Raw genomic sequence first — 115,343 nt, 5'->3', positions numbered from 1 at the left:
GCGTCAGGTGGCTGCAACCTATCTCGAGGAACGCGAGAAGCTGGGCTTCCCGCTGTTGAAGAAAGGAGGTGCGGCACATGTCTAAAGATCTATTGTTTGAGATCGGTCTGGAAGAAGTGCCGGCACGTTTTATCCCGAATGCGATTCAGCAGTTGAAGGAGCGTATGGCGACATGGCTTGACAGCTCGCGCATTGCTTATGGTACTATCGAGGCTTATGCTACACCTCGCCGCTTGGCAGTGTTGGTTAAAGAAGTGGCAGAGAAGCAAGAGGACATCAACGAAGAAGTTAAAGGTCCTTCCCGCAAAATCGCGCTTGATGAAGCCGGCAACTGGAGCAAGGCTGCTCTTGGTTTTGCCCGTAGTCAGGGAGTTGATCCTGAGCAGTTTACATTCAAGGAGCTTGGCGGCGTCGAATATATTTATGCGACAAAAAGCAGCGTAGGTGTGCCGACAGCCGAAGTGCTTTCCGAAGGCTTGCTGCACATTTTACATGCGATGACATTCCCTAAATTCATGCGTTGGGCAAGCTATGACTTTAAGTTTGTTCGTCCGATCCGTTGGTTGATTGCTTTGTTTGGCAGTGATGTTATCAACTTGGAAATTGCCGGAGTACAGTCCGGAAATGTGACCAGAGGCCATCGCTTCCTTGGGCAGGACGCCGTGGTAGAGCATCCCGCTGACTATGTTGAGGTGCTTCGCAAGCAGCATGTCATCGTAGATATTGAGGAGCGTCAAGCACTTATTGTGAAACAGATTGAAGCGCTGGCAGCCGAAAAAGGCTGGACGATTGCGATAAAGGATGATTTGCTGGAAGAAGTATTGTTTTTGGTTGAAACGCCAACGGTGCTGTTTGGAGGTTTTGATCCTTCGTTCCTGAATATTCCGAAGGATGTACTGATTACTTCCATGCGTGAGCATCAACGCTACTTCCCGGTGTTAGACAGCGCTGGCGAACTGTTGCCTTTCTTTGTTACAGTGCGTAACGGGGGAAGCCAATCGCTGGACGTTATTGCGAAAGGGAACGAAAAAGTACTGCGTGCACGGCTGTCTGACGCCAAATTCTTTTATGAAGAAGATCAGAAGCTTGAAATCAAGGATGCCCTCTCCAAGCTGGAAAGCATCGTCTTTCACGAGGAACTGGGGACAGTTGGAGATAAGGTGCGGCGGATCCGCCGTATAGCCGATATGCTGGCTGCGAAGCTTCGCGTTTCCCCGGACACACAGGAATCGGTTAGCCGGGCTGCAGATATTTGTAAATTTGACCTTGTAACACAAATGGTGTATGAGTTCCCGGAACTGCAAGGTGTGATGGGTGAAGATTACGCCCGGAAGGCTGGAGAGAAGGAAGAAGTGGCAAAAGCAGTCTTTGAGCATTATCAGCCACGTTTTGCCGGAGAAACCGTTCCTTCTACGAATGCTGGGGCGATTGTAAGCATTGCTGATAAAATAGATACAATTACAGGCTGCTTTTCCATCGGTATTATTCCGACCGGCTCGCAGGATCCTTATGCGCTGCGGCGTCAGGCTGCAGGGATTGTGCAGATCTTGCTGGACTGCAAGCTCTCAGCCACGTTGTCTGATGTGTTCAATATCGCGATCGATGTGCACCTGAACCTTGGAAATATGAAACGCTCCGCCGATGAAATACGTAAAGAATTACATGACTTTTTTGGTTTGCGCGTGAAAAAACTGTTGTCTGAGACTCTTCGTTATGACGTCGTGGACGCTGTGCTCGCAGCAGGCTTTGATGATGTGGCTTCTGTTGTCAATCGCGGGGCTGCGTTAATGGCTGCGGTACAAACAGGTGATCAGTTCAAGTCAACCATAGAGTCATTTAACCGTGTGAGTAATCTGGCTTCCAAGGCAGTTCATAAGTCAGTGAATTCGGACGAATTTACCGAACAGGGCGAAAAGGCGCTTTATGAAGCATGGCATGGTATTCATGAATCATACAGTGCAGCACTGCAGCAAGGCGATGCGACACGAGCCCTGGAGCTTGCTTCATCCATTACTTCTGCGATAACGGCATTTTTTGATTCCGTGATGGTTATGGCTGAGGATGATGCTGTCCGTAATAATCGCTTGGCTTTGCTGGCTGTCATTGATTCAGAGCTGAAGCGCTTTGCTGATTTTTCCAAGCTTGTCGGTTAAACACAGTAGTCATAGTATGAACAACTTGAAAAAATGGGTATAAATATACGGAACGCTGTAAGAGTGATCTTGCAGCCGTTCCGTATTTTACTCGAATCGATGAAGTTGGGGGATACTTATGGATATATCTGGGGATTTATCAGGTGTCCGGATCGTTGTTGACGGGGATGCTTGTCCCGTTAAAAACGAAATTGCAGAAACGGCTTCCTGTTTCCATATTCAGGTTATTATGGTATCCTCGTATGATCATCTCATCCAGGGCAGTAAAGGCGTGACTGTCGTGAAAGTGGATCGGAGCGACCAAAGTGCTGATCTCTATATTGCCAATCATATCCGAAGAGGAGATATTGTAACGACCAACGATTACGGTCTTGCGGCTCTTGCCTTGGCTAAGGGTTGTGAAGTAATATCTTTTCGTGGAACTATGTATCGAAACGATTCGATTGATTTTATGCTTGACCGCCGTCATACTGCTGCCAAGGAACGGAAAAAAGGACGTCATGGGAAAGGTCCTAAACCCTTTACATTAGAGGATCGCGAACTTTTTCAACATAAACTGACAAAACTTTTACTATCCTTGCAGGAGAATGAATAACGGTATCGAATTATATTTACGTGCTAAAGAGATGAAGGTGGTTAATATGAGTGCCGGACAAGGCAATATACCGGACGATATCATTGAGGCGGTTTTACAGCATCATGATATTGTAGACACGGTAAGCAAGTACGTGCATTTGACCAAGCAGGGGAAGTATATGAAAGGCCTCTGTCCTTTTCATTCCGAAAAAACCCCTTCATTCACCGTGACACCGGATCGTCAGATTTTTTACTGCTACGGCTGCGGCGCGGGAGGCAATGCCATCAAATTTATGATGGAAATCGAAGGACTATCCTTTCCCGAAGCTGTAAAGACGATGGCGGAAGAAAGTCATATCCCTCTCGGCGAATGGCAGGGACGTGAGTCGTCGCATCAGCATCCTGAGTTGGACAGGCTGTTGCAAGCATATGAGCTGACTTCTAAGATGTACCATTTTTTGCTTAAAAATACGGAGCACGGCAAACCAGCTATGGAATATTTACGAGCCCGGGGGTTCAGTGACAAGATCATTGACCAATTCCAAATTGGCTATGCACCGAACAGATGGGATACGATTGTGCAGTTTCTGGAGAAGCGTTCCTTTGATCCTGTAGAGATGGAAAAGGGAGGACTTATTTCTCCACGACATGAGGGTGATGGGTATGTGGACCGATTCAGAGATCGTATTATGTTTCCCATCTGGAACCGTAATGGAAAGGTGATTGCCTTTGCAGGACGTATTCTTGGTGAGGGACAGCCGAAGTACTTGAACTCACCGGAGACGAAGCTGTTCAACAAGAGCCGAACGCTGTACAATCTTCATCATGCCAAAACCTCAATTCGCAAGCTTCGTCAGAGCGTTCTTTTTGAAGGCTACGGTGATGTTATCTCTGCATGGGAAGCGGGCGTCCAGAATGGAGTGGCCGCCATGGGCACAGCCTTGACGGAGCATCATGCTACGATGTTAAAGGGACTGTGCGACGAGGTCATCATTTGTTATGATGGTGACCGGGCAGGACAAGCTGCTGCACTTAAAAATTTTCCGCTGCTGGAAAAGGCGGGACTTCACGTTAAGGTAGCGCTGTTAAGTGACGGTATGGACCCGGATGAATTTATCCGGCAATACGGCGGCGAACGTTTTCAGCGCCAAATTATCGAAAGTGCAGTTTCAACGGTGAAATTTAAGCTTATATATCTGAGAAAAAACCATATACTGCAAGAAGAAGAAGGAAGAATCGCGTATTCCCGCGAAGCATTAAATGTCATCGCACCTCTGTCATCCCCGACTGAGCGGGAAGTATATTTGCGCGAAGTATCAGCCGAAGTCAAGGTGGATTTTGAAACTTTAAAGCAAGAATGCAATATACTCCGCCATTCCCTGCAAAAAAAACAGGACTTTGGGGATAATAACGAAAATGGGTGGAATAATGGTAGGCATAAAAAAGGGCAGGTCTCCACACCTAATCTGCTCCCGGCTTATCATGTGGCGGAACGCAGACTGCTTCACTGGATGATGCAGGATCTGGAAGCTGCAGAGTATGTAGAAAAGCACCTGGGAGACGCCTTTAATATTGAGGATCATGCAGCAATTGCTGCTTATCTATACGCCTATTACGCACAAGGGAAGTTACCGGATACAAGCCGTTTTATTTCATCTTTGCAAGATGATCGGCTGGAGAAGAACGTAAGTTCGATCATGATGATGGATGCTCCAGGCGTATGGGCACCACACATTTTGGATGATTATATCCGTCAGGTGCGAAAATTTCCATTGCAGGAGCAACTGGATTTGAAGAGGGAAGAAATGAGATCTGCTGAGCGCGCAGGCGACTTTTTGCGTGCAGCACAAATTGCAAGTGAGATTATAGCCCTAGAGAGACAATGAACACACAAAGGTCGGATGTTTCTAGGGAGGAGGGAGTCGAAAGATGGCGAATGATCAGCATACTGAACTGGAGACGGAACTGACACTGGATCAGGTCAAAGATCAACTGATTGAATTGGGTAAAAAAAGTTCCTCTCTGAACTACAAAGATATCATGGAAAAACTGTCGCCGTTTGATCAGGACCCCGAGCAAATGGATGAGTTTTATGAGCAGTTGGGTGACTTGGGGATTGAGGTTGTGAATGACAACGACGAAGAAGTTACCAGATTGCGTCAAAATGACGACCCGGAAAACAATGATGGGGATGATTTTAACTTCGATGACGATCTGAGCCTGCCTCCCGGTATTAAAATCAATGATCCGGTCCGGATGTATTTGAAGGAAATCGGTCGGGTACCACTGCTTTCCGCTGATGATGAGGTGGAACTCGCCAAACGGATCAATAACGGTGATGAAGAAGCTAAACGTCGGCTGGCAGAAGCAAACTTGCGTCTGGTTGTAAGTATTGCAAAACGTTATGTGGGTCGTGGAATGCTGTTCTTGGATCTGATTCAAGAAGGGAATATGGGTCTGATTAAGGCTGTAGAAAAATTCGATTATGAAAAAGGATTTAAATTCAGTACGTATGCAACCTGGTGGATTCGTCAGGCCATTACGCGTGCGATAGCCGATCAGGCCAGAACAATCCGTATCCCGGTGCATATGGTGGAAACGATCAACAAGCTGATTCGTGTATCGCGCCAACTGTTGCAAGAGCTGGGGCGTGAACCTACGCCTGAGGAAGTGGCTGCCGAGATGGAGCTTAGCGTGGAAAAAGTACGGGAGATTATGAAAATTGCCCAAGAGCCTGTATCATTGGAGACACCGATTGGTGAAGAGGATGACTCTCATTTGGGGGATTTCATTGAGGATCAGGAAGCGCTGGCGCCTGCCGATGCGGCTGCCTATGAGCTTCTAAAGGAACAACTTGAGGACGTACTGGATACATTGACCGAACGGGAGGAAAACGTTCTGCGTCTTCGTTTTGGTTTGGACGATGGAAGAACCAGAACACTTGAAGAAGTAGGCAAAGTATTCGGTGTTACACGTGAACGCATTCGTCAGATTGAGGCCAAAGCGCTGCGTAAGCTGCGCCATCCAAGCCGCAGCAAGCGACTGAAGGATTTTCTCGAATAGAAGCGTAACATTGCGGACCTTCTGCGGCTTGGAGCACGCAGGGGGTCTTTTTTTATCCCATTGCAGTCTAAGTGGAGCGCAAAAGCTCGGACCAAGAGAAAAAACGGGCAATACTGTTACATGAAATTGAGCATTGGCGGCAGAGTCGATTGCTCCCAGAACAATATTGCGATTTTTTGTCCAACCTGTACCGGAAGGATGGAGCCCCGTTACAGAGCAAAAATCATAACGGCACTGGGCTGCTTACATATCTTAAACACCGGCATGGAGTTGCTTGGCTTCTTGGTTTTGTCATTATTTCCTGCATTTGTTTGATTGGTTTTTATTTTACCGCTTTTCCGCTGGCAATGCAAATATTCACGGCAGGTGCAGGCACTGTGGTGTGCTTTGGATTGGCCGCTGTTTGGCGTTCTTCTAAAAAGAGCATGCGTGCCCTGCTAAGCACACTTGGCAGTGCAATTATGCTTGGTTCGGGTGTGTGAATTATTGAGCTTCATCAAGGTGAACCTAAACTTTGGTTTCTTGTGCTTGTCGGTCTGTGTGGCTTGGTATGGTGTATTGCGGGATTAACCTTGCAGATCAGTTTGCTGCATTACTGCGGACTTGCCGGGTTAATTTTAGTGTATGCGGTGCTTATCAATGGCTATTGGCCTACGGCTACTCTTATGATGCTTGAGGCATTTTGGATTTTGCACGCGGTATTGCTGGTAGGTTCAAGCTGGTGGGTGCATCGCCGTTTTCCGCATCTGGCCTTGGTTTATTTTTCGATCGGAATGACACTGGCTTTTATGGCTGAAGCGGTCATGTCCATTCTGCGCCATCAGGCGGCGGGGGATATAGTTTTTTACGGTAGTACTGAAACTTGCTGTTGTAAATGGAATTTTATTTTGGACTCGAAAAAAATGGATTACGTGGGTGACGTCATGAAACTTTCGCAACGATTACAATATATTATGGAACAAATTCCTGCCGGGAGCAGACTTGCAGATATTGGTTCAGATCACGGGCTACTTCCCGTAGCTGCCGTGCGCAGTGGCAGGGTGCCGCAAGCTGTGGCAGGTGAGGTCAATGATGGGCCGTTGCGTGCAGCTCAAAAGCAGGTGGCTGAAGCCGGTCTTACTGACCGTATTATGGTTCGAAAAGGAGACGGTTTGGCGGTAATCAAGGCCCACGAGGTGGACGTTATTACGATAGCCGGCATGGGCGGTGCCTTGATCACTTCGATATTGGAACAGGGAAAAGACAAGCTTGCTTCGGTGAAGCAGCTTGTTTTGCAGCCCAACGTAGGCGAGGATATTTTACGCAGATGGCTGATGAAGCAGCAATGGGTATTAATCGATGAGCATATTATGGAAGAGGACGGGAAAATATACGAAATTTTAACCGCGGTTCCCGCCTCGGCAAGCGATTTGAAGCAGGACGAGCTGTATCGGCCATTGCGGCTTCCTGGCAGCACGTTGGTATTGAATCGAGATTGGCTGATGCAGCTCGGGCCGCTGCTGGTCAACAAGCCGAATGAAATTTTTTTCAGGAAATGGCAACTGGAAATTCGGAAGCTCCAGGCTGTACTGGCTCAAGTATCGCGGTCGGAGCTGGAAGCTGCACAGCATAAGCAGGAGCAACTGCGTAAACAAATTGAACAACTGGAGGAGGTACTTGCATGTTTGCCAAAGGACAAACTGTAATTAGCTATATGGAGCAGCTGGCTCCCAAATACTTGGCAGTTCCAGACGACAGAATCGGGCTTCAGCTCGGCAGCCTGCAGAAGGAAATCAAAAGCATATTGATTGCTCTGGATGTTAACGATGAGGTTGTCGAAGAGGCGATCCGCGTAAAGGCTGACCTGATTATTGCGCATCATGCTATTATATTCCGTCCGCTTAAAGCTTTGAATACAGATCAGCCTGCGGGCAAATTGTATGAAAAGCTGATCAAGCATGATATTGCCGTTTATATCAGCCATACGAATCTGGATACGGCAGAGGATGGCATGAACGACTGGATGGCGGAAGCATTGGGCATTCAGAGTGAAGGCACACTGGAGGATGTTCACACAGAACAGCTATTCAAGCTGGTCGTTTTCGTTCCGAAAACACATCACCAAAAGGTATTGGATGCTGTGTTGGGTGGCGGAGCCGGACATATCGGCAATTACAGTCATTGCAGCTTTAACGTTGACGGGGTTGGAACCTTCTTGCCGGGTGAAGGTACACAGCCATTTTTGGGTGAGCCGGGTAAAATGGAACGCAGTGAAGAGGTTCGCATTGAGACTGTTGTGCCACAGGGGGCACGCAATAAAGTCGTGCAAGCGATGCTAAAAGCTCATCCGTATGAAGAGGTGGCTTATGATCTTTATCATATGGATTTGCAGGGCCGTGCCTTTGGCTTGGGACGGGTAGGCAAGCTTAAGGAAGCCCGCACCTTGCGCGAGTTTGCAGATGATGTGAAAAGCGGTCTCAATGTTGAGCATGTGCGCGTGGTAGGCGACTTGAATCGTATGATCAAAAAAGCAGCTGTGCTCGGAGGCTCGGGTAGCCGATATGTGAACAAGTCACTATTTAAAGGGGCTGACGTATTAGTCACCGGGGATATCGATTATCACACAGCCCAGGATGCCTTGATGGCCGGTATTGCCATTATTGATCCTGGACATAATGCGGAGAAGATTATGAAGCCTAGAACGGCGGAATGGATGCGCAAACGTTTGGCAGAAGGTCGATACGCTACAGAAGTACATGTATCCCAAGTAGATACCGAGCCATTTCAATTTTTGTAATACCCCAACGGTATGAAAATTTAAAAAATATCCCCTTAATTTACAATAAATTGGGGGTTGTATCGTGTTCGTGTTCCCTGTATACTATGTAATGTTGTTCGGAAAGTTTGACAGACAATCGCTGGCGGCGTAAGCCGCGAGAGGAAAGTCCGGGCTCCATAGGGCAGGATGCTGGATAACGTCCAGTCAGCGCGAGTTGAAGGATAGTGCCACAGAAATGGACCGCCGATGGCCGCTTGCGGCACAGGCAAGGATGGAACCGAGGTGTAAGAGACCCCGAGGAACGCTGGTGACTTCGTTCCTGGTAAACCCCATCTGGAGCAAGACCTAATGGGACACAGCTTCTTTGCGAAGCAGCCTTAGCCCGAGGTGTGTCTAGGTTGGTCGCTGGAGCCGGATAGCAATATTCGGCCTAGATAGATGATTGTCGCTTGTAGTGGGAGGGTAGTTCCCGTCTGTACCACGATAGCACAGAACCCGGCTTATGGAAAACTTTCCCCACTGCAACATTTTAAAAGCATCCATTTAACCTGTAAATAACTGTTTGCATGAATGAACTGTAATTTAAATTATAGTTCAAGTAATAATTTAACTGTATTTTCTAAATATATTTATTGAAGAAAAGGGTGAGATCATGCTCCTGTGTTGGAGACATAATTCATCCTTTTTTGCATGCTGATTTACGCAGCAAGAGTGCATTTTTATAGTGTTAAATTTATTTTGTTTGTTCTTTGCTAAAGAAGAATAAAGCCCCGATAATCATGCGGGGCGTTTGTCGTTTTTCCATCTATTCATTTCCTCTAATGTAAAAACGTGTGGGGATGAAGCACGCAGTCAGCGTAGCGGAGCACTTGAATCTGGAGAAGCGAAAGCGTTCGCCTTTGCCCTCGGATTCCGGTCTTTGTCGGAATTTATACAACTAGGAATCCGGGGGCAACAGCGACTGTAAGATCAAATGATTCGCGAAGCGGCCTCACTGTGCCAACTTCCTCAGCGCACGCTTTTTACCAAACTTTCCTCAGCATACTTCTTCAAAGCTCGATCCAGGCGTTCAACCGCTTCAGGAAGCAGAGAAGGATCGGTATGCGTAAAGTTGATCCGCATATGGTTGCTGCCGCTCAGATCCGCATAAAATACTTGCCCAGGCACAAATGCAACGCCCTCCTGAATGGCCAGCTCCAATAATTGATTGGAACGGAAGCCTTCGGGTAAAGTGACCCACATAAACATGCCGCCAAGTGCCTCGTTCCACGAAATGCCTTCCCATTGGCGTTCCTTCATCAGCGATGTGAGACGCAGCATGCGGGCATGATACTCGGTAGATACGGTGCGAATATGACCGTCCAAATCAAAGAAGTCCAAAAGCTCGCTTAAAGCACGTTGATCAATGCTGCTAGAGTGCAAATCGGCAGATTGCTTGGCGTTCGCGACTTTACGGACAATGGTTTGATTGGCAACCAGCCAGCCCGAACGCACACCTGGAGCAACGGTTTTGGAGAACGTGGAGGTGTACATGACATGACCGTCCCCGCCTTGCTGCTGATCAATGGAGAAGAGGGAGGGGAAGTTAAGGTTTTCGTCAAATTTGAGACGGCCGTAAGGATCATCCTCAAAAATCAGAACCCCGTATTTACGGCACAGTTCAACGACGCCTGTTCTCCGCTCCATGCTCCATACACCCCCCGCAGGGTTGGAGAAGGTGGGGATGACATACACGAATTTAGGCTGATGTTCTTTAAGCTTGGCTTCAAGATCATCCAATTGCATACCGCTGGTGTCTGTATTTACACTTACAATGTTGGCGTCATAGGACTTGAATACCTGCAAAGCTGCCAAATAAGTAGGAGACTCCACCAATACGGTGTTCTGCGGATCGAGCAGCACGCGTGAAACCAGATCAATGGTTTGCTGTGAGCCTGTCGTCATGATGATGTTATCTCGGGTGACGGAGATGCCTTGGGATGCCATCATTGCTGTAAGACGCTCCCGTAGAGGAATATATCCCTCGGTTAGGCCGTATTGAAGCACGGTCGTACCGCCGAGGCGGAATACCTGCTCATAGGCTTTGGCAACGGCTTCAACAGGGAAAAAGGCATCGGCCGGCAGGCCACCTGCCAGGGATAACACGCCAGTTCCCTGTGTCAGCTTTAAAATTTCCCTTACAGTGGACGAGTCCTGAGTACGAGCTATAGTCGAAAATTTGTATTCCAATCCAATCATCTCCTGTGTTCTATACTGTACTATGAAATTTGTTGTATTATAACGATAATGAAGTATAACAGTAAACGTCTGAATATAACAGTTGATTTTTTATTTACAGATTGCCAAAACATTGGTGGACCGCATCCAGTCGGGGCTGCTTCCCCAGGGGACAAAGCTTCCCTCTGTCCGCCATTTGTCCACTTTGCTTCCGGTGAGCCCTGTAACTGTAAGCAAAGCATATGCAGAGCTGGAATCGAATAATCTGGTTACATGTACGCAGGGAAAAGGGTGTAGGGAGCCTTCTGAAGCAGTGACACGCGAGGGAGCGCTGGATTTGTCATGGCAAATGTCTCTGATCGATTATTTGACGCGTGCCCAATTATGGAGAAATTTCAACCATAGCCGACAGGTCCCTTATTCTTTTCATATCGCGGCTATTCAGCCTGGACTTCTTCCTACACGCGAAATTATAGCAGATACCCGGCGTTTAACCTCTGAAAATCCTGACGCAATGGCTGTGTATGGTGCGTTCAAGGGCGATTTGGAACTGAGGGAAGTGTTTGCTGCACACCTGAATGAACGTGGTATCCGGTCTGGAGCAGAACAACTGCTTGTGACCAGAGGCGCCCAACAAGGGATTGACCTGGTGGCGCGTACGTTTGTTGGCGCTGGCGATGTTGTTTATATGGAGGCACCTACCTACACTGGAGCCATTGATGTGTTTACAAGTCGTGGTGCCAAAGTCATTATGATCCCGATGGATGAGCAGGGCATGAAGCTCGATATCCTGACACGCCTTTGTGACACCCATCCTCCAAAGCTTATTTATACCATTCCTACCTTCCATAATCCTACCGGGGTAACTTTACCGACGGTCAGACGTACGAAATTGCTGGATTTAGCTCAAAGCTACCATTGTCTGATTGTTGAGGATGATCCATTTTCCGAGCTGTACTATAAAACAAAGCCGCCGATTTCCATTAAGGACCATGATCAGTCCGGACATGTGGTATATATCAAAAGCTTTAGCAAAACCGTCGCTCCTGGCTGCCGTATAGCTTGTGTAGCAGCTACTGGCAGTGTGCTGGACCGCCTGGTAGCGGCCAAGTCAACTACGGATTTGGGGAGTCCGCTGTTAACGCAAAGGGCACTGCTGCCCTTCATCAGCCACAGGCTTGATCACCATCTTGACCGGTTGCGTGATCAGATGCGGGACCGCCTGGCCTTGGCCTTGCATACACTCCGTCGCAATGCTCCTCCAGAGGTCTCCTGGTATACTCCCGAGGGTGGTCTCAATATATGGATTAAGCTTCCATCTATTGTTGATATTGCGGAATTGGAGCGCTTGGCCGACCGCGAAGGTATTTCTTTTTTACCGGGTGCGGTGTGCTATGCAGGTGGTATGGACAGTAATCATATCAGCTTGATCATTCGGTCGTCGTGGAGCGGAAACCTATTTTATAAGGGATATTTGTATTGGGGGTTAAAAATCCAAGCACAGGGCATTCCTTCTTAATATGCTGTACTAATTCATCGAAAGGAGTTGCAATTATGAGTCATTGCTCTTACGACCCGATCGTGTGCCCACCGAAAAGAATTATAAATCATCAATTTTACCCCCAAGTTGTGCCTGTGGTTCATCCAATTGAAATTGTGAATCAGACACACATTATACCTGTACCACACCACGTATTTCCTGTGACTGTAAGGGACCCTGGAGACCCATGCTGCCATACTATGAGCCATGGCAAGCGCCCTGTCCGTAAAAGTGCCAAGCGTTAAGAATTCCTAAAAAAGCAGCCATGAAGCATGCATGGCTGCTTTTTATCCAAAAAGAACGGCTATAAGCTTAGCTTCTTCAAAATGGATTTTAATTTATCGCTCAGATGCTGAGGGTACAATTGTAAAGGTACGTATGGGCGTCGTGCAGCTTTTAACGTTTTATATACATCAATTTGACCATATCCGAAATATTTGTCATGTCCTGGCGCACCCAAATCGATCACGTTGCTTCTCATCAAATCCATGACCTCTTTATTGGTTAGATCGGGGTTGACAGACCGAACCAGGGCAGCGAGCGCGGAGACATGCGGGCTGGCCATCGAAGTACCTGAAAGGGCAGCATACCGATTCCCTGGATACGTACTGGCTATGCTTGCGCCCGGAGCCATAACGTCCACATAATCCCCATAGTTGGAAAATGAGGCACGGTGCATGGAAGAATCTGTAGCCGAGACGGCAAACACTTCAGGATAGGCTGCTGGATAACCGGGGCGTTCCGTATTATCATTGCCTGTGGCTGCAACCAATACGACGTCTTTGTCATAGGCATATTTGATCGCATCATGCAAAAATTCAGCTTGTGCGTAATTGCCCAGGCTCAAATTGATGACCTTGGCTCCGTGATCGGCCGCCCATATAATGCCTTCTGCAACAGAATAGGTCGTACCGGAGCCGGATTGGTCTAGTACTTTGACCGGCATGACCTTGTTGTACCACGTCATGCCAGCGACCCCCTCACCATTATTCACGAGTGCAGAAATGATTCCGGCGACATGCGTTCCGTGGCCTACATCATCATAGGGCTTTTCAGATGGTTTGACGACGTTATGTCCCGAAAGAATTTGCCCTTTTAGATCGGGATGATCCAGATCCACTCCTGTGTCCACGACGGCAACAACTACATTCTTGCTGCCTTTGCCTAATCCCCAACCCCGGTTGGTCTCGGTGGCTGGCAGATTCCATTGATACCGAGAAAAGAGCAAATCATTCGGAATGTTTCCATCTGGTTTTAATAGCTTCGTTTCATTGGTTAAATACATATAGTGAGGTTCTGTATAAAGCGGATTCCATTTACTTGAAAAGTATTGTTTTAGCTCCTTGAAGCTCATGTTATCTGAATGAAACACATAAGTATAGCCGAGCTTGCGGCCAGGCTCACTGTGCAAATCCCTTGCAATTTCACGCAGCTGGCGTTGATCGGGATTATGGCGAAAGCGAACGACGATTTCATTTTCAAAATAGTGGCTCGCGTTTTCGTTATCGTGACCTGTCTTGACGGTAATATCGTGCAGGGTGTCCGGATGCACAGATTCGACTTTATAGCTGCCTTCCTTTGGATAGGGGACCAAACGCAGGTTCTTGCGCTGATGTTTTTCCACGTCACGCAATACGTGCTGGCTGACCAGAGCAGTAACGCCGTATGTTCCGTCAGTTGATGGTTCTGCCATGACAAAATATTTATCGCCATCCACCTGCAGAGCAGCGGATTCGTAGGATTTATTTTGCATGACGGAACGACGAGCCATAGCTAGGCTGCTTTTGATTTGAGGATGATTCAGCAGACTGGTTTGTGCTTTGCTACCTGTATAAGTAGTACTTTTCCCGTTAGCTCCATGAATCCACTGTAACGTATGAATGTGGCTGTGCGATTGCTGCAGCTTTTGGGTAAACCTCTTTTTCTGGTCAGCGGTTTTGCCATGAAGTTCCCGCATGACGTTTTGAATATCCTGTCTGGCATCCGCGCGGGTGAGTGAATCTGTAGCAGATACGTCCAAAGCCAGCATTCCCTTTTTAAGCTGCTGCTCCTCCTGTGGCGCCATTTTGGCTGTATATGCGGGCTGCTGTGTTTGGCGATGATCACGGGAAGGCAGCATCAAGGTGATGAGAAGCACCGCCGCACCCGCACCGAGCAGGGGTTTTAACCATTTTTGCCGAGACATGGAACCGTCCTCCTTGAGTGTTTATAAATTTATGGTTAGCGTGAGGAGGTTGGCATGTTTTTATACCTTTCAGTGCTTATTTGTGGTAGGATAAATACTGAAAATTGCAGCTCTTTCAGTTAGAAGGGACTATTTTCGGGTAACCAAATGAATGAACAAGCAACAAAATAAGGGGGAGCTGCCTTGATGTCAGCAGTAAACGTACAAAAATTATGTGAGTCGGCGCAGGCAAGACTGAAAACTGCCGTGAAACGTGTGGAAACATTCCTCAATGAGCATGCCTTGCCTCAGCTGGCTATGGATGGAAATGAGGAGTCCATTCTTTTTTACAAAGGCTTTTTGTCGGATCTCCGCCATATCCTTGTTTTTTCCGAAGTATCTTATGAAAAGCTGGGTGTGGCTTTACGTCGTGCCAACTTTGACGTCGATTTTGCGGAAAAGGTATTGTATAACGTTTACCATGACTGCGTGAACAGCTTTTTTTATCCCAAAAATGAATCGTACGCAGAAGATGGACGCTATGCATATACGGGACAAGATGCGATCCGCTTCCGTAAAAAGCCGGTGTCTGCCGCACGCGAAGTGATCATGGACATTACGAAAAATTTTGAAGAGCTGCGTGATGATCTGACTTATTATGAAAGTGATTATTTGACCCAGCGCCGCATGCAGACTCGCCGTACTCATGCCTAGGCGTGATTATACGGATCGTTTTTAAACCAAAACTAAAACAAGACAAGCAAGCCGTTTTCTACTTCTTCCTGCCAGCTTGGGGGAGGCCAAGAAAACGGTTTTTTCGTATGTCACCAAATGCCATTTGACATATGCGCATAGGGGCAGGGAAGTAGGGGGAAAATGAATCCGAGGTGATGATCATGAGCCAAGAGGCCAAGCCAATAGTAAAATGCAGCGTATCCAATTGCCATTATTGGGGAGCAAACAATTTTTGCAAAGCGGATTTAATCATGATTGAAGTGGATGGGCATGCCGAAAAGAAGTTTAAGGAAGAATATGCGGGAGAAAGCTTTAGCTCAGAAGAACGTGATCAAGCTGCTTCGTCTGCGGGCACCTGTTGTCACACCTTTAAGCCGAAGTCTTTGTAAAAATTCATAACGCAAATCATACGTTTTTGGAGGTGCAGTGTATTATGGATGAGCATGAAACCGACAAGCATCAAAGTGAAGAACATGTCCGCCGTGAACGAGTAGATTACCCGCGTCATATTCATGAACGCTCTGCCAAGCGTCGTCATCACCGTGAAGAATTTGCGGCAGAGGTAGCTCCCGTCTCGCCTACTGTAACCCGCAATGAAGACAAGGGGGAACAGCGGGTGGTCAATAACAGCGGCCGAATTGCCGGCTATGTTGGGCTAGCTGCAGGAATTGCCGCTCTGTTCATGTGGTCGATTGTGCTGGGACCAATCGCTGCAGTTTTAGGTTTTTTTGCTTATATGAATGGCAGCAAAACGACAGGCATTTGGTCAATCGGACTTGGTGCGCTAGCCACATTGAGTTATTTTGCTTTTATCCCGTTTGTTCGTTAACCCTGTAACGGTGCTGCAAATTGCGTCTAACTATTGCGGTAATGATAAAGCTCCCCTGTCTTTTCGACAAGTAGGGAGCTTTTTTTCGTTAAAAAGTATGGCAGTACATAGAAAAAAGTTGTATCATTAGCAGTAAAGACAAGCTATTTGGGATATAACAACTACAGAAAGTTGGGAATACCACATGCAAATTGATCCGCGCGTGTCCAAATCCTTGCTAGACATGCAGCTGTTAAACAATATGAACGCAACGACACAAACCAGCACGACAGACGCTTTTTCCGGATTGCTGGCGCAAGCAGGCCAGTTGGAGACAGATGATGCTGCGACTCGCGTTTATTCAAACGATGTTACCCGAGATGAAAATGGGTTGCTTTGGCTTCAATTGGGACCTTCGAAGGGAACAGCTTCCCCCTTGGCAGTGTATCCTGCTTCTTCCGGTACAGCAACCGACGGAGCTACAAAGCCTACAGCGTATGATGATTTGATCAACGAGGCCAGCCAAAAGTACGGTGTACCGGCAGCTTTGATTAAAGCAGTTATCGAAACAGAATCTTCATTTAATCCGATGGTCACTTCTTCGGCTGGAGCCAAGGGGCTTATGCAGCTTATGGATGCTACCGCCCAAGGTTTGGGAGTCAGCGACCCGTATGATCCTGCACAAAATATTGATGCAGGCGTTCGGTATTTGTCTTACCAGATCAAACGGTTTAACGGACAGGAAAATATGGCGCTGGCGGCATATAATGCAGGCCCAGGACGGGTGCAGCGTCTTGGTGTAAGCAGTGATGAGCAATTGATGGCTGTACTCGACAAGCTTCCGCTGGAAACACAAAAGTATATTGCCAAAATTCAGAATGCACGTGAAAAATATACGATGTAAGCCCTCCAGCTTATAAAATGGTGTGGAATTTTAAGTAGATCAGGTCTGTAGACAGGATCAATATGGGGAAAGGGGTCGCCGAATTGGAGCGGCCTTTCCTTGTTTTGGTCTTTTTTTGTTGCAGCGGTTATAGAACAGGAAGGGAAGTTTTATGAAATATTTTGATTACGCCGCAACAACTCCGCCTTTTGAAGAGGTGATTACGACCATTGCCGAGGTCATGAGGCTCCATTATGGTAATCCATCTTCCATGCATCGTTATGGAGAGGATGCGGATAAGCTGCTTAAGCGTTCGCGGGAGGTATGCGCTGCGGCTTTGGGAGTACAGCCTGCGGAGATTGTATTTACCTCCGGGGCAACAGAAAGCAATAATCTGGCTATTAAGGGAGCGGCTCTTCAATATCAGGCCAGAGGCAAACATATCGTTACAGTATCAACAGAACACCCGTCTGTATATGAGACATGCAAGCAGTTGGCAGAACAGGGTTTTGAAGTTACGTTGTTGCCCGTGGATGCGCAAGGGCATGTAAGTGCCGAACAGGTATGTTCTGCCGTACGTAAAGATACGATTTTAGTCAGTATCATGCATGTCAATAATGAGACAGGAAGAGTACAGCCGTTGTATGAGATCGGGACGGCACTAAAGAAACAGTTCCCGCGTGTATTATTTCATGTCGACGGTGTACAGGGTTATGGAAAGCTGCCGGTTGATATCCGGGGCTGGCAGGCTGATTTGTACAGTCTCTCTGCGCATAAGCTGCGAGGACCTAAAGGTGCCGGGCTACTGTTCGTTCGTGAAGGCGTGAAGCTTTTTCCGCTGCTGAGTGGAGGTTCTCAGGAGCATGGTTTTCGTGCAGGTACGGAAAATGTGCCGCTGCTTGTTGGCATGTCCAAGGCGATACGGCTGGCGGGCGAACGGCAGGCAGAGACAGCACGGCGTATGATCGAGTGGAGAGATCGGGTGATGGCAGAAGTGAAAACGATCCCGCAACTGCGGCTCAACAGCGGGGAGGAGGCGCCGCATATTGTTCACTTTTCGTATCCGGGCATGAAGGCTGAGGTGCTGCTGCATACGCTGGAGCAATTGGGTGTGGCGGTATCAACCAAATCGGCTTGTTCTTCGAAATTGGCGGAGCCCAGCCGCGTACTGCTGGCAATGGGATGTACTGAGGCGGAGGCATCCGGCGGCATTCGGATCAGCTTTGGAGACCAACATTCAGAGCAGGATATCGGTGATCTTATCGCTGCGCTGCGGCAGGCAGTAGCAAAGTTGGAATCCCTTGAAAGGTGGAAACGTTAAATGCATTATGATATGCTATTGCTTCGCTTTGGTGAATTTACATTAAAAGGGAAAAATCGCACCCGTTTTGAAAAGGCGGTATTGAACCATGTGAAGCTGCTGCTCAAGCCGTTTCCTGGAGCTTCCTTGAAAAAGGAATTCGGGCGAATTTATGTCGTTCTCGGAGAAGAGCCCTATGAGCAGATCATTGAAGTGTTGAAAAAAGTGTTTGGGATCACCACGATCAGTCCTGTTAAGATGGCTCCGGTCCAGCTTGATGCAATCATTAAGACCGCTGTGGCCTTGATGCGTGAGCTGAATGCGGCCGAGGGAACAACGTTCAAGGTGAATGCCCGGCGAGTGTGGAAGGAATTTGCCCATTCTTCTCAAGAGCTGAATCATCTCATTGGCTCCCCCATTTTGCGGGAATTTCCGGCGTTAAAGGTCGATGTTCATCAACCGGATATTGAGCTGCGTGTGGAGGTCAGAGAACAGGCAGCATATATATTTAACGATATTATTACGGCTGTAGGCGGCTTTCCGCTAGGTACGAACGGTAAGGCTATGCTGCTGCTGTCCGGTGGTATTGACAGTCCTGTGGCAGGTTGGTCTTCCATGCGCAGAGGGCTGGAAATTGAATGTGTTCACTTTTACAGCTACCCGTTTACGAGTGAGCGCGCAAAAGAAAAGGTTATTGATTTGGCCAGGGTATTGGCCGGCTACGCAGGACGAATTAAAATCCATCTTGTACCATTCACGGAGGTGCAGACGGCCTTTACACGTACGGGGCAGGATAATTTGATTATAACGCTAATGAGGCGGTCTATGCTGCGGATTGCAACGATGCTGGCTGACCGGGAAGGAGCACTGGCGCTTGTAACGGGTGACAGTCTCGGTCAAGTGGCCAGTCAAACATTATCCAGCATGAACGTAATTGGCCGTTCAACGGAGCTTCCTTTGCTGAGGCCTCTCGTCATGATGGACAAGCAGGAGATCACGGAAATTGCGAAGCAAATTGGCACCTATGATCTATCCATTCTCCCATATGAAGATTGCTGCACCTTGTTTGTTCCCAAATCCCCGACAACCAACCCCAATTTGTGGGTTGTGCAAAAGATTGAAGCCTCGATTCGCGATTTGAATACTTTGATTGAGCAGGCTGTGGCTGCAACCGAAACGGTTGTTCTGGAGGCAGGCGGGGCTATGGAGGGCGGCAAGGAGGAAGTGGTGCAGGAAGACTGGTTCTAAGGCATGAAAAAGGCAGACCCCTCAGCAATCTGGTGGTCTGCCTTTTTGTATTGTAGAAGCGAAGGAATTATATCAGGTTAGACCGCTTTTTCATGTTTTTCATGATTGGATACCGCTCTGCGGTTTTGAATATAACCTGTAAGCAAAATACCACCCATAACCAGGGCAATAAACAGAATACGCAGCGCAGGATGCTCGGTAAAGTATGGCGCAAGCCTGCGTTCTTCCGTAATCATGTTCGACGCCGTATATGCAAGCACAGCTGATCCCAAATAGATAATCCAGGGGAATTTATGAATAAGCTTGATAAATAAAGTGCTTCCCCATACCACGATCGGCACGCTGATCAGCAGACCGAGCACCACGAGCACCAAATGCTGCTGGGCAGCACCAGCAACCGCAATCACGTTGTCCAGACCCATGGCAGCATCGGCTATAATAATGGTGCGAATAGCACCCCATAAAGTTGTTCCGGCTTTGACTTCGGTGTGGTCATCCTGATCCACCAGCAGCTTGTATGCGATCCAGATAAGCATTACACCGCCGATCAGTAATAACCATGGAATTTGAAGGAGCCAAAGTACTACAATGGTAGCTGCTATGCGAATGAGCAGGGCACCTCCGGTACCGTACATAATCGCTTTTTTTTGCGTTTCAGGCGGCAGCTTTCTGGCGGCAAGCCCAATGACAATCGCATTATCTCCTGCGAGCATAAGGTCAATAAATATCACATTAAGCAGCAGCCAGAAAAACTGTAATCCGGATATATCGATTGTCCTCATCTCCCTGATTGGTATCCCAAGTTCATTGTTCTGATTATGTTAATATCCGTTTTTCGGAAATACGATTTATTATATTGCTGTTCATTATTGATTTCAAGGTATTTGCTCAACAAATTTGATATGATTTTTTAATAAATGATGACTTATGCTTATCCTAATGTACAAGTATAGCCTCGTTCTGTTTGGCATACAAATAAGATGGGGGTGTTTGTACACATGGAGCATATCATTTTGCTATTCAAAATATTAATGATTAATTTGGTGTTAAGCGGTGATAATGCGGTTGTTATAGCCATGGCGAGCAAAAATTTGCCTGCAAAACAGCGAAGCCAAGCGATATGGTGGGGGGCGATTGGAGCAGTCGGCCTGCGCTGTGTATTAACTTTTGCAGCTGTCTTTTTGCTGGGTGTACCCTTTATTCAAGCGGCAGGCGGTCTGCTCTTGTTATGGATCGCGTTTAAACTGCTCTATGATAATGAGGATCATGTCGGAATAAGAGCCGAAACCAGTATATGGAAAGCAATACGGGTGATCCTGGCAGCGGATTTTGTAATGAGTCTGGACAATGTGTTAGCGATTGCAGCTCTCGCCAATGGCGATATCGCCATTATTATCATCGGCATTGCGATCAGCATTCCAATTGTCGTCTGGGGCAGCAACATTATAGCAGTCTGGCTTCACCGTTTCCCTATACTTGTACTGCTCGGATCTGCAATTTTGGCCTATACGGCGGGTGAGATGCTGCTGCGTGATTCCAGGTTAGGCACATGGTTATCGGGAACCAATGGGTTAATACATGTTTGGTTACCGGAATTGTTGGCCGCAGTGGTTATCATTGCAGGAATATATCGCCAGTTGCGAGCCCGTCACATTTGAACGTAGTTTTTTCGGAAAACATCGGCTAAACTAGACATAGGGCTTTGCAGATGCCGGAGAACATGCTCGGTTTTTGTAAAGACGCTATATTCGTATATAAAGGAGACCAAGATGAATTCCGGAAAAGAGCGTATGATCGGAGTGGGCATTGTTGCCGCAGGACTGATTATTTTGTTGGGAAAGCTGGGGGCATTCTCCTTTTTAGGACGAAACTTTTGGCCCTTGCTGATTTTAATACCGGGAATTGTATTGTATGCGATGTACATGATGCGCAAAGTATCCCCCCTTATACTTTTGCCGGCCGGGATTTTGTCGGTTTATGGCCTTTTATTCTCCTTATGTAACACTTGGGGCTGGCATTTAATGGCCTACCTATGGCCATTGTTGTTTCTTGGTATAGCCATTGGTTTATGGGGTTATGCCATTAATGATATATCAATGTCCCGTAATGTATACACCGGAAGCCTTATTTTAGGCTTGATTTCGGTGCTTTTATTGATCATCAGCCTGTTAAGGACAGGCCTTATTTATATGATTGCTATTTTACTGATTGGAGCTGGAATTTGGATGGTTGTAAAAGACCGTGGCAAGCGCAATTGGTAGGATCAAGCTGCCCGGATCTCATGGCGGTAAATATCGGAACAGAGAAGAATGTCTTGCTTTATGACATATTTCAACTATAATATAATGGATATGATTAAAAGCGTCGGAATGATTTCTGACGCTTATTTTAAGGTTTTCATGAGAATCGGATAGAGAAGCTATCTGTATAAGCCCTAAAAAACAATAGAAGGCTGGCAGGGAGTGGGCCTGAAGAACGATTGTTAGCCTTGAATCAGCATTGCTTCAGGATAGAGACACTATTTTGATATACGGAAAGGATATGGATACAAACCATGCATGCAAGAGAGAACATTCGCAATATTGCGATTATCGCCCACGTTGACCACGGTAAAACGACGCTTGTCGACAAGCTTCTTCAACAGTCCGGAACATTTAGAGAGCACGAGGCTGTTCAGGAGCGCGCCATGGACTCCAACGATCTGGAACGTGAACGCGGTATTACGATTTTGGCTAAAAATACAGCAATTACTTACAAGGATTACCTGATCAATATTGTAGATACACCGGGACACGCCGACTTTGGGGGTGAAGTGGAACGGATCATGAAAATGGTTGACGGCGTTCTGCTCGTCGTTGATGCATATGAAGGCTGTATGCCGCAAACGAAATTCGTGCTGCGCAAGGCGCTGGAGCAAAATCTGACACCGATCGTTGTCGTGAACAAAATTGACCGTCCGGCAGCTCGCCCGGCGGAAGTGATTGACGAAGTGCTGGACCTGTTCATCGAACTTGGGGCGAATGATGAGCAATTGGAATTCCCGGTTGTATACGCTTCGGCGCTGAACGGGACCTCCAGTCTGGACCCAGAGAAGCAAGACGATAACATGCAGGCATTGTACGAAACGGTCGTAGAGAAAATTCCGGCTCCAACTGAAAAAGTAGATGAGCCTCTTCAATTCCTGGTAACATTGATGGACTATAATGAATACCTGGGCCGGATCGCAGTAGGCCGTGTAAACCGCGGTATTATCAAGCAAGGACAATCGGTTACGGTTATTCAGCGTGATGGCAGCAGTAAAACAGCACGTATTGAGAAGCTGTTCGGCTTCCAGGGTCTGAAGCGGATAGAAACCGACCAAGCGGGCGCCGGTGACATTGTGGCAATTGCCGGAATCAAGGATATTAACATCGGGGAAACCATTGCAGATCCGAATCATCCTGAAGCTTTGCCTGTGCTGAAAATAGATGAGCCAACACTGCAAATGACCTTCTTGGTTAACAATAGCCCGTTTGCAGGCCGTGATGGTAAATGGGTAACATCCCGTAAATTGCGCGAGCGACTTTTGAAAGAGCTTGAAACAGATGTCAGCTTGCGTGTAGATGAAACAGACAGCCCGGACGCGTTTATTGTATCCGGACGTGGTGAGTTGCATCTGGGTATCCTGATTGAGAACATGCGTCGTGAAGGCTACGAGTTGCAAGTGTCCAAACCGGAAGTTATCGTTAAGGAAGTTGACGGTAAAAAAATGGAGCCCATTGAGCGTCTCCTCATTGATATTCCAGAGGAAAGCATGGGCGCAGTAATGGAAAGTCTGGGCTCCCGCAAAGCGGAAATGGTTAACATGATTAACAACGGCACCGGACAGGTTCGTTTGGAATTCCTGATTCCTGCTCGTGGTTTGATCGGCTATACAACAAACTTCCTGACTTTGACTCGTGGTTACGGTGTAATGAACCATGCGTTTGACCAATACGGCCCATTTGTTGGGGGTCAAGTTGGCGGACGCCATCAAGGTGTTCTCATATCTACGGAAAATGGCACTTCCACATTCTATGGAATGCTGGGCGTAGAGGATCGCGGTATTCTCTTCCTGGAGCCAGGTACTGAAATCTATGAAGGCATGATCGTTGGCGAGCACACGCGTGATAACGATATTGTTGTTAACATTTGTAAGGAAAAACAATTGACCAACGTTCGTTCTGCAACAAAAGATGATACAGTTAAATTGAAAACACCTCGTATCTTCTCTCTGGAGCAGGCGCTGGAATATCTGAATGACGATGAGTATTGTGAAATTACACCTAACGCCATTCGTTTGCGCAAAAAGATTTTGAACAAAGGTGAGCGCGAGCGCGCTGAGAAACATCGTAGAACAGCACAAGCAAATATGTAATGAATTGGATTGGTTTTTGGCCACAGCGGCGACGCCCGAACGGGATGCGCCGCTGTGTGTGTTTTAGGATTGAAACTCGAAGTCTTTCTCAAAACGCAGGAAAAGGTGTTGAAGTATGAGTAATCTTTCGAACGGATTGCCTCCCCGGACACAAAGCGGGAACGAGTCTGCCAAACGGAAAAAAACGAAAAAGAAAAAAAGCTTTTTCAGATCGTTTATGAAGTTTGTCTTGTTTTTGCTCATTATAGGTATTTTGGCGGGAAGTGGTTATGTTTACTATATTTATAATCAGGTAGAGGACGTTTTGGATACAGGGAATAACAGAGAAGTCCCCAAAACCGAATTGGCTGAGTCCAAGCCTTTGACTGTTTTATTGCTTGGCACTGATTACCGTCCTGATCATCCGACGTATTTGTCAGATGTTATTATGGTAGCTACTTTGAATCCCAGTACGAAATCCTCTACTATTGTCTCCTTGCCACGTGATACGCGTCTGGAAATGGATGGATATAAGCCGCGTAAGCTGAACGAATACTATCCGGTATTTAAGGCTAGAGAGAAGGAATCTGGTGAAGTCGCTGAAGAACAAATGAAGAAGATGATCGGCAAATATTTAAACATTAATATTGATTATGTGACGGTTATTAACTTCCAGGGTTTTAGGGATGTTGTGGATAGTTTGGGTGGCGTAGATGTTACGGTTGATAAAAACATGTGTTATCGTGACAGTGCAGATGGCACGAATATTAACCTAACAGCTGGAGCCAAGCACTTAAACGGTGATCAAGCTCTTGATTTTGTTCGTTACCGCAAATCGAATTGTCGTCCGAAAACAGATGGATCTGACGATTTTGATCGCAACCGTCGACAAAATCAGGTCCTGCATTCTCTGATTGACCAAATGCAATCCTTTAACGCTCTGACCAAATTTGGTGCCATTATTAAATCCGTTGATAAAAATATGACGACAGATATTGAGTCACAGCAAATGAAAAATATTGTGCAAACCTATTGGAATATATCCAAGCAAAATGTAAAATACAACCCGGTAGCGGGAACGTGGCGTAGCCCTTATGTGTATATTGATGAGCAGCAGCTTGATGCAGCCAGACAAGCCTTGCAAGCGGAATTGGCCAAAAAAGCAAATAATAATACTGTAACCTCTTCCAATTCCTGAGTCTGTATCTTTCTTCCCTCTTATGTTATACTCGCAGCGAATAAAAGCACTTTTATGACATAAGGGGGTTGAAGTATGTCTGAATTTGTAATGCACCAAGTTTATGTTATGGATATGCGCAACGATCAGGTATTTCATATCGTTCGTTGTTTTGGTAAAGGAATGAGGGAAATAAGTTAGGTCCAGTGAATGATCACTGGGCCTTTTGTGTCTATTTTTAGTGTATAGGCTCTGAGGTTATGTTGAGTCGCAGTCTTTGAGCTGCTTTATTCTCCTGAGAAGGTCTTTTTTCAGGGAATCAGCAAGTATTGGGTCACCTGTGAATAGGTATAGGTATGAACACGAGATTGTCCATGCTGCTTTGGAGGGGATTATATGAAGAAAATTTTTGTGCTGGATACGAATGTGCTGCTGCATGATCCGAAAGCCATTTTTACCTTCAAAGAACATGAAGTTGTTATTCCAGCGGTTGTTCTGGAAGAAATCGACTCCAAAAAACGAAACGCGGATGAGATTGGGCGGAATGCCCGCAATGTTTCACGATTGTTGGACGGGTTGAGAGAATTAGGGCATCTGCATAGTGGTGTTCCACTTCCGGAGGGAGGAAGGCTGAAGGTTGAGTTGAACCACCGGAGCTTTTTGAAAGTCCAGGAGATGTTTGGGGAGGTTTCCAACGATAACCGGATGCTGGCAGTTGCCTTGAATTATCATCTGGAGGAGCAGGAACAGTCTGAACCACGCTCGGTCGTGTTGGTCAGTAAAGACGTGCTGGTCAGAATCAAGGCCGATGTGTTGGGACTGCTGACTGAAGATTATTTATCCGATAGAACAGGTGATCTAAGCGAGCTATATCCCGGATATTCTTCAATTCAGGTGCATCCGTCCATCATAGATGAATTTTACTCCAACCGGTTCTTACCAATCAGACCGCTGAATCTGCGTTATACGCTGTATCCTCATGAATTCGTCATTCTGAAGGATGAAATGGGGACTGGCAAGTCTGCTTTGTTGAAAGTGAATCAGGAGGCCGATCGGTTGGAGCCCTTGTATCTAAGCAACGAATCGGTGTGGGGAATCAGTGCCCGTAACGCCCAGCAGCGAATGGCATTGGAGCTTTTGCTTAACGATGAAGTCCCGCTTGTGACGATTACCGGCAAAGCCGGTACAGGCAAAACATTGCTGGCGCTGGCAGCAGGTTTGCTCAAGGTAGAAGATGAGCATCGCTACAAGAAATTGCTGATTGCCAGGCCCGTTGTTCCGATGGGGAAGGATATCGGATATTTGCCGGGAGAAAAGGATGAAAAGCTCCGGCCATGGATGCAGCCAATCTACGATAACCTGGAATACCTGTTTGATGCCAAAAAATCAGGTGATATCGATAAAATATTGATGGGCTTGGGTAGTATTCAGGTGGAGGCGCTCACGTATATTCGTGGACGGTCGATACCAGGGCAATTTATTATTATTGATGAAGCTCAAAATCTGTCCCGGCATGAAATCAAGACGATTGTGTCCCGGGTCGGCGAGGGCAGCAAAATCATTTTGATGGGGGACCCGGAGCAAATTGATCATCCTTATCTGGATGCTGCCAGCAATGGCTTAACCTATGTGGTTGAAAGGTTCAAGCAGGAGGGAATCAGCGGGCATATTATGCTGGAAAAAGGAGAACGCTCGAAGCTTGCGCAGCTGGCGGCCGATCTGCTATAAAGCTCTTGTCAATCTGATCAACGATAAAAGACCTCGGGACTAGCCCGGGGTCTTTTATTAGCTTATTTCAGGCTTAACTCGAGTTGCACCTCAAGTGTTCCCGCTAAAATGTGCACTTCTGTGGCTTGAACATATGATATGAGCTGCTGTGGATAGAAGCCTAGATCAAAATCCCTTTCCAGCTTGTTACGGGTCGTATCCGGCAGTTCCAGCCCATTAAATACCAGACGATCTACATGGAATAAAATGGAATTTTGTGGTTCGTTCTCTACAGTATAATGCCCTTCCACCCTCAATTTCATCGTTCCCTGTTGGCCCTCGACGACAATACGATCCTGCTTGAATGAAAAATTGAAATGATTGAACAGCTCATTTTCCGACTTCAAAAAACGGTTAAAATCTGCTTCACGTATGTTGATTGTAATAGTTTTGCCGTTTGTGATCATGGCGCCTTGCTGTTGTTGAATGAACTGGGGTAAATCCTGCATGGCCTGAGCCAGTGCCTTAAAGTGCCTGTTTACCTCGTAGACCCCGATATTCTCCCAATAAGCGGTCATTTCGCTGATCAGCTCGCGCAAAGTATCCGGGTCTCCACTGGAGTTAACACCATCGTTTACACGTGACTGAAGCGTGACGATACGTTTGCGTTGTTCCAGTAAATTGCTTTTGATTGTCTCCAGTTCCAGCGCGGTCTGAGTGACTTGTTTTTCGGTTTCTCGCATGGTCCGCATATTGGATTCGTATTCCTGAAGTATATCCTGATCGTGACTAATCAACAACAAGTAGTAATCGTACAGGGAGAGAAGCTGCTTTAGACTTCTGGCCCCCAGTACTACGCTGAGCAGCTTGTCCCTTTCTCCCATATAATAAGAGCGGAGTACAGACCCGACTCGGTTTCGCTGCAAGGTCATCTGCTCTTGCTGAGCGGTGAGATGGCTTTGTAACTCCTGTTGACGATGTAAAAGGGTCGCTTGTTCCTGGCTGATTCGCTCAATTTCGTGGTCAATCTCGATCATGGACAAGCTATCTTGTAAAATCCGGTTCGCTTCCTGGGAGGGTGCGCCCAGAACAGGATGTACATACATCGAAGCTAGCACCGTTATGATGATCAGCAGCATGCTGCATGTCATTTTTAATGGTTTGTTCATTTGATTTCCCCTTTGATGTAATTCCGAAAAAAGACTGATAATAATGTATATGATCCTTTTTCATTCTTTAAACATTCATTTATTGTACAGCAGTCAGGGGATGCTTGAAACCCAAAACTGTCTGCGTTCACGTATGAGTTCTTGCAGAAATGGAAATACAATTTAGTATCAAATAGATTCTATGAACTCTACGAGAGGCATAGGAATGAATAAACAGCTTTTATACCCTATTCAAATACCGGCAAGATCGGTTCATGAAGACGGTGATTTCAGGATGTTGTTAGGAGGGCTAGAGGCATGACTGCAATAAGACAAGATGCATGGAGTGCGGAAGATGATTTGATATTGGCGGAGGTGACATTGCGTCATATTCGGGAAGGTGGAACACAGCTTGCTGCGTTTGAGGAGGTTGGGCAAAAAATCGGGAGAACCTCCGCAGCATGCGGCTTTCGCTGGAACAGCTGTGTGCGCAAGCGCTACGATGAAGCGATCAGTATTGCCAAAGCGCAGCGTCAAAAACGCAGTTATATCCGTAAGCAGAATCCAGTAGGTGTATCACAGGTGGCGGCTTTTGCCACGCTTGATACGGTCGAGGGGGGATATGGAGCGGATGGAACAAATGAGGATACATTATCCATTGATGTGGTGATCCGCTTTTTGCGTCAATGGAAGGGCGCGATACAGGAAACCAATCGACAGATTAAGATGCTGGAAAAAGATTTGCGGGAAAAGGAAGAAGAATTGAATCAGCTCCGCTCCATGAATGACCGGCTGTCCAAGGAAGTCAACGAAGTGCAAACCGACTATCGTGTCGTAAATGATGATTATAAAGCCCTGATTCAGATTATGGACCGGGCCCGGCGCCTGGCTTTAATCACTGAGGATGAGGATGAGCTTAAATCCAGATTCAAAATGGACGCCAATGGGAATCTGGAGCGTATTGAGTAGCAGCATTGCATCAGCAGATCATAAATAAAACGTCAACTTACCCTTTCCCGTAGTTGGCGTTTTTTCTATTTCTTTAGTGTTCATATGATATAGTAGAAAAAAAGACGGAAGCGAGACGATACACACATGATTGATATTATTGGAGCGGGTTCACTGGGATTATTGTTCGCGGGGAGGCTGGCGGCCACAGGTACTGATGTGAGATTGTGGACACGAACACTTGAACAAGCACGCACCATTGCCTGTGATGGAATTACGGTGTTTGACAAGGAGGGGGAGATAGCTGTTCATGTGTCTGGAGATACATTCAAGGTAGCTCCATTGGCAGATTGGCAGCGGTTAAATTCACATGCTCCTGCACAATGGATTTTTTTAATGACCAAGCAGGGGGCTATTAGGGAAGTGTTAGAGCAAATTCTTCCTGTAGCCGACACGACAAGAAAACCGGAAATGATTTGTTTTCAGAATGGAATCGGACATATCGAACGGATTAGACAGGTTTGGCCTGAAGGTGTGTTATACCCTGCCGTGACGACCGAAGGAGCCAAGAGACAGGGGCCCGCATCTATTTTACATGCGGGAGCGGGGGTTACTGAAATTGGCTGGTCTGAGGAACAGGTGAAGGCGCAGGCCGGCAATTTTGAAGAATGCGTGCTAAATCGGCTGCTTGCAGCAGGATTTGACGTCTGCTTGTCGAAAGAAATCGAATACGGTATGTATCGCAAGCTATTGATTAATGCCGTAATTAATCCGCTGACCGCGATATGGCGAATTCGTAACGGCGAGCTGCTGTCGGACCCGGTTCGTTTACATATGATGCGAAGGCTATTTGATGAAGGTATTCAAGTATACGAAGCTCATGGTATCCGCTGGGACAGTGCATGGTGGGAGCAAATCATGAATGTCTGCCGGGCAACCGCCGACAACCATTCGTCCATGCTGGCCGATGTGCTTGCACAGTCCACGACAGAGGTTGCTTCCATTAACGGACAGCTGGTGCAGATGGCAGAGCAGGCCGGGATCACTGCACCAACTCACAAGGTATTGTGGCAATTAATTGAGGGCATGCGGCTAAAAGAGGGGTGATCAGTTGAGTATTTTTCAAGGCACGATTAGCACATTTAGTATTCTTCCCTTTTTTCCGTTTCTGATCGTATTTGTGATTTGTCGCTACATGCTCAAAATGGAAAAGAAGAAATCATTACTTGCATCCATGGATATTACGACAGCTTTTCTGATTCTCTCCGTCGCGACACTCTTTAATGTCATCTTTGTATCACGATTCGGTTTTTATTTGATTCTACTTCTTTTATTGCTGGCACTGGGTTTAATTGGAGGTGCCCAAAATCGAATAAAAGGCAAGGTTGATGGCAAAAGACTATGTAGGGTGGTATGGAGACTAACTTTTGTGGGGATGGCATTAACGTATGTTTTGTTTACTGTTATTGGTATGTTTAAGAATATATTCAATTCCATGTGATATAAGATGACATGAATAGGCGGAAAAACATGAATTTATCATGTTTTTTTTGAAAAAAGCTCAATTTTAAGAAATGTAATGTAGATTTTTTTGACCGCTGGTTGTATAATCTATAAACATATACCACTTTAGAACTAGGGGGAAAACGCTAGATGAAAAGGAAAAGCTTTTTAGTCCTTTTGACACTCATCCTTGCAGTTGGCGTACTGCTCGCAGGTTGCGGCTCAAGCAAGAATGATACTAATGGTAAGGGCGCACAAGAAAATGCTTCAACGACGCCGGCTCCGACCGACAAACAAAATCTGCGCATTAACCTTTCTTCCGAACCGCCAACCTTCGATCCGGCACAAGCTCAGGACAGTCAAACTAACACGGTTCTGAAAACTTTGTATGAAGGTCTCGTACGTATGAGTCCTGATGGCAAAGAAATCCCTGGCGTAGCTGAGTCTTGGAAAATTTCTGATGACGGCAAAACCTATACATTCAAACTTCGTGATAACGCAAAATGGAGTAATGGCGACCCAGTCAAAGCAAGTGACTTCGTGTTTGCTTGGCAACGTGTATTGGATCCTTCCACGGCTCCTTCACCTCCATATGCTTACCAATTGTACTATATCAAAAATGCTGAGGGCTACAACCTGAGCACTTCGAAAACTTTTAAGGGCACTAAAATTAAAGACTTCAAAAATGTAGGTATCAAAGCAATTGATGACCATACATTGCAAGTAGAGCTGGAGCATCCGACTCCTTACTTCTTGGGCTTGACTTCTTTCTATACTTACTATCCTGTAAATCCTTCTATTAAAGGGAATGATAAGTGGGCTGTTCAAAAAGACAGCATGATCACTAACGGACCTTTCAAATTAACAACTTGGGACAGCGGCCAAAAGATCGAAGTAACCAAAAGTGAAAATTATTGGGGTAAAGATCAAATCAAGTTGAACAAAATTACGATGTCCCTTGTAAACAGCGGTGCAACAGAACTGGCTTCTTACAGAAGTGGACAACTTGATTATGCTGGTATGCCAAACGGTGAAATTCCTGCCGACCAAATTCCAGCTGTCAAAAAAGAACTGCCTAACGAGTTCAAGGCTAAAGGAATTGCGAGTACGTATTACTACTTATTTAATGTAACTGAAAAACCATTTAACAATGCTAAAATCCGTAAAGCGTTTGCGATGGCTATTGAGCGCCAACCAATCGTTGACAGAGTAACATTGGGCGGTCAAATTCCCGCATACGGCTTTGTACCTCCGGGTATCAAAGGTGTATCTCAGGAATTCCGTACTGAGCATAAAGATGATTACTTTAAAGAAGACTTTACTGAAGCGAAAAAATTGCTTCAAGAAGGCATGAAAGAAGAAGGCATGACTTCACTTCCTCCGGTAACCTTGTTGTACAACTCCTTGGAAAGTCACCAAAAGATTGCTTTGGCAATCGCTGATATGTGGAAGAAAAACCTTGGTGTGGACGTTAAAACCCAAAACCAAGAGTGGGGAGTATTTATTCAAAATCGTAACAAGCTGAATTACCAAATTGCCCGTGGTGGTTGGTCTGCTGACTTTAATGATCCAATGACATTCATGGATATGTGGACAACAGGCAATGGTAACAACAATTCGGGTTACTCTAACCCTGCATACGATGCATTGATTCAAGCTGCTAAGACAGAAACGGATCCAGCTAAACGTATGGAAGATTTTGCGAAAGCAGAAAAAATTCTGGTTCAAGATGATATGGTAATGCTTCCGATCTACTACTATTCAAATGTTTCCTTAACGAAACCGAATGTAAAAGACATCGCGCTTGACTTTAGTGGGGCAATCGACATTACAAGAGCGTATATTACACAGTAACTGGAGCCTAATTTCTGAAGTTTGATAGTTACTTCGGGATATATATGTGGATTAGAACCATATATATCCCGTTTTTTTTTTGTCCTAGTCTTTTCCATCATCATGTAACCATGCAAATAAGGAGATTGGACGGTCCAATTCTCTTGCGATAAAATCGACCTTATGTCGAAAAAAATAATGGGGGTGTAGACGGGCAATGACGCGTTATTTGATCAGTAAGTTTTTCTACATGCTGCTATCTTTGTTCATTCTGATCTCGGCGACGTTTTTTCTCATGAAAGCAATACCGGGTAACCCCTTCATGAGTGAAAAAGCGACTTCTCCGGAGATTCAAGCCCGGTTAATGGAGCAATATGGGCTGGATAAGCCTGTGTATGTCCAATATTTTAAATACTTGGGTGATATCGCTTCAGGCGATTTTGGTATTTCCATGAAAAAGCTGAATCAAAGTGTAACGGACATTATCGGACAAACTTTTACGGTTTCGCTTAAATTAGGTTTGGTTGCCATCATCGTGTCCATTATTGTTGGTATTTTGCTTGGTATGCTGGCGGCGCTATACCATCGCAGGATCATTGATAACGTTGCGATGATCTTGGCCATTATGGGGATTGCAGTTCCCAGCTTTGTCCTGGCGTCTCTGATTCAGTTTTACTTCGCTCAGAATTTGGGTTGGTTTAATGTTATGGGATTTGAGGGCCCGCTGGACTACGTCCTGCCTGTCGCTGCGTTGTCTGCTCAGCCGATTGCGTTTATCGCCAGATTGACGCGCTCCAGCATGCTGGAAGTCATTCATGCTGACTATATCAAAACGGCTAAAGCCAAAGGTTTACAGCCTGTTGCGATTATGTTCAAACATGTGGTGCGCAATGCCATCTTGCCGGTCGTTACCTATGTAGGCCCAATGACTGCAAACATCATTACTGGTTCCGTAGTTATTGAACGGATTTTCGGGATTGGGGGTATTGGTAAGGTATTTGTTGATAGTATTACAACCCGTGACTATACCATGATTATGGGTGTAACTATTTTTTACGGTATCTTATTGATGGTAGCGCGTTTTATTACAGATATTGCATATGGATTTATTGATCCGCGGATTAAGCTTACTGGCGGGAAGGAGGGATAACTTTATGTCCGTGAAAGATAATGCTGTGAACCTGGATAAGCTTCAGGTAAAGCCGGAAGATTTTCAGAGAATCGGAGCGGATGAAAAGCAGTCTGAAGTTATTCAACGTGAAAGCTTATCCGCTTGGCGTGATGCGTGGGAACGGCTTCGTAAAAATAAGCTGGCTATGACAAGCCTGAGCGTTTTGATTCTGATTGTGTTAGCTTCGATCGTTGGTCCGATGCTTTCACCGTACGATGACCGTACAAATGATTTGTTAAGCACCAATCTTCCTCCTTCGGCGGAACATTGGTTCGGAACAGATGATCTGGGTCGCGATATTTTTGTCCGTACATGGATGGGCGCTCGGATTTCCTTGATTATTGGTTTGGCTGCAGCAATGATTGACTTGCTGATGGGTGTTATTTATGGTGGGATTATGGGCTACTTTGGCGGCCGCGTTGATGAAATCATGAATAAATTTTCTGAAATCCTGTATTCCATTCCTTACTTGCTTGTTACCATCCTGTTGCTCGTTGTATTGGAGCCAAGCGTTACTACCATTATTATTGCGCTTGGTGTAACGGGCTGGATTAACATGTCGTGGATTGTGCGTGGTGAGATGCTGCAACTGAAGAACCGGGAATTTGTACTGGCTTCCCGCTCAATGGGTGCTGGTGCAGGCCGTTTGCTGTTCCGTCATTTGTTGCCTAATGCCGTAGGACCAATCATTGTCACATTGACCCTGACAGTTCCAAGTGCTATTTTCTCCGAGGCATTCCTGAGCTTCCTTGGTTTAGGAGTACAGCCTCCTCAGGCGTCGCTGGGTTCAATGATTGAATCAGCTCTGACAGGGTGGATGTATTATCCGTGGCGTATGCTTTTCCCGGCAGGTTTGATCAGTTTGATTATGCTTGCATTCAACCTTTTCGGCGATGGGCTGCGTGATGCGCTTGATCCGAAGCTGAAGAAATAGGAGGTGACATCATGGTGAGCAGCAACAATTTAATTGAAGTTGAAGGTCTTAAAAAGTATTTTAATGTTGGCAAAAACCGGGTGCTCAAAGCGGTGGATAACCTGAATTTCTATATTCGCGAGGGTGAAACGCTTGGGATGGTAGGCGAATCCGGTTGTGGTAAATCTACAGCGGGCCGTACTATTCTGCGCTTATATGAACCTACAGCAGGTAGCGTACGTTTTAATGGCACAGATATCTACAAATTATCACCGAGTAAAATGAAAACAATGCGCCGTGATATGCAGATGATCTTTCAAGATCCTTATGCATCATTGAACCCGCGTTTTACGGTTTCTGATATCATCGGTGAGGCATTGGATATTCACAATATGGCGGGTAGCCGTGCCGAACGCAAAAAACGGATCGAAGAATTGCTGGATCTGGTTGGTTTGAACCCGGATCATGCAACTCGTTATCCGCATGAGTTTTCCGGTGGACAACGTCAACGGATTGGTATTGCCCGCGCGCTGGCGGTAAATCCTAAATTCATTATTTGTGATGAGCCGATTTCAGCGCTTGACGTGTCCATTCAGGCTCAGGTTGTCAACCTGCTAAAGGAGCTTCAAGAACGTTTGGGCCTGACATACCTTTTTATCGCGCATGATCTATCGATGGTCAAGCACATCAGTGATCGGGTCGCTGTAATGTATAGAGGCAAAATGGTTGAGCTTGCTGAAAGCGCCGAATTGTATGCCAACCCGATTCATCCGTACACGAAAATGCTTTTGTCGGCGATTCCACTTCCTGATCCGGAAGTTGAAGCTAACAAAAAGCGAATTATTATGCCTGAGTATCAAGGCGGTCCAATTCAGGACGCGTCCGGTAATAAAGCAGGAGCTTATAACCTGGAAAATGCTACATTGATCGAAGTGTCCAAAGGACATTTTGTAGCTGAACCTTACGCCTGATCATAATATATCCACGAACCGCCGAGTTGCTCGGCGGTTTTTTGTAGAAAGCTTTGACGCGGACATGGGCTTCCGGTACAATCAAGCAGTAAGGTTTTGGTGGAGACAGGAGGCAGCCCCATGAGAATAATCCCTGAAACGCTTCCCGGAGGGTCGGCTTTGGCAGAAGACTATATACAGGGCACAGGACGCGCACGCGAATTGTATGAGTATGATGTTCTGCATGCTGATGCATATGGCCAACGGGCGAAGTGGCTGGATGAGACGGAGCATCTGAGATTAGACCGTAAAGAAGTCGTAGCATGTCTTCGCATATACAATGAGCAATTCAATTCGTATGAGGCGGTTCGAGCTTCATTAGATCGGCTGGAAAGACCTGACGCCCTGGTGGTTGTGGGCGGACAGCAGAGCGGACTGTTTACAGGTCCGATGCTGGTCATTTACAAAGCAGCTACGATTATTAAGGCAGCAAGAGAAGCAGAGGAGAGGCTTGGACGTCCGGTCATTCCTATCTTTTGGATTGCAGGCGAAGATCATGACTGGGACGAGGTCAATCATACATACGTACTGGCGAATGACCCGCGAGCAGTCAAAATCAAGCTGAATAAGCAGCCTGAACGCCGTTCTTCGGCCAGCGCCATTAAAGTCGATGCTGCAGAATGGAAGCAGGCCATGATGGATATTGAGCACAGTTTGCCTGATTCTGAGCATAAGGCTGATATTATGCACATGATTGAGCACGGCTTAACGGATTCATATGGGCTAAGCGAGGCCTTTGCCAAGCTGCTGGGTCTTTTGTTTGGTACCTATGGACTAGTGCTGCTAGATTCAGCAGATCCCTCGCTGCGCAAGCTGGAAGCCTCCATTTTTCGCCGGTTAGTTCAGTACAATGATGAGCTGGAGCAGGCTTACCGGAAGGCCGCAGCGCGAATCGTAGATTACGGCTACCATTTACAAGCGGATGTACATGAAGGCGGCGCGAATCTTTTTTACATCCATGAAGGCGAACGTTTGCTGCTTTTCAAACAGGGCGGGCTATTCACGGATCGTCGCGGCCTGGTAGCTTTGACAAAGGAAGAACTGCTTAAGGAGATAGATATACACCCGGAGCGTTTTAGTAACAATGTACTAACTCGTCCGCTTATGCAGGATTCGTTGTTTCCGGTACTGGCATCTGTACTGGGTCTAGGAGAAATTACCTATTGGGCGATCACCCGGGACGCCTTTAGCGTGCTGGAGATGCAGATGCCGATACTGCTGCCCCGAATGTCTTTTACGTTGGTAGAGCCGGGCGTGGAGAAGTACATGCTTAAATATGAGCTAGACTTTGCGCAGGTAAGAGACGGGCTTGAGGAAAGGAAAAAACAGTGGCTTGCCGCTCAAGATCAGCTTGGAATGCAGGGGTTGTTTTCCGAGGTGAAAGAGGCCTTTGCCCGTATATACAAGCCGCTTATACAGCAGGCAGGTTTGATTGAAAAAGGGCTGCTTCCGATCGGAGAAACCAACAGTAAGAAGATTATGGGGCAGATCGCTTATCTGGAGACAAAGGTCCAGGAAGCGCTGCTTCGGCAAAATGAAACTGCACTTCGTCAGTGGGATCGTATCGAATGGTCACTTTTCCCGCTTGGACAGCCGCAGGAGCGGGTGTATACCATCTTTCATTTTCTGAACCGTCATGGTTTTAACTTGATGGATATGATCATGGATATACCAGCAGATTTCGCGGGTACGCACCGAGTTATTTATTTATGAGTTATTATGTATGAATTATCATGTGGGCATAACTATGGCTCGCTAACAGCTTCAACCCATATTAAGGAGGAAACAAAGTAATGACTTCCCATTCTCTGCAAAACAGCATTGTTCACGATCTTAAACTGGCCCCTGAAGGCCATCTGAAAATTGATTGGGTGGAAGCCCATATGCCGGTCTTGAACCGTATACGTCAACAGTTCGAGCAAGAGCAGCCTTTTGCAGGTCTTAAAGTAACTATCTGTCTGCATCTGGAGGCTAAAACAGCTTATTTGGCTAAAGTAGTACAGGCAGGCGGAGCGCAGGTCACGATTACCGGTAGCAATCCATTGTCCACACAAGATGATGTTTGCGCCGCATTGGTTGAAGATGGGATTACGGTCCTGGCCAAATACAATCCGGATCCAGAAGAGTTCAAACAATTGCAAATCAAGGCGCTGGAAACAAAGCCTGATCTCATTATTGATGATGGTGGTGACCTGGTTACGCTGCTGCAATCCGAACGGCCCGATCTGATTTCTACCATCCGTGGGGGAGCAGAGGAGACCACTACAGGAATTATCCGCTTGAAGGCGCTCGAAAAAGAGGGTCAACTCCACTTCCCTATGGTGGCCGTTAATGATGCTTACTGCAAATATTTGTTCGACAATCGTTATGGTACTGGGCAGTCAGCATTCGACGGCATTATTCGCACAACGAATCTGGTTGTGGCAGGCAGCACCGTAGTGGTAGTAGGCTATGGCTGGTGTGGCAAAGGAGTTGCAATGCGTGCGAAAGGTTTGGGAGCCAACGTTGTTGTAACGGAAGTTGATCCAATCAAGGCAGTAGAAGCCCATATGGATGGTTTCCATGTATTGCCGATGGTAGAAGCGGCTAAATTGGGTGACTTCTTCATTACGGTAACTGGAAATAAAGCTGTAATTACCGGAGAACACTTTGATGTTATGAAGGATGGGGCTGTACTGTGCAACGCAGGGCATTTTGATGTGGAGGTTAGCAAGCCTGAGCTTGCCAAGCGCTCCGAGTCCATTCGGACGGTTCGCCGCAATATTGAGGAGTACCGATTTAAAGACGGACGTAAAATGTATTTGCTGGCAGAGGGACGCCTAGTGAATCTGGCTGCCGCCGATGGTCACCCTGCAGAAATTATGGATACCACCTTTGCACTTCAGGCGCTTGGCTTGAAATATGTAAATGATCATTATAATGATCTGGGTAAAGCTGTAATTAATGTACCTTATGAAATTGATGAGCAGGTAGCCCGCTTCAAGCTGGATAGTCTGGGGATTAAAATAGATACTTTGACTGAGGAACAAAAGACCTATTTGGATAGCTGGAATGCGTAATTTTTTAGGTATTTCAGCATCTTGATCTCCAGATTGAGAGGCTTTTTAAATGGGTCTTTTGTATAAGTCGACAAGATGAATGAGACTTAAGCCCCTTATTCTTTGTTGTTCCGAAACTTGATGCTTATTGTCAGGATTTTCGGCTTCATAGGATAAGGGGTTTTTGTCATCTTTTGGAGAGAGAATCCTGACACACAAAACCGAATGGATTTGCCAGCTATCACTTTTGGAGATGTAAAAGAGGTCTTTGATTTTTTAAATCGAATCTATTATGCTTAGGTGGTAGAAAGTGGGCCAAAGTGGGAGAATGGGGTAAGGGGTGACGAAACCAATGTTTATGGGGGAGTTCCAACATAGCATTGACGACAAGGGTCGGCTTACAGTTCCGGCCAAGTTTCGTGAACTTCTCGGTGCCTCGTTCGTGGTTACCCGCGGGCTGGACCAATGCCTCTTCGTGTATCCCATGGAAGAGTGGGCTGTCATGGAGAAAAAATTGAAGGCACTGCCGCTGATGAAGGCTGACGCGCGCGCGTTTACCCGATTTTTTTTCTCGGGAGCGACTGAATGCGAATTGGACAAACAGGGCAGGGTAAATTTACCGGGGAATTTGTGCGAGTACGCCAAGCTTACTAAAGAGTGCGTCGTATTGGGAGTATCTACTCGGGTAGAGATTTGGAGCAAGCACATTTGGGAGCAATATTTCAGCCAATCCGAAGAGGTTTTTAACGACATTGCTGAGAAATTGGTTGATTTCAACTTTGAATTGTAATCTAGGAGGTCAGTCGTTTGTTTCACCACATTACCGTACTCAAGGAAGAAGCAACACAGGCACTAAACATCAGGCAGGACGGGATCTATGTGGACTGCACGCTGGGAGGGGCAGGACACAGTTCCGTCATTGCGTCGCAGCTCGGCCCTGAGGGGAGGCTCATCGCCTTTGATCAGGACGACTGGGCATTGGACAATGCGCGTGAGAAGCTGTCGGCCTATCAAGGAAAGGTTTCATTGGTAAAGTCCAACTTCCGCCACTTGCAGGACAAGCTGACTGAACTGGGATTGCCTGAAAAAGACGGCGTCCCGCAGGTCCAGGGCATTTTGTTCGATCTGGGCGTATCTTCACCCCAGTTTGATGAGGGGGAAAGAGGATTCAGCTACAATTATGATGCGCCGCTTGATATGCGGATGGATCAGAGTAGTTCGCTTACGGCTTACGAAATTGTCAATGAATGGCCGGAAGCGGAGATCGCTCGAATCCTGTTTCAATACGGGGAAGAGAAGTTTTCACGACGGATTGCGAAGATCATGGTTGAACGCCGAATGAATAAGCCTATTCACACAACGGGGGAACTTGTCGATATTATCAAAGAAGGAATTCCGGCTGCGGCACGCAGAACCGGGGGACATCCGGCTAAGCGCAGCTTTCAGGCTTTACGGATTGCTGTAAATGACGAGCTGGGTGCACTGGAAGATACTTTGCATCAGGCAATCAAATGTCTGGCTCCGGGGGGGAGAATTTCGGTTATTACGTTTCACTCCCTGGAGGATCGGATATGCAAACATATTTTCAAGGAATATTTGGCTAAAAGCATCTATCCGTCTGATTTGCCTATTTTGAATGACAAAATGGTAGGCGAGCTTAAACTGGTGAATCGTAAGCCGATTGTGGCATCAGAGCAGGAATTGGAGCTTAATCCACGGTCCCGGTCGGCCAAGCTGAGAGTTGCCGAGAAATTATAATTGAATGGAGAAGGAGAGGCGACATGGCTTATACACGGGGTAATTTGGCTGTAAAGGAAAGAGCCCGGCAGGAACAGGTTCAGCGTCAACGGTATCGTGAGACCACCAAAGTCGTTACACGTCGAAAAGAGCTGCCGCTTCGGGAAAAGCTGCTGTACCTGCTGACGCTTGTAGCGTGCATTGTCATTGCTGGTATGCTGATTGGCAGATACGCTCATATTTACCAAATCAATTATGCGATTAATACGGCCAGCAAGGATATCTCCAAATTACAGACCAATATCGCCCAACTGAAGATTCAAAAGGAGCGGTTGGAGAACGAGATTGTGCCAACTGCAAAGCAACAGGGATATGTCGAGCCGACAAGAGAGCCCATTCGTGTGGAAAAGCAGGCTGCTAAATAAATAAGAGCATAGCATCAAGCTATGCTCTGATGTATATTTTTTGCAGAGAGGTTTGAGCTATGGTTAAGAGAATAAAGCTGCGAACACTGCTGATAGGGGGATGTATTACCCTCTTTTTTCTTGTTTTGCTGCTAAAGGTATTTTGGATTCAGGTCGTAAGCGGAGAATACTGGCATAATCAGGTTGTTACGCAAGTGGAAAAAGATCAGGTGATCCAGCCTAAGCGTGGAACCATTACAGATCGTAAAGGAAACGTACTGGCTACAGATGCACCTGCTTATACGGTAGTCGTCAATCCGAGTATCATCCAGGAATATGGTCTGGAAAACGAGGTTGTAGCCAAGCTGCATCAGCTGCTTAAAACACCTGAGGATGAGTTGAGAAGTCATCTTTCGGCCAAGGACAAAGCGGGGAGCTATTTAAAAAATCGCGAGATTCGTAATGGGGGCTGGAAGGTAGATCCCGAAGTCAAGGCAAAAGTGGATACGTTCAAACAATATCTAAAGGAAAAGTATGCAGTGGTTGGAGCGGTGGACACGGTTCAGGAGTCCAAGCGCTATTATCCGGAAAACAGGCTGGCTTCTCATGTGCTTGGCTATCTAAGTAAAGATGGCAAAGCAGGTATGGGGCTGGAGGCTTACTATGATAAAGTGCTTTCGGGTACCGCTGGCAAGCTGCTTTACCAGCGGGACCGAAAGGGAGTGCCTCTTCAGGGATCGGAAAGTATCTATGAGCCGGCACAAAATGGTAAAAATTTAAAGCTGACGATTGATGATACGATTGAGTATTATATAGAGGATGCCATGCAGGAGGCCATTGCGACATACAATCCGAAAACGATGACCGTTGTAGCAGCAGATCCCGAAACAATGGATATTCTCGGTATGGCGAGTTATCCGAATTTTAATCCCAATACATATGGGAGTACACCTTTGGAATATTTTCGTAATAATGCGACTCAGTCTATCTATGAGCCGGGTTCCACGTTTAAGATTGTAACCTTGGCCGCTGCGGTTCAGGAAAAGGTATTTAATCCAAATGAAACCTACCAGTCCGGTGTTGTTAGAGTCGGAGGCTGGGATATTCGCGACGTGAGCCGCAACTGGGGAACGTTAACCTATCTTCAAGGTGTCAAGCGCTCAAGTAACGTCGGCTTTGTCCATCTGGGGCTCGATAAGCTGGGTGGCGAGAAGCTGAAGCAATATATTAACAACTTTGGATTTGGCGTAAAAACAGGGATTGACCTTCCGGGTGAGTCTGCCGGAGCTATTACATTCCATACTCAATATAAATCCGAAGTTGCAACGGCTTCCTTTGGACACGGACGTGTTCAGGTGACACCTATCCAGCAGGTAGCTGCGATTTCGGCCATTGCGAATGGGGGTAAGCTAATGGTTCCTCATTTGGTAAAGGAAATTGTGAATCCGAATACGGGCGAAGTACAGACCATTCAACCGAAGGAAGTCCGTCAGGTGATTTCGAAGGAATCGGCAGCCCAGACAAGCAGCTATCTGGAGCAGGTCGTATCTGACCAAGAAATTGGTACAGGACGTCTTGCTTATATTGACGGATATCGTGTGGCTGGCAAAACAGGTACGGCGACAAAAGTTGTCGGCAAAGTATACGACCACTCGAAGGATGTGGTGTCCTTTATCGGCTTTGCACCTGTAAATGATCCGAAGATAGCCGTACTGGTCGTCATGGACGAACCTAACAAATCGGTAGGCGGGGGTACAGCAGCAGCACCTGTTTTTAAAAAGATTGTGTCCCAGTCACTGCAATATATGGGAGTTCCGAAAACAGGAACCAAGTCCAATAAGTCAGATGGCTCTGCTGTGAAGACGGTAAATTTGCCTACGGTGCCGCAATTAACCGGTCAAGTGAAGAAGGATGCGCAAAACGCGCTGCTCAAACAAGGAATTGCTTATGAAACGGTTGGCAAAGGCTCCAAAATTGTCCGCCAGTATCCTGAGGCAGGCGTCAAAATGAAGCCGGGACAACGCATATATTTGCTGACTGAGGATAGTGCCAACATGACCATTCCTGATTTTACAGGTGTGTCATTGCGGGATACACTTCAAGTTTTGACGCTTATGAAGGTCGGAGTTCAGGTGAAGGGCGAAGGTTACGTTGTTTCTCAAAAAGCACAGATGGTCAACGGCAAGCGGGTCGTCAGCGTGACGCTCCAGCCGGCCAAAGAAACCGTAACCGGCGTGAAGCCGGAGGACACACCGGATTCAACTACGGGTGTTGATGCGAAACAGTCAGGCAATGCAGCCAACAAAGAGACCAATACCCAAACCGGCTCTGGTACGACTGTGAATGCTGGCACCAGTGTCAAGCCTACCCAAGGAGGAATCTCGGCTGTAGTAGATGAAAAAAGTGCAGCCGCCCTTGTAGGCAAGGATAATTGACAGCTTGTTCTAACGTCCGTTTTTTTGAATATTCATGAGGTAAGACATGTCATGAGTATTTGGAAGAACGGGGTGAGCGTGTTTGAAAAAATCTAACGCGACCATGCGGCGCAGGCTGGTATGGGGGATGCTGGGGTTGTCTGTAATGTTTGCGGCTTTGTCAATCCGGCTCGCCTATGTTCAATTGGGTCTAGGAAGCGAGCTCTCGGCCAAGGCTGAGGATTCGTGGCGCCGCAATATTCCTTTTGCCGCCAAGCGTGGCGAAATATTGGATCGGCAGGGTACGGCATTAACCTATAATGTCAGTTCGCCGACAGTCATGGCGATACCTGTACAGATCAAGGAGCCGGAAGAAACGGCACGCAAGCTGGCACCCTTGCTGAATATGAGTGAGGATAAAGTGCTTAAGCTAATCACCAAACGAACTTCAAGCCAAAAACTTCAGCCCGGCGGACGAAAAATTACGATGGAGAAAGCACAGCAAATTCGTGATTTGAAGCTGCCGGGTATCGTTGTTGCTGAAGACAACAAGCGTTATTATCCCTATGGTGATTTAGCGGCTCATATTCTCGGATTTACGGGAATTGACAATCAAGGGCTGACTGGCGTAGAGAAACAGCAAAACGACAAGCTTCGAGGAATTGACGGAAGTATAGCATATTTATCCGATGCAGGCGGGCGCCTGATGCCTGGTTCTTCAGAAAAGTATATCGAACCGAAGGATGGCCTGAATTTACAATTGACCATCGAAAAGTCGGTACAGTCCATTATAGAACGGGAGCTTGACCAAGCCATGGCCAAATTTCAGGCCAATTCCGCCTTATCCATTGCCATGAACCCCAAGACAGGCGAGATCTTGGGCATGGCTGGACGTCCAAGCTACGAGCCTGCGATATACAAGCAATATGCGCCTGAAATTTACAATCGGAATTTGCCTATTTGGATGACTTACGAACCTGGTTCAACGTTTAAAATTATTACATTAGCTGCAGCGTTGGAAGAAAAGAAAGTAGATCTCAAAAATGATCATTTTTTTGATCCGGGATATATTGAAGTTGGCGGGGCGCGCCTGCGCTGTTGGAAAAAGGGAGGTCATGGCAGCGAGACCTTTCTCCAAGTGGTGGAAAATTCGTGCAACCCGGGTTTTGTAACGCTCGGGCAACGTTTGGGCAAAGAAACTCTGTTCAAGTACATTCGCAATTTCGGCTTTGGGAGCAAAACGGGCATCGACATGATTGGCGAGGGAAATGGCATTTTGTTCAAACTCCCTCAGGTCGGGCCTGTGGAGCTGGCAACAACCGCTTTTGGCCAAGGGGTTTCGGTTACGCCGATTCAGCAGGTGACAGCGGTATCCGCCGCAATTAATGGTGGCAATCTGTATAAGCCTCATATTACAAAAGGCTGGATTCAGCCGGAAACAGGCAAGGTACTGGAAAAAGTGGAGCCGGAGTTGGTGCGAAGGGTAGTTTCGGAGGATACCTCCCGACAGGTAAGAGAAGCGCTGGAAAGCGTCGTTGCCAAAGGTACAGGCCGCCCTGCTTTTATTGAGGGTTACCGGGTGGGCGGTAAAACGGGTACAGCGCAGAAGGTTGTGAATGGACGCTATTCTTCTTCGGAGCATATCGTATCTTTTATCGGTTTCGCTCCGGCAGATGATCCGCAAATTGTCGTTTACACCGCTGTTGATAACCCGAAAGGCATTCAATTCGGCGGGGTCGTCGCAGCGCCAATCGTACAAAAAATTTTAAAAGATGCGCTGATTGCTCTGAAGGTTCCGCCTCGTGCCAATCAAATTCCTAAACAATACAAATATGGAGAAAATCCGATTGAAACGGTACCTGATTTGGTAGGTGCCACTGCGAATGATTTGTACGAAGACATGAATATGAACTTTATGCTCGTAAAATCAGGGTCAGGCAAGACGGTCGTCAGTCAGGCACCGAAGCCGGGGTCGCGAATGGAACGAGGATCAACCATCCGTATTTATATGGGGGATTGATAGGTTCTTTTTATAACATACTATGAATAACGTGAGAGCAATGGAGGAATGAAAGATGCAGCTTCAACAATTGGCTTCACTACTGGCTGTCTCCCGTATTGTGGGGGACGGTACAGTGGATTGCCGAGGAATCGGGGCGGATTCACGCCGTGTGCAGCAGGGAGACTTGTTTCTGTGCTTGCCCGGCTTTACAGTAGACGGACATGACTTTGCCGTACAGGCAATTGCATCCGGCGCGGCAGCATTAGTTGTAGAACGGGAACTGGATGTGCCTGTTCCACAGCTTGTGGTTAAGGACGCCCGTTATGCTATGGCGGTTTTGTCGGATTATATGTTTGATTCACCGAGCCGCCGATTGCGCATGATCGGCATTACCGGAACAAACGGCAAAACAACAACCACCTATCTTATTGAGAAAATCATGAATGATGCCGGGATGAACACCGGACTGATCGGTACGATTCAAATGCGTTACGGTGGTCAGTCTTACCCCATGTCCGGCACTACGCCCGAAGCGGTGGAGTTGCAGCGTTATTTGGGGCAAATGGCAGAACAGGGCGTTCAATGCTGTGTTATGGAGGTATCCTCACATGCGTTGGAACAGGGACGCGTCAAAGGAACCCGTTTTCGCACCGCTATATTTACCAACCTGACGCAGGATCACCTGGATTATCACAATTCGATGGAAGAGTACCGTGCTGCCAAAGGGCTTTTGTTTTCCAGATTGGGAAATACCTTCTCGCGGGATACGTCGGACAGTCAATATGCTGTTCTGAATGCGGATGATCCGGCCTCCTCCTATTTCGAGGCACAAACGTCGGCCCAGGTCATTACATACGGCGTGGAAAATGAATCTGATGTGCAGGCGTCCTGTATCACGATTGGCGCAAAGGGAACCTCCTTTCATGTATCCACTTTTAAAGGGGACACCGATATAGAGCTAAGAATGGTAGGCAAGTTTAATGTGTATAACGCACTTGCGGCCATTACGGCTGCTTTGCTGGAAGGGATCCCGCTGGCTGATATCAAGCACAGTCTCGAGTCTATCCCAGGCGTAGACGGGCGGGTAGAGCCTGTGGATGCGGGGCAGCCATTTGCTGTTATTGTAGATTACGCCCACACCCCGGACGGGTTGGAAAATGTCCTTCGCACAGTTAAGGAATTTTCGATCGGTAAAATATGGTGTGTTTTTGGATGCGGCGGAGACCGGGATCGCACCAAACGTCCTTTGATGGGCAAAATCGCTGCGAGATACAGCGATCACACGTTTATCACGTCCGACAATCCGCGAACAGAGGACCCGACAGTTATTTTGAGAGACATCGAGCAGGGGCTGATTGACGAAGGGATAGCCGCAGAACGATATGAGCTGATCGTAGATCGAAGAGCTGCTATTCATAAAGCTATTGAAATGGCAAGCCCTGACGATGTAGTATTGATTGCGGGAAAAGGTCATGAGACCTACCAGTTGATCGGAAAAACGGTGCATGAATTCGATGACCGCATCGTAGCCAAAGAAGCGATAAGGGGTTTATCCAAGTGATGAAAAGAACAATCGGTCAAATTGCCTCCATGTGCGGGGGAACGCTTCACAGTGAAGCGGACGCTGAACGGGTGGTTGAGGGCGTTTTTACAGATTCACGCAAACCTCAAAGCCAAGGACTGTTCGTTCCGCTTTCCGGTGAGCGATTTGACGGGCATGATTATGTACAGCAAATGATGAGCGAGGCAGGTCCAGCTGCTTTTTTATGGCAAAAGGATCATGGAGCACCTCCGGCAGGGAACGCGATTGAAGTAGAGGATACATTAGAAGCGCTCCAGCAGCTGGCAGCTGCCTATTTACGTGAAACCGGCGTTTCAGTCGTCGGAATCACAGGAAGCAACGGCAAAACGACGACCAAAGACATCGTGACGGCGTTGCTCGGCACGACTTTTAAAGTACACAAAACCGAAGGAAATTATAACAATCATATCGGTTTGCCTTTAACCGTATTGTCCATGCCGCAGGATACAGATATTGTTGTCCTTGAGATGGGCATGAGTGGGCGAGGTGAAATTCGTCTGCTGGCTCATATTGCTGAGCCGGATATTGCAATCATTACCAATATAGGCGAATCGCACTTGCTTCAGCTTGGTTCCCGTGCGGAAATCGCTCGTGCCAAGCTGGAAATTGCCAGCGGTCTCAAGCCCGGTGGCTTGCTGATCTACAACGGTGATGAACCATTGCTGCCGCAGGTACTGGCGGAGCCCGAAACGGTCAAGCCGGAAGGATTAAAACGGTTTACGTTCGGGGTAGCTCAGAACAATGATGATTATCCAACAGAAATCACTTTGGACGGAGAAGGGAGTTTATTCAAAACAGCCCGATCCGGCAAAGAGGTTTTCCGGCTTCCCTTGCTTGGACAGCACAATATTGTAAACGGGCTGGCAGCGCTGGCGGTGGCACGCCATTTCAATGTCGATGCGGATCATGTACGTCAAGGGCTATCATCTCTAAAACTGACAGGCATGCGCATTGAGGTTGTAAACTGTTCTGACGGGCTTACCGTACTCAATGATGCTTATAACGCAAGTCCCGCCTCCATGAAGGCTGCAATTCAGACGTTATCCGGGTACAAAACGAACGGACGCAAAATCGCCGTGCTCGGTGATATGCTGGAGCTGGGACCTGAGGAAAAGCAATTCCATGAGGAAATCGGACTTTTTGCGGCAAAGCACGGCGTAGATGAGCTGTTTACCTACGGTACGCTGGCGCTGTCTATTGTGCAGGGGGCGCTGAAGCTGATGCCAGCTGAACACGTACACGCTTATATGGATAAGCAAAAGCTGATCCGGCATTTGCGAACTTGCCTCACTGCGAATGATATTGTGCTGGTGAAGGCATCGAGAGGAATGCGATTGGAAGAAATTGTGGATGCGCTGAAAAACGGTCCGCTATAGAACTGATGTTGACGAGAGGAAGACTCCCATGGATATTCAATTATTACTGTTGACGATCGTCGTATCGTTTATACTGGCGGTCATTGCCGCTCCGCTGCTTATTCCGCTGCTGCGGCGTATGAAATTCGGCCAGCAGGTCCGGGATGACGGGCCACAAAGCCATCTTAAAAAGATAGGTACGCCTACAATGGGCGGTATCGTGATCTTGCTTGCGTTTACGCTGACCTTTCTTAAGTTTTCAGCTATCAAAAATACGGACTTTTACGTTTTGCTGGTCGCTACGCTCGGATTTGGACTGATCGGCTTTTTGGATGACTATATCAAAATTGTATTCAAACGCTCACTGGGTCTGACGGCTCGGCAAAAGCTGTTCGGGCAACTATTGTTTGGCGGGATCATGTGCTGGCTCTTGCTTAGCAACGATCATAGTACTGCCATCAGCATCCCGGGCACCTCATGGTCATTTGACTGGGGCGGCTGGTTTTACTATCCGTTTATCATCATCATGATGCTGGCAATTAGCAACGCTGTCAATTTCACAGACGGGCTGGACGGGCTGCTGTCCGGTACAAGTGCGATTGCCTTCGCCGCTTATGCGATTGTCGCCATTCAGGCAACTTCGCTTCCGGCTGCGGTCTGCTCAGCGGCGATGATTGGTGCTGTGCTTGGCTTCCTAGTGTATAACGCGCATCCCGCCAAGGTGTTTATGGGCGATACCGGCTCACTGGGCATCGGCGGAGCGATCGGTGCCATTGCTATCGTTACGAAAAGCGAAATTTTGTTTATTATTATCGGTGGTGTATTCGTGATTGAAATGCTGTCCGTAGTTTTGCAGGTAGCTTCCTTTAAAACACGCGGCAAACGCATTTTCAAAATGAGTCCGATTCATCATCATTTCGAGCTGTCCGGCTGGTCCGAATGGCGTGTAGTCATAACATTCTGGGCTGTAGGACTGCTGCTGGCAGGACTCGGACTTTATCTCAACAAGGGGTTGTAGACAAATGAACCATCCAGACGCATACCGAGATCAGGAAGTTGTCGTTATCGGCCTGGCCAAAAGTGGTGTACAGGTTGCCAAAGTACTGCATCAGGCCGGAGCCAAGCTGGTAGTCAATGATAAAAAAAATAGGGAACAATGTCCCGAAGCTTCTGAATTAGAGGCTTTGGGAATTTCCGTTTTATGCGGGGGACACCCGGAGGGGCTGATTCATCCGGGTGTGAAGCTGGTTGTCAAAAATCCAGGTATCCCTTATACCGCTCCTCCCGTACAGAAAGCTGTCGAGCTCGGCATTGAGGTTGTGACCGAAGTTGAGGTTGCCTACCATCTGTGTAAAGCCCCGATTATCGGAATTACCGGCTCCAATGGAAAGACAACTACGACCACATGGGTGGGCAAGCTGTTGGAGTCATCCGGCATGAAGCCGATCGTGGCTGGTAATATTGGCACTCCATTATGTGAGGCGGCTGTGGACGCCAAGTCAGAGGAGTGGATGGTTGTGGAGCTGAGCAGCTTTCAGTTAAAAGGAACCAAGGATTTCAAGCCCGCAGTGGCTTGCTTGCTCAATGTTGCTGAGACCCACCTGGACTACCACGGAGGCATGGAGGATTATGTTGCATCCAAGGCACGACTGTTTGCCAATCAAACATCGGCTGATACAGCGGTAGTGAACTGGGATGATCCTGTCTGCCGGGAGCTTGTGCCATATATTAAAGCGAAGCTGCTTCCGTTCTCGATGACGGAACGTTTGCAGGAAGGCCTGTTTGCTGACCCGCCATACATACCGGATGTGACGGATGATATCGAACGAAGCATCGTATATCGTGATAGCAATGGGGTAGCACATCCCATTATTGGGGTAGCCGAGATTGGCCTCCCGGGCCGATTCAACGTCGAAAATGCGCTCGCCGCTTGCGCAATAGCCATTGCCGCAGGTGCAGAGCCTGCGAGGCTGGCAGAGCCATTAAGCACTTTCCGTGGTGTAGAACATCGGCTTGAATATGTATTGGAGCATGCTGGAGCAGCCTACTACAATAATTCCAAGGCCACTAATTCCAAAGCCACCATAATGGCCTTGGCGTCCTTCAAGCAACCGATTGTACTGATCGCCGGAGGCCTGGAGCGCGGCTCAGACTATACGGAGCTTGTACCTTCCTTGCAGGAACGCGTCAAAGCCGTTGTGCTGCTGGGTGAGACACGGCACAAGCTGGCAGATCGGGCCCGTCAGGCCGGAATAGAGCGTGTCCAGGTCGTCGATAATGGGGAGGACGCCGCGGCTACGCTCGTGGAGGCGGTGAACAAGGCGGCAGCATTGGCGGCGCCGGGAGATGTGGTACTGCTCTCGCCTGCTTGCGCAAGCTGGGATATGTTCCGATCCTATGAAGAGCGTGGACGTATTTTTAAAGAGGCGGCGCATAAATTGTAAGTAGGGGGGTTGGATAAGCCCCTACTTTTATGCAAGGGGTGGCCTCCTGATGAAGCAATCTCGTCCGGCGCCGGATATATGGCTTTTCGTCTGTATTGCTAGCTTGTTAGCCATCGGCATAGTTATGGTATACAGCGCGGGCGCCGTCCTCGCTTTTCACGAGTACGGGGACTCCTACTATTTTGTAAAGCGGCAGCTGCTGTTTGCGGGGCTTGGTCTTGTAGCGATGTACTTTACCGCCCGAACGGACTACCGAATCTGGCGCAAATACGCCAAGGTCATACTGCTGATTTGTCTCGTGCTGCTGATTGCCGTATTGATTCCCGGCATTGGTGTAGTTAGAGGCGGAGCACGAAGCTGGCTGGGTATTAGCTCTTTTGGCATTCAGCCCTCTGAGTTTATGAAGCTGGGCATGATTCTTTATCTCGCCCAATGGCTCAGTCGTGCGGATTATGATATTAGCTCTTTTACGCGAGGCCTGTTGCCCCCGCTTGGACTCATGGGACTGGCCTTTGGCCTGATTATGCTGCAGCCCGACTTGGGCACAGGTACCGTGATGATGGGAGCGTCCATGCTGATCGTATTTACGGCAGGTGCGCGCATGAAGCATCTTGGCTTACTGGCCTTGTCGGGGGTAGCCGGATTTGCTGCATTGATCGCGGCTGCGCCTTATCGGCTCAAGCGGATTACCGCTTTTCTGGACCCTTGGTCTGATCCGCTTGGTGCAGGCTATCAGATTATTCAATCGCTATATGCGATTGGGCCCGGTGGATTGGCGGGTTTGGGACTCGGCATGAGCCGGCAGAAATACAGCTATGTTCCTGAGCCGCAGACGGATTTTATCTTTTCTATTTTGGCGGAGGAGCTTGGCTTTATCGGTGGAATGGCGGTGCTGGGGCTTTTTCTGGTCCTCGTGTGGCGAGGAATGCGTATCGCTATAACCATTCCGGATACCTACGGCAGCTTGCTTGCGGTAGGCATTGTCGGAATGGTCGCCGTACAGGTTGTCATTAACATCGGCGTCGTCATTGGATTGATGCCGGTGACAGGAATAACTTTGCCTTTAATCAGCTATGGAGGTTCTTCTCTGACGCTGATGCTAACTGCATTGGGCATTTTACTGAATTTATCACGTTATGCGAGGTGAATGTTTATGCGCGTCGTGTTGAGCGGCGGCGGCACCGGAGGGCACATTTATCCAGCGCTGGCCGTAGCTAGACAGTGCGAAGAGATGGACCTGGACGCTGAATTTTTATACATTGGCGGTCAAAGAGGACTCGAAAGCAAGCTGGTTCCTCAGGAGAAAATTCCGTTCGAGGCTATTGATATTACAGGGTTTCGTCGCAGCTTGTCCGTTGAAAATATAAGGACAATTATACGCTTTTTCCAAGGAGTTCACAGGTCCAAAGCGTTATTAAAGAAATTCAAGCCAGATATCGTCATCGGTACCGGGGGATATGTATGCGGCCCCGTCGTTTATGCTGCTTCCAAATTGGGTATCCCCAGCATGATTCATGAGCAAAATGCGATTCCGGGCCTGACGAATTCATTTCTGAGTCGTTATGTGGATACGGTGGCCGTTAGCTTTGAAGGCTCCGAAGGGGCTTTCCCCAAAGCTAAAAATGTATTATATACCGGGAACCCGCGCGCCACGACAGTCCGTTTGGCCAACCGGGATCGAGGCTTTGCTACGATCGGGGTTCCTATGAACAGCTCGGTTGTACTAGTCGTAGGTGGCAGCAGGGGGGCAAAAGCGGTCAATGATGCCATGGTTGCCATGGCTCCGCAACTTTCGCAGTTGAAAGACGTCCATTTTGTATATGTGACTGGTGAATCTTATTATGAACAGACGCTCGACAGCATACGAAATCAGATCGGCTCATTGCCTAACCACCTTCATGTGCTTCCCTATATTCATAATATGCCAGAGGTGCTGGCTTGCACTTCTTTGATCGTTAACCGGGCCGGTGCATCCTTTCTGGCTGAGATCACATCACTGGGTATTCCATCCATTCTGATTCCATCGCCTAATGTGACGAACAATCATCAGGAAGCCAATGCCCGTACGCTCGAAAAGGCAGGCGCTTCAGAAATGATCCTGGAAAAGGAATTGAGCGGTTCTTCGCTGTTTCAAGCCATTGCGAAAATAATGGAGGACGAAACACGGCGTAATCGGATGGCGGCGTCAGCGTCTGCACTTGGCAAGCCTGACTCAGCTAATATTTTAGTAAAAGAAATGGAGCGTCTTGCCCGTAAAAGGTAGTCCGCAGCGCAGTTTGGGCGGTTGTCACACACTGGACGGTATTGACATAGGATACCCTATAGATTGTGACCATCACTCAGGCTGCCGGTTGTCAGGTGAGAGCCTCATAGCCATGCGGGCAAGCAACAAGGAGGTTTCAGTACAATGCAGCAATGGATGCCATTACTAGCGGAGCATGATATCGGAAAAGTGCTGGAGCGTGAGCCGCTGGCCAAATATACAACATGGAAGATTGGGGGTCCTGCGGATGCACTTGTCATCCCGGATACCAAGGAGCAGCTGGCGAGGGTTTTGCGGCTGGCTCGTGAGCATGGTATTCCGTGGATGCAGTTAGGCAGGGGCTCGAACATGCTCGTTTCCGACAAAGGAATACGCGGGCTTGTGATCAAGCTGGGGCCAGGATTTGATTATGCCCGTTTCGAGGATGATCGGATCATCGCTGGCGGTGGCGTCTCACTGGTCAAATTATGCGTTATGGCCAGTAAGCAGGGGCTCTCCGGCCTTGAATTTGCGGGAGGTATCCCGGGATCAGTCGGTGGGGCTGTCTACATGAACGCTGGTGCCCATGGGTCTGATGTGTCACAAATATTCCAGTCCGCTGAGATTGTGCTGGATACAGGGGAATTGGCTGTGTACGATGCCGAGGCTATGCGTTTCAGCTATCGCCACTCCGTGCTGCATGAGCAGCGTGGAATGGTGACAGAGGCAGTATTTCAGATGAAGCGGGGCGACCGCGAGGAAATTTCAGCGGCCCTGGCGGCTTTTAAAGACCGCCGCAGGCTGACCCAGCCATTACAATTAGCCTGTGCAGGAAGTGTGTTTCGTAATCCGCCAGGAGACTATGCTGCCCGGCTTATTGAAAGCGCAGGTCTGAAGGGGTTGAAGGCTGGAGGCGCTGAGGTATCTCTGCAGCATGCCAATTTCATTGTAAATACCGGTCAAGCGACAGCAGAGGACGTGCTTACCCTGATGAAGCATATTCAAAGTACAATATCATCTCAAACCGGCATCAAGCTAGTTCCGGAGGTTTTCGTAGTGGGTGAGCGGTAAACTCGGAGGTGATACATTGGACAAATTGGTGATTGAGGGAGGCCGTCCCCTGTCAGGCACCATACGTATCCATGGAGCAAAAAATGCGGCACTGCCTATTCTTGCAGCCAGTTTGCTTGCGCAAGGTGAGGTGGAAATTCGGAATGTACCCCAACTGTTAGACATTAAGGTCATGCTGCATATCCTTGAAAGACTCGGCTGTACATGCCGACATGAAAAGGAAACGGTATATGTGGATACGTCGTCCGTCCGATCGTTCCAAATTCCGGAGGATTTGATGAAGCAAATGCGTTCATCGATCTTTCTCATGGGACCGATGCTTGCCAGATATGGCGAGGTTTCCATTTACCAGCCCGGAGGCTGCGCCATAGGCGAGCGCAAAATCGATCTTCATTTGGAGGGCTTAAAGGCTCTTGGTGCAGAGATCGAGGAAAAAAACGAGCAAATTACGTTCCGTGCCCGCAGGCTGATTGGCTCGGACATCCATCTGGATTTCCCGAGCGTGGGGGCAACGGAAAATATTATGATGGCCGCTGTGTTGGCTAAAGGACGAACAACGATTACCAACGTAGCGAGGGAGCCGGAGATTCAGGATCTTCAAAACTTTCTGAATGCCATGGGCGCTCATATTACCGGTGCAGGAACGGACACAATTACAATTACGGGGGTCAGTTGTCTGAACCCGTGTACGTATGAGGTCATTCCTGACCGTATTGTAGCAGGTACGGTTATGATTGCAGCCGCCGCTACACGTGGAAGTGTGTCGCTGACACACTGCAATCCCTCCCACTTGTCTGCTCTGATTCATGTCCTCAGGCGGGCTGGTGTTCAAATCGGCATCCTGAATGATATAATGACCGTAAGTTGTATGAGCCGCCCCAAAGCGGTGGAGAGGATTGTTACCTCACCTTACCCATCCTTTCCAACGGATTTGCAGTCTCAAGTCATGGTGCTGCTTTCTTTGGCGGACGGTTTCAGTGTCATGAAAGAGACCGTTTTCGAAAGCAGATTCAAGCATGTAGATGAACTCAATGTGATGGGTGCCGATGTTACAGTTGATGCGAATGCTGCCTTTATAAGAGGCGTTTCCCGTCTGTACGGGGCTACGGTAGAGGCTACTGATCTGCGGGCAGGGGCTGCGCTGGTTATAGCGGGGCTGGCTGCTCAAGGACATACTGTTGTCGAGCAGGTTCACCACATCGACAGAGGGTATGATCGGATCGAGCGTCTTTTCCAGGGATTAGGCGCCCGAATGAGCCGTCAGTCCCCGGTGCCGGAGCAGTTGGATTTCGTAAATTAATGCCTGTAGTGTCCCTCCGTCAGCGGAGGGACAAAAGGCTTTTGTGGAGAGAAGCTATGCCAAATGCTCAAATACCTGTTCTTAAAAAGAACAGAACGAAAAAAAGAACAAGCCGGAAGATCGCCATTCTTCTCATTTTATTGTTTATTGTACTGCTGGCAGTTCTCTTTTTCCGCTCTTCGTTAAGTCGGGTTTCTGAAATCCGTTTTGACGGTAATGTATTTTCGACCCGAGAGCAGCTTTTAAACCGAAGCGGCCTGGCTGTCGGGGACCAGTATTTTGGAGTCAGTCCATCTGGCGTATCCGAGAAGCTGCGGGGGATTCAGTCGATCCAGCAAGTCACGGTGGACAAGCAGTTTCCAGGCGTCATTTCTGTTCACATTAAAGAGTTTGCGACGGTCGCCTACGAATTGCAAAGTGATGGCAGCCTGCGTGCTATTCTGGCGAATGGGTCAAGCGTAGGCGTGGGCAGCAGCGGAATAGCCGTGGAGAAACCCATTTTGACCAAATGGAAATCGGATGATCCGTATAAAGCAAAGCTGTGTGATGCTTTATCGAGCATTCCGGGAGAATGGACAGCCGATATTTCGGAGATCATTCCCGCGCCGATTCCTTCTTTTCCGGATCGTATCAAAATGTACACGCGTTCCCAGTTTGAAGTCATTACGACCGTTTCTCTGCTGAGTTCTAAAATGAGCTATTTGAATCAGGTGCTGGAAACAGAAGAACCCGGTTTGATCACCATGCTGAAGGCGGATTCTTACGTTCCGTTCAAGCCGGACACCAGTGAAGAAGGCCAAGAAAAAGATACTACTCAGTGATGTGAAAAAATGTTAGAATTAATCTTATGGGTATGGGACTAGCCTCCTTCTTTTTTCTTCAAATTTTTATATGACTTTAACTATAAATTGGATTCTAAAAAATTTGTAGAAAAAAGAGGGATAGCATGGAGTATGTTGAATATGTACTAGTGTATGTTTAAAGAACGAAATTCATTTTGGAGTCAGGAGGTGCCACAGACTTGAGCAACAATGACATCATTGTTAGTTTGGACATCGGTACATCCAAAGTTCGGGCTATTATTGGGGAAATGAATAATGGAACCTTTAATATTATTGGAGTTGGATCTGCCGACTCGGAAGGAATTCGCAAAGGTGCAATTGTAGACATTGATCAAACCGTGCAATCAATCCGGAACGCTGTGGATCACGCAGAGCGGATGGTTGGTATTCAAATAACAGAAGTGTATGTGGGGATTTCAGGCAACCATATCGGTCTGCAAAATAGTCATGGCGTTGTAGCTGTGTCCAACGAGGACCGTGAAATTGGTGAGGAGGACATTGAGCGCGTACTGAAGGCCGCTGAGGTTATTGCCGTACCGCCTGAGAGAGAAATCATTGATGTGGTAGCCAAACAGTATGTCGTGGATGGTCTTGAAGGGATTCAGGACCCTCGCGGTATGATCGGTGTTCGCCTCGAAGTAGAGGCAACGATTGTTACTGGAGGCAAGACCCCGATACATAATCTGTTGCGCTGCGTAGAGAAAGCTGGCTTACGGATCAAAGATCTGGTATTACTGCCGCTGGGAGCTGGACAATTGTCTCTTTCGAAGGATGAAAAGGTGATGGGGTCGGTGCTGGTGGATATTGGTGCAGGCTCTACAAACGTTGCCATTTTCCAGGAAGGAACGATTGTTGCCACATCTACACTTCCAATTGGTGGAGAATTTGTAACCAATGATATTGCCTACGGGCTAAGAACTCTTACCGATCAAGCCGAAAAAGTAAAGCTCAAATACGGCTGCGCATGGTATGATGATGCGGCAGCCGATGTCGTCTTTAAAGTAACCCGTATCGGCAGCAATGTGGATAAGGAATTTAACCAGCAGGATTTGGCTGCCATTATTGAGCCGAGAGTGCAGGAAATCTTTCAGCTCGTTCAGGCAGAAGTCAAGCGCTTGGGTTACACAGAGCTTCCGGGAGGTTATATACTTACCGGGGGCACCGTCTCCATGTCTGGTGTACTGCAGGTGGCACAAAACGAACTGGCCGCTTCCGTAAGGATCGCCGTACCTGATTTTATCGGTGTAAGAGATCCGGGCTACACAAGCGGAGTCGGCATCCTACATAATGTCATTCGTTACTATCGCGGAAGATCAACAAGCATTAGTAGCAATGGAAGCAACAAGAAGCCGACCAACCGAACCAAAAGCAGCAATCCCGCTGCTGAAGGTGAGCCAAAGCAGGGGTTGATTGAACGCCTAAAAAATATGTTCAGTGAATTTATATAACGTTCATTGCTAAATATGCCAATCATGGACGGGCCATCCATGTACATTGAGGGGGAGATGGAATAGTATGTTGGAATTTGATTTTGAAATGGAGAGCTTGGCTCAAATCAAAGTGATCGGCGTCGGAGGCGGCGGGAGCAATGCGGTTAACCGAATGATCGAAAATGGTGTTCAAGGTGTAGAATTCATTACTGTGAACACAGATGCTCAGGCACTTCATTTAGCGAAGTCTGAGCATAAGCTTCAGATTGGCGATAAGCTGACTCGTGGTCTGGGAGCCGGAGCCAACCCGGATGTGGGCAAAAAAGCGGCTGAGGAGTCACGTGAGCTCATTATGAATACGCTCAAAGGTGCCGACATGGTTTTCGTTACGGCAGGAATGGGAGGCGGCACAGGAACCGGGGCAGCTCCTGTCATTGCTGAAATTGCCAAAGAGTGCGGTGCATTGACCGTGGGTGTGGTAACACGACCCTTTACGTTTGAAGGGCGCAAACGCTCCAATCAAGCTGAACTTGGTATTGAAGGATTAAAAGAAAAGGTAGACACCTTGATCGTAATCCCAAATGACCGTTTGCTTGAAATCGTGGATAAGAAAACCCCGATGCTGGAAGCATTCCGTGAAGCGGATAATGTTTTGCGCCAGGCCGTACAAGGTATTTCGGACTTGATCGCTGTACCGGGTCTGATCAACCTTGACTTCGCTGACGTAAAAACGATCATGACGGAGCGTGGCTCCGCGTTAATGGGAATTGGCGAAGCGACGGGTGAAAATCGCGCGGCTGAAGCTGCGCGTAAGGCTATTATGAGTCCGTTGCTGGAGACCTCCATTGAAGGTGCTCGTGGTGTCATTATGAACATCACTGGCGGCATCAATTTGTCCCTGTACGAGGTTAATGAGGCGGCTGAAATCGTAACCTCGGCTTCCGATCCGGAAGTGAATATGATTTTCGGTGCGATCATTGACGAAGACTTGAAAGAAGAGATTAAGGTTACCGTGATCGCCACTGGTTTTGAAGGTAAGCCGAGCCAACCAGCACCAGGACGTAGACCAGCAGCTAGTCCGGCGCCTTCTGAAGCAACGGAAAAAGCCTCTTCTAACCTGCGTCCATTTGGTAACTCTCAAAGCAGTGACCAATTGGATATTCCGACATTCTTGCGTAACCGTTCACGCAATAACAATAATGATAACTAGTTTGAAATCAGAGAGCCCGCATTCTCCTTGGAGATGCGGGCTTCTTTGTGTCTTCCCCATCCACGCCCCCGGAGCTTCTCCTCTTTCCGACAAAAATAGTCGGTCGTCGTCCCCACCGTTAGACAGACTTTGAACGGCATGACTACTATACTTAAGCCTATCCTGCAACGCTGGGCGGGTGAATCCTTGGTTGTTTTTATTGATTTGATTTTTTTGACCAATTTGTTCATTGATGCTGTATTGCTGATGGTCACGGCCTGGATGAGAAAAATCCGTCCAGCATGGTGGCGGCTGCTTCTTTCGGCTGTGATTGGTGCTATGTATGTAGTCATGATGTTTGTGCCGGAGTTGTCTTTTTTATTTACGTTTCTGATCAAATTGGCATTATCGGTCATTATGCTGCTGGTGGCTTTTGGATTTGGCAGTATGCAAAAGTATCTTCGTACCATGGGTGCTTTTTACATGATCAATTTTGTAGCTGCAGGCGGAATTTTGGGGCTGCATTATTTTCTCCAGAATACAGGGGAATTGTTTAATGGCATCTGGTACACCGCATCGGGCGGAATATCCTTTGAGCTGAAAATTGCATTCTGGTTTATTGTATGCGCATTTGCCGGAGTGATGCTTTTCTTTCGCATTGTGCAGTCCTCAAAGCAGCGTACCGAAAGGATGAGTGGATTTCTGGGAGAAGTGCAGGTGTGGATCGGGCAGGATCATATTGAGTGTACAGGCTTGCTGGATACAGGCAACCAACTGTATGACCCCTTGACCCGAACTCCGGTTATGGTGATGGAGGCGGCTTTGTGGGAAGCGCATTTGCCCTCCTCCTGGCTGCAAAAATGTTCCGAGGGGAATGTGGATCAGCTCGTAATGGAGCTGGGTGACGAATCGTTCAGCTGGCAGGACCGCGTCCGTCTTGTTCCCTATCGAGGCATCAACCGCAACCATTCCTTTATGCTCGCACTCAAACCAGACCGGGTGGAGGTGATAATGAATGGGTCTTGCTATGTACATGATCGAGTGCTGATTGGTTTGGATGGAGGGACCTTGTCAGCAGAGGGCCAATACCGCGCAATTATTCATCCGGATGTGACCGTGCATGAAGAAGGTGGTACGAATACGAACCAGAAGGGCGACGCGCCTCTTAGTGCAAGCTCGGGATAGTGGGACAAGGCATGGTTTTACACCATTTTCAAATTCAAAAGGGGGAGAAAGTGATGCGGGAACAGATGAAATTAAAAATGAAAATCAGGCTAGCCTTTCAATTGCAATATTATCGCATCCTATTTTTATTTGGCCTAAAAAGTGAAGAAATTTATTACATTGGCGGCAGCGAGGCGCTTCCCCCGCCGCTAACGAGAGACGAGGAGGAGTATTTGCTCGGAAAGCTCTCCTCTGGAGATGCTGCGGTACGTTCCATGCTTATTGAACGAAATTTGCGGTTGGTTGTGTATATTGCCCGTAAATTTGAAAATACAGGGATCAACATTGAGGATCTCGTGTCCATCGGTGCTATTGGGCTCATCAAAGCGGTTAACACGTTTGATCCCGAAAAGAAAATCAAGCTTGCCACCTATGCTTCAAGATGCATCGAAAATGAAATTTTAATGTATTTGCGGCGCAATAGCAAAACGAGAACAGAGGTTTCGTTTGACGAGCCCCTGAATATTGATTGGGATGGTAACGAGTTGCTGCTTTCCGATGTGATGGGAACGGAAAACGATACCATTTACCGTAATATCGAGGAGCAGGTGGACCGTAAATTGTTGCATAAGGCGCTGGATAAGCTGACGGATCGAGAGCGCTTAATTATGGAGCTGCGCTTCGGTTTACAGGACGGAGATGAGAAGACACAGAAGGATGTTGCCGACCTGCTCGGCATCTCACAATCGTATATTTCACGGCTGGAAAAACGAATTATAAAGCGCTTACGAAAAGAATTTAATAAAATGGTATAACGATTGGGCATATCCGGAAGCGATGGAAATGGCGAATAAAAAAACGCCCTCAGGAGATAATGAACATTAATGTTGCTCCTTGGGAGGTAAAGACACGATGACCCGAAACAAAGTGGAAATTTGCGGTGTGGATACCGCCAAACTGCCGGTATTAACCAATGCAGAAATGCGTGAGCTGTTCACATCACTTCAGCAAAATAATGAACGATCAGCCAGAGAAAAATTGGTCAATGGCAATCTCCGGCTCGTCCTGAGTGTGATTCAGCGTTTTAACAATCGGGGAGAGTTTGTGGACGATTTGTTTCAGGTAGGCTGTATCGGCCTGATGAAGGCGATTGATAATTTTGACCTTTCGCAAAACGTGAAGTTCTCCACTTATGCGGTTCCGATGATTATCGGAGAGATACGTCGTTATTTACGGGATAACAATCCGATTCGTGTATCGCGTTCGTTAAGGGATATTGCCTATAAGGCGCTTCAGGTGCGGGATAGTTTGACGAATCTGAACTCTCGGGAACCGACGATTTTTGAAATTTCAGAGGCGCTGAATGTGCCTAAAGAAGACGTTGTGTTCGCATTGGATGCGATCCAGGACCCGGTTTCGCTGTTCGAGCCGATATATCACGACGGGGGCGACCCAATTTATGTGATGGATCAGATCAGTGATGACAGAAACAAAGACGTCTCATGGATTGAGGAGATTGCTCTGCGGGAAGCGATGCATCGCCTGGGCCAGCGTGAAAAGATGATATTGTCCATGCGCTTTTATGAAGGAAAGACGCAAATGGAGGTTGCCGACGAAATCGGTATCTCTCAAGCCCAGGTTTCCAGATTAGAGAAATCGGCAATTCAGCAAATGCAAAAGCATGTAAAATCCTGATGAGATGAATGGTTTGAATTTGATTCCGCTAAAAACGATCCTATATGGATCGTTTTTGCGTTTACTGGACATTTTTTTGGTTCTCCCACACATATAGTGAAATAAAGGATGTGATGCATGTGAATACGCCGGAAACGTCGGTCAGAGCGATGAAAATTTCCGAGTTTCAAACCAAGGATGTCATTAACATTGTAGATGGGCGGCGCCTGGGACAAATCAGTGATTTGGAAATTGATGTGCGGCAAGGAAAAATTGAAGCCGTTGTGGTTCCAGGCAACAGTCGTTTTATGGGCTGGTTTGGAGGAGGAAGCGAATTAGTTATCCCATGGCGAGATATTGTCAAGATCGGTTCGGATGTCGTGCTTGTAAGACTGGAGGGACTGGATGAGCTGAGTATAGAAGAGGATAAGCTCCATATCCAACGTCAGGAGCGGAGTGACCGCCGTGGCTTCTGAGCACCGGATTTATTTTAGCTGCTTGTGAAGACACGGCGGCAGCTTTTTGGTACACTGGCTGTAGAGGTGAGAACAAATGGAGCCGTTTGTATTGAATACCGTGACAACGGGAGCTACGTGCATAGCAGGTGGTACGCGTCCCGTGCCGGAGTTGCTATATATTCAGTCCTGGAAGCAGATGGTTCAGGGCTTGTCCGCAGGTTTTACAGGACGACATGGCGGTGTTAGCGAGGTGCCGTACGACAGTTTGAATTGCGCGTTTCATGTAGGAGACGATCCGGAGAAGGTGATCCGCAACCGTCAGCTTATTACAGAGCAGCTTGGCTTTGCTGCTGAAGCATGGACGTGCGGCGAGCAGGTTCATGGCAATCATGTTGCTGTCGTCAAATCTGCTGACCGCGGACGCGGCTTTAAGGATCGTGCATCCGCTTTTCAGGATACGGACGGACTGCTGACAGATGTACCGGGCATTTTGCTGACATCCTTTTATGCGGATTGTGTCCCGCTATACTTTTGCGATCCGGTGAAGCGTGTCATTGGGCTGGCACATGCGGGCTGGAAGGGAACAGTGGCAGAGATTGCCCTAAAAATGGTGCAAACGATGCAGACCGAATTTGGATCACGTCCATCGGATCTGCTTGCAGCCATTGGTCCTTCCATTGGCCCTGACTCGTACGAGGTGGATGAGCATGTGATGAGCCGAATTCGAGTTTTAGAGCATGATTGCCCGGGTAATGATCATTGGGAAGGCTCGGTTTATTTCCCCTTAGCCAGCGGCAAAACGCTACTTGACTTGAAACAATGCAATCGACACATTATGATGAAAGCAGGAATATTGCCGAGCCATATCGAATGTACTACCTTATGTACAAGCAGCCGCAGCGATTTGTTTTTTTCATATCGCAAGGAGGGCGGCGTTACAGGGAGAATGGCGAGCTGGATTGGTTTGGAAGAGAGGTGAGTTCTCCCGTGGCTTTGGAGGAACGAATTAAAGAAGTGAACGCCCGCATAGAAGCGGCCTGTGCCCGCAGTGGACGTTCACGTAATGACGTGAATGTGATCGCTGTCACGAAATATATTTCGGCTGCGACAATGGAATCGGTGTTGGACAGCGGGCTCGAGCATGTAGGCGAAAATCGCTGGCAGAATGCCGCGGATAAATGGAGCAAGCTGGGTGACCGGGGATCGTGGCATTTTATTGGTCATCTGCAAACCAATAAGGTTAAAGATGTAATTGAAAAATTTGAATTTATACATTCACTGGATCGTTTATCGCTGGCTCAGGAATTGGAAAAGAAGGCAAGTGCTCTTGGAATGAGAGTCAAGGCTTTTGTGCAAGTTAATATTTCTGGGGAAATTTCAAAATATGGTTTGTCCCCTGAGGCGGTTGCTCCCTTCTTGGAACAAATTCGTGAACTGGAGCATGTGGATGTCATCGGCTTGATGACGATGGCCCCTCATGAGCAAGACCCGGAAAAGACTCGGCATGTGTTTCGTGGATTGCGTGAATTGCGCGATAGGCTAAATGGACAAGCTCTAACGAGAGAGCCCATGATTCACTTGTCCATGGGAATGTCCAACGATTTTGAGGTAGCGGTTGAGGAAGGATCGACCTGGCTGCGGCTTGGTTCCGTACTGGTCGGACGAGAGGAGGATTTCCATGGGCGTAATGAATAAGTTTATGAACTTTCTAGGGCTTCAGGAAGAAGAGGAAGTTGTTGAGCGGGAAATTATGAATACGCCGGAAGAGCAAGAAATTGAAACTCCAAGCTTTGATAAACGTAAGAACCTGAAGGGCAATAATGTTGTCAGTATTCATTCGCAAAAAAATGTGAAAGTTGTCCTGTATGAGCCGCGATCTTACGATGAAGCACAAGAGATTGCCGATCATATCCGTTCCCACCGCACCGTCGTCGTGAATCTGCAACGAATTCGCAAGGATCAGGCGCTGCGAATTATTGATTTTTTGAGTGGTACAGTGTATGCGTTAAGCGGCGGCATTTCCAAGGTCGGCAATAACATTTTTCTTTGTACTCCGGACACGGTTGAAATTCAAGGGTCTATTACGGAGATACTGGCCGACACTGAACAAGAATTTAACAGAATGAGGTGAGTTTTTTGAGCGAAGTCATTTACTGGCTGTTTCAGATTTATTCGTATATGATCATCGCATATGTCTTGATGTCATGGCTTCCTAATGCAAGAGAGAGTATGATTGGTGAATTGCTTGCCAAGTTTGTAGAACCGTATTTGTCTCCTTTCCGCAGGTTCATCCCGCCAATCGGGATGATCGATATTTCACCCATCGTGGCGCTGATTGCACTGCGTTTTGCGTCGTTAGGTTTGATATCTTTAATAGGTAATTTCGTTTAGGAGGATTCATGCGTACCGAGATTTATGACCATTTTCACCCGGATGAACGGGATTATGTGGACCGTGCTTCCGAATGGATCAGTCATGCGGGAGCGAATCACAGGCAGAAGCTGACTGATTTCTTGGATCCGCGCCAACAGTACATATTGGAGACCTTGGCTGCGAAAGAAGATAAGGTCACGATTAGGGTAGATGGCGGCTACGAGGCTTCGGAACGAAAGCGGGCGCTGATAGCGCCCGATTATTCGTATTTAGACAATGAGGATATGGGGATTCAGGTCCTTGCCATCAGCTCTGATGATCATAAAATTGCCACGCTGGGGCACGGTGATTATTTGGGAGCTATGTTGGGACTTGGAATCAAGCGTGGAAAAATCGGCGATATTCACGTACTGGACGATGGATGCCATATATTGGTGGCTTCGGAAATCAGTGATTTCATTACGCTGCACCTGCAGCAGGTTCATCGTGTTCATGTATGGACAGAACTGCTGCCTCCAGAAAGCCTGCGGACTAAGGAAGTTACATTGGAGCTGCTGAATCTGTCGGTGGCTTCTTTACGTCTGGATGGCATTGCCAGTGATGTATATAAGCTTAGCCGAAGCAAAATTTTAGCTCCCATTCGGGCCGGACGATGCCGGGTCAATTGGAAGGTGGAGGAGAATCCATCCGCCTCACTTAAGGCCGGTGACGTTATTTCGATACAGGGATTTGGGCGTTTCAAGGTGATCGAGACAGACGGGATGACAAAAAAAGGAAGATTCCGGGTTAAAATCGGTAAGTTTGCATAGCTGGAGGCAGGATTTAAGAACTTTCTGTCGAAACAATAATGCTAAAGCATAGTGCTGGAACGATTTTGCTCTGTACAGTATTCACAAAACGGGTTATGATGACCGATAGATGATAGTGAGCGTCGTGACGCGGAAGAAATGTATTTTTGTCAATCTTATAGGAGGTGGACGGCATGCCATTATCGCCATTGGATATACATAATAAGGAATTTGCACGCCGGCTTCGTGGTTATGATGAGGATCAGGTCAATGAATTTTTGGATCAGGTGATCAAGGATTATGAAGCTGTTATTCGCGAAAATAAAGAACTGAGCACGGAGTTGTTGAATGTGCAGGAGAAGCTCGATCATTTCGCGACGATTGAAGATACGCTGAGCAAGACGATTATTGTGGCACAGGAAGCGGCTGACGAAGTGCGCAACAACGCCAAGAAAGAATCCCAGTTGATTGTGAAGGAAGCGGAAAAAAATGCGGACCGCATTGTGAATGAAGCATTGGCCAAATCCCGCAAAATCGCGTTGGAGGTTGAAGAGCTAAAGAAGCAGGCCTCGATTTACCGGGCGCGTTTTCGTACACTGGTAGAAGCGCAGCTTGACCTGTTAAGCCAGGACGGCTGGGAAGCGCTTGAAAACCGGGAACGCGAAGTGTTGGAGCGCGAGCGTGAGATGAAAGAGATTTACTAACTTTCATATCTGATGACGTCAATTAGGCGTTTGTCAATGTTGACTTTTATCTTCAAACAGGCTATAACTGTAATATTATATTAAATATAACGACGATCCGTTTGTCGGCGAATCGTTGAAATTCATGTCAGCCATGTGCTGATTCCATTTGCGAGAGTTTAACATGTCTAATTCGTTGATGGGAACGAGTACGTCATGATTTGTCCCTCAGAGAGTTGGCCTTTTGGTGCAAGCCAACGTTCAGAACATGACCGAAGATCCTCCCGGAGAAGTGAGCTGAAGCGCTTGTGATTACAGCGTGTGTAAGCAACCACCGTGTGCCATACGTTACAATGGCGCCCTGCTGTAGTTGAGCAGGGCTTAGAGAGCCGTAACCGTACTTCTTTTATTATGGAAGAGTCTGTTTACGGAATCAGGGTGGTAACGCGAGCACAGTCTCGTCCCTTTACAGGGACGGGGCTTTTTTTGTTGCTTTTTAGGAAACGCTACAACATTCAAATGATGGCAGAAAAGGAGAATGACGTGATGAACAGAGTGGATGTTAAAGAAAAGGCACGGTCCCGCGACCTGCGCATCCTGAATAAATGGAAAGCAGAGGATACATTCCGTAAATCCATCGCAAATCGTGAGGGCAAGCCCAATTTTGTGTTTTATGAGGGCCCTCCAACGGCCAACGGCAAACCGCACATCGGACACGTGCTGGGACGTGTAATTAAGGATTTTATCGGCCGCTATCAAACGATGAAGGGATATCGTGTAGTACGTAAGGCCGGTTGGGATACCCATGGCTTGCCGGTCGAATTAGGGGTTCAAAAACAGCTGGGCATCTCTCACAAACCGGAAATCGAAGAATACGGCGTTGAAAAGTTTATCAAAAAATGTAAAGCAAGCGTGTTTGAATACGAGCAACAATGGCGTGATCTGACCGAAGCCATCGGTTACTGGACAGACCTCGATCACCCGTATATTACGCTAGACAATAACTATATTGAGAGCGTGTGGAACATTCTGGCGACGATTCACGAAAAAGGACTGCTGTATCGCGGTCATCGCGTGAGCCCGTATTGCCCGGATTGTCAGACAACGCTGAGTTCTCATGAAGTGGCACAGGGCTACAAGGATGTAAAGGACCTGAGCGCCACAGCCAAATTCAAGCTTCATAACAGCGGTGAATACGTACTGGCCTGGACGACAACACCTTGGACCTTGCCGAGCCACGTGGCCCTTGCCGTCAACCCTGAGTTGGAATATGCCCGTGTGAAGCAGGATGACGGTGTATACATCGTCGCTAAAAATCTGGTTGAGGACGTCATGAAAGGCGACTATGAAGTGATGGGCACGTTGTCCGGTTCAGAGCTGGTCGGCCAAACCTATACTCCGCCATTTACGTACTTCCAGGTCGAGAAGGGCAATCAGATTCTGGGTGCAAAGTTCGTAACAGACTCCAGCGGTACAGGTATCGTTCATATGGCTCCGGCTCATGGTGAGGATGATTACCGGGTATGCCGTGAAAATGGTATTGGATTCATCAATGTGGTGGATCTTCAAGGTAAATATGTAAAAGAAATTACAGACTTTGCAGGCCGTTTTGTGAAGGAATGCGACGTGGATATTGTTAAAATGCTGTCTGAAAAGGGCCTGCTCTACAGTAAAGAAAAATACGAGCACAGCTACCCGTTCTGTTGGCGTTGTGATACTCCACTGCTGTATTACGCAATGGACAGCTGGTTTATCCAAACAACTGCCATTAAGGATCAATTAATTGCCAACAACAGCGAAGTTGAATGGTATCCGGGCCACGTACGCGAAGGCCGCTTCGGCAAGTTTTTGGAGGAACTGGTGGATTGGAACATCAGCCGTGACCGCTATTGGGGTACACCGTTGAACATCTGGGTATGCGAGGAAACGGGAGAACAGTTCGCTCCGCACAGTATTGCTGAATTGCGGGAACGTGCGATTGGTGATGTGCCGGCGGACATTGAGCTGCACAAGCCATATGTAGATGACATTAAGGTCCGCAGTGCATGCGGCAAATACGAAATGACCCGTACGCCGGAAGTGATTGACGTATGGTTCGATAGCGGCTCCATGCCATTTGCCCAGCATCATTATCCATTTGAAAATAATGAAACGTTCGAGCAGCAATTTCCGGCAGATATGATTTGCGAAGGGATTGACCAGACCCGCGGCTGGTTTTACAGCCTGCTTGCTGTTTCGACCATGTTGACTGGCAAAGCTCCTTACAAAGCAGTGATGGCCACAGGCCATGTACTGGATGAGCAAGGCCAAAAAATGTCCAAATCCAAGGGCAATGTTATTGACCCATGGGAAGTGATCGACGAGTACGGTACAGATGCTTTTCGCTGGGCGTTGCTGTCCGACAGTGCGCCATGGAACAGCAAACGTTTTTCCAAAGGCATCGTGGGCGAAGCCAAATCGAAGCTGGTAGACACGCTTGTCAATACACATGCTTTCCTGACCTTGTATGCGGATATCGACGGTTATAATCCGGCACAGCATCCGTTCAAGCCGTCGGCTCATAAGCTGGATCGGTGGATTTTATCCCGCCTGAACAGCCTGATTCTGGTCGTGGACAAAGCATTGTCTGCCAATGATTTCCTGAACTCGTCCAAAGCGATTGAATCATTTGTAGATGAGCTGAGCAACTGGTATATCCGTCGTTCACGCGACCGCTTCTGGGGCAACGGTCTTACAGAGGATAAGCTGGATGCGTACCGCACACTGACGGAGGTGCTGTTGACGACAGCAAAGCTGCTTGCACCATTCACACCGCTGCTTTCAGAGGATATTTACCTTAATCTGAGCAGCGGAGAAAGTGTCCATCTGGATGATTATCCGACAGCCAATGAATCCTTGATTGATCTGAAACTGGAGCGTGATATGGAAACGGCACGCCGTGTAGTAGAATTGGCCCGCAATGTCCGCAACGAAACCGGGTTAAAAACGCGTCAGCCGCTATCCGAGTTGATTTTGTCAATGGATCAGGATTTTGAACTGAGCGGCTATGAGGAAATTATCAAAGATGAGATCAACGTGAAGCACATTCATGTGGAGACAGATGACAGCGGCTTTGTGGACTTTACACTGAAGCTGAATCTGAAGGTAGCGGGTAAGAAATATGGCAAAAATGTCGGCTTCCTGCAAAACCTGTTCAAAGGCATGTCTGCCGAGGATAGCCGTTCGGTTGTAGAAAAAGGCTTGCTGAACGTAAGCTCTCCAGAGGGAGAAGAGTTGCAGGTTACCGCCGAGGAATTGCTGGTGGAGAAAAAAGCAAAAGAAGGCTTTGCGTCTGCTTCCGGCTATGGCTTAACCGTAGCCTTGAATACAGATATTACGCCTGAGCTGGAGCAAGAAGGCTGGGTGCGTGAGGTCGTTCGCGCGGTGCAGGATTACCGTAAAAAGCTGGACCTTCCGATTGAAAAGTACGTAGCATTAACACTGGATGTAGATAACGAGCTGCGACGGGCGATCGAAAGTTTTGATTCTGTGTTGCGTGAAAACGTACTGGTTACAACGGTGGAATTTGGTCAAGCCGAACCGGCAGAGCGTGTAGAAGTAAACGGTAAAACGATTAGCGTTCATATTGGGGAATAATTACAAGCCTCTTGCCCCATAATATAATAACAGGAAGTGTATAAAAAACGAGCCTAAGCATGGAAACGGATCTTCTCCGCTGCGTGCTTCGGCTCGTTTGCTGCGTTCAGGGCAGCATTCATGGAAAAGGGGGATTGTGCGGATGACAGCACGATCAAGGCGCAGACAGGTGAGCAATCGCCAAGGAGTAAATGAGGGAGAGGCTGCCATAGCGGCAAACCAAAATACAGTCAGGAAACAGGCTCGGAAGCTAAGTCGTGTAGAAAGGCTCGTACATACTGTGTCCGAGCAGATGGAACGGACACGTATTGCCGATTATGCACTGCTGCTGAATAGGCCCTGGCGATTGCTCTGGCTGAATTTAATATCAGGCGTGTCCCGCGGGGTCGGCATTGCCCTGGGCTTTACTTTTTTTGCGGCCACCATCATTTATGTGCTGCAGGTACTGGGGGCGCTGAATTTGCCGATTATCGGGGATTATATAGCTGATATCGTTCGAATTGTACAGCGGCAGCTGGAACTGACCACCTATTAAGAAGCAGGCTATCTTTTTAACTTTCGCTTATCATTCATCTTCGTGCGTATCCGGCTCCAGCAGGCCTTCACCCTCGCCATTTTCGATATAGCGCTGGTAAATGGAACTGCGGATTACCGATACATTTTTTCCATAAATGTCAGTGGCGATAAAGCTTTCATATGGCTCAACGAAACCCATATTGTCATCGTTTGCTTCAATCTCCATATCATCATAACGATGGATTTCTCCACTTTCGGCCATGGCTGGGGTATTCGATGTTCCCCAATTTTCAACGATTTGCCAGGCATCTTCACCGTCAAAGCCGTTTTGATCTTCACGCTCATCCAGACTTGTTCTGCCGAATGCGGGAGCCAGAAATTCCTCTTCGATTGGACGGCGCTTGGACACCTCTGTTTCGGGGTTATGCTCTTTGCAGTAAATCGTATAGGGAACAGCCAGCAGGCGTTCATAAGGAATGGGTTTGCCACAGGCGGCACAAATGCCATACGTACCTTTTTCCATCGCCATCATGGCTGATTCGATACGTTCCAATTGGAATTCGTCATGTTCCAGTAGGGAAACGTCCTTGGCTCGCTCGTATGTTTCGGTTGCCAGATCGCCCGGATGATTGTCAATCGGGGATAGCTCGCCAGTCTGATCCCGTTGCGATTCGCCGAGTCCGTAATGACCGTTGCTTTGCAAACGATGCTCAATCTCTTCCTTGCGTTGCAGCAGCTCGTTGCGCAATCCCTGCAATTGTTGCTCCGTGAGTGGGGACATGAAATCCTCTCCTTATTTTAGGTTAACATGCATATGTGTGGTGTCGGGGATGCTCCTTGTAGTTTGCACCGGAAAGACCTCTTTTACATAGGAAATTGTGCTCAATAAATAGCCTTTGCGAGCTCATGGGACGCGTGGACGACCCGAGAAGGCTTATGCTACAATAAATGGGTTCGACAACGGATTAAGCAGATCGGAGTGACGAAGGATTGTGATTTATTTTGGTATTGCGCTAATTATTTTTTTGATTGACCAGGGAGTCAAGTATTTGGTGGCTACGCGGATGGAATTGTATGAGCAGATACCGGTTATCGGCAATTTCTTTTTAATCACGTCCCATCGTAATCGCGGAGCCGCTTTTGGGATTTTGGAAGGACAACGCTGGCTTTTTATCGTGATTACAATCGTCGTGGTGATCGCCATCATATGGTACTTGCGAAAAACAGTGAAGACGGGTCAGAAATTGCTTTCGGTCGCACTAAGTTTGGTGCTTGGTGGTGCAGTCGGTAACTTTTTGGATCGGGCTATTTCAGGAGAAGTAGTCGATTTTGCGCAATTCAATTTTGGAACTTATACGTTTCCGATCTTTAATGTAGCAGATTCGGCGATTGTCATTGGAGTAGCATTGATTATTTTGGATACATTACTGGAATCGCGTCGCAATAAAGAAAATAGTCATGATCGTGTTGAAGGGAAGTCGTAGCATGAAAGAAACGAATGAAAACGGTGGCTTCACCGATTTGTCTTATGAGGAGGGATTAGAGGGCGAATCTCTGGAATGGACAGCGGAATCCGTAGACGCCAAAACACGTATAGACAAATATATCGCCGAAAAAATGGAGGACGTGTCCCGTTCTCAGATACAGCTGTGGATTGGAAACGGACGGGTGCTGGTCAATGGCTCCGCAATTAAAGCAAATTACAAGCTGGCCGAAGGAGATTGTATTGAATTATCCGTGCCGGAGCCAGAGAATGTAGATATCGTACCGGAAAATATTCCACTGGATATCGTTTATGAGGATTCGGACTTGATTGTCATTAACAAGCAGCGAGGCCTGGTCGTGCATCCCGCACCGGGACATACTTCAGGAACACTGGTCAATGCGCTGATGTACCACTGTCGAGATCTTTCCGGCATTAACGGAGAATTGCGTCCTGGTATCGTTCACCGTATTGATAAAGATACATCCGGGCTGTTGATGGCGGCCAAAAATGATCAGGCTCATGCATCGCTGGCAGCACAGCTCAAGGAACACAGTGTTACGCGTAAATATATAGCGCTGGTTCACGGGAATTTGAGCCACGATCAGGGAACGGTTGATGCGCCTATCGGCCGTGATTCGGGGGACCGAAAAATGTTCACGGTGACCGAACGCAACAGCAAGCATGCAGTCACCCATTTTCTCGTCATTGAACGTTTGGGGGATTACACCCTGCTTGAACTTCAATTGGAGACAGGGCGCACACACCAGATCCGAGTGCACATGAAGTTTATTGGACATCCTTTGGTTGGTGACCCCATGTATGGCCGCAGCAAGGGCGTTCGCATGAATGGACAGGCGCTGCATGCGGCGGTATTAGGCTTTAAGCATCCGTCTACCGGCGAGTATATGGAGTTCAGCAGACCGATTCCTCCGGATATGCAGGATGTATTGGCGTCTTTACGTAGTCGCTAAAACAAAGCAGGCCTGTATTCGTATTCACAAACCTGAATAAATTTTAAGTACAACCGCCAATTTGGCGGTTTTTTTGTCATTGTTTAAGGCATGGGTAAAAACAACTATGGATAATTATGCAGTAAAGTTGTATAATTATTAAAGTGCTTCCGGTGGTTCCGGTTGAACAGGTGTTGACACATGATTTTCAATCTGTCATAATTCTTGTAGTTGCGATGAACTTTGTCCAGAGATGGGTTGCCATCTCACACTATGAGAAGCTGGACAGAGAAAATCCTGAATAGCACCTTTAAATCAGTCCCGTGAGACTGGCAAGGTAACGTGAATGGATCACTGATCAGTGCATCCGCTGCGGCGGCATGTCTTCAGTGTGTCCGAGAGATCGGAGAACGGTGGAAGACTGTTCATACGAGACTCCTTGCCAAACTTGGGCAAGGAGTCTTTTTTGTATCCGAACACGGGACCAGGTCTGAAGGGGAGATCACCTGAGGAGGCTGGGAGCATGAGTAGCGAAAAACACGTATTGATGGATGAAATCGCGATTCGCCGAGCATTAACGCGGATTGCACATGAAATTTTGGAGAAAAACAAAGGTATTGATGATTGTGTGCTGGTAGGTATCCGAACACGCGGAGTTTATTTAGCGCAGCGACTGGCTGAGAAAATTACCGAAATTGAAGGTACACCGATTCCTTGGGGAGAGCTGGATGTTACAGCCTACCGGGATGACCGGGGTAGCGCTGCCGAAGCCAGAGAAAGCGGCAAAGTGCTGCTGATGAATCCTTCTGACGTATCGGTTCATGATAAGAAAGTCATTCTCTTTGACGATGTGTTGTACACCGGCCGCACGATTCGCGCGGCGATGGATGCATTGATGGACTGCGGACGACCGCAAATGATTCAGCTGGCGGTGCTGGCGGATCGCGGACACCGTGAGCTTCCGATTCGTCCGGATTACATCGGCAAGAATATCCCGACCTCCAAATCAGAGGGAATTGTAGTCTCGCTTCAGGAGACGGACGGCAAGGACGAAGTAACGATCAATCAGAACCGGAGGGAACAGGAATGATCACAACAGCCAGTCAGCTTAAAGAACGCAGCCTGCTCGGACTCAAAGAAATGAGCCGCAGCGAAATAGAGTCCATTCTGGATCGCGCCTATTATTGGGAATCACAGCCGCAAAAAATGGTTCCAATCTTGCAGTCACGCTTCGCGGCCAACATGTTTTTTGAAAACAGTACACGTACCCGATTTTCGTTTGAGATGGCGGAAAAGAGGCTGGGCGCTCAGGTTCTGAACTTTTCTGCTGCAGCCTCCAGTGTGGAAAAAGGGGAGTCCATCTACGATACCGTACGCACGCTCGAATCGATGGGCATTGATGCCGGAGTTATCCGGCTAAAGCCAGCCGGGGTACTGCAAGAGCTCGCTGAGAAGGTGAATATCCCGCTCGTTAATGCCGGGGATGGCAACAATGAGCATCCAACGCAGGCTTTGCTCGATTTGTATACCATGCGCAAAACCTTTGGGGAGCTTAAAGGTCTAAGCGTGTCCATCATCGGAGACATTTTGCACAGCCGTGTGGCACGCTCGAATCTGTGGGCCTTGCAAAAGTTTGGTGCCAAGGTCAGCTTCTGTGCTCCGGATAACATGCAAGCCTCTGATCTTGCAGCGTACGCGCCTTATGTATCGATGCAAGAGGCATTGCAGGCTGACGTGGTCATGATGCTCCGGGTACAGCTGGAACGGCATGCCGAAGGGATGCTGCGCTCAGGGGAAGAATACCGGGAGCAGTACGGTCTGACAGAGGAAAGAGCAGCGAAACTTAAGCCCGGAACGATCATCATGCACCCGGCTCCAGTGAATCGGAATGTGGAAATCGACAGTGCCGTTGTGGAAAGCGAACAATCACGGATTTTCCCGCAAATGGCCAACGGGGTTCCCATCCGTATGGCGGTTATGGAACGGGCAATGAAGCTATAGCAGCTGTCGGCAGGATCGTAGGAAAAGTTGTAGAAAACCTGAGCGGAGGAACATTTTACATGAAACAATTAATCATAAATGCAAGCGTATTGAATGAGCAAGGCGAGACGGAATTGAAATCCATTCTAATTGCCGATGGCAAAATTGCGTCTATCGTAAATGAGGATACGGAATTGGACCTCTTCACAGCCGAAGGAGCTTCTGAAGAGGAGCGCGAGGTTAAAACCATCGACGCTCAGGGCAAACTGGTCATCCCCGGTTTAATCGACATGCATGTGCATCTGAGAGAACCAGGTTTTGAGTATAAAGAAACGATTGAGACAGGCAGCCGCGCAGCAGTAAAAGGCGGATTTACCACGATTGCCTGCATGCCGAACACACGCCCGGTAACGGACAACGTGGACACGGTTCAACTGGTCCTGAAAAAAGGGCAGGAAGCAGGGCTTGCCAAGGTCCTTCCTTACGCTGCCATTACGAAAAACGAACTGGGACGTGAGTTGACGGATTTTGAAGCGCTCAAGGCGGCAGGCGCCATCGGCTTTACTGACGACGGTGTAGGGGTGCAAAGTGCGCAAATGATGAAGGACGCCATGGCACGGGCCAAAGCGCTGGATATGCCGGTTATTGCTCACTGTGAGGATAACACCCTTGTTGAGGGAGCAGCTGTGACGGACGGTGAATTTGCCAAGCGCCACGGGCTCAAAGGCATCCCGAACGAATCCGAGGCGATTCACGTCGGACGCGACATCTTGCTGTCTGAAGCTACCGGAGCACACTACCACGTATGCCATGTCAGTACGGAGCAATCGGTGCGATTGATTCGCCATGCGAAGTCCTTTGGCATCAAGGTAACTGCCGAGGTATGCCCGCACCATTTGGTGCTGTCAGATGAGGACATTCCTGGGTTGGATGCGAACTGGAAAATGAACCCTCCCTTGCGCTCACCGCGTGATGTACAGGCATGCATCGAAGGACTGGAGGACGGTACGATTGACATCATCGTAACGGATCATGCGGCACACAGCGAGGAAGAAAAGGCAAAAGGCATGGAACTGGCACCTTTCGGCATCGTCGGATTTGAGACAGCTTTTCCGCTGTTATATACCAAATTTGTAGCTACCGGAAAATGGACTTTGGACTTTCTGGTACGTCGTATGACCGCTGACCCGGCGCGTGTCTTCCGCCTCAACGCAGGACGACTGAAAGAAGGAGCACCCGCCGATCTGACCATGATTGATCTGGAGCAGGAGCAGGCAGTTGATCCGCACACGTTCGCCAGTAAAGGGCGCAACACTCCTTTTACAGGCTGGAAGCTCAAGGGCTGGCCCGTGAATACCTGGGTAGACGGCAAGCTAGTATGGTCTGCCGATGAAGCAGAATAAAACATAAACCACTAAAAAATAGAACCTAATAGCAGGTAACAATACAGAGGAGTGAGACGGGATGCAGGCAAGATTATTGCTTCAGGACGGCACACTGTTTACAGGCACATCATTTGGTGCAGAAGGTAAACAAACAGGAGAGGTCGTTTTCAACACAGGGATTACAGGCTACCAAGAGGTGCTGACGGACCCCTCTTATTGCGGACAAATCGTAACGATGACTTACCCGCTGATTGGCAATTACGGAATTACTCGTGATGACTTTGAATCGGTGCGGCCTTATGTTCACGGCTTTGCCGTTCGGCATTACGAGCCGGTGCCAAGCAACTGGCGCGCTCAATACAGCGTGGGCGATTTGCTGAAGGAATATGGCATCATTGGCATTAGTGACATCGACACCCGTATGCTCACCCGAATCATTCGTCATCACGGCACGATGAAGGGCATTTTGACGACCGGCTCTCAGCCGCTGGAAGAACTGAAGGAAATGATGGCTGCCATGACCATTGAAGAACTGCGCAATCAGGTTCCTATGACTTCCACGCCTCATCTATTCAGCAGTCCCGGCAACGGCGAGCGGATCGTATTGATCGATTATGGTGCCAAAAGCGGTATTTTGCGCGAACTGAACAAGCGAGATTGCGATGTAGTTGTCGTTCCGCATGATACGACGGCGGAGGAAATTCGCCGCCTCGACCCGGACGGCATTCAGCTGTCCAACGGCCCTGGAGATCCAAAGGATGTGCCTCATGCGGTTCGTACAATTGCCGAGCTGCTGGGAGAATACCCTATGTTTGGAATTTGCCTGGGACATCAGCTGTTTGCGCTTGCTTCGGGAGCGGATACAGAGAAGCTGAAATTCGGACATCGCGGCGGCAATCATCCGGTGAAAGAACTGGAGAGCGGACGCTGCTTTATCACTTCCCAAAATCATGGCTACACGGTCAATGAGGATTCCATTCAGGGGACCGACCTGGAAGTAACGCACATCAACAACAACGATAAGACGATTGAAGGGCTTAAACATTCCAAATATCCCGTGTTTTCAGTGCAGTACCATCCGGAGGCTGCGCCGGGACCTTATGATAACAGTTATCTGTTTGACCGCTTTCTGGATATGATCCGTGAGCACAAAAGAAATCATCCCAAGCAACCGCGTCAGGCTGCTATCGCCGCCGCAGTGAAAGGAGAGCGCTAATATGCCGAAAAATACAGAACTTAAAAAGATACTCGTGATCGGCTCCGGCCCTATCGTCATTGGTCAGGCTGCGGAATTTGATTACGCTGGTACACAAGCGTGTCAAGCGCTCAAAGAAGAAGGCATCGAGGTGGTGCTGATCAACAGCAATCCAGCAACCATTATGACAGACACCAACATGGCTGACAAAGTGTACATTGAGCCGATTACACTTGATTTTGTAACACAGATTATCCGTCAAGAGCGCCCGGACGGTTTGCTTCCTACACTGGGGGGACAAACAGGTCTGAATATGGCGGTGGAACTGGCTCGGGCCGGAGTGCTGGAGCGCGAAAACGTCAAACTGTTGGGAACACAACTGAATTCGATCGAAAAAGCTGAAGACCGTGACCTGTTCCGCGATTTGATGCGTGAGCTGGAGCAGCCTGTGCCGGAAAGTGTCATTGTGAACACGCTGGAAGAAGCACTGGATTTTGCCAATGACATTGGTTATCCGATTATCGTTCGTCCGGCCTATACGCTGGGGGGAACGGGCGGCGGTATTTGTGCAAACGAAGAAGAACTGCGTGAAACCGTAAGCTCCGGCTTGCGTTACAGCCCAATTGGACAATGTCTGATCGAAAAAAGTATTGCAGGGATGAAGGAAGTCGAATACGAGGTCATGCGTGACAGCAATGATAACTGTATCGTTGTCTGCAATATGGAGAACTTTGACCCGGTTGGCGTGCATACTGGCGACAGTATCGTCGTAGCGCCGAGCCAGACGCTGTCAGATCGGGAGTACCAAATGCTGCGCTCCGCTTCTCTGAAAATTATCCGCGCCCTTAATATTGAAGGCGGATGTAATGTACAGTTTGCACTTGACCCGCACAGCTATCAATACTATGTCATCGAAGTCAACCCGCGCGTGAGCCGGTCCTCGGCGCTCGCTTCCAAGGCAACGGGATATCCGATTGCCAAAATGGCGGCCAAAATTGCGTTGGGCTACACATTGGATGAAATCGTGAATCCGGTCACCGGACAAACGTATGCTTGCTTTGAGCCAACACTGGATTACATCGTGAGCAAAATACCGCGCTGGCCGTTCGATAAATTCATTTCTGCCAACCGCAAGCTCGGCACGCAAATGAAAGCAACGGGTGAAGTGATGGCTATTGGCCGCACATTCGAGGAATCGATCCATAAAGCGGTACGATCCCTGGAAATCGGTGTACACCGTCTTCATTTGAAGGGAGCCAATGAACTGTCTGATGAAGTGCTCAAAGACCGGCTGATGAAAGCGGATGATGAGCGATTGTTCCTGGTAGCCGAGGCATTTCGTCGCGGCTGGAAGCAACAGGAAATTCAGGATTTAACGAAAATTGACTGGTGGTTCCTGGATAAAGTAGAAGGCATCGTCAAATTTGAAGCCAAAATCGCCGAAGAGCCTGAGCTGACCTCTGAAACGCTGTATCAGGCCAAACGCAAAGGCTTTACCGACCGCTCCATCGCTGAAATTCGAAATTTAAGCCAAACGGCCAGCAGCCTGACGACGGAGCAAGAGGTACGGGAGTTCCGCCTGACTCAAAACCTGCGTCCTGTCTACAAAATGGTAGATACGTGCGCGGCCGAGTTTGAAGCCACAACACCTTACTACTACTCCTCTTATGAGGTGGAAAACGAAGTGATTCCATCCAACAAAGAGAAAGTCATCGTTCTCGGCTCCGGACCGATTCGGATCGGGCAAGGGATCGAATTTGATTACTCGACCGTACATGCGGTATGGGCTATTCAAAAGGCAGGTTATGAAGCAGTCATCATTAATAATAACCCGGAGACTGTTTCGACCGACTTTAATACATCCGACCGGCTCTATTTTGAACCACTCTTCTTCGAGGATGTCATGAATGTTATTGAGCAGGAACAACCGATTGGCGTTATCGTCCAGTTCGGCGGTCAAACGGCCATTAATCTCGCAGCTCCGCTTAGTGCGGCAGGCGTCAACATTTTGGGTACGAGTCTGGAAAGCATTGACGAAGCGGAAGATCGGAAAAAGTTCGAGCAGCTGCTGTCCCGTCTGGCTATCGCACAGCCTAAAGGCAACACAGTCACTTCTGTAGATGAAGCCGTAGGAACAGCTCAGGCGCTCGGTTATCCGGTGCTGGTGCGTCCATCCTACGTTCTGGGCGGACGTGCGATGGAAATTGTGTACTCGGATGCGGAACTGCTGCGGTATATGGAAGAAGCCGTTAAAATCAATCCGGAGCATCCTGTGCTCATCGACCGTTACATGTTAGGCAAAGAAGTTGAGGTTGACGCCATCTGTGACGGTGAAACCGTACTGGTACCGGGCATTATGGAGCATGTGGAACGGGCGGGGGTTCACTCCGGTGACTCTATCGCGGTATATCCGCCACAGCACTTGTCCGCCGAGTTGAAGCAAAAAATCGTGGACATTACGATCAGTATCGCCAAGGAATTGAACACGGTCGGTTTGGTCAACATTCAGTTCGTTATCCACCAGGACGAAGTGTATGTGATCGAGGTTAACCCTCGCTCCTCGCGGACGGTTCCTTTCCTGAGTAAAGTCACGAATATCCCGATGGCGAATCTGGCGACACAGGCTATTTTGGGCGGCAAGCTTAAGGATGCGGGCTATACAGAAGGTTTGTGGCCTGAAGGCAATTATGTCTCGGTTAAGGTTCCGGTATTCTCCTTTGCCAAACTGCGCCGTGTCGAGCCGACCCTCGGGCCGGAAATGAAATCAACTGGTGAAGTGATGGGGCGCGATATTCAGTATGCCAAAGCGCTGTACAAAGGACTTGTGGGCGCTGGTATGAAAATCCCATCCACCGGGGCGATCATCATCACAGTAGCCGATAAAGATAAAGAAGAAGCTGTCGAGTTGATGCAGGGCTTTTACCGACTGGGCTACAAAATTATTGCCACAGGCGGAACAGCAACCGCTCTTGAGCAGGCCAACATTCCGGTGAGAACCGTTAACAAGCTGAGTGAAGGCAATCCGAATATCCTGGATATGATCCGTACAGGTGAAGCCAACTTTGTCTTCAATACGCTGACCAAAGGAAAAACACCAGAACGTGACGGGTTCCGCATCCGCCGTGAAGCGGTTGAGAACGGCATCGTTTGCATGACCTCGCTGGATACCGTGCGTGCTTTGCTCAGAATGCTGGAGACGATTAACTTCACATCCGAATCCATGCCGGTTCTGAGCAGCTAACGCCATATCAACATAGATGCTGGAACATAAGCAACACAAGGAAGGACATTCATCAGCCTTTGCTGACGGATGTCCTTTATCACGGGAAAATGTACCAGAATTAACGTGAAAAGGGGATGTAGAGCGGTGAATGAAGCATTTCAGCAAATGGCAGGACGGCTGATGGTCGCGTTAGATTACCCGGATGTGCAGCAGGCGGAGCAGCTAATTCGGCAGCTGGAGGGAATTCCTTGTTATATAAAAGTAGGTATGCAGTTGTTTTATAGCGCAGGACCCGCTTTTGTAGAGCAATTAAAATCAAGAGGATACTCCGTTTTTCTGGATTTAAAAATGCATGATATCCCTAATACTGTTCGGGGAGGGGCCGAGAGCATCACCCGCTTAGGTGTGGATATGTTCAACGTGCACGCTGCTGGAGGACGCAGTATGATGGCCGCCGCCAGAGCGGGAGCTGAGGCAGCCATTTCTGCAGACAGCTCGCTTGCCATGCCGCTCATTATTGCGGTTACACAACTGACCAGCACAGATCAGGCGACCATGAATACAGAGCTGGGCATTCCTGGTACGGTACAGGATGTGGTCGTTCGTTATGCACAATTGACCCGTGAGGCGGGACTGGACGGCGTGGTAGCATCCCCATTGGAAGTGCCTGCGATTCGTGAGGTATGCGGGTCTGAGTTTAAAACCATAACCCCTGGTATCCGCCCGGCAGGCAGTGCTGTCGGTGATCAATCGCGTGTGCTTACACCCGGACAAGCCATTGCCCAAGGCAGCAGCTACATTGTTGTTGGCCGGCCCATCACGGCAGCACCAGACCCGCGCGCCGCAGTGGAACATATTATTGAGGAGATGATACAAGTATGACTACAATAAACAATATTCCTGAGCAAATCGCATCCCATCTGTTACGAATTCAGGCGGTGGCTTTGCGTCCACAACAGCCTTTTACATGGACTTCCGGCATTAAATCGCCTATCTACTGTGATAATCGTCTTACGATGTCCCACCCGGAGGTGCGTGAGCTGATTGCAGACTCATTTGCTGCCCTTATTCGCGAGCAATATCCCGAAACCGAAGTCATCGCGGGGACAGCTACAGCCGGGATTCCCCATGCAGCCTGGGTGGCGCAAAAGCTGAATTTGCCGATGGCCTATGTAAGGGACAAAGCCAAAGGACACGGAAAAGAGAACCAGATTGAAGGCCGGATCAGTGCTGGACAAAAGGTTATGATCATCGAGGACCTCATCTCTACCGGGGGGAGCTCCATTAAAGCAGCACAGGCCGTAGCACAAGCAGGCGCGGAGCCGTTAGCAGTATTGGCTATTTTCAGCTATCAGCTGGACAAAGCGACTCAGGCTTTTGCAGAAGCGGGTGTGAAGCTGCAAACCTTGTCCAACTACACGGCCCTGATGGATGTTGCCTTGCGTGAAGGAACCATTCAGGAGGAGGAAATGGAACTGCTGCGATCCTGGCGTCAAGACCCGGCTTCCTTTGGCAAATAGGGCAGAGCTTCATAGAGGCAAGGCAGATGCTATGTGATAAATCGAATCTGATCCGGTTACACTAACTCCTACCATCATGTGAAAAGAGGGAGTTTGGATGTATTGGGTTTACTATGGCAGACTGTACACAACTAAATTTCAGGCTGGGTGTCTGGCCAAAAGGCTGGAGCTCGATGGCTGGATGTACGGCTACAACGATCCTCGCGCAGTGGAGGTGTACCGCTCGCGCAAAGGGCGTTATGGTGTCCGATTTATTCCGTGAGTTATAAAAATAAAAAAATATTTTCAAAGCTATTGACGAAACACAAGAAAATGTTGTATATTAGTTAACGTTGCTGTTACGAGTTTGTAGCGTGAAATATACATGTTTTTTTGAGGGCCCTTAGCTCAGTTGGTTAGAGCGGTCGGCTCATAACCGATTGGTCGGGGGTTCGAGTCCCTCAGGGCCCATTTTCTCAAAACCCTTGCGTAGCAAGGGTTTTTTGTTGTTTTCGTCCTCTTTTTAGTCCTATGGTGGAGAGGGGAAGTTAGGTAGTAGTGATACGGGCAGAAAAGAAGAAAGGCTGTCGAAATTTCAACAGCCTCTATTTTTTCATTATTCGCTTCCTTCGTTTGAACTCGATAGTCCGTGCATCACAAACCGAACTGCGGTTTTAACCTCATCATCACTGACCGTTGATCTATTCAACCATACAAAGTTTGAAATGAAGAAGCCTCCAATAAAAGTGAACAGCACCTTTAAAATCATCTCATTTGGAAGCTGGATAAGCTTACCCTGGGCTTTGAAATAATCCACTACCTGATTTATACGCGGAGTGATGTTCTCTTGGAAAAGCGAAAGCAGTTCGTTTCTGAGTTCCTCTCTATAAATCAACTCCTTCACAACCACTTGAAAAATTTGTCGGTTCTCTATTATAAACTGGGTGCGGTTTTTGAAAAAAGCCATTAAAAAATCTTCAAAAGTAGCCGTTTTTTCTGTAAAAATCTCGCGAAATACTTCATTAGCCAAACTCGGCAAAGCACTTTTGATAAACGGGAAAATAATCGAAAACAACATTTTATCCTTAGTTCCATAGTGCTTAAATATGGTACCCTCCGACACCTCTGCTCGCTTAGCGATTTCTGCTGTAGAGGTATTGGAGTAACCTTTTTTTGCGAACATGTCAATGGCTACTTCAAGAATTTTTTTTTGTTTGGCGCTTTGTTTAAGGCTGGTTTCCTTGGCATAGGCTATAATCTCATCGAACAAATTATTTTGCAACCAAACTTCACTTCCTCTCTGTGTTTCCATTATAGTCTGCTAGCGAAAATAAATTCAAAACTTTCTTCTACCTCATTCGTCAGCTTCCTCCGTGAGTCAGAGGAACTGTCACCTCGGCAGGCATGCCCGATTTCAGGACGCCGCTCTTCTCCTTGACTGATACCTTCATCTCAACAGCGGTCGGCTCCTTTGAGTCGCTTTGTTTGTCTTCTGACAAATATTCGTCTTTCAGCGCAATATAGCTGATCCGCCCTTTCAGTCTCCCTGCCGCCGAGCTCACTGACAGCGTCTGGTTGTATTTGACCTTATCCAAATGCTTCACCGGTATATATACTACAACCTGTAAATCGTTTGCCGCGATGTCGGCGATCTGACTGCCGACATTTACAACATCGCCTAGCTCATAGTTTTTGCTTACAATAATACCGGCATCAAGCGCCCGGATATAATAGCTGTTCAGCTTGCTCTCCGCCTGCCGCAGTTGAGCCTTTGCTTGGTCGAGATCGGACACTGCCTTACGAATTGCCTGCTTGGTGGCACCGCTTTTCAACAACGCGAGCTGTGCCTTGGCTTGGTCCACCGCCGCTTTGGCCGCCTGAACGGCTTGTTCGCTAGGACCCTTCTTTAGAAATGCAAGGCTGGCTTTCGCCGTTTCATAGTTAGATTCGGCAATGCTGACCTCTTGAGTTCTAGCGCCCTTCTCAAGTTGAGCCAGCTGCTGTTTTGCATTATCGAGCTGAAGCTTGGATATAGCGAGTTGATGCTTAGCCGTTTCCAGCTTATTTCGGGCCGCATCCAGGTCATTCCGCGAAACAGCTCCCTGTTTGTACAAGGTCAGTGTAATTGCATGGTCTTTTTTGCTTTGATCATACACGATCTGCTGCGTGTCTACTACTTGGCTGGCAACAGACATATTATTGCGGGCTTGTGCTATCTGCTCGGTCCGGTTTCCTGCTGCGACCAAATCGTATTGGGCCTTGGCAGCCCGCATTTTTGCTTCCGCCTGCTCCAGTTCTTCAGGCCGGGCACCGGCCTGAAGATCTTCCAATTTGGCCCTAGCAGCATCTACTTGGGCTTCAGCTTGGTCAATTTCCTGCGAACGCGCCCCCGCCTTCAACTCCTCTAAAGCAGCCTGCTTAAGATTCACCAAGGCCTGCAACTGCTCCACAGCGTACTGTTGACTTTCATGCTCAATGACGGCAATAACATCGCCCTTTGCAACGGTCTCTCCCAAGCCTTTTTTCATCTCGATAATTTGGCCGGACACTGTGCTCGTAGCCGTAATTATTGTATTTTCAATCTCGCCTTTCAACGTTAAAGTGTCCGAATCTTCGCCAAAAAGAGAGCCATGACCGACCGAGCACCCCGTCATCAGCAGCATCACGAACACTGTTCCCCATACCTGTAGCTTTTTCATGTGATCACCTCTGAAAAGATATACATGCTTATTAGCTCGTACTTGAGCTGCTAGATTTTACGGTATCTTTTTAAAGCAAAGGTATTCACCGCAAACAGAACCAGGCATAAGCTGAGTAGAACCCCCACATCTCCGGCAATGTCTGAAAATCCTTTACCCCGGATCATAATCATTTTCAGTGCATCCACCGCATAGGATAACGGCATGATGCGGCTTAGCGCCTGCAACCATACCGGCATCGCCGTAATATCGAACAGTCCGGAGAAAAAGACCTGCGGTACCAGCGTGACCTGGATTAGCTGAATGATCTGCAGCTCATTATTGGCCAAGGTGGACAACGAAATGCCCATTGAAAGAGCAGCCATCGCGGTCAGAATGGTAACCAGCAACACCAACCCGTAGGAACCGATCATCATTACGTCAAGAATATCAATCGCAAACCAGGCCACCAAAGCGGATTGGATCACTGTTAGGAAGCCAAAGCCCAGCAGATAGCCGAGCACGATCTCCCATCGATACACTGGTGTCGTGAGAAGCCGCTCCAAAGTACCGGAAGTCCGCTCGCTGAGGAAAGCTACGCTAGAAATCAGGAACACGAATAAAAAAACAAACATTCCGATCAGGGTAGAACCAAAGTTATCAAACGACGACATATCCTTATAGCCGTATACATACGTGACATCGGGCTGGAGCGCCGCGGCAGAACTTTGACTTGCCTTCTGAACTACCGCCAGCACGGCCTTATTTTTATTAGGATCGCTGCCCTCCAGTTGGATTTGCGGAATATCCCGCTTCAGCGTAATGACGGCATCCACCTCGGAAGCACGGAGGGCCTCATAAGCTTCGTATTCGCTGTAACGGAACACTTTCGCGTCCTGATCTTCCAATTTATGAATAAAATTGGATGGCACATGGACAACGCCAATCTTTGGATTATAATCCGAACCGTTGAAAATGAAGGAAAGCAGCGTTAACACCAGCATCGGCACAAAAAACATCATTACCAAAGTACGGGGGTCACGCCGCACCTGCTGTAATATTCGTAAGGTAATGGAAAAAGTCCTCATCGGTGTTCACCTATAAAATGCAGGAAGGCTTCTTCGATCGTCGATGAGGAGGTCCTGGCCTTCAGATCACCTGGCGAACCTGACGCAATCAGCTTACCATCACGGATCATGCCAAGTTTGTCGCATCGCTCCAGTTCATCCATGACATGGGTTGTCACGATGATAGTTGTACCGTTGTCGCGAAGCTTCCCAAGCTCCTTCCAAATCGACATCCTGAGCACTGGATCAATGCCCACCGTAGGTTCATCCAGGATCAGGATAGGCGGTTCATGAAGCAGTGCAATCGCAAGGGACAATCGGCGCTTCATGCCGCCAGAGAAATGTTTGACCTGACGGTTTATAAAAGACGTCAAATCGACCAAATCCAACACTTCCTTGATGCGTTGCTGTTTTTTTGCATAAGACATTTTAAACATGGAAGCGAAAAAATACAGATTCTCCGCTGTCGTAAGCTCCCCATACAGAGCATCAGCTTGCGCCATGTAGCCGATCTCCTTCAGTATGGATAGTAGGGGCATCTTCTTGTCGAGCACATACACCTCACCGTTCGTAGCTTCATCTACGCCAGCAATCATTTTGACCAATGTCGTTTTGCCAGAACCGGAAGGGCCAAGTATACCGAAGATCTGGGAATAAGGAATATTTAGATTAATGTTAAAGAGCACCTGCTTCTTACCAAACAAACGGTCGACGTGCTTAATACAAACACAGCAGGTTTGTGGTAGAGCTTCCAAGGTTAATGGTTCCATCTCTCTCCCCGCTTCAAATGAGATTAATTAAATACTTGAAAAAAAGTGAGTACTTACTCACCATATTATATATAATTCTTTTTTTACGTCAATAGTGAATTAGAGAAAAGGACTCAACCAGTGCAGAAGCTGGAATGAGTCCTTTTACATACCTAATAAAAAATAAATACGCTAATATTTAGGGTATATTAATTAATAGCAAATCCATTTAAGAATTTAAAAGTTGTCCCAAAGATCTAAAATGCTTTGGGACAGTTCATTGTCTTTTGAAGAACGATAGTTTCTCAATCGATTACAGAGGGTAGCAATTACAAGAAAAATAAAGTACTATTACCGTCCCCTATGTTTGGCTTTTGCTTTGAGTCGAGCAATCTCTCGTTTGTATTCCTTGATTTGCTCACGATATTCACGGTTCAATGTTCTCTTCTCAGCCTTACGCTGTTCAAGCTGGAGTTTGATGGCCTGTTCCGCATAAGTATTGGTGCCATGTGAACGTATTTCTTTTGCTGTCAGCCTTTGTAAACGTTTAGGGTTAATTCGGTGATCGTAAGATGTTTTTCCTTCGACCACCGCGGTCATGCGTTCTGTCAGCCTTGACAGTTCACCACTTTGTACGAAATCCAGCACTTCGGCATCCGACGGCTCCGACCCAAATACATGTCTTGCGGCCCGAACCTTGCCTTTTTCCTGTGTTTCAATTACTCCGATCCAATAAGGTTTTTCGAAATATACCGTTAGCTTCATAATAATGAAACCCCCTCTAAAAGTGTTACGGAGTCGTTGGACATCCCGAGGGGGAAGGTTACTTATATTGGTTTTATAAACCAATACGCCCGGACTACCAACCGAGCTGTGTTTCTACGCTCCGGTTTCATCATAAAAGATTTAGGTAGTTTCGTCTACAAGATACGTGGGACTCAATCCTAGTTCTCAACCTGGATTGTTTTTGGTAAGGGTGCATACATCATCAATAGATGAAGAACTGAGGATAAGGGGGAGAAAAACAACGCCCTTCCATCTTCTTGATGGGAAGCGAAAGCGCTGAAAAAGTTTACTTTACCCCGGAGGGATAATATCTATATTTGAGGATGCACTCTATACGGTAGCAGGAACTCATAAGATTATTTTTTTGAGATTTTAAATTTGAATGGGTCAAATAAATATTAAAAAAATAGCTGAGCATCGATTTAGCGATTTATACGACAAAAAAGCACTGTCCGTTTATTCGGACAGTGCGTCCTTAAAAGAGTACCCTTATTCTTACAGTACCTTAACAGTGTACACCATTCTCAATTTGTGGTTACCGCCGTAAATTTCGACTCTTGCGGTGGTTGCAGTAGTCGTTGTTACCACGCCGGAGGCGGAGACGGTAACATTTCCGCTTGCCACTTTATAGGTATCCCCTGGGAAATTTGACAGTGCATAGGAATAATTTCGCGGCAGCTTAGCTGTTCTGTAGTATACTCCGTTAACTTCTACAATAGGCGTAATTTCCGGAGAAGGACCTACTGCTGCGGACGCACTAGGGACAATAATACTGCCAATGAGACCCAAAGACATAGCTGCTGATAATACTGCTTTTTTAATATTCATAAAGAATTCCTCCTGATGTTTTGTTATATGAACTCCTGAAATATACCATGTAAAATTGTTAATTTCACTTCATTCGACAAATGTTACCAAAATCATACAATAAAATAGTTATAAAGTCCTATAAGATGCAAGAAAATCAAAATATAACAATTGAGGGATTTTTTTATTATTTTATAAACTGGTGTATAAGACATTCATCACTGCCTGAATCCCATCTCACCATACGCTGCTTTAATCCAGACAATTCCGTGCATTGGCGAATGGCCTCTGCTATAAGCATGGCAATCTGTCTTGCTCCTTCGTCAGAAAAATGGGTATTATCCGTTATTCCCGCGGGATAATTCGGATGTGTTTTTTCAGGCAAATGCATAAATAGCTGCCGGGACGCTTCTTCACCCATGGAACGATAAAGCTGCTGAGAAGCCGCAAAAATATCTAGCAGCGGTGTATGGGTTTGCTCGGCTACTTGTCTCATAGCTGCGGGATAGGCTCCCACAGCCAGCGGATCAGGCTCCCCGTCTGCGGTAAAGCGGCGGCGGCTCACAGAGGTCAACAGCACCGGAACCCCGCCACGCTGACGAGCGGATTCGATGTATTGAATGAGGTTTTGACGATACTCCCCATCAGGATCCGTATAACGGGTCGGATCTTCTTTTTTCTCATCGTTGTGTCCAAATTGAATAAACAGATAATCGCCGGCTCGAAAATCCTTTTCAATATCAGCCAAGCGGCCTTCTGCTATAAAGGATTTGGTGCTACGCCCATTCACGGCGCGATTGTCCACATGAACAGACGGGCCCAAGTAGCTTTGCAGGTGTTCGCCCCAGCCTGTCATCGGTTTTTCGGCAGCTCCTTTTTGAGCGGCAGTGGAGTCCCCGGCGATAAACAGCCGGGTGGGCAATGGCTGTTTTACTTGAACATAATGATTTTTTTGAAAGGCTTGAACCTGCTTCTGTGTTGGCTGTTCACCTAAAAAATGTGTACGGCTTCCGATATGTGTATAAGAGCCATGGAACGAAATGACGGGATATCCCAGCAGCAGCAGATTGGGTTTCTCCGATCCTCTGGTGGCAACAATGGAGGCCAAGTGCCCGCCTGCCGAGAAACCGATCAGCCCTACTTGTTCAGGTATCACAGGCCAATCCTTGGGAGTTTGGCGAACCCATTGCAGGGCATGCTCCACATCCTCCAACAAGGAGGTGATCTCGAAATCGCCAACTTGATACTCCAGTACTCCTGCATGGATGCCCAACTCATTCAGCCATCGGACGATAGGTTCTCCTTCATGTGAGGCTAAATACTCATAGCCGCCACCCGGCAATACCAATATAAAAGGACGAGCCTCCTGAACTGCAACTGGATAGAGGGTGAGAAAGGACGTGTCTGCTGAAAATTGTCCTTTTATAATCTCTTCTTCAGGATTGATAACGTGCAACATAAGGTACCTCCAGGTTTCTTATTGGATGCCGCCAACGAAAATAATCAGCTTAAACTGGAACCATGCGGATAGAATGGCAGTTAACATTTCGGCTTGAAAAGCAGGGTTGTACGGTACTGGATGTAAAAAAAAAATTAATGCACACGTGAAAAAAATGATTTAAACCTCATAATGAAAGCGCTATAATTTGATGTAACACCAAGAAACAAAGGGGGAGCGCTATGAAAAAAGGCAAAATGTTCTACACCATTTTTATTACGATTCTGGTTCTGGGAATAGGGCTGGTGGCCAGCTTCGGCAGCTACATTTATTTTACAACAATTAGCTCCGTTGTGGAGAGAGTTTCCAATACCAAGCAAAGCTATATGGCGCAGATGAGAAACAGTCTGGAGCAGAAAATCCAAACCATTGAATATGCTTTTAATACGTACAGCACAACCAGCTCGTTTAATGAGGTTGTAAAGCATCCCATTACCGAAAAGGATTTTATAGCATATAGGAATGTGAATACACAGCTCAATTATATTGCAACGATGGGATTGGAAGGAACGGAATATTCACTGATCAGTCTGGACCAGAATTGGAAAGTCTCCAATGGCAGCCTGTCCTATTTGACAAAAACAGAACGGGAAAAACTAATGAATACGTATATCGATGAACAGGATAAGGGATTATTCTGGATTAAAACAGATAAAGGAATTCGTTTTGTGAATACCTTGCCTGTATTCTCCAAAAAGAAGCAAGCGATTGCTTTGTCCGATATATCGCTGCAGACCCTAAATCGCACCATTCAGACAGAGGATCATATGCCCGTCTTCATTCTGAATAATCAAGGCGATTTAATGTACGAAACTCAGCCTATACAACAGTTACTGTCTGCTCAGCAGCTCAGGCATATTTCAGAAGTTACGGCCAAATCTGACAACACCGGCATGCTGACATTGGAAAAAGGCAATCATCAGCCAGCAAGGCAAGTCATTTATGCCAAATCTGCTTATAACAATTGGACTTACTTAACGGTATTAGACAAAAATGAAATAGCGAGTGCATTTCAAACGACTAAATTTGGGATCATCATGATGGGGCTAGTGCTAGCACTTTTAATTGTAGTGGTAGCATATGTTATTGCTATTTTCTTCACCAAGCCATTCCAGAAGATCAAGCACAGCCTGCCCAAAAACCCCGATTTTACGCTCAAAAATGAGCCTTCCAAAAATGAAATTGACTGGATCATTCATTCCATCGACACCATCGTCACAGAAAAGGAAAGTCTGGAAGTCCTCATTCAGTCCGAGATGCCGCAGCTTGAAATCCAGTTGATTCTCAACCTGTTCCGCAAGCGTATTACTGCAGAGGAGCTGGCACGGAAAATGCCGCGTCTCGGGTATTCGCAGCTGGAGAATCAAATGTACATTACGATGCTGATCCAGCTGGATAATCTGGGAGATCGCGAGCCGTCAGATAAAGATGTGTTACTGCTGGCTATTAACAAAATCGTGGAAGAAACGATTCCTGAACAGCAGCGCATGCTGCCCATTATTTTGAATGACGACACCCAGGCGACCATATTGATATTGAGCGACAAGAACGAGCATGAAATAAGAAAGCAATTGCTGGATGATGCGAGCTTGTTGATTCGGACGGCCAAAGAGTATTTGAACGTTTCCATCAGCATCGGCATGAGTACAGCGTATAGCAACTTGCTGGAAAGTAAAGAAGCATGCGAGATGAGCAAGCAAGCCTTGCATCATCGTTTAAATTTAGGCAAAGAGTCAATTATTTTTTATGAAGATATTTCCATGGTCATTTCAGGTCCAGTGCTGCTTCATTATCCTGCGGACTTGGAATCGCAGCTATTTGAAGCCATCCGAATAGGGGATGAAGAGCAGGTATATCATACGGTCCGTTCTTTATTGGCGGAAATGATGAAAAAGAATAATCATTCCATGAACTTTGAGGTACTGCTGGTACGGTTTGTGAATAACCTCATCCAATTGGAACAGCTGTTGGGAATCGAGGTGTTGCTGACGCAAGACAATCATGCCCTGTACCATCGTCTGCTGGACATCCGAAACCCTGAAGAGATTGAACGCATGCTGGTGGAGCAAATTATTTTCCCTATGGTAAAAAGCATGAAGGAGAAGACAAACCAGCAATTCCGATCTCTCTCGGAAAAAATTGCCGCTATTATCCGCGCTGAATATGACCAGGAATTATCTTTGGAACTGATCGGGGACCGGCTGCATTACAATCCGAATTATTTAAGCAGTATTTTCAAAAAAGAATACGGAACGACGTTCAGCGAGTACCTGATGGGCTACCGGCTGCAAATGAGCAAGAAATGGCTTGTTGAGACAGATATGACGATTAAAGAAATCGCCGGGCGCTTGCAATATCATAATTCGCAGAACTTTATTCGCTCGTTCCGGAAAAAGGAACAAGTTACACCGGGGGCTTACCGCAAGATGAAGCAAGCCAATTGACCGGAGCAGCGGCACAAGCCGGAGGCAACTTATCCTTTTACCGCCCCTAACAAAGCCCCTTTAACAAAGTGCTTTTGTACAAATGGATACACGATTAGCATAGGCACGGTTGCAATGACAATGACCGCCATCTTAATCGTCTGCGCAGGCGGGATGACATCAACCGCGGTTCCTTCTGCCTGCATACCGCTGGAAACGATTACAATTTGGCGGAGCAAGACTTGGATTGGCCATTTAGCAGAGTCATTGATATACAAAATCGCATGCATATACGTATTCCAGTATGCTACCGCGTAGAAAAGGGAAATGGTTGCAATAGAAGGCAAGGCGAGCGGCAGCATGATTTTAAAGAAGATACCAACATCGTTACACCCGTCCATTTTGGCGGATTCCTCCAAATCATCCGGCAAAGCCTGAAAAAAGTTGCGCATGATAATCAGGTTTAATGCATTAATGGCGACGGGAAGAATCAAGGACCAATACGAATTGATGAGCCCCATGCTTTTTACAACCAGGAATGTCGGAATCATCCCCCCGCTAAACAGCATCGAAAACACAACAATGAAGTTAATGGTATTTCGGCCAAGCAGGTATTTTCGGGATAATCCATAGGCCATAAAAGCGGTAAAAATCATACTTACGACTGTACCGACGATGGTTACGCCGACCGAAACTCCGAGCCCTTTGAAAATCGTCGGAGTTGACAGAATGTAGCGATAAGCATCCAAAGAAAATGTAACAGGGAATAGAATGAATTTTTTGGCTACCACTTCCTCGGTTGAGGCAAAAGAGCTGGCGATGATATTCAAAAAAGGCAAGAGACAAGTGAGGGCAATGAGAACCAATAGTGTACTGTTTATAATGTTGAACATACGACTGCCCAGCGATTCTTTTTTTCGTAATTTTTGCGCCAAGTGATTGACCTCCTCGTAATCGTTTACATGTAAACCTTATCAAGAGGAAGAAATTCCGTATATAATCAAATCTTGAGATGTTAGCCAAATGTGGAAAAAAGAGAGTAATCATTAAGTTATGTAGTAATCATTAGGTAAGATGAATAGCGTGAAAAGCAGGCTGTACACACAAATTTGAAAACGCTATCATTTGGTGATTATATGCGGAATGCCGAAAATCACGTACTCTTGAAAGCGTATACAGGAACGTTTCAAGGAGGTCGAGTTAATGAACAAAAGAACGACGGAAAACCTTTTACGTATGCAAAAATACATGCTGCTGTATCTGATGGTTTTGCCCGGGCTGGTTTACTTCATTATTTTTAAGTACTTTCCCATGGGCGGCTTGGTCATTGCGTTTCAGGATTACCAGGCCTTTCAGGGGATCACGGGCAGTCCGTGGGTAGGAATGAAACATTTTAACCGTTTATTTACCGAGCCCACGTTTTTCATGCTATTGCGCAATACACTTATTTTATTCGCGTTGAACATTGTTATCTTTTTCCCATTACCCATCATTTTGGCACTGATGCTGAATGAGGTCCGGAAGCTGTTTTTTAAAAACATTATTCAGACCATTATTTACATCCCGCACTTTATGTCATGGGTTATCATTGTCTCAATTTCTTATGTATTTCTTACGGTCGACGGCGGGGTGCTGAATGAAATGATTGCCGCGCTGGGCGGGGAGAAAATCAGCTTCTTGACTTCTCCGGAATGGCTGCGAACCGTCTATATGGGGCAAGTCATCTGGAAGGAACTCGGCTGGTCTACCATCATTTATTTATCGGCAATCACAGTGGTCGACACGCAATTGTACGAGGCGGCAGAGATGGATGGCGCAAGCCGCTTGAGAAAAACATGGCATGTCACCCTGCCTGCGATCCGCCCGGTCATTATTACGCTGCTCATCTTGAAAATCGGCAGCACGCTGGATTTGGGCTTTGAGCATATGTATTTGCTCTTGAACTCATTAAACCGTGAGGTTGCCGAGATTTTTGATACCTATATCTATACCGCCGGCTTAAAGAATGGACAATTGAGCTTCAGTACGACGGTCGGACTGTTTAAAGGGGTCGTAGGATTAATTCTGATTATGTTCTCCAATCGGCTGGCCAAGAAATTTGGCGAAGACGGCGTTTACTAATGACGACGGGAAGGATGCAAAATGGTACGGTTTGTAGAAAACATGAACAAATGGTGCATGCGCCTGCTCCGGCTGGTTTACCTTAACCTGCTATGGACAGTTGCGACGATCCTGGGCTTGGGCTTGATCGGCGTCGGGCCTGCAACGGTCGCTATGCTTAGTATTTTAAGGCAGTGGATTCGCGGCAATGAGGAAGTAGCCATTTTCTCAACATTTATACGCTACTTCAGAGAGAGCTTTAAAGAAGCAGCGATGATTGGCGGACTGTACAGCCTTGTGGGCTACGTGCTCTACGTGGATATAGTCAATGTCTCATCCTGGCATGTTCGTGTCGTGACGCTGATTGGAGCCTTGTTGTATCTCATCTCCTTGACTTACATTTTCCCGTTGCTGGCTCACTATGACTGGAAAGGCATCAAACTGAAAATCAAAATGTCGATCGTCATTGGATTTTCCTATTTACAATATACACTTGTTCTTTTTGTAGCCATTGTCGTGCTTTTTGCCTTGATTTTCGGCTTGTACCCCGGAATTCTGACTTTTGCCGGAGTGAGTATCCTCGGTTATCTCGTGATGTGGATGACACATCAGGTGTTCAGCAAAATAGAGCGAGAGGTTCTGGTAAAAGAGGAAGATATGGCATAAATATGAATAAGAAAAGGAGCAAACACGATGAAAAAGGGAATCAAGATGAAAAAAAGCGTATCAGGCCTACTGGCTGTGCTTATGGTCATGAGTGTCTTTTTAGCTGCTTGCGGTGACAAGGGGGCAGAGGATCAAGGCAGCCAGACCTATAATCCGAAATCGAGACTGGAATTTACCTGGTTAAATGTATTGCACACAGCTTCTCCGCCGACAGAAACGATTAAAAGTAAAATCGAAGAATACACCAATTCCAAAATCACCTTCAACTGGGTGCCGGATGCTTCCAAAGAAGAGAGAATTACGACGGCCCTGGCTTCCGGTGAATTGGCTGATATGGTGACTTTGACGATGTTGACAAACTCTTCAGTACGGAGTTCTTTAAAATCGGGGCTATTCTGGGATGTAGGAAAGTATTTGGATGATTATGGAAATTTGAAAAAGATTCCACCAGAAGTGCGGGAGGCCGCTTCCATTGAAGGTGTGCTGTATGGAGTTCCGTTCCAGAAGAACCTGGCCCGGGCGGGGCTGGTGATTCGTCAGGACTGGCTGGACCGCTTAGGTCTGAAGGTACCGACGACACTGGATGAGCTGTATGAAGTTGCGAGAGCGTTTACAGAGGATGATCCGGATGGCAATGGCAAAAATGATACGACCGGGTTTGTTGACAGATCCGATCTGCGCTACAGCAGCTTCAAAACGTTAAGCTCCTACTTTGGTACACCCAATGGCTGGAAAGTAGATGAAACCGGAAAGTTTACGCCGGAATTTGATACTCCGCAATATATGGAAACCTTAAAGTATTCCCATAAGCTATACGAAAACGGATATCTTTCCAAAGACTTCGCTGTCACCGCCAAAACGGACCAGCAGCAGCAATTTGCTCAAGGGAAAGCAGGTATCTATACAGGCATGATCGATATCGCCAACCTCAGAACATTGTCCCAGGGATTGCAGAAGGGATTGAAGCTGGTACCCGTAAACAAAATTTCGAACGGAGATGGCAAATACCACGTATGGTCTGAGGGAAGCGGGGTAGGAGGTCTGCTGGCATTCCCTAAATCTGAAGTGAAGACGGAAGCTGAGCTTAAAAGACTGCTGCAATTTGTAGATGACCTGATTGACAAGGATGTATATATGTATATGACCGGCGGAATTGAAGGCACACACTATAAGCTCGACAAGGACGGGGCCTTCAAAATTATGAATACAGATTTGTGGCAGGCGGACGTTCAGCCGTTTTCAAGCTCCAGACCAAGTGAAGTGACCTATAACCTAAAAGATGCCAATCCGGAAAAGGAATTGGCTAACCAATTAGTTCGGGAAAATAGTAAATTTGCTGTGCTGGATCCAACGGTGCCGCTGGATTCAGTCACGGCCAATGAACAAGGAACAGAGCTGGAGAAAATCATTACCGACGCCTCCTTCAAATTTATAATGGGTGAAACAGATGAAGCCGGGTTTAAAGCAGCTGTAGAAAATTGGAAGAAATCCGGTGGGGCACGAATAACCGCTGAGTATGAGGAAGCATATAAGAATACGAAAAAATAAGGATATAGGTTGAACATCTATAAATATTTTCGTATTCACAAAAAATGAAGACAGGAGAGGACGACATGCAAGCATATAACATTATTGATTATGGGGCCCCGCAGGATGGTACGACGCTGGCAACAACAGCGATTGCAGAGGCCATTGCTGCAGCCAGCCATGCCGGGGGAGGAACGGTTGTTATTCCTTCCGGTACATACCGGACAGGGGCTATTATCCTTAAAAGCAACATTGAACTGCATTTAAGCCCTGGGGCCATTCTTTCTTTCAGCACAAATCCGGCGGACTATCCTGTGGTGGAATCCCGATGGGAAGGGGTTCAGCGGGAAGTACATGCTTCGTGTATTTACGGGCATAACCTCGAAAATATTTCAATTACAGGCAGCGGAACCCTGGATGGAAATGGTCAACCGTGGTGGGAAAAGCACCGGAACCACCCGGAGGAATTGCAGTATCCCAGACCGAAATTAATCAGCTTTGACCGTTGTCAGCGGGTCACGATTAAAGATGTTGCCATGAAAAATTCCCCGAGCTGGACTGTAAACCCTATCGCCTGCTACAACGTCACGATTGACAACTTGTCTATTCTTAACCCGGCGGACTCCCCTAATACCGATGGCATTAATCCCGAATCCTGTTCCAACGTGCGTATCAGCAATTGCAATATTGATGTGGGCGATGATTGTATTGCGATCAAAGCAGGAACCGAAGATACGCAGGAGCGGATTCCATGTGAAAATATTACGATTACCAATTGTACGATGGTGCATGGCCATGGTGGCGTCGTGCTGGGAAGTGAAATGAGCGGAGATATTCGCAATGTGACGATCAGCAACTGTGTGTTCAAGCAAACAGATCGGGGCATCCGCTTGAAATCCAGACGAGGACGCGGAGGAATCATCGAGGATATTCGCGTCAGCAATATTGTAATGGAAGAGGTCATTTGTCCGTTTATTCTGAACCTGTATTATTTCTGCGGGCCCCGGGGGAAAGACAAATATGTCTGGGACAAAAATCCCTATCCGGTTACCGATGAAACCCCGTGCTTTAGACGCATCCATTTTGCCGATATTACAGCACGTCAGGTTCATGCAGCTGCCGGGTTCCTATACGGACTTGCAGAACAATACATTTCTGAAATTACATTTTCCAATATCGATATTTCCATGGCGAAAAATGCGATTCCCGGCCGCCCTGCCATGATGACAGGAATTGAGGACATGAATAATCGCGGCTTTAATCTGGGAAATGTGAAAGACATCCGTTTCCAGCAGGTGACAATTGAGAATCATGAGGGTCCTGCCTTCTATATTGAAAATGGGGATGACGTTGAGATCAACCGTTGTCATTCGAAAAATACAGCCCGGCCCGAAAAGCTGATCGAACAAGTAACGGTAGCGCCCTCCAGCCAAAATATTTTGAACTAGACAGGAGCTGAAAGGAGGAAAAACGTGGATAGGCTGCAAGCATTGTTAGGAGACCTCCCGGAAGATCGTCCTGTGACAGCAACTTTGCTAAAGCAAGAGGAAAAGGAGGGATATCGGCTGGAATGTCTCCTGCTAGATATGAACGGGGTCGAGCCTGTACCCGCTTATGTGGCTACCCCTTTACAGGGGGATGGTCCGTTTCCATTGGTCATTTTCAACCATTCGCATGGGGGCAATTATACGAACGGACGCAAGGAATTGATCTATAGCAGCTCTTATTTGCAGCAGCCCTCGTTTGCATCAGTCCTGGCAGGGATGGGGTACTGTGTGTGTTCCATTGATATGTGGGGATTCAATGAACGCGGAGGCAAAACCGAGAGTGAGCTGGTCAAGGAAATGCTCTGGCAAGGGCAAGTGCTGTGGGGCATGATGCTGTACGATAACCGTCGTTTATTGGATTATATGTGCCAGCGTGAGGATATTGATGCTTCCCGCATCGCGACGATTGGCATGTCAATGGGGGGATTGATGGCGTGGTGGCTGGCCGCCCTGGATGAGCGGATACAGGTCACTATTGATATTTGCGGACAGGTCGATGCCCATACGCTGATCGCCAAAAGAGGCCTGGACCATCATGGCTTCTATTCCTATGTTCCAGGTCTGTTGAAGCATTTTACGACCCTCGATATTCAAAAGCGGATTGTGCCCCGCCCACGTATGAGCATAACGGGCCGAAATGATCGGATGTGCCCGATTGAAGGGGTCGAGCATTTGGCAAAAGGGCTACAGGAAGCTTACCGAGAAGCAGGTCACCCGGAGCATTGGCAGCCTGTCATTGCAGGCGGCGGACATATGGAGACGTTGGAAATGCGAAGGGCGTGGCAGGCATTTTTAGCTGAACACTTGTAAATGGAATGAAAGGATCGGGTAACCATGCTGGTAGGAAAAGAGTCCTTCTGTGATTTTCATACGATTCAGGAGGCGATTGATGTACTGGAGCAGTCGCCTTCCAACGAAATGGCAATGCTGACTATTTTATCGGGTACCTATGAGGAAGAGGTACGGATTTACCGTTCATACCTGCATATCATAGGTATTGGGCAGGTTGATATTCGTATGCACCGGTATGCCAAGGAGCGGGATGAAGCAGGGGAGGAGATCGGGACTTTTGCGACACCCACTTTATTTTTAGGGGGCAGCCATCTGATCCTGGAAAATCTCACGATTTCCAACACGGCTGGACAGGGAGAAGCCATTGGGCAGGCGGTTGCCGTGTATGCTCACTGTGATAAAACGGTGTTTAGAAACTGCACCTTTAAAGGGCACCAGGATACGTTATTTACGGGTCCCCTGCCCCCGGCTCCGAAGGAGCGATTGAAGTTTGGCGGAATCCCTTTAAAAGAGCATCACGCTCACTATCGCCAGCTCTATCAGCATTGCTATATGGAGGGGACGGTGGACTTTATTTTTGGCGGGACTACCGCTTATTTTGAGGACTGCGAAATTCACAGTTTGCGCCATCATAAGAACGAAACGAGTTATGTCACAGCCGCCTCTACACCGCAAGGGCAAGCGTATGGCTATGTATTCTACCGCTGCTATTTAACCGGCGAGCCGAACATGACCCCGGTATTTTTGGGCCGTCCGTGGCGTGAGTATGCCAAAACGGTGTTTGTCGATTGTAAAATGGGCGAGCACATTGATCCACGCGGCTGGGACAATTGGGGTAATCCTGACAACGAGACTACCGTTTGTTATCAGGAATACGGTGGTTCCGAGGCCGATTTGCTACGCGGCCAGCGCGTTCCGTGGGCGGATTGTTTTGAAGCAGGGACAGAAGCGTGGAGCAAGGAGCAGGTTTTTGATGGGGTTGCATTTTGGAGATCTTTTGACAGATCAGGTTGACTTGAGAGGTAATCCGAAGAATTGCAGCATTTGGGCGCCGCAGCCTGAGCTACGCGGATAACCTTTTTTATCTGCTCTATACGGATGTAAAAAGCACCAAACGCCCGTTCAAGGATGTTCTTTTACGCTGATCCCGCAAGTGATCAGGCTTCAGGGGGAAAATTTGTAGGCATTGCCGCTCACGATATGCAACAATTTCAAGGCAGCCATGTTGATTTCTCCCATTTCCGGTATTATAGAAAAGATCATCTGTCCTCCTAAAATGAGCTGTAAAACGGGATATAAAAAACGAATCATTGACAGTCATGATGTATAACCGACATGATGCGGTAGTTAAATTGTTAAAGCATCTTCACCGGTGCTTTTTTGTTTTTTATGTGTTTACTCTTTCACGCTATATTCTCGCAAAATCTCCAGAAAGACGCTGGTCGCTTTTGTCTCGAATACGGCAGAAGGGGTCAGAAAAGAAAATTTCCGAATGACCGGGAGATTACGAATTTCTAATATTTTTAATGTCCCCAAAGCAAGTTCCTTTTGAATCGCCCATTGGGACAACAACGAAATGCCCAGGCCTGCTTCTATAGACTCCTTGATAATTTGTGTGCTGCCAAAATCCATTACATGAGAAGGGGAAAACTGAAATCTTGCAAACATTTTTTCAGCCGCTTCCCGGGTTCCAGAGCCTTCCTCCCGCAGAATCCAGATGTCCTCCTGCAGCTCGCTTAAATCCAGTTGAGGTTTGCCTGCCAGCCGGTGATTTTGCGGAGCGACAATATACATTTCATCATCAGCAAATGATTCAATATATAAATGGTCATGCTGAAATTCCCACTCAATGATTCCTACATCCAGTTGATTACGGAGCACCAGTCTTTCGATTTCCTGGGTATTGCCTATCGTAATGGAGGGCTGAATGAGCGGATATTTCATTCTCATCTTGCCAATCATATGTGGCAGGACATACTCGCCATATGTGTAGCTTGCACCGATAGACAGGCTTCCTTGTGCTTTATTCATCAGCTCGTCTACCAAATATTGCATTTGGGTGTTCAGGCGGATCATCTCCTGGGTATGATGATACACAATTTCACCGGCTTTGGTTAAACGTACATATTTGTTGCTTCGTTCCAGCAGACGGGCTCCAACGGTTCGTTCCAGTGTTTGAATATATTGGCTTACAGCAGGCTGGGTCATATGTAATGCTTCGGCAGCTCGTGTGAAGTTTTGCTTCTCCGCAACCATAACAAATACGATAAAAGATGGATCCATAGCCTATCCCTCCAAGTTCATTATAAGTATTTGCTTATTATCATTATTATAATGAATTATTTTTCTTATGACAAAATACATATTAAGCTGGATGCATGTAGAATTGGAGGGAGTCACCTTGAACAGTCATTCAAAACAGATCAATTTATTATCCAATAGGGAGCGATATATCCGATGTGTATTAGGCATCGTGTTAACGATGATATTCGCGTTGGCGGGATACGCGCTGAATGAATTGCCAGGCTTTCATTATGTAGGCCCATTGGCTTGCGCCATGTTTCTCGCTGTCTTGTACCGGCAGCTGTGGGGCTATCCTGAAGCTGTGCGCCCGGGGGTAGAGATTTCGGCCAAACAATTGCTGCGAGGAGCTATTGTACTCTATGGGCTGAAGCTCAATATGGATGTTATTCTTCATCAAGGGCTGGGGCTGCTCCTGCGTGATGCAGGCATTGTTGTATTTGCGATTCTGCTTACGATTGGGCTGGCCAAACGCTTTAAGGCGGATGCTTCCCTGTCGCTTCTTCTCGGTATTGGCACAGGAGTATGCGGTGCAGCAGCCATTGCGGCTGTTTCTCCCCTGCTGAAATCCAAAGATGAGGATACGGCCATTGGAGTTGGGCTCATCGCCTTGGTTGGAACCGTCTTTTCTATTTTATTTACAGTACTACGCCCCTGGGTTCCTTTGACGGATATGCAATACGGCGTCTGGTCAGGCAGCAGCTTGCATGAAATTGCGCATGTGGCCCTGGCTGCGGCTCCTGCCGGACAGAATGCTCTTGCAGTGGCTTTATTAGCCAAACTGGGGCGTGTGTTTTTGCTAATACCACTCAGCTTTATTTTAATGTACTGGATGAAATGCACGGGAAAACTCCGCCCGGATGCAAAAGTGGCGTTTCCCTGGTTCCTCATTGGCTTTATCGTTACAAGCATGCTGGGCAGCTATGTTTTCGGGAAATATATAGCAGTTCCTTCCAGTCTGATGAACGGGCTTTCTCAGGCTACTACATTTATGCTCACGATGGCTATGGTGGGCATGGGGCTGAATGTAAGCTTCAAGGCTTTGCGGGAGAAAGCACTGCTTCCCTTGCTGGTGCTGTCTGTCACTTCGATCATCCTTGCAGGCGTCACCTTTTTCACCGTGTGATTTAAGAGGGAGAATCTTTATTTTTATGTACTCTAAATGCTAGTAAAAAAGCCGATAGGACGCTGCCTGCTGTATTGCAGGCGGCGTTTTTTTAGTATAGTGAATGAGTAAGTCTGAAATATATGCTAAACTAATCGTAACTTTTTATCTCCTGTTCGCGTCTATCCAAATAAAAGAGTCGAAGGATCATAGATTATAGAATGATAAGCGAAAATTTAGAGAATGGTAGGGTACATATGAAGAATATTCGTTGGTTTGCTTTTTTGTTTTTGTTTCTGCTTGCATTTCAGGGAGAAAGTCAGGCTGCATCTTCAAGTGCGCATATACAGTTGGATGGCAAAGATATAGGCGCCGCCAAGGGAGCACAGATTCAGGAAGTAAAAGGTAATGTGCTGGTCCCTCTGCGTCTCATTGTGGAGGAATTAGGCTATAAGGTCAATTGGGAAGCCAAGACAGGTACTGTAACGATAAAGAATCAAAATAAGAATCAGAATCTCAGTCTTCAGGTGAACAACCCCATCGCCACTGTTAACGGTCAGCAAATGGGATTGGCCGTAGCCCCGCTGCTGACGGGAGGGACGACTTATGTTCCGCTTCGTTTTGTATCTGAACAGACCGGGTTGGGTGTGACCTGGAACAATGAGCTTAAAACTGTGCTCCTGACTACTCCATCTACTTCTAGCGGAAAAAGCGAGTCTTCGCGCGGCAGCTCCGCCACTCAGACTGCTGCGAATGCAGAGGAGAGTACAGGTGCGGTGATTAGCCAAATCAGCTTCACTAATCATCAGCTAACCATTGCGGTGAATGGAAAAGTAACCCCCAAAGTAACTACGTTAACTAACGCAGACCGTATTGTCGCAGACATTCCTGATGCCAAACTTTCTAATGATTTTCTATCATCTCAACCATTGGATAGAGGCGGACAAGGAGCTTTTTCAGTCACCGATGATCCGGATGTGACACAGGTCAGATACTCTATCTTTAGTACAAGCCCGGCTTCAGTACGTATTGTGATCGATCTGAATAGCAGCACCTCTTATCATGTACAGAATGCCGATGACGGTAAGGTTGTTATAGCATTGGATCAGAAATCAGATGAAACGGCACCTACACCTACCGAGCCTGTTACATCTACTTCGCCTGCTGAGCCAACCATTGCTTCTAACGGTCATGCACAGGGAATTGACGTCTCCCACTATAATGGCAGTATCGATTGGCAGCAAGTGGCGGCGTCAGGCAAGACTTTCGCTTTTATTAAAGCAACGGAAGGGACAAAATATCAAGATAATCAATTTTTAGTGAATGTCCAGGGAGCCAGAGATGCCAACATATTGGTTGGCGCTTATCACTTTTTGAACGCGACTACTGTAGATGGAGCACGTCAGGAAGCTGCTAATTTTGCCAGAGCTATAGAATCAGCAGGGGGCCGGCTGGATCTGCCGCTTGTGATGGATTATGAGAATAATCCCAAAGGTATAAGTACAGTACAAATTAATGAAGTGGCTCATGCATTTTTGGATGAAGTGAAGAGGCTTACCGGACGTCAGCCCATTGTATATACGGGCAATGTGTTTGCCTCCAAGTTTGACCCTACATTTTCTGTGTATAAACTTTGGGTAGCCAGATACAGCACTACTCAAAAGCCAACGGCAGTTCCAGCCTGGAACAGCTGGTGGGCTTGGCAATACAGCAGCACCGGAAGTGTTCCGGGTATTAATGGTGCAGTGGATTTGGATGAATATAACGGAACGATAGATGAACTGCGTGCTTCACTGGCGGCAGAACTTGAATAACAGGATGCATCACAATAAATCCTCGCTTATCTGGATAGGATACGCGAGGATTTGTGTTGTCTGATCGTTCAATGGGGCACAATCCATACGATTTCGCAGATACGGACAAAGAATTTTTTTCCGAATACATCCAAAACGACATGGTCAGGCTTACAATCCAGCACGCATCCCTCAATTCTGCCGCGTGTTGTCTCAAGTACAACATATTTGCCGGTCGCTGCTCTCAATGCTTCAACTACGCATGGGTCTACAGGGTATACCACCACATGGTGAGGGGTAAGGTGATGGGGAAAAGGCTGATTGGCGCTGTAACTGAACGCTTGATTCGAATTCAATCGCTTCACTCCTTAAGATTAGTTATGATGTATCGTATGCTCCTGCCCAGAAAGGGTGTAGGCTGCTGCCCATAAACGGAAAGTATCACAACATTGCCAAAAAGCCCGGTCCACAAGGACACTCAGTACATAAGCTATGTTGTACCCTGAGTTAAAGGAGGAACTTATCCATGAGTGAAAGCGAAAGAGGTTATGGCGGCGGAGGATACCCAGGTGTTTGGACATCAACAGGTGCTATTCTTGTATTGTTCATCCTTCTGGTCATCATCACCAAGTCTTTATGGGTCTAAATTGAATTGAGTAGGTTAAACCCTTCATTGGTATATAACCGGTGAGGGGTTTAATCATTTTAGAATAAGCCGGATGGTTAATATGATAATGCACCTCAAATCGCAGTGTACAAAGCCCTGACACAATCTGTGCCGGGCTAGACAGCTGTCATATGAGGTGCTTGACATGTGCGTACAGGGCATGAGACGAATCAAGGATTAAATTAAGGCTATTGCAAGCAAGGTGAACAGGCTCAAAGTTATGATTTGCTCATTAAATCCGTAGTAAGGATAAAAGCCGGATGTTCGTACACAACCTTTTGACTCGGGTTTTAAGTACACATTATGACGATCGACATCCATAATAGTTCCTACGTACTGTTTTCCGTCCATCGTTAGAATACGCACCTTTTTGTGCATACATCTCATGCAGTTGTAATAAGCGTCCATTCCATCACCCCCTCTTGTACATTCGCATTGTATGAGCAGAAGGGCCGAATGGTAACGGCGAACATACAGGAAAAGAGGCTTCTCTGGAGCTTTGGCTTTGGACAGAACCAAGTCTAATTTTGATAGGGGTTAGAGGAAAAACCGGGGTATCCGTGCGTATATGCGCAGCTTCTTTCAAGGGCGGCCTGATTATGGGATGAAGCATCGGCAAGCCTTACATGTATCCCTGGTTTTCGGGGCGGCCGATACTTGGAGTCCTTGGGAGGACCGATGAGGATGGGCTTTTTAAGAGGGCTGAGCGCCTCTTGAATTTGATTCTCATTCAGGCAGTACGTATGAGCCAGAATATTGCTTGGCGTTAAGCGCAAGATATCGGAACCAAGGATAAATTCAGGGACAGGTGCATTAAATATCGTCAGTAAATGAGTGTTGTCCATCGTTGCAACAAGATAATGCCACCATCCCTGCGGGACGTTAGCGACCTGACCGGGTGTAATCGGGAAATGCTTCAATTCGCGAGTGAACGGATTAATCAGCGAGACCGTTACTGCTCCCGAGATACAATATACCAGCTCTGTGGCATTTTGATGGTAATGGGGCTCTATCACATTTGCCGTACTGAGACGGATCTCTAGCAATGATACATTGGCCAGCGTATTCAGTTGCTGGATTGAAAGCTCGTTAATCGAGTTTTGCGCATCCTTTTGAAACAAGACATTGTTGCTTAAATCATAGGTAAATTGTACGGAGGGAGAGGTGTAATCCACATAAGCATTCACGTGCCGTTTCCTGCCTTTCTGTATTTTCCAGATTTTGATATCGCATAGCTATCCTACTCTATGTATTCGCCTATACAGGTGTGCATGGACACTTAAGATTTCGGCAAGCAGAAGGCGAAAAATAGCGAAAAAAGTCACGTATTCAAGTGTAGATAGAACCGGTTTTTTTTCTCTACGACGTATTACCCCCTTTGGGGTCAGCGTTTTGTTTGCTGTTGTAGTCTTAGGACCAGAGCCGGATGATACGTAATTGCGGGCTGTGGTATACTGCAACGGACGTTGAAAGAAGCATGGTCCGATTCCATAATATAGCAACGCGTCTTTCCGCAGCAGGCCAAAAGCTATAGCAGAGAAAACATGATCGGATAAACGCCCCTGAGTTGTGCAGGCCGGAATAGCTGTACCGGACAGAACATGAAAGAGGAGGTTGTCTGGAATATGAAAAAATTATCTGTTTTACTCCTGTCCTGTGCATGTATGCTGGGTACTGTCTTATCAGTCACACCAGGACAAGCACAAGCCCAATCATCAGCTTTGAAGATAGGGGTTCAGAGTGATCGGGTACTGGAGCTTCAACAACAGCTGCATTCGCTCGGTTATTTTAAAGCCGGTTTTACGGGATACTATGGCTCTTTGACCCGCAAAGCAGTGGCCCGCTTTCAACGAGATCATGGGCTAACGCCTGATGGTGTAGCAGGGGCTGCAACACAAACCAAGCTCGATTCCTTTGGAAGGGTACGCCAAACAGCTTTGGAACAGTTGGCCCGGATCATTTATTCCGAAGCGCGCGGAGAATCGTTTGAAGGACAGGTGGCTGTCGGTGCTGTCGTCTTAAACCGTGTACAGTCCAGTGAATTTCCAAGCTCGATTCCGGACGTTATTTTGCAGCCAGGCCAGTTTACCGCTGTACAGGATGGTCAATACCATCTGAAGCCCAACAAGACCGCATACCGTGCGGCAAGACAGGCGCTGAATGGTGCCGATCCGACGAACGGGGCCTTATATTATTATAATCCGGCGATTGCTACAGCTACTTGGAGCAAAAGCCGTCCGGCTGTCATTTCGCTCGGCCGGCACACGTTTACGAATTAACTCATAAACTAATAACTTGTTAGTCGCCACTGCTCCTGTAGCCGGAGGCAGTGGCGATTTTTTTATATATTCACGAGTTTATAAATAAAATGGGATATTTTTGCTTATTGAATTTTAAAGATTCTACATATTTTACCGATATTCTTATAACATCCTTGCTATGCTGTTTAAATATTTTGATTAGCAAAGACCTTGCGGCTGCAAGGTCTTTTTTTTGAGCATTCAGGAAATTGAATGGTTGAGGGAAGATATGTTTTCTATAAAATTGAATGTAGATGGTGTTTGTGATACGCGGATTGTGTTATGTTCGATTGTCTTATAAAATTTATACACTGAATTCATAAAGGGGAGCTTATATCGCGGTGATTTTATAATATGACGGTTGTGATGAAAAAAACGGATAAAAAGTACAACAGGAGATGAAGTGTCTATGAAGATTAAAAATTTATTTTATGGCGAACGAATTAAACTGGCTGCAGTCAGGGAAGAGGATGCGGAGGTAATGCTCAAATGGGGAGAGGATGCGGAGTACCTCCGAAATGTAGATACGGATTTGGCTCTTCCTTATACGCTGAAGCAGATGGAAGCAGAAGGGGCTCCAAGCTCTAATGAAATTTATTTTCGGTTAAGAACCTTGGCAGATGATGTCTTGATCGGATTTGTTGCCATACATGGGATTGAGTGGAACAATCGAATCGGACAGCTGGCAATCGGCATAGGTAACAGGGAATATCGTGGTAAAGGTTACGGGGTTGAAGCAGTGCGTCTTATTCTTCGTTATGCCTTTAATGAACTAAATTTGAACCGGGTCGGGCTGGATGTCATTGAATACAATGATCAGGCTATCCGGACCTACCAAAAAGCAGGTTTCCAGCTTGAGGGCAGGGTTCGTTCCGCTGTTTTGCGCGATGGTAGCAGCTATGATCGCATCATGATGGGAATCCTGTACTCTGAATGGAATTCGGCTGTGATGGAGTGATGGATACACAATTTGTTCATAAAAGATTCCATACAAGCCTTTTAATAGGGTAAGAAGAGGTTTATAGTTAGGTTGTCACATGCTGAAATGGCTATTCATTTTGGTATGAGTCAAAGCTGAGGAGGAATTTACATGTCAAACGTTGTAAGGTCCGTTACTTCACCCAAACAATTCATTTCCGGTCAAAATCTGCTCTCATCATTAAATGACTACTTTAAGGATTATGGCGATAAAGCCTTTGTTATTTGTGATGAGTTTATTCTTGAACGGGCGAAAAAGGAGGCTGGCGCTTCGATTGAAGCAGCCGGTAATCAGGCGGTTTTCGAGAAATTCCAGTATGAATGTACAAAAGAAGAAATCGAGCGTAATCGTGAATTGGTGCGCAAGCATGGCTCGAATATTATTATAGGGATTGGCGGAGGTAAAACGCTGGATACCGCCAAGGCAACTGCTTATTATGAAAAGCTGCCGGTCGTTATTTTCCCAACGATAGCTTCTACGGATGCCCCTTGTACTGCGCTTGCGGTTATATATAAAAAGGACGGCTCCTTTGATGAATATTTGTTTCTGCCTACGAATCCAGACGTTGTACTGGCAGATACGGGCATTCTGTCAGCAGCGCCTGCACGTTTCTTTGCGGCTGGAATCGGTGATGCGCTGGCGACTTATTTTGAAGCGCGGGCTTGCTATCAATCCAATGGGAACAACCTGGTTCTGAACAAGCCTTCCACTACAGGACTGGGACTTGCTCGTCTTTGCTATGAAACGCTGCTGGAAAATGCAGTGAAGGCCAAACGCGCCGTAGATCGTAAAGTATACACCCGTGCGGTGGAGGATACGATTGAGGCGACCATTTATTTGAGTGGTGTCGGTGCGGAATCAGGCGGCTTGGCAGCAGCACACGCTATTCATAACGGTATGACGGCTGTTCCTTCGCTCCACAAAGCACAGCATGGCGAGAAGGTTACATTTGGTCTGTTGACTCAGCTGGTGCTGGAAAATGCACCGAAAGAGGAACTGGAAACCGTGATTAAGCTGGTCAAAGATGTAGGTCTTCCATTGACGCTTCGTGACTTGGGCGTCGAGGAATTTGTTGAGGCCGAGTGGCGTCAAGTGGCTGAATCCGCTTGTGCACCAAATGATACAATGGTCAACATGCCATTCCCGGTCAGCCCTGAGGATGTGTACAACGCTATCATTGCAACGGATACGATCGCAGAATCCTATAAATAATAGTTCTTCCCCCTATACAATAATAGCTTGACAAAAACGGGTCTGTCACATCAATGGCAGACCCGTTTCGTGTAAATGCACCATCCTGAGTAACAAAAAAATAGTAACCGGGACTTATATCGTATCTTGTTCTGACCGATATACATGTAACAGGGAAGTAGGATGTTACATCAGGAGGAGATTTGATGTTGGTACATGGTAAAACACGGAGAGGCAACTTGTACATCCATATGTCCAGCGGCTTTCACAAAATTGGGGATTATCGGGAAGAATATTCAGTAGTACCGGGCGATCGGCTAATGTCAAGACTGACCAAGCGGGTCTACACCATCACATCCGTCCATCTTGGTGGAGAGGCGTATGCCGATATTGACCTGGAAGAAGTAATCAGGAATAGTTAATGATTTGGTCTGGGTTATGTTAAAAGCATCAATCTCACTCATCGAGCGAAGTTGATGCTTATTGTTCTTTTAGCGTAAGGATTCATGCAGAAATTCTCGTGTGATAACATTGCTTTGGTTCATAAAATGTCTGATTGATGCCTGAGAATTGGCTGCGGACAGCTCCTTTCCCCATGTCATGGCATAGGCCCAGTTCGGCTGGTTTTGCAGTACCTTCGCACTTGGCAAAACATCACTTTCCCCGATTCCGATTGGCTTGCCCTGCGCAAGCTTTAGCAACCCAGTGTAGTAGGAGGACCTATAATCATTGTTGTAGATATCGGCTGCGAGAATATCCACTCGATGAATACCTGGAAAGGTTCGATTATAGGGAGTGCTGTATGCATTCGGGGCATTGGGACTCCATACCCACAGAAGGTTATCCAGATGATGGACATGTACGAACCGGTCATACATCAGATCCCACAGCTTAGCGTAATTTTGCTTGTTCCCCCACCAGAACCAGTTGCCGTTCATTTCATGATAAGGTCTCCATAAAACAGGCACATCCGCTTCTCGCAAGGTCTTTAGAGAAAGAGCCACCTCGTCCAAATCGGCAATTAGCTGTTTATATTGAGGGGTGCCTGGTGTGATATAGCGATTAAACTCAGCCTGGGTAATTTTGGCTTGTACGTTTTTCCACGTTCTGGGTGTGCCCGGTAACGCTTGATGAAAGGTAATCGTTACAATCCCGCCGTCCTGGCTCCATTGAATAGCGCTGTCCACAACACGCTTCCGCTGTTCCCGTAAGGCGGCACGGGACTGATTGGCCAATCCCCCAAACTCGTAGCCGTGAAGTCCTGCGAACTGGCCGCTGATTTGTTGCAGCTTGTTTACTTGCTCATCCGGTGCTTCTAAGTAATCGTGCTGTCCGGAGATCAGCATACCAGCCGGCACATTGGAAAGGTAGGCAAGCAGCTGCCTTGCTTTAGCTGAGGCTTGAGCATTAACAGGCGGGGCGGCATCGGCGATGATGAATGATTGCTGAGAGCCGCTAAAAATTAAAACAAGCATAAGCAGCAGCACTCTCTGTAACCAAAAGCGAATTGAGTGAGATTTCATGGCGCTCCTCCTTTGATGCATGTTATGAGACTAGCCTTTTCCTTTTTGTTTTCTAAGCTGTATCCATCCGCTCAGTATGATCAATAGCAGACAAAATCATCGTCCATCCATTGAAGTCCTGTGCTAAAAAGATTGGGGACATCGGTATCCTCTTTCGGAATTACAATCAGATATGCAGGCTTGTAATCAGGATACAGGCTGCTTGGATGTAAATTATTATAGTTAGGAAATCAGGTATGCTTTGATTACGGTCTTGAACAAGTTGACTAGATTATACCATAATTACCGTCCTGCAATAAAAGGCGTCTAAATACCTACTCTGCTCTGCTTAGCCATCATCCTTTATATTTAGTGGTATATCGATGTATGGTTGTACACTTCATAATTATGAAGACACAGTGGAAATATGCAGTAAGCAGCAACGGCAATTGCAGGTGTAAAATCAGTGCGAAATCAGAGGCGGAGTTTGATATCATTAAGATGATACTGATTAGGAGGTCGCGTACATGATTGAAGATAACAGACCGTTCTCCAAACCTGTAGATGCTGAAGGAGCCAAAGCAAACTTTGATGTGAATCAGCGCAAGCTTCACTCTGAGGGAGTCTCTGGTTTATGGCGTCAGGTTAGCAACCTGCTTATTCTGGTTGGGGTGATTGTGTTGATTATCATGTTAAGCAGGTTGTTCTAACGAAAATATTCAAAATTGATCAAAAGATGAGCAGAATAAAGGAGATGAGATGGTGTTAAAAGCAGCGTTACTTTTTATTTTAGCGGGCATCGCAGAAATTGGAGGAGGATATTTGATCTGGCAATGGCTGCGTGAAGGGAAGGCATGGTATATTGGACTTTGCGGTGGAGTGGTTTTGGCTTTGTACGGAATTATTGCCACCTTTCAAGTTTTCTCCTCCTTTGGGCGCGTCTATGCAGCATACGGAGGTGTATTTATCGTTCTTTCGATTGCATGGGGCTGGTGGATTGATAAAAAAACACCTGATATATATGATTTCATTGGAGGATTGATTTGTTTGGTTGGGATTGCAGTAATACTTATTCCCCGCTCAGGATCATAGGACAAAGATCCCTTTTTTTATTTTATAAAATATGACTATTGATCTACAAAAATAAGCTCCATATTCCGAAATAGAACTTAAGGAGGGGGTTCTATGGACTGGAATCAAATGAAGCTTAGATTGAAGCTCGGGAAGGCTTTGCCGAAAACCGAAGGTAATTTCTCTGTAGGTATTGTGTGTGGGCTTGCCATTAGCGGCATACTGTGGATTTCGATAATTGGCTGGTTTATGCTTATATTCAAGTGATTTTACAAAATCACTGTACATACGCAGACTCAGGTTGCATATGAATCACTAGTTCTGTTTTCCTGTGCTTAATGTTGTAAAATCATTATTTTGTAAAGTCGTTGCGCAGCTTATCGATTCCACGGTCTACAGCTTCATCAATCATGTCGGTAGCAGCAGGTGTGCTGACATCGGCATTAGGAATGCGATTAAATCCCGGCTCAAGCTGATCCAGGGATTGTGTGTGTTCCAATGAATTGCCCGCACGATTTTTTTCTTCGGATTGATTTTTTTTCATGGCGTATCACAAGCTCCCTTTTAGGTGTATTCAGATTCTCTATATACATACGAGCACGTTTCAGGCTAAAGGCTGATAAAAATAAAGCCGGGAGGAACTGCATCCTGCCCGGCACTTTCCAAACAACTAGCGACGCCCAAACAGATCTATCGCTCCCAGAACAACATGAGCCAGTCCGAAACCGAGAATGCCTGTAGCTGCAAGTTTGTACCTACTGCCCAGCAACGCAGCGCCTGAAGCCGATACTACCGTTCCGAGAACAGCTGGAATCATACCTTCACGCATTCGTAACACCCCTTCTGGTAGTTTGGAAAGACGTTTATTAGTGTAATTCAAATGAGTTAAAGTTATTCAAACGGATGATTTTATTAATTTTTTTTTAAAAACACTTTACATTCCGATGAAATTGTCGTATTATATGTTGGTGGCCAATTGAACGGTATTTACAAATTGAGAATATAAGCTAAATGCTTCTCTAATACTTGTAAGACAAGTAAGTGTAAAAAACGTTCCTAAATGTATGCCGGGGTGGCGGAATTGGCAGACGCACAGGACTTAAAATCCTGCGGTAGGTGACTACCGTACCGGTTCGATCCCGGTCCTCGGCATAATAATTTATCGCATGAAACCCTTGATACTCAAGGGTTTTTTGTTTTTTTGGGACTTGAGATCATAGCACTCATTTTATAGGGGGTGAGCGCTTTTTTCGCTTTTGGGGACGGATTGGGGACGAACTACTTTTGGATCGAAAACGTCAAGGTGAGCTGTTTTCTACGGCTGAGCTTCTTGGTGACGTGCGCATAGGTATCTGTGGTCACCTGAGAAGTGGAGTGTCGCAGTCGATGCTGAATTTCTTTGATGGATGCATCCTGCCCCAACAAATAAGTTGCATTTGTGTGATGTAGTCCGTGGAGGGAAACATTACGGAATCCATTTTATTCACACCAAGACTTCCAACTCTGAGTAGACGTGGTGTGATAGTACGGCTTACCTGTACCTGCGTGGAAAACGAAGTTGCGATCTCTACCTTGCCATACCCCCAGAGCTTTTGCCTCAAGTTTTGCTTTACGCATCGCTTTAATATGCTTGGCTAGCTCATCCATATACCATTGCGGCATGTCCACATAATCCTCAGTAGCTTCGTTTGTCCGTTTCAACTTTGGTTCGGCGTCTTTGGGTGCCCATTCATTTTCATAGAAGTCTTTGAATGTGAATTTGGAAGGTGGAATATAATTGCCACTTAGCACCTCCTGTTTAAACTTGGCTAACTCGTCATCCAAGTAATCTCTAAGCTTCTTTGTCGTTTTCAACAATGCCTTGTCCTCAATAGTGATTGTCTTGCGAGGGCGATTTCGGCTGTAGAACAATATTTTCCTTTAAAATCCGCAGCGTTATAGTAACAAAACAATTTTAAGATACAAGTATGAAAGCCTCTGATAACTCAGGGGCTTATTTGCGTTCGCCACTTGTGGTCGAAATTCTACTTCAAAGAGATGATAAAAACCGTGGCAAAGATCAAGTCTACATTGGATATTCAATTGGATCTAACAAGTATTTCAGCTGTGATTTGCTTCACAGCCACATAAACGTAAAGAAATACTTATAGGTTTGGATATAGCGGTAGGAAATGCTTTAGCAGATATTCAGGCTCAAGCGGCAAAAGATCATAAACCAAACGATGATAGCTCAGGAAAAGTTTCCTGAACGGAGAGAGGAGAGCATTTAGTGAGCCAAATAAAATTGTTTGGCGGCACCGTATAGACCACAATGGTCGGAGCAACGAAAAAGGAGGCGACGGCAGGGGGATGGTCTGCGCTTGTTGGACTTCTGGTTACGTTTTCTTGGAGGGTGGGATAAAACGCTGCAGGTGCTGCTCACGATGATGGTGTTGGATTATATTTTTGGGGTTTTGGCAGCTATTAAAAACAAAAAAATGAACAGTGATGTGATGTTTTGGGGAGGCATCCGCAAGGCTACGGTGCTGACGGTGGTGGGATTGTCTCCACAATTAGACAATTGGTTACAACCCGGAGCACCGATCTTCCGGACGGCGGCTATTTACTTCTACGCTGGCCATGAAGGGCTATCCTTGGCCGAAAACTGGGGGGCAATGGGAATCCCGTTGCCCTTCAAACTAAAAAGTTTCTTTTCAGCAGTTAAAAGACAAGGGAGATGGAAAAGATGCAACCACGAAATAGCCGTAATGCGCAAGGGATAGATGTATCCCACCACAACGGAAATATTGATTTTAAGAGGGTAGCTGCAGACGGGATTAGCTTTGTTTTTATTAAGGCGACACAGGGCAAGTCGTTTCGCTCCAAAACCTTCTTGAAGTTTGTTGAGGACGCAAAGGCGGCGGACCTGCTGGTGGGTGCATACCATTATGTGGACGATTCAGCAACTACACCGGAAGAGGCCCGACAGGAAGCAACAAACTTTGTAAGTGCAATGAAGGACGCTGGAGGCATGCAGGCTTTCGATTCGCCGCCTGTTATGGATTATGAGTCCAATCAGTCCGGCCTGAGTAAAGCGGCGATTACAGTCGTAGCTAAAGCGTTTTTGCAGGAAGTTGAGCAACTTACTGGCGTGCAGCCTATTGTGTACACATACCCGTCATTCATTGCTAATTTCAGCGGCCTAAGCAATTACCCGCTATGGAGTGCGCGTTATAGCGCCTCGCAGGTTCCACCGGATGCGTCCGGCTGGACAAGTTGGGACTTTTGGCAGTATAGCGACGGCAGCACTGGCGGCATGCTTCCAAGTGGTACACGCACGGTATCAGGTATTGCCGGTTCAGTCGATTTAAATGAGTTTAACGGCACAGCGGACGAACTGCGGACGCGGTTCAATAAGAAGGGGGAAAATACAGTGGTAGAAAAGCAAAGAGACATTAATAAGGTTAGCCCATGGGCAGCGGATGTATGGGCTGAGATGACCGAAAACGGATATTTTGATGGTACCCGCCCTGGCGCACCAATTACCCGGGAAGAGGCTGCTGCCACTCTTAGTCGTTTACGTAAAAACATTCTCAAGGGGGGATAAGTAATTATGGAAACATGAATCAGGTTTTAGCCTTTGCTTCAGTTTTGGCGGTGGTAGTTATTTCTTTGGTGCAGTTGGTGAAGAAGACAATTAATTTGCCTGTAAATGTAGTGCCTGCTGTGGGCGTAGTAATCGGCCTGCTGATTGGTTGGGCGGCTTCACCTTTTACTGATTTGGATACTACCTTGCGTCTGTGGGCTGGTGGACTGGCTGGGCTTTCAGCGACAGGGCTGTTTGAACTGGCGTTTAAGGATAGACCCGGAATGACCAAAGGTAATAAAGCTGCTTAAAATAAGTAAACACCCTATCGGCTTGGCTGTTAGGTGTTTTGACGATTTTTCTGGATTTAGATTTGATATCTATTACAAAAGCCTTCCATAACGGAAGGCTTCCAAAACTTACGGTCTAACATTGGTTACAAGTTGAAAATACGCGACGATGCCAAAGAAAACTATAATCAAAACAATTCCCAAAACGGTAAAGCCAACTATCTTCCCAACCTTTTTGTTTTTCTTGTCCATGTTACCTCCTTGATGTTACAGTATCTCTGAAATCAGTCTGCCCTCCCTTCCCTGAGTATCTCCAGATAATGTGTGTTTAATCGTTCCGTAAGTCATGCCGCCTGTGCCTCTGTAAGAATGTTTGAAGTAATTAACTATATATGCATACTGACGGTCAGCAGACGTGTAGGGACTCTCGGAGGATACCGAAATATCAACAAGTGGGTTGTAATTATGCACTACCAGTCCTATGCCACTAAGTACAGCAGTTATTTTTTGCGAACCCCTAGCGCCCTCTACCCTGTAGGTTACGGTACTCATAAGCTCACTAACATTAACCCCCATGAACCTACCATATGAACTGTCATGTACGGTATAGTTTTGTGCCATCGGTGTAACCCGTGACGAGGAAGCATCA

Annotated in this window: 107 protein-coding genes, 2 tRNA genes, 1 other RNA gene, 1 pseudogene and 1 other annotated feature (1 of these 112 only partly in view); of the genes and pseudogenes, 89 read left to right on the top strand and 22 right to left on the bottom strand. The window is 47.1% G+C overall.

Annotated features, from left to right (window positions below; all coding sequences use genetic code 11):
* The 9 genes from glyQ to rnpB all read left to right on the top strand — a co-directional run.
* Positions 1-85: the end of a glycine--tRNA ligase subunit alpha gene (glyQ, locus tag JO375_RS11490; RefSeq protein WP_229524595.1), read on the top strand. It extends 803 nt beyond the left edge of the window; 85 of the gene's 888 nt are visible here — the last part of the coding sequence; its start codon lies beyond the left edge, outside the window; it ends in the stop codon at positions 83-85.
* Positions 78-2,153 (top strand): glycine--tRNA ligase subunit beta, encoded by a 2,076-nt coding sequence (gene glyS, locus JO375_RS11485; protein ID WP_229524594.1) that lies wholly within the window; start codon positions 78-80, stop codon positions 2,151-2,153. The genes glyQ and glyS overlap by 8 nt, the downstream gene beginning before the upstream one ends.
* Positions 2,154-2,271: 118 nt before the next feature.
* Positions 2,272-2,748, top strand: coding sequence for a YaiI/YqxD family protein (locus tag JO375_RS11480; protein ID WP_229524593.1), 477 nt, complete (start codon positions 2,272-2,274; stop codon positions 2,746-2,748).
* On the top strand, positions 2,741-4,615 hold the full coding sequence (dnaG, locus tag JO375_RS11475; RefSeq protein WP_229524592.1) for a DNA primase: 1,875 nt from the start codon (positions 2,741-2,743) through the stop codon (positions 4,613-4,615). The genes JO375_RS11480 and dnaG overlap by 8 nt, the downstream gene beginning before the upstream one ends.
* Positions 4,616-4,658: 43 nt before the next feature.
* On the top strand, positions 4,659-5,792 hold the full coding sequence (rpoD, locus tag JO375_RS11470; RefSeq protein WP_007431230.1) for an RNA polymerase sigma factor RpoD: 1,134 nt from the start codon (positions 4,659-4,661) through the stop codon (positions 5,790-5,792).
* A 71-nt stretch (positions 5,793-5,863) separates the two neighbouring features.
* Positions 5,864-6,274 (top strand): hypothetical protein, encoded by a 411-nt coding sequence (locus JO375_RS11465; protein WP_229524591.1) that lies wholly within the window; start codon positions 5,864-5,866, stop codon positions 6,272-6,274.
* Positions 6,275-6,715: 441 nt separating this feature from the next.
* A complete protein-coding gene (locus JO375_RS11460) occupies positions 6,716-7,477 on the top strand; it encodes a tRNA (adenine(22)-N(1))-methyltransferase (RefSeq protein WP_229524788.1) in 762 nt (253 codons plus the stop codon).
* Complete coding sequence (locus tag JO375_RS11455; RefSeq protein WP_229524590.1) at positions 7,453-8,568, top strand: Nif3-like dinuclear metal center hexameric protein; 1,116 nt, start codon at positions 7,453-7,455, stop codon at positions 8,566-8,568. The genes JO375_RS11460 and JO375_RS11455 overlap by 25 nt, the downstream gene beginning before the upstream one ends.
* 102 nt (positions 8,569-8,670) lie before the next feature.
* Positions 8,671-9,068, top strand: an RNA gene (gene rnpB, locus JO375_RS11450) — RNase P RNA component class A.
* A gap of 490 nt (positions 9,069-9,558) precedes the next feature.
* Here the strand turns inward: rnpB and JO375_RS11445 are convergent.
* Complete coding sequence (locus tag JO375_RS11445) at positions 9,559-10,779, bottom strand: aminotransferase-like domain-containing protein (protein ID WP_229524589.1); 1,221 nt, start codon at positions 10,777-10,779, stop codon at positions 9,559-9,561.
* Between the two features lie 91 nt (positions 10,780-10,870).
* Here JO375_RS11445 and JO375_RS11440 point away from each other — a divergent pair, with 91 nt between their 5' ends.
* Complete coding sequence (locus tag JO375_RS11440) at positions 10,871-12,286, top strand: aminotransferase-like domain-containing protein (RefSeq protein WP_229524588.1); 1,416 nt, start codon at positions 10,871-10,873, stop codon at positions 12,284-12,286.
* A 325-nt stretch (positions 12,287-12,611) separates the two neighbouring features.
* Here JO375_RS11440 and JO375_RS11435 read toward each other — a convergent pair whose 3' ends face one another.
* The gene (locus tag JO375_RS11435) at positions 12,612-14,492 is read right to left on the bottom strand and encodes a S8 family peptidase (protein WP_229524587.1); all 1,881 of its coding nucleotides are present in this window, start codon (positions 14,490-14,492) and stop codon (positions 12,612-12,614) included.
* A gap of 186 nt (positions 14,493-14,678) precedes the next feature.
* Here JO375_RS11435 and JO375_RS11430 point away from each other — a divergent pair, with 186 nt between their 5' ends.
* From JO375_RS11430 to thiI, 6 genes are all read left to right on the top strand, one after another.
* Positions 14,679-15,185 (top strand): YpuI family protein, encoded by a 507-nt coding sequence (locus JO375_RS11430; protein WP_229524586.1) that lies wholly within the window; start codon positions 14,679-14,681, stop codon positions 15,183-15,185.
* A 182-nt stretch (positions 15,186-15,367) separates the two neighbouring features.
* Positions 15,368-15,595, top strand: coding sequence for a DUF1540 domain-containing protein (locus tag JO375_RS11425; RefSeq protein WP_229524585.1), 228 nt, complete (start codon positions 15,368-15,370; stop codon positions 15,593-15,595).
* Between the two features lie 44 nt (positions 15,596-15,639).
* Positions 15,640-16,035 carry a hypothetical protein gene (locus tag JO375_RS11420; protein ID WP_229524584.1) on the top strand — a complete coding sequence of 132 codons (396 nt, stop codon included), beginning with the start codon at positions 15,640-15,642 and terminating at the stop codon, positions 16,033-16,035.
* 184 nt (positions 16,036-16,219) lie between these two features.
* The gene (locus JO375_RS11415; protein ID WP_229524583.1) at positions 16,220-16,918 is read left to right on the top strand and encodes a lytic transglycosylase domain-containing protein; all 699 of its coding nucleotides are present in this window, start codon (positions 16,220-16,222) and stop codon (positions 16,916-16,918) included.
* A 151-nt stretch (positions 16,919-17,069) separates the two neighbouring features.
* Positions 17,070-18,218 carry a cysteine desulfurase family protein gene (locus JO375_RS11410; protein ID WP_229524582.1) on the top strand — a complete coding sequence of 383 codons (1,149 nt, stop codon included), beginning with the start codon at positions 17,070-17,072 and terminating at the stop codon, positions 18,216-18,218.
* Positions 18,219-19,445: a tRNA uracil 4-sulfurtransferase ThiI gene (gene thiI / locus JO375_RS11405; RefSeq protein ID WP_229524581.1), complete on the top strand. Its 1,227-nt coding sequence runs from the start codon at positions 18,219-18,221 to the stop codon at positions 19,443-19,445.
* 77 nt (positions 19,446-19,522) lie between these two features.
* Here the strand turns inward: thiI and JO375_RS11400 are convergent, their stop codons facing one another.
* On the bottom strand, positions 19,523-20,227 hold the full coding sequence (locus JO375_RS11400; RefSeq protein WP_229524580.1) for a TerC family protein: 705 nt from the start codon (positions 20,225-20,227) through the stop codon (positions 19,523-19,525).
* A 216-nt stretch (positions 20,228-20,443) separates the two neighbouring features.
* On the opposite strand from JO375_RS11400, the gene JO375_RS11395 reads away from it, so the two are divergent.
* The 5 genes from JO375_RS11395 to JO375_RS11375 all read left to right on the top strand — a co-directional run bounded on the left by JO375_RS11395 (position 20,444) and on the right by JO375_RS11375 (position 26,725).
* Entirely contained in the window at positions 20,444-21,103 is a 660-nt protein-coding gene (locus tag JO375_RS11395) for a TerC family protein (protein WP_229524579.1), read from the top strand.
* Positions 21,104-21,214: 111 nt separating this feature from the next.
* Positions 21,215-21,706, top strand: coding sequence for a hypothetical protein (locus JO375_RS11390; RefSeq protein ID WP_229524578.1), 492 nt, complete (start codon positions 21,215-21,217; stop codon positions 21,704-21,706).
* Between the two features lie 293 nt (positions 21,707-21,999).
* Positions 22,000-23,841 carry a translational GTPase TypA gene (gene typA, locus JO375_RS11385; protein WP_229524577.1) on the top strand — a complete coding sequence of 614 codons (1,842 nt, stop codon included), beginning with the start codon at positions 22,000-22,002 and terminating at the stop codon, positions 23,839-23,841.
* 115 nt (positions 23,842-23,956) lie between these two features.
* Positions 23,957-25,018, top strand: a complete 1,062-nt coding sequence (locus JO375_RS11380) for an LCP family protein (protein ID WP_229524576.1) — start codon at positions 23,957-23,959, stop codon at positions 25,016-25,018.
* Between the two features lie 375 nt (positions 25,019-25,393).
* Entirely contained in the window at positions 25,394-26,725 is a 1,332-nt protein-coding gene (locus tag JO375_RS11375) for a PhoH family protein (RefSeq protein ID WP_229524575.1), read from the top strand.
* Positions 26,726-26,787: 62 nt separating this feature from the next.
* Here JO375_RS11375 and JO375_RS11370 read toward each other — a convergent pair whose 3' ends face one another.
* Entirely contained in the window at positions 26,788-27,873 is a 1,086-nt protein-coding gene (locus tag JO375_RS11370; RefSeq protein ID WP_229524574.1) for a coiled-coil domain-containing protein, read from the bottom strand.
* A gap of 297 nt (positions 27,874-28,170) precedes the next feature.
* Here JO375_RS11370 and JO375_RS11365 point away from each other — a divergent pair, with 297 nt between their 5' ends.
* From JO375_RS11365 to JO375_RS11185, 37 genes are all read left to right on the top strand, one after another.
* A complete protein-coding gene (locus JO375_RS11365) occupies positions 28,171-28,821 on the top strand; it encodes an RsfA family transcriptional regulator (protein ID WP_229524573.1) in 651 nt (216 codons plus the stop codon).
* Positions 28,822-28,947: 126 nt separating this feature from the next.
* Positions 28,948-29,907 carry a ketopantoate reductase family protein gene (locus tag JO375_RS11360; protein WP_229524572.1) on the top strand — a complete coding sequence of 320 codons (960 nt, stop codon included), beginning with the start codon at positions 28,948-28,950 and terminating at the stop codon, positions 29,905-29,907.
* A 4-nt stretch (positions 29,908-29,911) separates the two neighbouring features.
* A complete protein-coding gene (locus JO375_RS11355) occupies positions 29,912-30,301 on the top strand; it encodes a DUF3397 domain-containing protein (protein WP_229524571.1) in 390 nt (129 codons plus the stop codon).
* Positions 30,302-30,453: 152 nt separating this feature from the next.
* A complete protein-coding gene (locus JO375_RS11350; RefSeq protein ID WP_229524570.1) occupies positions 30,454-32,157 on the top strand; it encodes a peptide ABC transporter substrate-binding protein in 1,704 nt (567 codons plus the stop codon).
* Between the two features lie 196 nt (positions 32,158-32,353).
* The gene (locus tag JO375_RS11345; RefSeq protein ID WP_229524569.1) at positions 32,354-33,286 is read left to right on the top strand and encodes an ABC transporter permease; all 933 of its coding nucleotides are present in this window, start codon (positions 32,354-32,356) and stop codon (positions 33,284-33,286) included.
* Between the two features lie 4 nt (positions 33,287-33,290).
* Positions 33,291-34,241, top strand: coding sequence for an ABC transporter permease (locus tag JO375_RS11340; protein WP_229524568.1), 951 nt, complete (start codon positions 33,291-33,293; stop codon positions 34,239-34,241).
* A gap of 11 nt (positions 34,242-34,252) precedes the next feature.
* Positions 34,253-35,191, top strand: coding sequence for an ABC transporter ATP-binding protein (locus JO375_RS11335; RefSeq protein WP_229524567.1), 939 nt, complete (start codon positions 34,253-34,255; stop codon positions 35,189-35,191).
* Positions 35,192-35,311: 120 nt separating this feature from the next.
* Positions 35,312-36,943: a bacillithiol biosynthesis cysteine-adding enzyme BshC gene (bshC, locus tag JO375_RS11330; RefSeq protein WP_229524566.1), complete on the top strand. Its 1,632-nt coding sequence runs from the start codon at positions 35,312-35,314 to the stop codon at positions 36,941-36,943.
* A gap of 80 nt (positions 36,944-37,023) precedes the next feature.
* Positions 37,024-38,289, top strand: coding sequence for an adenosylhomocysteinase (locus JO375_RS11325; RefSeq protein ID WP_229524565.1), 1,266 nt, complete (start codon positions 37,024-37,026; stop codon positions 38,287-38,289).
* Between the two features lie 331 nt (positions 38,290-38,620).
* Entirely contained in the window at positions 38,621-39,058 is a 438-nt protein-coding gene (mraZ, locus tag JO375_RS11320; protein WP_229524787.1) for a division/cell wall cluster transcriptional repressor MraZ, read from the top strand.
* 17 nt (positions 39,059-39,075) lie between these two features.
* The gene (gene rsmH / locus JO375_RS11315; RefSeq protein ID WP_229524564.1) at positions 39,076-40,026 is read left to right on the top strand and encodes a 16S rRNA (cytosine(1402)-N(4))-methyltransferase RsmH; all 951 of its coding nucleotides are present in this window, start codon (positions 39,076-39,078) and stop codon (positions 40,024-40,026) included.
* Positions 40,027-40,049: 23 nt separating this feature from the next.
* The gene (locus tag JO375_RS11310; protein ID WP_229524563.1) at positions 40,050-40,430 is read left to right on the top strand and encodes a hypothetical protein; all 381 of its coding nucleotides are present in this window, start codon (positions 40,050-40,052) and stop codon (positions 40,428-40,430) included.
* 59 nt (positions 40,431-40,489) lie between these two features.
* Positions 40,490-42,844 (top strand): penicillin-binding transpeptidase domain-containing protein, encoded by a 2,355-nt coding sequence (locus JO375_RS11305; RefSeq protein ID WP_229524562.1) that lies wholly within the window; start codon positions 40,490-40,492, stop codon positions 42,842-42,844.
* Positions 42,845-42,926: 82 nt separating this feature from the next.
* Entirely contained in the window at positions 42,927-44,843 is a 1,917-nt protein-coding gene (locus JO375_RS11300) for a stage V sporulation protein D (protein WP_229524561.1), read from the top strand.
* A 55-nt stretch (positions 44,844-44,898) separates the two neighbouring features.
* Complete coding sequence (locus JO375_RS11295) at positions 44,899-46,386, top strand: UDP-N-acetylmuramoyl-L-alanyl-D-glutamate--2,6-diaminopimelate ligase (protein ID WP_229524560.1); 1,488 nt, start codon at positions 44,899-44,901, stop codon at positions 46,384-46,386.
* Positions 46,386-47,783, top strand: coding sequence for a UDP-N-acetylmuramoyl-tripeptide--D-alanyl-D-alanine ligase (locus tag JO375_RS11290; protein ID WP_229524786.1), 1,398 nt, complete (start codon positions 46,386-46,388; stop codon positions 47,781-47,783). The genes JO375_RS11295 and JO375_RS11290 overlap by 1 nt, the downstream gene beginning before the upstream one ends.
* 28 nt (positions 47,784-47,811) lie before the next feature.
* Complete coding sequence (gene mraY / locus JO375_RS11285; RefSeq protein WP_229524559.1) at positions 47,812-48,780, top strand: phospho-N-acetylmuramoyl-pentapeptide-transferase; 969 nt, start codon at positions 47,812-47,814, stop codon at positions 48,778-48,780.
* 4 nt (positions 48,781-48,784) lie between these two features.
* Positions 48,785-50,206 carry a UDP-N-acetylmuramoyl-L-alanine--D-glutamate ligase gene (gene murD / locus JO375_RS11280; RefSeq protein WP_229524558.1) on the top strand — a complete coding sequence of 474 codons (1,422 nt, stop codon included), beginning with the start codon at positions 48,785-48,787 and terminating at the stop codon, positions 50,204-50,206.
* A gap of 49 nt (positions 50,207-50,255) precedes the next feature.
* Positions 50,256-51,353, top strand: coding sequence for a stage V sporulation protein E (spoVE, locus tag JO375_RS11275; RefSeq protein WP_229524557.1), 1,098 nt, complete (start codon positions 50,256-50,258; stop codon positions 51,351-51,353).
* A 6-nt stretch (positions 51,354-51,359) separates the two neighbouring features.
* The gene (gene murG, locus JO375_RS11270; RefSeq protein WP_229524556.1) at positions 51,360-52,469 is read left to right on the top strand and encodes an undecaprenyldiphospho-muramoylpentapeptide beta-N-acetylglucosaminyltransferase; all 1,110 of its coding nucleotides are present in this window, start codon (positions 51,360-51,362) and stop codon (positions 52,467-52,469) included.
* A 144-nt stretch (positions 52,470-52,613) separates the two neighbouring features.
* A complete protein-coding gene (murB, locus tag JO375_RS11265; RefSeq protein ID WP_229524555.1) occupies positions 52,614-53,519 on the top strand; it encodes a UDP-N-acetylmuramate dehydrogenase in 906 nt (301 codons plus the stop codon).
* Positions 53,509-54,819 (top strand): UDP-N-acetylglucosamine 1-carboxyvinyltransferase, encoded by a 1,311-nt coding sequence (gene murA / locus JO375_RS11260; protein ID WP_229524554.1) that lies wholly within the window; start codon positions 53,509-53,511, stop codon positions 54,817-54,819. The genes murB and murA overlap by 11 nt, the downstream gene beginning before the upstream one ends.
* Positions 54,820-54,875: 56 nt before the next feature.
* Entirely contained in the window at positions 54,876-55,640 is a 765-nt protein-coding gene (locus JO375_RS11255; RefSeq protein WP_229524553.1) for a cell division protein FtsQ/DivIB, read from the top strand.
* A gap of 200 nt (positions 55,641-55,840) precedes the next feature.
* Entirely contained in the window at positions 55,841-57,109 is a 1,269-nt protein-coding gene (gene ftsA / locus JO375_RS11250) for a cell division protein FtsA (RefSeq protein ID WP_229524552.1), read from the top strand.
* Positions 57,110-57,176: 67 nt separating this feature from the next.
* A complete protein-coding gene (gene ftsZ / locus JO375_RS11245; RefSeq protein WP_229524551.1) occupies positions 57,177-58,301 on the top strand; it encodes a cell division protein FtsZ in 1,125 nt (374 codons plus the stop codon).
* Positions 58,302-58,487: 186 nt separating this feature from the next.
* Positions 58,488-59,465 (top strand): sigma-E processing peptidase SpoIIGA, encoded by a 978-nt coding sequence (gene spoIIGA, locus JO375_RS11240; protein WP_229524785.1) that lies wholly within the window; start codon positions 58,488-58,490, stop codon positions 59,463-59,465.
* Positions 59,466-59,518: 53 nt separating this feature from the next.
* Positions 59,519-60,259 carry an RNA polymerase sporulation sigma factor SigE gene (gene sigE, locus JO375_RS11235; RefSeq protein WP_229524550.1) on the top strand — a complete coding sequence of 247 codons (741 nt, stop codon included), beginning with the start codon at positions 59,519-59,521 and terminating at the stop codon, positions 60,257-60,259.
* 97 nt (positions 60,260-60,356) lie between these two features.
* Positions 60,357-61,139: an RNA polymerase sporulation sigma factor SigG gene (gene sigG, locus JO375_RS11230; RefSeq protein WP_007431182.1), complete on the top strand. Its 783-nt coding sequence runs from the start codon at positions 60,357-60,359 to the stop codon at positions 61,137-61,139.
* Between the two features lie 119 nt (positions 61,140-61,258).
* Entirely contained in the window at positions 61,259-61,594 is a 336-nt protein-coding gene (locus tag JO375_RS11225) for a YlmC/YmxH family sporulation protein (RefSeq protein WP_377530382.1), read from the top strand.
* Between the two features lie 76 nt (positions 61,595-61,670).
* Entirely contained in the window at positions 61,671-62,555 is an 885-nt protein-coding gene (gene pgeF / locus JO375_RS11220; protein WP_229524548.1) for a peptidoglycan editing factor PgeF, read from the top strand.
* A gap of 8 nt (positions 62,556-62,563) precedes the next feature.
* Complete coding sequence (locus JO375_RS11215; protein WP_229524547.1) at positions 62,564-63,271, top strand: YggS family pyridoxal phosphate-dependent enzyme; 708 nt, start codon at positions 62,564-62,566, stop codon at positions 63,269-63,271.
* Positions 63,255-63,707 carry a cell division protein SepF gene (locus tag JO375_RS11210; RefSeq protein ID WP_229524546.1) on the top strand — a complete coding sequence of 151 codons (453 nt, stop codon included), beginning with the start codon at positions 63,255-63,257 and terminating at the stop codon, positions 63,705-63,707. The genes JO375_RS11215 and JO375_RS11210 overlap by 17 nt, the downstream gene beginning before the upstream one ends.
* Before the next feature lie 5 nt (positions 63,708-63,712).
* Positions 63,713-63,967, top strand: coding sequence for a YggT family protein (locus JO375_RS11205; RefSeq protein ID WP_229524545.1), 255 nt, complete (start codon positions 63,713-63,715; stop codon positions 63,965-63,967).
* An 8-nt stretch (positions 63,968-63,975) separates the two neighbouring features.
* Complete coding sequence (locus JO375_RS11200; RefSeq protein WP_229524544.1) at positions 63,976-64,758, top strand: YlmH family RNA-binding protein; 783 nt, start codon at positions 63,976-63,978, stop codon at positions 64,756-64,758.
* Between the two features lie 173 nt (positions 64,759-64,931).
* Entirely contained in the window at positions 64,932-65,441 is a 510-nt protein-coding gene (locus tag JO375_RS11195; protein WP_229524543.1) for a DivIVA domain-containing protein, read from the top strand.
* A gap of 166 nt (positions 65,442-65,607) precedes the next feature.
* Positions 65,608-65,889 (top strand) — a binding site (T-box leader).
* A gap of 77 nt (positions 65,890-65,966) precedes the next feature.
* Positions 65,967-69,056, top strand: coding sequence for an isoleucine--tRNA ligase (ileS, locus tag JO375_RS11190; RefSeq protein ID WP_229524542.1), 3,090 nt, complete (start codon positions 65,967-65,969; stop codon positions 69,054-69,056).
* 142 nt (positions 69,057-69,198) lie between these two features.
* Complete coding sequence (locus JO375_RS11185; protein WP_229524541.1) at positions 69,199-69,591, top strand: DUF5665 domain-containing protein; 393 nt, start codon at positions 69,199-69,201, stop codon at positions 69,589-69,591.
* Positions 69,592-69,621: 30 nt separating this feature from the next.
* On the opposite strand, the gene JO375_RS11180 is transcribed toward JO375_RS11185, so the two are convergent.
* Positions 69,622-70,353: a TraR/DksA C4-type zinc finger protein gene (locus tag JO375_RS11180; RefSeq protein WP_229524540.1), complete on the bottom strand. Its 732-nt coding sequence runs from the start codon at positions 70,351-70,353 to the stop codon at positions 69,622-69,624.
* A 211-nt stretch (positions 70,354-70,564) separates the two neighbouring features.
* Between JO375_RS11180 and lspA the strand changes: the two genes are divergently transcribed.
* The 11 genes from lspA (at position 70,565) to JO375_RS11125 (ending at position 81,761) form a co-directional block, all read left to right on the top strand.
* Complete coding sequence (gene lspA / locus JO375_RS11175; RefSeq protein ID WP_229524539.1) at positions 70,565-71,056, top strand: signal peptidase II; 492 nt, start codon at positions 70,565-70,567, stop codon at positions 71,054-71,056.
* 1 nt (position 71,057) lies between these two features.
* Positions 71,058-72,029 carry an RluA family pseudouridine synthase gene (locus tag JO375_RS11170; RefSeq protein ID WP_229524538.1) on the top strand — a complete coding sequence of 324 codons (972 nt, stop codon included), beginning with the start codon at positions 71,058-71,060 and terminating at the stop codon, positions 72,027-72,029.
* A gap of 502 nt (positions 72,030-72,531) precedes the next feature.
* The gene (gene pyrR / locus JO375_RS11165) at positions 72,532-73,098 is read left to right on the top strand and encodes a bifunctional pyr operon transcriptional regulator/uracil phosphoribosyltransferase PyrR (protein WP_229524537.1); all 567 of its coding nucleotides are present in this window, start codon (positions 72,532-72,534) and stop codon (positions 73,096-73,098) included.
* On the top strand, positions 73,095-74,009 hold the full coding sequence (locus JO375_RS11160) for an aspartate carbamoyltransferase catalytic subunit (RefSeq protein ID WP_229524536.1): 915 nt from the start codon (positions 73,095-73,097) through the stop codon (positions 74,007-74,009). The genes pyrR and JO375_RS11160 overlap by 4 nt, the downstream gene beginning before the upstream one ends.
* 59 nt (positions 74,010-74,068) lie before the next feature.
* Positions 74,069-75,391, top strand: a complete 1,323-nt coding sequence (locus JO375_RS11155) for a dihydroorotase (protein WP_229524535.1) — start codon at positions 74,069-74,071, stop codon at positions 75,389-75,391.
* 61 nt (positions 75,392-75,452) lie between these two features.
* The gene (gene carA / locus JO375_RS11150; protein WP_229524534.1) at positions 75,453-76,589 is read left to right on the top strand and encodes a glutamine-hydrolyzing carbamoyl-phosphate synthase small subunit; all 1,137 of its coding nucleotides are present in this window, start codon (positions 75,453-75,455) and stop codon (positions 76,587-76,589) included.
* Position 76,590: 1 nt separating this feature from the next.
* On the top strand, positions 76,591-79,809 hold the full coding sequence (gene carB, locus JO375_RS11145; protein WP_229524533.1) for a carbamoyl-phosphate synthase large subunit: 3,219 nt from the start codon (positions 76,591-76,593) through the stop codon (positions 79,807-79,809).
* A 69-nt stretch (positions 79,810-79,878) separates the two neighbouring features.
* Entirely contained in the window at positions 79,879-80,673 is a 795-nt protein-coding gene (gene pyrF / locus JO375_RS11140; protein ID WP_322098723.1) for an orotidine-5'-phosphate decarboxylase, read from the top strand.
* The gene (gene pyrE / locus JO375_RS11135) at positions 80,670-81,311 is read left to right on the top strand and encodes an orotate phosphoribosyltransferase (protein WP_229524532.1); all 642 of its coding nucleotides are present in this window, start codon (positions 80,670-80,672) and stop codon (positions 81,309-81,311) included. The genes pyrF and pyrE overlap by 4 nt, the downstream gene beginning before the upstream one ends.
* 97 nt (positions 81,312-81,408) lie before the next feature.
* Entirely contained in the window at positions 81,409-81,573 is a 165-nt protein-coding gene (locus JO375_RS11130) for a hypothetical protein (protein ID WP_229524531.1), read from the top strand.
* A 114-nt stretch (positions 81,574-81,687) separates the two neighbouring features.
* A tRNA-Ile gene (locus JO375_RS11125) sits at positions 81,688-81,761 on the top strand.
* A 145-nt stretch (positions 81,762-81,906) separates the two neighbouring features.
* Here JO375_RS11125 and JO375_RS11120 read toward each other — a convergent pair.
* The 7 genes from JO375_RS11120 to JO375_RS11090 form a co-directional block, all read right to left on the bottom strand.
* Positions 81,907-82,602 carry a TetR/AcrR family transcriptional regulator gene (locus JO375_RS11120; protein ID WP_229524530.1) on the bottom strand — a complete coding sequence of 232 codons (696 nt, stop codon included), beginning with the start codon at positions 82,600-82,602 and terminating at the stop codon, positions 81,907-81,909.
* Between the two features lie 49 nt (positions 82,603-82,651).
* On the bottom strand, positions 82,652-83,989 hold the full coding sequence (locus JO375_RS11115) for an HlyD family secretion protein (RefSeq protein WP_229524529.1): 1,338 nt from the start codon (positions 83,987-83,989) through the stop codon (positions 82,652-82,654).
* A gap of 50 nt (positions 83,990-84,039) precedes the next feature.
* Positions 84,040-85,056 (bottom strand): ABC transporter permease, encoded by a 1,017-nt coding sequence (locus JO375_RS11110; protein ID WP_229524528.1) that lies wholly within the window; start codon positions 85,054-85,056, stop codon positions 84,040-84,042.
* A complete protein-coding gene (locus JO375_RS11105) occupies positions 85,053-85,805 on the bottom strand; it encodes an ABC transporter ATP-binding protein (RefSeq protein WP_229524527.1) in 753 nt (250 codons plus the stop codon). The genes JO375_RS11110 and JO375_RS11105 overlap by 4 nt, the downstream gene beginning before the upstream one ends.
* Before the next feature lie 330 nt (positions 85,806-86,135).
* Positions 86,136-86,549: a YjdF family protein gene (locus JO375_RS11100; RefSeq protein WP_229524526.1), complete on the bottom strand. Its 414-nt coding sequence runs from the start codon at positions 86,547-86,549 to the stop codon at positions 86,136-86,138.
* A 516-nt stretch (positions 86,550-87,065) separates the two neighbouring features.
* The gene (locus JO375_RS11095; RefSeq protein WP_229524525.1) at positions 87,066-87,398 is read right to left on the bottom strand and encodes a hypothetical protein; all 333 of its coding nucleotides are present in this window, start codon (positions 87,396-87,398) and stop codon (positions 87,066-87,068) included.
* 166 nt (positions 87,399-87,564) lie between these two features.
* The gene (locus JO375_RS11090; RefSeq protein WP_229524524.1) at positions 87,565-88,836 is read right to left on the bottom strand and encodes a GDSL-type esterase/lipase family protein; all 1,272 of its coding nucleotides are present in this window, start codon (positions 88,834-88,836) and stop codon (positions 87,565-87,567) included.
* 221 nt (positions 88,837-89,057) lie between these two features.
* On the opposite strand from JO375_RS11090, the gene JO375_RS11085 reads away from it, so the two are divergent.
* Positions 89,058-91,319, top strand: coding sequence for a helix-turn-helix domain-containing protein (locus JO375_RS11085; RefSeq protein ID WP_229524523.1), 2,262 nt, complete (start codon positions 89,058-89,060; stop codon positions 91,317-91,319).
* Positions 91,320-91,348: 29 nt separating this feature from the next.
* On the opposite strand, the gene JO375_RS11080 is transcribed toward JO375_RS11085, so the two are convergent.
* Positions 91,349-92,191: a carbohydrate ABC transporter permease gene (locus tag JO375_RS11080; RefSeq protein WP_229524783.1), complete on the bottom strand. Its 843-nt coding sequence runs from the start codon at positions 92,189-92,191 to the stop codon at positions 91,349-91,351.
* A gap of 310 nt (positions 92,192-92,501) precedes the next feature.
* On the opposite strand from JO375_RS11080, the gene JO375_RS11075 reads away from it, so the two are divergent.
* The 6 genes from JO375_RS11075 (at position 92,502) to JO375_RS11050 (ending at position 98,944) form a co-directional block, all read left to right on the top strand.
* Positions 92,502-93,419 (top strand): ABC transporter permease, encoded by a 918-nt coding sequence (locus tag JO375_RS11075; protein WP_229524522.1) that lies wholly within the window; start codon positions 92,502-92,504, stop codon positions 93,417-93,419.
* A 21-nt stretch (positions 93,420-93,440) separates the two neighbouring features.
* Positions 93,441-94,064 carry a YesL family protein gene (locus tag JO375_RS11070; RefSeq protein WP_322098722.1) on the top strand — a complete coding sequence of 208 codons (624 nt, stop codon included), beginning with the start codon at positions 93,441-93,443 and terminating at the stop codon, positions 94,062-94,064.
* 27 nt (positions 94,065-94,091) lie between these two features.
* Positions 94,092-95,612, top strand: coding sequence for an extracellular solute-binding protein (locus tag JO375_RS11065; RefSeq protein ID WP_229524520.1), 1,521 nt, complete (start codon positions 94,092-94,094; stop codon positions 95,610-95,612).
* Positions 95,613-95,677: 65 nt separating this feature from the next.
* Positions 95,678-97,039, top strand: a complete 1,362-nt coding sequence (locus JO375_RS11060; protein ID WP_229524519.1) for a glycoside hydrolase family 28 protein — start codon at positions 95,678-95,680, stop codon at positions 97,037-97,039.
* A gap of 24 nt (positions 97,040-97,063) precedes the next feature.
* Positions 97,064-97,948: a dienelactone hydrolase family protein gene (locus JO375_RS11055; protein WP_229524518.1), complete on the top strand. Its 885-nt coding sequence runs from the start codon at positions 97,064-97,066 to the stop codon at positions 97,946-97,948.
* A 24-nt stretch (positions 97,949-97,972) separates the two neighbouring features.
* The gene (locus JO375_RS11050; protein WP_229524517.1) at positions 97,973-98,944 is read left to right on the top strand and encodes a pectinesterase family protein; all 972 of its coding nucleotides are present in this window, start codon (positions 97,973-97,975) and stop codon (positions 98,942-98,944) included.
* A 381-nt stretch (positions 98,945-99,325) separates the two neighbouring features.
* On the opposite strand, the gene JO375_RS11045 is transcribed toward JO375_RS11050, so the two are convergent.
* On the bottom strand, positions 99,326-100,213 hold the full coding sequence (locus JO375_RS11045) for a LysR family transcriptional regulator (RefSeq protein WP_229524516.1): 888 nt from the start codon (positions 100,211-100,213) through the stop codon (positions 99,326-99,328).
* A 118-nt stretch (positions 100,214-100,331) separates the two neighbouring features.
* Between JO375_RS11045 and JO375_RS11040 the strand changes: the two genes are divergently transcribed.
* Both JO375_RS11040 and JO375_RS11035 read left to right on the top strand, forming a co-directional pair.
* Positions 100,332-101,357: a YeiH family protein gene (locus JO375_RS11040; protein WP_229524515.1), complete on the top strand. Its 1,026-nt coding sequence runs from the start codon at positions 100,332-100,334 to the stop codon at positions 101,355-101,357.
* Between the two features lie 236 nt (positions 101,358-101,593).
* Positions 101,594-103,150, top strand: coding sequence for a GH25 family lysozyme (locus JO375_RS11035; protein ID WP_229524514.1), 1,557 nt, complete (start codon positions 101,594-101,596; stop codon positions 103,148-103,150).
* A 68-nt stretch (positions 103,151-103,218) separates the two neighbouring features.
* On the opposite strand, the gene JO375_RS11030 is transcribed toward JO375_RS11035, so the two are convergent.
* The 3 genes from JO375_RS11030 to JO375_RS11020 form a co-directional block, all read right to left on the bottom strand.
* Positions 103,219-103,485: a DUF2642 domain-containing protein gene (locus JO375_RS11030; protein ID WP_229524513.1), complete on the bottom strand. Its 267-nt coding sequence runs from the start codon at positions 103,483-103,485 to the stop codon at positions 103,219-103,221.
* Positions 103,486-103,973: 488 nt separating this feature from the next.
* Positions 103,974-104,204 carry an LSm family protein gene (locus tag JO375_RS11025; protein ID WP_229524512.1) on the bottom strand — a complete coding sequence of 77 codons (231 nt, stop codon included), beginning with the start codon at positions 104,202-104,204 and terminating at the stop codon, positions 103,974-103,976.
* 113 nt (positions 104,205-104,317) lie between these two features.
* Positions 104,318-104,983 (bottom strand): cupin domain-containing protein, encoded by a 666-nt coding sequence (locus JO375_RS11020; protein WP_229524511.1) that lies wholly within the window; start codon positions 104,981-104,983, stop codon positions 104,318-104,320.
* 438 nt (positions 104,984-105,421) lie between these two features.
* On the opposite strand from JO375_RS11020, the gene JO375_RS11015 reads away from it, so the two are divergent.
* The 4 genes from JO375_RS11015 to JO375_RS11000 all read left to right on the top strand — a co-directional run bounded on the left by JO375_RS11015 (position 105,422) and on the right by JO375_RS11000 (position 108,688).
* Complete coding sequence (locus JO375_RS11015; RefSeq protein ID WP_229524510.1) at positions 105,422-106,075, top strand: cell wall hydrolase; 654 nt, start codon at positions 105,422-105,424, stop codon at positions 106,073-106,075.
* A gap of 430 nt (positions 106,076-106,505) precedes the next feature.
* Entirely contained in the window at positions 106,506-107,054 is a 549-nt protein-coding gene (locus JO375_RS11010) for a GNAT family N-acetyltransferase (protein WP_229524509.1), read from the top strand.
* A gap of 132 nt (positions 107,055-107,186) precedes the next feature.
* Positions 107,187-108,287, top strand: coding sequence for a glycerol dehydrogenase (locus JO375_RS11005; RefSeq protein ID WP_229524508.1), 1,101 nt, complete (start codon positions 107,187-107,189; stop codon positions 108,285-108,287).
* Between the two features lie 185 nt (positions 108,288-108,472).
* Complete coding sequence (locus tag JO375_RS11000) at positions 108,473-108,688, top strand: hypothetical protein (RefSeq protein ID WP_229524507.1); 216 nt, start codon at positions 108,473-108,475, stop codon at positions 108,686-108,688.
* Positions 108,689-108,757: 69 nt separating this feature from the next.
* Here JO375_RS11000 and JO375_RS10995 read toward each other — a convergent pair whose 3' ends face one another.
* A complete protein-coding gene (locus JO375_RS10995; RefSeq protein WP_229524506.1) occupies positions 108,758-109,789 on the bottom strand; it encodes a glycosyl hydrolase in 1,032 nt (343 codons plus the stop codon).
* A gap of 506 nt (positions 109,790-110,295) precedes the next feature.
* Here JO375_RS10995 and JO375_RS10990 point away from each other — a divergent pair.
* From JO375_RS10990 to JO375_RS10980, 3 genes are all read left to right on the top strand, one after another.
* Entirely contained in the window at positions 110,296-110,478 is a 183-nt protein-coding gene (locus tag JO375_RS10990; protein ID WP_229524505.1) for a hypothetical protein, read from the top strand.
* A gap of 52 nt (positions 110,479-110,530) precedes the next feature.
* The gene (locus JO375_RS10985) at positions 110,531-110,860 is read left to right on the top strand and encodes a YnfA family protein (protein WP_229524504.1); all 330 of its coding nucleotides are present in this window, start codon (positions 110,531-110,533) and stop codon (positions 110,858-110,860) included.
* Positions 110,861-110,953: 93 nt separating this feature from the next.
* Positions 110,954-111,106 carry a hypothetical protein gene (locus tag JO375_RS10980; RefSeq protein WP_229524503.1) on the top strand — a complete coding sequence of 51 codons (153 nt, stop codon included), beginning with the start codon at positions 110,954-110,956 and terminating at the stop codon, positions 111,104-111,106.
* An 85-nt stretch (positions 111,107-111,191) separates the two neighbouring features.
* On the opposite strand, the gene JO375_RS10975 is transcribed toward JO375_RS10980, so the two are convergent.
* Together JO375_RS10975 and JO375_RS10970 are read right to left on the bottom strand one after the other, a co-directional pair.
* Positions 111,192-111,383, bottom strand: coding sequence for a hypothetical protein (locus tag JO375_RS10975; protein ID WP_229524502.1), 192 nt, complete (start codon positions 111,381-111,383; stop codon positions 111,192-111,194).
* Positions 111,384-111,509: 126 nt separating this feature from the next.
* Positions 111,510-111,668, bottom strand: coding sequence for an asparagine synthase (locus tag JO375_RS10970; protein WP_229524501.1), 159 nt, complete (start codon positions 111,666-111,668; stop codon positions 111,510-111,512).
* A 237-nt stretch (positions 111,669-111,905) separates the two neighbouring features.
* On the opposite strand from JO375_RS10970, the gene JO375_RS10965 reads away from it, so the two are divergent.
* Positions 111,906-111,991 (top strand) — tRNA-Leu (locus JO375_RS10965).
* Between the two features lie 327 nt (positions 111,992-112,318).
* Here the strand turns inward: JO375_RS10965 and JO375_RS10960 are convergent.
* A complete protein-coding gene (locus JO375_RS10960; protein ID WP_229524500.1) occupies positions 112,319-112,663 on the bottom strand; it encodes a hypothetical protein in 345 nt (114 codons plus the stop codon).
* Between the two features lie 536 nt (positions 112,664-113,199).
* Here JO375_RS10960 and JO375_RS10955 point away from each other — a divergent pair.
* Genes JO375_RS10955 through JO375_RS10945 form a run of 3 tightly spaced genes read left to right on the top strand, consistent with a single transcriptional unit; the run spans position 113,200 to position 114,715 of the window.
* Positions 113,200-113,601 (top strand): phage holin family protein, encoded by a 402-nt coding sequence (locus JO375_RS10955; protein WP_229524499.1) that lies wholly within the window; start codon positions 113,200-113,202, stop codon positions 113,599-113,601.
* On the top strand, positions 113,565-114,425 hold the full coding sequence (locus JO375_RS10950; protein ID WP_229524498.1) for a glycoside hydrolase family 25 protein: 861 nt from the start codon (positions 113,565-113,567) through the stop codon (positions 114,423-114,425). The genes JO375_RS10955 and JO375_RS10950 overlap by 37 nt, the downstream gene beginning before the upstream one ends.
* Before the next feature lie 14 nt (positions 114,426-114,439).
* Positions 114,440-114,715, top strand: coding sequence for a holin (locus JO375_RS10945; protein WP_229524497.1), 276 nt, complete (start codon positions 114,440-114,442; stop codon positions 114,713-114,715).
* A 246-nt stretch (positions 114,716-114,961) separates the two neighbouring features.
* On the opposite strand, the pseudogene JO375_RS10940 reads toward JO375_RS10945, so the two are convergent.
* Positions 114,962-115,343, bottom strand: a pseudogene (locus JO375_RS10940) (hypothetical protein); the annotation flags it as partial.

It is taken from the genome of Paenibacillus farraposensis (assembly GCF_020736845.1).
In the GTDB taxonomy this organism is placed as follows: Bacteria; Bacillota; Bacilli; order Paenibacillales; family Paenibacillaceae; genus Paenibacillus; species Paenibacillus farraposensis.
Note: the sequence above shows the minus strand (reverse complement) of the source record. Positions and strands in the feature narration are given on the sequence as shown.

Excerpts from the sequence above, each read along its gene's own strand:
- JO375_RS11110 (WP_229524528.1), bottom strand. The coding sequence starts at position 85,056 with ATGAGGACTTTTTCCATTACCTTACGAATATTACAGCAGGTGCGGCGT.
- JO375_RS11085 (WP_229524523.1), top strand. The coding sequence starts at position 89,058 with ATGAAAAAAGGCAAAATGTTCTACACCATTTTTATTACGATTCTGGTT.
- JO375_RS11345 (WP_229524569.1), top strand. The coding sequence starts at position 32,354 with ATGACGCGTTATTTGATCAGTAAGTTTTTCTACATGCTGCTATCTTTG.
- JO375_RS11100 (WP_229524526.1), bottom strand. The coding sequence starts at position 86,549 with ATGAAGCTAACGGTATATTTCGAAAAACCTTATTGGATCGGAGTAATT.
- JO375_RS11120 (WP_229524530.1), bottom strand. The coding sequence starts at position 82,602 with ATGGAAACACAGAGAGGAAGTGAAGTTTGGTTGCAAAATAATTTGTTC.
- sigG (WP_007431182.1), top strand. The coding sequence starts at position 60,357 with ATGACCCGAAACAAAGTGGAAATTTGCGGTGTGGATACCGCCAAACTG.
- carB (WP_229524533.1), top strand. The coding sequence starts at position 76,591 with ATGCCGAAAAATACAGAACTTAAAAAGATACTCGTGATCGGCTCCGGC.
- JO375_RS11105 (WP_229524527.1), bottom strand. The coding sequence starts at position 85,805 with ATGGAACCATTAACCTTGGAAGCTCTACCACAAACCTGCTGTGTTTGT.
- JO375_RS11340 (WP_229524568.1), top strand. The coding sequence starts at position 33,291 with ATGTCCGTGAAAGATAATGCTGTGAACCTGGATAAGCTTCAGGTAAAG.
- JO375_RS11180 (WP_229524540.1), bottom strand. The coding sequence starts at position 70,353 with ATGTCCCCACTCACGGAGCAACAATTGCAGGGATTGCGCAACGAGCTG.
- JO375_RS11290 (WP_229524786.1), top strand. The coding sequence starts at position 46,386 with ATGAAAAGAACAATCGGTCAAATTGCCTCCATGTGCGGGGGAACGCTT.
- JO375_RS11155 (WP_229524535.1), top strand. The coding sequence starts at position 74,069 with ATGAAACAATTAATCATAAATGCAAGCGTATTGAATGAGCAAGGCGAG.
- typA (WP_229524577.1), top strand. The coding sequence starts at position 22,000 with ATGCATGCAAGAGAGAACATTCGCAATATTGCGATTATCGCCCACGTT.
- JO375_RS11480 (WP_229524593.1), top strand. The coding sequence starts at position 2,272 with ATGGATATATCTGGGGATTTATCAGGTGTCCGGATCGTTGTTGACGGG.
- JO375_RS11130 (WP_229524531.1), top strand. The coding sequence starts at position 81,409 with ATGTATTGGGTTTACTATGGCAGACTGTACACAACTAAATTTCAGGCT.
- JO375_RS11170 (WP_229524538.1), top strand. The coding sequence starts at position 71,058 with ATGAAAGAAACGAATGAAAACGGTGGCTTCACCGATTTGTCTTATGAG.
- JO375_RS11430 (WP_229524586.1), top strand. The coding sequence starts at position 14,679 with ATGTCAGCAGTAAACGTACAAAAATTATGTGAGTCGGCGCAGGCAAGA.
- JO375_RS11365 (WP_229524573.1), top strand. The coding sequence starts at position 28,171 with ATGACTGCAATAAGACAAGATGCATGGAGTGCGGAAGATGATTTGATA.
- JO375_RS11380 (WP_229524576.1), top strand. The coding sequence starts at position 23,957 with ATGAGTAATCTTTCGAACGGATTGCCTCCCCGGACACAAAGCGGGAAC.
- thiI (WP_229524581.1), top strand. The coding sequence starts at position 18,219 with ATGCATTATGATATGCTATTGCTTCGCTTTGGTGAATTTACATTAAAA.
- JO375_RS11305 (WP_229524562.1), top strand. The coding sequence starts at position 40,490 with ATGGTTAAGAGAATAAAGCTGCGAACACTGCTGATAGGGGGATGTATT.
- JO375_RS11080 (WP_229524783.1), bottom strand. The coding sequence starts at position 92,191 with ATGTTCAACATTATAAACAGTACACTATTGGTTCTCATTGCCCTCACT.
- JO375_RS11400 (WP_229524580.1), bottom strand. The coding sequence starts at position 20,227 with ATGAGGACAATCGATATATCCGGATTACAGTTTTTCTGGCTGCTGCTT.
- JO375_RS11095 (WP_229524525.1), bottom strand. The coding sequence starts at position 87,398 with ATGAATATTAAAAAAGCAGTATTATCAGCAGCTATGTCTTTGGGTCTC.
- bshC (WP_229524566.1), top strand. The coding sequence starts at position 35,312 with ATGAGAATAATCCCTGAAACGCTTCCCGGAGGGTCGGCTTTGGCAGAA.
- murD (WP_229524558.1), top strand. The coding sequence starts at position 48,785 with ATGAACCATCCAGACGCATACCGAGATCAGGAAGTTGTCGTTATCGGC.
- JO375_RS11350 (WP_229524570.1), top strand. The coding sequence starts at position 30,454 with ATGAAAAGGAAAAGCTTTTTAGTCCTTTTGACACTCATCCTTGCAGTT.
- JO375_RS11415 (WP_229524583.1), top strand. The coding sequence starts at position 16,220 with ATGCAAATTGATCCGCGCGTGTCCAAATCCTTGCTAGACATGCAGCTG.
- JO375_RS11050 (WP_229524517.1), top strand. The coding sequence starts at position 97,973 with ATGCTGGTAGGAAAAGAGTCCTTCTGTGATTTTCATACGATTCAGGAG.
- dnaG (WP_229524592.1), top strand. The coding sequence starts at position 2,741 with ATGAATAACGGTATCGAATTATATTTACGTGCTAAAGAGATGAAGGTG.
- JO375_RS11045 (WP_229524516.1), bottom strand. The coding sequence starts at position 100,213 with ATGGATCCATCTTTTATCGTATTTGTTATGGTTGCGGAGAAGCAAAAC.
- carA (WP_229524534.1), top strand. The coding sequence starts at position 75,453 with ATGCAGGCAAGATTATTGCTTCAGGACGGCACACTGTTTACAGGCACA.
- murG (WP_229524556.1), top strand. The coding sequence starts at position 51,360 with ATGCGCGTCGTGTTGAGCGGCGGCGGCACCGGAGGGCACATTTATCCA.
- pyrR (WP_229524537.1), top strand. The coding sequence starts at position 72,532 with ATGAGTAGCGAAAAACACGTATTGATGGATGAAATCGCGATTCGCCGA.
- JO375_RS11420 (WP_229524584.1), top strand. The coding sequence starts at position 15,640 with ATGGATGAGCATGAAACCGACAAGCATCAAAGTGAAGAACATGTCCGC.
- JO375_RS11395 (WP_229524579.1), top strand. The coding sequence starts at position 20,444 with ATGGAGCATATCATTTTGCTATTCAAAATATTAATGATTAATTTGGTG.
- JO375_RS11090 (WP_229524524.1), bottom strand. The coding sequence starts at position 88,836 with ATGTTGCACGTTATCAATCCTGAAGAAGAGATTATAAAAGGACAATTT.
- JO375_RS11335 (WP_229524567.1), top strand. The coding sequence starts at position 34,253 with ATGGTGAGCAGCAACAATTTAATTGAAGTTGAAGGTCTTAAAAAGTAT.
- pyrF (WP_322098723.1), top strand. The coding sequence starts at position 79,879 with ATGTCCTTTATCACGGGAAAATGTACCAGAATTAACGTGAAAAGGGGA.
- JO375_RS11360 (WP_229524572.1), top strand. The coding sequence starts at position 28,948 with ATGATTGATATTATTGGAGCGGGTTCACTGGGATTATTGTTCGCGGGG.
- pgeF (WP_229524548.1), top strand. The coding sequence starts at position 61,671 with ATGGAGCCGTTTGTATTGAATACCGTGACAACGGGAGCTACGTGCATA.
- JO375_RS11115 (WP_229524529.1), bottom strand. The coding sequence starts at position 83,989 with ATGAAAAAGCTACAGGTATGGGGAACAGTGTTCGTGATGCTGCTGATG.
- rpoD (WP_007431230.1), top strand. The coding sequence starts at position 4,659 with ATGGCGAATGATCAGCATACTGAACTGGAGACGGAACTGACACTGGAT.
- JO375_RS11455 (WP_229524590.1), top strand. The coding sequence starts at position 7,453 with ATGTTTGCCAAAGGACAAACTGTAATTAGCTATATGGAGCAGCTGGCT.
- JO375_RS10945 (WP_229524497.1), top strand. The coding sequence starts at position 114,440 with ATGAATCAGGTTTTAGCCTTTGCTTCAGTTTTGGCGGTGGTAGTTATT.
- JO375_RS11375 (WP_229524575.1), top strand. The coding sequence starts at position 25,394 with ATGAAGAAAATTTTTGTGCTGGATACGAATGTGCTGCTGCATGATCCG.
- JO375_RS11435 (WP_229524587.1), bottom strand. The coding sequence starts at position 14,492 with ATGTCTCGGCAAAAATGGTTAAAACCCCTGCTCGGTGCGGGTGCGGCG.
- JO375_RS11195 (WP_229524543.1), top strand. The coding sequence starts at position 64,932 with ATGCCATTATCGCCATTGGATATACATAATAAGGAATTTGCACGCCGG.
- JO375_RS11410 (WP_229524582.1), top strand. The coding sequence starts at position 17,070 with ATGAAATATTTTGATTACGCCGCAACAACTCCGCCTTTTGAAGAGGTG.
- JO375_RS10995 (WP_229524506.1), bottom strand. The coding sequence starts at position 109,789 with ATGAAATCTCACTCAATTCGCTTTTGGTTACAGAGAGTGCTGCTGCTT.
- JO375_RS10980 (WP_229524503.1), top strand. The coding sequence starts at position 110,954 with ATGGACTGGAATCAAATGAAGCTTAGATTGAAGCTCGGGAAGGCTTTG.
- ileS (WP_229524542.1), top strand. The coding sequence starts at position 65,967 with ATGAACAGAGTGGATGTTAAAGAAAAGGCACGGTCCCGCGACCTGCGC.
- glyS (WP_229524594.1), top strand. The coding sequence starts at position 78 with ATGTCTAAAGATCTATTGTTTGAGATCGGTCTGGAAGAAGTGCCGGCA.
- JO375_RS11015 (WP_229524510.1), top strand. The coding sequence starts at position 105,422 with ATGAAAAAATTATCTGTTTTACTCCTGTCCTGTGCATGTATGCTGGGT.
- JO375_RS11060 (WP_229524519.1), top strand. The coding sequence starts at position 95,678 with ATGCAAGCATATAACATTATTGATTATGGGGCCCCGCAGGATGGTACG.
- JO375_RS10950 (WP_229524498.1), top strand. The coding sequence starts at position 113,565 with ATGCAACCACGAAATAGCCGTAATGCGCAAGGGATAGATGTATCCCAC.
- JO375_RS11425 (WP_229524585.1), top strand. The coding sequence starts at position 15,368 with ATGAGCCAAGAGGCCAAGCCAATAGTAAAATGCAGCGTATCCAATTGC.
- sigE (WP_229524550.1), top strand. The coding sequence starts at position 59,519 with ATGCGGGAACAGATGAAATTAAAAATGAAAATCAGGCTAGCCTTTCAA.
- JO375_RS11295 (WP_229524560.1), top strand. The coding sequence starts at position 44,899 with ATGCAGCTTCAACAATTGGCTTCACTACTGGCTGTCTCCCGTATTGTG.
- JO375_RS11075 (WP_229524522.1), top strand. The coding sequence starts at position 92,502 with ATGAACAAAAGAACGACGGAAAACCTTTTACGTATGCAAAAATACATG.
- JO375_RS11370 (WP_229524574.1), bottom strand. The coding sequence starts at position 27,873 with ATGAACAAACCATTAAAAATGACATGCAGCATGCTGCTGATCATCATA.
- JO375_RS11390 (WP_229524578.1), top strand. The coding sequence starts at position 21,215 with ATGAATTCCGGAAAAGAGCGTATGATCGGAGTGGGCATTGTTGCCGCA.
- JO375_RS11255 (WP_229524553.1), top strand. The coding sequence starts at position 54,876 with ATGCCAAATGCTCAAATACCTGTTCTTAAAAAGAACAGAACGAAAAAA.
- JO375_RS11200 (WP_229524544.1), top strand. The coding sequence starts at position 63,976 with ATGCGTACCGAGATTTATGACCATTTTCACCCGGATGAACGGGATTAT.
- spoVE (WP_229524557.1), top strand. The coding sequence starts at position 50,256 with ATGAAGCAATCTCGTCCGGCGCCGGATATATGGCTTTTCGTCTGTATT.
- JO375_RS11185 (WP_229524541.1), top strand. The coding sequence starts at position 69,199 with ATGACAGCACGATCAAGGCGCAGACAGGTGAGCAATCGCCAAGGAGTA.
- pyrE (WP_229524532.1), top strand. The coding sequence starts at position 80,670 with ATGACTACAATAAACAATATTCCTGAGCAAATCGCATCCCATCTGTTA.
- JO375_RS11070 (WP_322098722.1), top strand. The coding sequence starts at position 93,441 with ATGGTACGGTTTGTAGAAAACATGAACAAATGGTGCATGCGCCTGCTC.
- JO375_RS11460 (WP_229524788.1), top strand. The coding sequence starts at position 6,716 with ATGAAACTTTCGCAACGATTACAATATATTATGGAACAAATTCCTGCC.
- JO375_RS11005 (WP_229524508.1), top strand. The coding sequence starts at position 107,187 with ATGTCAAACGTTGTAAGGTCCGTTACTTCACCCAAACAATTCATTTCC.
- ftsZ (WP_229524551.1), top strand. The coding sequence starts at position 57,177 with ATGTTGGAATTTGATTTTGAAATGGAGAGCTTGGCTCAAATCAAAGTG.
- mraZ (WP_229524787.1), top strand. The coding sequence starts at position 38,621 with ATGTTTATGGGGGAGTTCCAACATAGCATTGACGACAAGGGTCGGCTT.
- JO375_RS11035 (WP_229524514.1), top strand. The coding sequence starts at position 101,594 with ATGAAGAATATTCGTTGGTTTGCTTTTTTGTTTTTGTTTCTGCTTGCA.
- murB (WP_229524555.1), top strand. The coding sequence starts at position 52,614 with ATGCAGCAATGGATGCCATTACTAGCGGAGCATGATATCGGAAAAGTG.
- mraY (WP_229524559.1), top strand. The coding sequence starts at position 47,812 with ATGGATATTCAATTATTACTGTTGACGATCGTCGTATCGTTTATACTG.
- JO375_RS11325 (WP_229524565.1), top strand. The coding sequence starts at position 37,024 with ATGACTTCCCATTCTCTGCAAAACAGCATTGTTCACGATCTTAAACTG.
- JO375_RS11160 (WP_229524536.1), top strand. The coding sequence starts at position 73,095 with ATGATCACAACAGCCAGTCAGCTTAAAGAACGCAGCCTGCTCGGACTC.
- JO375_RS11210 (WP_229524546.1), top strand. The coding sequence starts at position 63,255 with ATGGGCGTAATGAATAAGTTTATGAACTTTCTAGGGCTTCAGGAAGAA.
- JO375_RS11010 (WP_229524509.1), top strand. The coding sequence starts at position 106,506 with ATGAAGATTAAAAATTTATTTTATGGCGAACGAATTAAACTGGCTGCA.
- JO375_RS11065 (WP_229524520.1), top strand. The coding sequence starts at position 94,092 with ATGAAAAAGGGAATCAAGATGAAAAAAAGCGTATCAGGCCTACTGGCT.
- JO375_RS11025 (WP_229524512.1), bottom strand. The coding sequence starts at position 104,204 with ATGGACGCTTATTACAACTGCATGAGATGTATGCACAAAAAGGTGCGT.
- JO375_RS11000 (WP_229524507.1), top strand. The coding sequence starts at position 108,473 with ATGTTGGTACATGGTAAAACACGGAGAGGCAACTTGTACATCCATATG.
- JO375_RS10990 (WP_229524505.1), top strand. The coding sequence starts at position 110,296 with ATGATTGAAGATAACAGACCGTTCTCCAAACCTGTAGATGCTGAAGGA.
- JO375_RS10975 (WP_229524502.1), bottom strand. The coding sequence starts at position 111,383 with ATGAAAAAAAATCAATCCGAAGAAAAAAATCGTGCGGGCAATTCATTG.
- JO375_RS10970 (WP_229524501.1), bottom strand. The coding sequence starts at position 111,668 with ATGCGTGAAGGTATGATTCCAGCTGTTCTCGGAACGGTAGTATCGGCT.
- JO375_RS11310 (WP_229524563.1), top strand. The coding sequence starts at position 40,050 with ATGGCTTATACACGGGGTAATTTGGCTGTAAAGGAAAGAGCCCGGCAG.